This is a genomic window from Fontimonas sp. FW305-C-3 (assembly GCF_058783185.1).
Genome location: NZ_JBYSYK010000001.1, coordinates 961,436 through 1,076,778 on the forward strand (window position 1 = coordinate 961,436; position 115,343 = coordinate 1,076,778).

At 65.9% G+C, this 115,343-nt stretch carries 98 protein-coding genes and 1 tRNA gene (2 of these 99 running past the window's edge); 60 read left to right on the forward strand and 39 right to left on the reverse strand.

Annotation, left to right across the window (positions count from 1 at the left end; translation table 11 throughout):
* From AC3WUF_RS04500 to AC3WUF_RS04525, 6 genes are all read right to left on the reverse strand, one after another.
* Window positions 1-793: the 5' end (the start) of an efflux RND transporter permease subunit gene (locus AC3WUF_RS04500; protein ID WP_492422834.1), read on the reverse strand. Its footprint begins 2,285 nt before the window's first position; the window shows 793 of its 3,078 coding nt (coding positions 1-793); it begins with the start codon at window positions 791-793; its stop codon lies beyond the left edge, outside the window.
* Window positions 794-800: 7 nt separating this feature from the next.
* Window positions 801-1,886, reverse strand: a complete 1,086-nt coding sequence (locus AC3WUF_RS04505) for an efflux RND transporter periplasmic adaptor subunit (protein WP_492422836.1) — start codon at window positions 1,884-1,886, stop codon at window positions 801-803.
* 4 nt (window positions 1,887-1,890) lie between these two features.
* A complete protein-coding gene (locus tag AC3WUF_RS04510; protein WP_492422838.1) occupies window positions 1,891-3,354 on the reverse strand; it encodes a TolC family protein in 1,464 nt (487 codons plus the stop codon).
* Entirely contained in the window at window positions 3,351-4,061 is a 711-nt protein-coding gene (locus tag AC3WUF_RS04515; protein ID WP_492422840.1) for a TetR/AcrR family transcriptional regulator, read from the reverse strand. The genes AC3WUF_RS04510 and AC3WUF_RS04515 overlap by 4 nt, the downstream gene beginning before the upstream one ends.
* 166 nt (window positions 4,062-4,227) lie before the next feature.
* On the reverse strand, window positions 4,228-5,463 hold the full coding sequence (locus AC3WUF_RS04520; protein ID WP_492422842.1) for an esterase/lipase family protein: 1,236 nt from the start codon (window positions 5,461-5,463) through the stop codon (window positions 4,228-4,230).
* 82 nt (window positions 5,464-5,545) lie between these two features.
* Window positions 5,546-6,559 (reverse strand): fatty acid desaturase, encoded by a 1,014-nt coding sequence (locus tag AC3WUF_RS04525; RefSeq protein WP_492423565.1) that lies wholly within the window; start codon window positions 6,557-6,559, stop codon window positions 5,546-5,548.
* 148 nt (window positions 6,560-6,707) lie between these two features.
* Between AC3WUF_RS04525 and AC3WUF_RS04530 the strand changes: the two genes are divergently transcribed.
* Complete coding sequence (locus tag AC3WUF_RS04530) at window positions 6,708-7,712, forward strand: AraC family transcriptional regulator (RefSeq protein WP_492422844.1); 1,005 nt, start codon at window positions 6,708-6,710, stop codon at window positions 7,710-7,712.
* A gap of 67 nt (window positions 7,713-7,779) precedes the next feature.
* Here the strand turns inward: AC3WUF_RS04530 and AC3WUF_RS04535 are convergent, their stop codons facing one another.
* Window positions 7,780-8,781: an AraC family transcriptional regulator gene (locus AC3WUF_RS04535; RefSeq protein ID WP_492422846.1), complete on the reverse strand. Its 1,002-nt coding sequence runs from the start codon at window positions 8,779-8,781 to the stop codon at window positions 7,780-7,782.
* 84 nt (window positions 8,782-8,865) lie between these two features.
* On the opposite strand from AC3WUF_RS04535, the gene AC3WUF_RS04540 reads away from it, so the two are divergent.
* Window positions 8,866-9,789 carry a sterol desaturase family protein gene (locus AC3WUF_RS04540; protein WP_492422848.1) on the forward strand — a complete coding sequence of 308 codons (924 nt, stop codon included), beginning with the start codon at window positions 8,866-8,868 and terminating at the stop codon, window positions 9,787-9,789.
* On the opposite strand, the gene AC3WUF_RS04545 is transcribed toward AC3WUF_RS04540, so the two are convergent.
* The gene (locus AC3WUF_RS04545) at window positions 9,756-10,697 is read right to left on the reverse strand and encodes an alpha/beta fold hydrolase (RefSeq protein ID WP_492422850.1); all 942 of its coding nucleotides are present in this window, start codon (window positions 10,695-10,697) and stop codon (window positions 9,756-9,758) included. The genes AC3WUF_RS04540 and AC3WUF_RS04545 overlap by 34 nt on opposite strands.
* 10 nt (window positions 10,698-10,707) lie before the next feature.
* Window positions 10,708-11,589, reverse strand: coding sequence for an acyl-CoA thioesterase II (tesB, locus tag AC3WUF_RS04550; protein WP_492422852.1), 882 nt, complete (start codon window positions 11,587-11,589; stop codon window positions 10,708-10,710).
* 108 nt (window positions 11,590-11,697) lie between these two features.
* Between tesB and AC3WUF_RS04555 the strand changes: the two genes are divergently transcribed.
* A complete protein-coding gene (locus AC3WUF_RS04555) occupies window positions 11,698-11,952 on the forward strand; it encodes a YkgJ family cysteine cluster protein (protein ID WP_492422854.1) in 255 nt (84 codons plus the stop codon).
* 13 nt (window positions 11,953-11,965) lie between these two features.
* On the opposite strand, the gene AC3WUF_RS04560 is transcribed toward AC3WUF_RS04555, so the two are convergent.
* Entirely contained in the window at window positions 11,966-12,913 is a 948-nt protein-coding gene (locus tag AC3WUF_RS04560) for a methyltransferase domain-containing protein (protein WP_492422856.1), read from the reverse strand.
* A 94-nt stretch (window positions 12,914-13,007) separates the two neighbouring features.
* Here AC3WUF_RS04560 and AC3WUF_RS04565 point away from each other — a divergent pair.
* The 4 genes from AC3WUF_RS04565 to AC3WUF_RS04580 all read left to right on the forward strand — a co-directional run bounded on the left by AC3WUF_RS04565 (window position 13,008) and on the right by AC3WUF_RS04580 (window position 18,985).
* Window positions 13,008-13,083, forward strand: a tRNA-Thr gene (locus tag AC3WUF_RS04565).
* Between the two features lie 477 nt (window positions 13,084-13,560).
* Window positions 13,561-16,113: a TonB-dependent receptor gene (locus AC3WUF_RS04570; RefSeq protein ID WP_492422858.1), complete on the forward strand. Its 2,553-nt coding sequence runs from the start codon at window positions 13,561-13,563 to the stop codon at window positions 16,111-16,113.
* 77 nt (window positions 16,114-16,190) lie between these two features.
* Window positions 16,191-17,186: a class I SAM-dependent methyltransferase gene (locus AC3WUF_RS04575; protein ID WP_492422860.1), complete on the forward strand. Its 996-nt coding sequence runs from the start codon at window positions 16,191-16,193 to the stop codon at window positions 17,184-17,186.
* Complete coding sequence (locus AC3WUF_RS04580) at window positions 17,183-18,985, forward strand: tetratricopeptide repeat-containing sulfotransferase family protein (RefSeq protein ID WP_492422862.1); 1,803 nt, start codon at window positions 17,183-17,185, stop codon at window positions 18,983-18,985. The genes AC3WUF_RS04575 and AC3WUF_RS04580 overlap by 4 nt, the downstream gene beginning before the upstream one ends.
* Window positions 18,986-19,013: 28 nt before the next feature.
* On the opposite strand, the gene AC3WUF_RS04585 is transcribed toward AC3WUF_RS04580, so the two are convergent.
* Complete coding sequence (locus AC3WUF_RS04585; protein WP_492422864.1) at window positions 19,014-20,345, reverse strand: aspartyl/asparaginyl beta-hydroxylase domain-containing protein; 1,332 nt, start codon at window positions 20,343-20,345, stop codon at window positions 19,014-19,016.
* A gap of 165 nt (window positions 20,346-20,510) precedes the next feature.
* On the opposite strand from AC3WUF_RS04585, the gene AC3WUF_RS04590 reads away from it, so the two are divergent.
* The 17 genes from AC3WUF_RS04590 (at window position 20,511) to AC3WUF_RS04670 (ending at window position 36,761) form a co-directional block, all read left to right on the forward strand.
* A complete protein-coding gene (locus AC3WUF_RS04590) occupies window positions 20,511-20,771 on the forward strand; it encodes a ComEA family DNA-binding protein (protein WP_492422866.1) in 261 nt (86 codons plus the stop codon).
* Window positions 20,772-21,200: 429 nt separating this feature from the next.
* Entirely contained in the window at window positions 21,201-21,980 is a 780-nt protein-coding gene (locus tag AC3WUF_RS04595) for a DUF3450 domain-containing protein (protein ID WP_492422868.1), read from the forward strand.
* Entirely contained in the window at window positions 21,981-23,357 is a 1,377-nt protein-coding gene (locus AC3WUF_RS04600; RefSeq protein ID WP_492422870.1) for a MotA/TolQ/ExbB proton channel family protein, read from the forward strand.
* Window positions 23,350-23,874, forward strand: a complete 525-nt coding sequence (locus AC3WUF_RS04605; RefSeq protein ID WP_492422872.1) for a MotA/TolQ/ExbB proton channel family protein — start codon at window positions 23,350-23,352, stop codon at window positions 23,872-23,874. The genes AC3WUF_RS04600 and AC3WUF_RS04605 overlap by 8 nt, the downstream gene beginning before the upstream one ends.
* A gap of 7 nt (window positions 23,875-23,881) precedes the next feature.
* Window positions 23,882-24,283: an ExbD/TolR family protein gene (locus AC3WUF_RS04610; protein WP_492422874.1), complete on the forward strand. Its 402-nt coding sequence runs from the start codon at window positions 23,882-23,884 to the stop codon at window positions 24,281-24,283.
* Window positions 24,284-24,298: 15 nt separating this feature from the next.
* Window positions 24,299-24,709 carry an ExbD/TolR family protein gene (locus tag AC3WUF_RS04615; RefSeq protein ID WP_492422876.1) on the forward strand — a complete coding sequence of 137 codons (411 nt, stop codon included), beginning with the start codon at window positions 24,299-24,301 and terminating at the stop codon, window positions 24,707-24,709.
* Window positions 24,710-24,719: 10 nt separating this feature from the next.
* Entirely contained in the window at window positions 24,720-25,358 is a 639-nt protein-coding gene (locus AC3WUF_RS04620) for an energy transducer TonB (protein WP_492422878.1), read from the forward strand.
* The gene (locus AC3WUF_RS04625; protein WP_492422880.1) at window positions 25,358-26,704 is read left to right on the forward strand and encodes a tetratricopeptide repeat protein; all 1,347 of its coding nucleotides are present in this window, start codon (window positions 25,358-25,360) and stop codon (window positions 26,702-26,704) included. Before AC3WUF_RS04620 ends, AC3WUF_RS04625 begins: the two co-directional genes overlap by 1 nt.
* Window positions 26,705-26,799: 95 nt before the next feature.
* On the forward strand, window positions 26,800-27,690 hold the full coding sequence (locus tag AC3WUF_RS04630; protein WP_492422882.1) for an EamA family transporter: 891 nt from the start codon (window positions 26,800-26,802) through the stop codon (window positions 27,688-27,690).
* Between the two features lie 25 nt (window positions 27,691-27,715).
* Window positions 27,716-29,308, forward strand: coding sequence for a peptide ABC transporter substrate-binding protein (locus AC3WUF_RS04635; protein ID WP_492422884.1), 1,593 nt, complete (start codon window positions 27,716-27,718; stop codon window positions 29,306-29,308).
* Between the two features lie 10 nt (window positions 29,309-29,318).
* Complete coding sequence (locus AC3WUF_RS04640) at window positions 29,319-30,242, forward strand: ABC transporter permease subunit (RefSeq protein ID WP_492422886.1); 924 nt, start codon at window positions 29,319-29,321, stop codon at window positions 30,240-30,242.
* An 8-nt stretch (window positions 30,243-30,250) separates the two neighbouring features.
* Window positions 30,251-31,084, forward strand: coding sequence for an ABC transporter permease (locus tag AC3WUF_RS04645; RefSeq protein ID WP_492422888.1), 834 nt, complete (start codon window positions 30,251-30,253; stop codon window positions 31,082-31,084).
* Entirely contained in the window at window positions 31,081-31,872 is a 792-nt protein-coding gene (locus AC3WUF_RS04650) for an ABC transporter ATP-binding protein (RefSeq protein WP_492422890.1), read from the forward strand. The genes AC3WUF_RS04645 and AC3WUF_RS04650 overlap by 4 nt, the downstream gene beginning before the upstream one ends.
* Window positions 31,873-31,915: 43 nt before the next feature.
* Complete coding sequence (locus tag AC3WUF_RS04655) at window positions 31,916-32,518, forward strand: LemA family protein (RefSeq protein WP_492422892.1); 603 nt, start codon at window positions 31,916-31,918, stop codon at window positions 32,516-32,518.
* On the forward strand, window positions 32,515-33,378 hold the full coding sequence (locus tag AC3WUF_RS04660) for a TPM domain-containing protein (RefSeq protein ID WP_492422894.1): 864 nt from the start codon (window positions 32,515-32,517) through the stop codon (window positions 33,376-33,378). The genes AC3WUF_RS04655 and AC3WUF_RS04660 overlap by 4 nt, the downstream gene beginning before the upstream one ends.
* A 2-nt stretch (window positions 33,379-33,380) precedes the next feature.
* The gene (locus AC3WUF_RS04665; protein WP_492422896.1) at window positions 33,381-33,884 is read left to right on the forward strand and encodes a TPM domain-containing protein; all 504 of its coding nucleotides are present in this window, start codon (window positions 33,381-33,383) and stop codon (window positions 33,882-33,884) included.
* 216 nt (window positions 33,885-34,100) lie between these two features.
* Window positions 34,101-36,761, forward strand: a complete 2,661-nt coding sequence (locus AC3WUF_RS04670; protein WP_492422898.1) for a DUF1302 domain-containing protein — start codon at window positions 34,101-34,103, stop codon at window positions 36,759-36,761.
* A 68-nt stretch (window positions 36,762-36,829) separates the two neighbouring features.
* Here AC3WUF_RS04670 and uvrA read toward each other — a convergent pair whose 3' ends face one another.
* On the reverse strand, window positions 36,830-39,655 hold the full coding sequence (gene uvrA, locus AC3WUF_RS04675; protein ID WP_492422900.1) for an excinuclease ABC subunit UvrA: 2,826 nt from the start codon (window positions 39,653-39,655) through the stop codon (window positions 36,830-36,832).
* Window positions 39,656-39,916: 261 nt separating this feature from the next.
* Here uvrA and AC3WUF_RS04680 point away from each other — a divergent pair, with 261 nt between their 5' ends.
* The 11 genes from AC3WUF_RS04680 (at window position 39,917) to AC3WUF_RS04730 (ending at window position 58,158) form a co-directional block, all read left to right on the forward strand.
* Window positions 39,917-41,110 carry an MFS transporter gene (locus tag AC3WUF_RS04680; protein ID WP_492422902.1) on the forward strand — a complete coding sequence of 398 codons (1,194 nt, stop codon included), beginning with the start codon at window positions 39,917-39,919 and terminating at the stop codon, window positions 41,108-41,110.
* A 150-nt stretch (window positions 41,111-41,260) separates the two neighbouring features.
* Window positions 41,261-41,749, forward strand: a complete 489-nt coding sequence (ssb, locus tag AC3WUF_RS04685) for a single-stranded DNA-binding protein (protein WP_492422904.1) — start codon at window positions 41,261-41,263, stop codon at window positions 41,747-41,749.
* A 227-nt stretch (window positions 41,750-41,976) separates the two neighbouring features.
* Complete coding sequence (locus tag AC3WUF_RS04690) at window positions 41,977-44,397, forward strand: cyclic nucleotide-binding domain-containing protein (protein ID WP_492422906.1); 2,421 nt, start codon at window positions 41,977-41,979, stop codon at window positions 44,395-44,397.
* Between the two features lie 26 nt (window positions 44,398-44,423).
* The gene (locus tag AC3WUF_RS04695; protein WP_492422908.1) at window positions 44,424-45,434 is read left to right on the forward strand and encodes a hypothetical protein; all 1,011 of its coding nucleotides are present in this window, start codon (window positions 44,424-44,426) and stop codon (window positions 45,432-45,434) included.
* Window positions 45,435-45,440: 6 nt separating this feature from the next.
* Window positions 45,441-47,090, forward strand: coding sequence for an FHA domain-containing protein (locus AC3WUF_RS04700; RefSeq protein ID WP_492422910.1), 1,650 nt, complete (start codon window positions 45,441-45,443; stop codon window positions 47,088-47,090).
* Between the two features lie 43 nt (window positions 47,091-47,133).
* The gene (locus tag AC3WUF_RS04705; protein ID WP_492422912.1) at window positions 47,134-49,299 is read left to right on the forward strand and encodes a heme-binding protein; all 2,166 of its coding nucleotides are present in this window, start codon (window positions 47,134-47,136) and stop codon (window positions 49,297-49,299) included.
* On the forward strand, window positions 49,289-51,334 hold the full coding sequence (locus AC3WUF_RS04710; protein ID WP_492422914.1) for a hypothetical protein: 2,046 nt from the start codon (window positions 49,289-49,291) through the stop codon (window positions 51,332-51,334). Before AC3WUF_RS04705 ends, AC3WUF_RS04710 begins: the two co-directional genes overlap by 11 nt.
* 11 nt (window positions 51,335-51,345) lie before the next feature.
* Window positions 51,346-55,071 carry a hypothetical protein gene (locus AC3WUF_RS04715; protein WP_492422916.1) on the forward strand — a complete coding sequence of 1,242 codons (3,726 nt, stop codon included), beginning with the start codon at window positions 51,346-51,348 and terminating at the stop codon, window positions 55,069-55,071.
* Between the two features lie 51 nt (window positions 55,072-55,122).
* Entirely contained in the window at window positions 55,123-56,187 is a 1,065-nt protein-coding gene (locus tag AC3WUF_RS04720; RefSeq protein ID WP_492422918.1) for a hypothetical protein, read from the forward strand.
* A 249-nt stretch (window positions 56,188-56,436) separates the two neighbouring features.
* Window positions 56,437-57,228, forward strand: a complete 792-nt coding sequence (locus AC3WUF_RS04725; RefSeq protein WP_492422920.1) for a hypothetical protein — start codon at window positions 56,437-56,439, stop codon at window positions 57,226-57,228.
* A gap of 33 nt (window positions 57,229-57,261) precedes the next feature.
* Window positions 57,262-58,158 (forward strand): adenylate/guanylate cyclase domain-containing protein, encoded by an 897-nt coding sequence (locus tag AC3WUF_RS04730; protein ID WP_492422922.1) that lies wholly within the window; start codon window positions 57,262-57,264, stop codon window positions 58,156-58,158.
* Window positions 58,159-58,225: 67 nt separating this feature from the next.
* Here the strand turns inward: AC3WUF_RS04730 and AC3WUF_RS04735 are convergent, their stop codons facing one another.
* The 4 genes from AC3WUF_RS04735 to AC3WUF_RS04750 all read right to left on the reverse strand — a co-directional run bounded on the left by AC3WUF_RS04735 (window position 58,226) and on the right by AC3WUF_RS04750 (window position 64,053).
* The gene (locus tag AC3WUF_RS04735) at window positions 58,226-60,535 is read right to left on the reverse strand and encodes a serine/threonine-protein kinase (protein WP_492422924.1); all 2,310 of its coding nucleotides are present in this window, start codon (window positions 60,533-60,535) and stop codon (window positions 58,226-58,228) included.
* Window positions 60,536-60,540: 5 nt separating this feature from the next.
* Complete coding sequence (locus AC3WUF_RS04740; RefSeq protein WP_492422926.1) at window positions 60,541-61,290, reverse strand: PP2C family protein-serine/threonine phosphatase; 750 nt, start codon at window positions 61,288-61,290, stop codon at window positions 60,541-60,543.
* 7 nt (window positions 61,291-61,297) lie between these two features.
* Window positions 61,298-62,605, reverse strand: coding sequence for a multiheme c-type cytochrome (locus AC3WUF_RS04745; protein WP_492422928.1), 1,308 nt, complete (start codon window positions 62,603-62,605; stop codon window positions 61,298-61,300).
* A gap of 83 nt (window positions 62,606-62,688) precedes the next feature.
* Window positions 62,689-64,053 carry a serine/threonine-protein kinase gene (locus AC3WUF_RS04750; protein ID WP_492422930.1) on the reverse strand — a complete coding sequence of 455 codons (1,365 nt, stop codon included), beginning with the start codon at window positions 64,051-64,053 and terminating at the stop codon, window positions 62,689-62,691.
* A 147-nt stretch (window positions 64,054-64,200) separates the two neighbouring features.
* Here AC3WUF_RS04750 and AC3WUF_RS04755 point away from each other — a divergent pair, with 147 nt between their 5' ends.
* The 8 genes from AC3WUF_RS04755 (at window position 64,201) to AC3WUF_RS04790 (ending at window position 71,334) form a co-directional block, all read left to right on the forward strand.
* Window positions 64,201-64,635, forward strand: coding sequence for a low molecular weight protein-tyrosine-phosphatase (locus tag AC3WUF_RS04755; RefSeq protein WP_492422932.1), 435 nt, complete (start codon window positions 64,201-64,203; stop codon window positions 64,633-64,635).
* A 67-nt stretch (window positions 64,636-64,702) separates the two neighbouring features.
* The gene (gene miaB / locus AC3WUF_RS04760; protein WP_492422934.1) at window positions 64,703-66,043 is read left to right on the forward strand and encodes a tRNA (N6-isopentenyl adenosine(37)-C2)-methylthiotransferase MiaB; all 1,341 of its coding nucleotides are present in this window, start codon (window positions 64,703-64,705) and stop codon (window positions 66,041-66,043) included.
* On the forward strand, window positions 66,040-67,053 hold the full coding sequence (locus AC3WUF_RS04765) for a PhoH family protein (protein ID WP_492422936.1): 1,014 nt from the start codon (window positions 66,040-66,042) through the stop codon (window positions 67,051-67,053). The genes miaB and AC3WUF_RS04765 overlap by 4 nt, the downstream gene beginning before the upstream one ends.
* Window positions 67,050-67,487 (forward strand): rRNA maturation RNase YbeY, encoded by a 438-nt coding sequence (ybeY, locus tag AC3WUF_RS04770; RefSeq protein WP_492422938.1) that lies wholly within the window; start codon window positions 67,050-67,052, stop codon window positions 67,485-67,487. The genes AC3WUF_RS04765 and ybeY overlap by 4 nt, the downstream gene beginning before the upstream one ends.
* A gap of 6 nt (window positions 67,488-67,493) precedes the next feature.
* Complete coding sequence (locus AC3WUF_RS04775; protein WP_492422940.1) at window positions 67,494-68,357, forward strand: CorC family transporter; 864 nt, start codon at window positions 67,494-67,496, stop codon at window positions 68,355-68,357.
* A 35-nt stretch (window positions 68,358-68,392) separates the two neighbouring features.
* Window positions 68,393-69,583: a lipoprotein N-acyltransferase Lnb domain-containing protein gene (locus AC3WUF_RS04780; RefSeq protein WP_492422942.1), complete on the forward strand. Its 1,191-nt coding sequence runs from the start codon at window positions 68,393-68,395 to the stop codon at window positions 69,581-69,583.
* 117 nt (window positions 69,584-69,700) lie between these two features.
* The gene (locus AC3WUF_RS04785; protein WP_492422944.1) at window positions 69,701-70,327 is read left to right on the forward strand and encodes a DUF47 domain-containing protein; all 627 of its coding nucleotides are present in this window, start codon (window positions 69,701-69,703) and stop codon (window positions 70,325-70,327) included.
* The gene (locus tag AC3WUF_RS04790; RefSeq protein WP_492422946.1) at window positions 70,327-71,334 is read left to right on the forward strand and encodes an inorganic phosphate transporter; all 1,008 of its coding nucleotides are present in this window, start codon (window positions 70,327-70,329) and stop codon (window positions 71,332-71,334) included. Before AC3WUF_RS04785 ends, AC3WUF_RS04790 begins: the two co-directional genes overlap by 1 nt.
* Before the next feature lie 106 nt (window positions 71,335-71,440).
* On the opposite strand, the gene AC3WUF_RS04795 is transcribed toward AC3WUF_RS04790, so the two are convergent.
* Both AC3WUF_RS04795 and AC3WUF_RS04800 read right to left on the reverse strand, forming a co-directional pair.
* Window positions 71,441-71,968 (reverse strand): DUF1415 domain-containing protein, encoded by a 528-nt coding sequence (locus tag AC3WUF_RS04795; RefSeq protein WP_492423567.1) that lies wholly within the window; start codon window positions 71,966-71,968, stop codon window positions 71,441-71,443.
* 19 nt (window positions 71,969-71,987) lie between these two features.
* The gene (locus AC3WUF_RS04800; protein WP_492422948.1) at window positions 71,988-72,737 is read right to left on the reverse strand and encodes a class II aldolase/adducin family protein; all 750 of its coding nucleotides are present in this window, start codon (window positions 72,735-72,737) and stop codon (window positions 71,988-71,990) included.
* A gap of 57 nt (window positions 72,738-72,794) precedes the next feature.
* Between AC3WUF_RS04800 and AC3WUF_RS04805 the strand changes: the two genes are divergently transcribed.
* From AC3WUF_RS04805 to ggt, 10 genes are all read left to right on the forward strand, one after another.
* A complete protein-coding gene (locus AC3WUF_RS04805) occupies window positions 72,795-73,436 on the forward strand; it encodes a Maf family protein (RefSeq protein WP_492422950.1) in 642 nt (213 codons plus the stop codon).
* Between the two features lie 29 nt (window positions 73,437-73,465).
* A complete protein-coding gene (gene rng, locus AC3WUF_RS04810; RefSeq protein WP_492422952.1) occupies window positions 73,466-74,926 on the forward strand; it encodes a ribonuclease G in 1,461 nt (486 codons plus the stop codon).
* A 159-nt stretch (window positions 74,927-75,085) separates the two neighbouring features.
* Window positions 75,086-78,895 (forward strand): YhdP family protein, encoded by a 3,810-nt coding sequence (locus AC3WUF_RS04815; RefSeq protein ID WP_492422954.1) that lies wholly within the window; start codon window positions 75,086-75,088, stop codon window positions 78,893-78,895.
* Window positions 78,896-78,905: 10 nt separating this feature from the next.
* Window positions 78,906-79,730 (forward strand): carbon-nitrogen hydrolase family protein, encoded by an 825-nt coding sequence (locus tag AC3WUF_RS04820; protein ID WP_492423569.1) that lies wholly within the window; start codon window positions 78,906-78,908, stop codon window positions 79,728-79,730.
* A gap of 43 nt (window positions 79,731-79,773) precedes the next feature.
* Window positions 79,774-81,213 (forward strand): metalloprotease TldD, encoded by a 1,440-nt coding sequence (gene tldD, locus AC3WUF_RS04825; protein WP_492422956.1) that lies wholly within the window; start codon window positions 79,774-79,776, stop codon window positions 81,211-81,213.
* Window positions 81,214-81,220: 7 nt separating this feature from the next.
* Window positions 81,221-81,685, forward strand: coding sequence for an Rv1443c family protein (locus AC3WUF_RS04830; RefSeq protein WP_492422958.1), 465 nt, complete (start codon window positions 81,221-81,223; stop codon window positions 81,683-81,685).
* A gap of 101 nt (window positions 81,686-81,786) precedes the next feature.
* Window positions 81,787-82,353 carry a 16S rRNA (guanine(966)-N(2))-methyltransferase RsmD gene (gene rsmD / locus AC3WUF_RS04835; protein WP_492422960.1) on the forward strand — a complete coding sequence of 189 codons (567 nt, stop codon included), beginning with the start codon at window positions 81,787-81,789 and terminating at the stop codon, window positions 82,351-82,353.
* A gap of 51 nt (window positions 82,354-82,404) precedes the next feature.
* Window positions 82,405-82,884: a pantetheine-phosphate adenylyltransferase gene (gene coaD, locus AC3WUF_RS04840; protein ID WP_492422962.1), complete on the forward strand. Its 480-nt coding sequence runs from the start codon at window positions 82,405-82,407 to the stop codon at window positions 82,882-82,884.
* Between the two features lie 30 nt (window positions 82,885-82,914).
* On the forward strand, window positions 82,915-83,169 hold the full coding sequence (locus AC3WUF_RS04845; RefSeq protein WP_492422964.1) for a YfhL family 4Fe-4S dicluster ferredoxin: 255 nt from the start codon (window positions 82,915-82,917) through the stop codon (window positions 83,167-83,169).
* Window positions 83,166-84,839 (forward strand): gamma-glutamyltransferase, encoded by a 1,674-nt coding sequence (gene ggt / locus AC3WUF_RS04850; protein WP_492422966.1) that lies wholly within the window; start codon window positions 83,166-83,168, stop codon window positions 84,837-84,839. Before AC3WUF_RS04845 ends, ggt begins: the two co-directional genes overlap by 4 nt.
* A gap of 5 nt (window positions 84,840-84,844) precedes the next feature.
* Here ggt and AC3WUF_RS04855 read toward each other — a convergent pair whose 3' ends face one another.
* The 3 genes from AC3WUF_RS04855 to AC3WUF_RS04865 form a co-directional block, all read right to left on the reverse strand.
* The gene (locus tag AC3WUF_RS04855; RefSeq protein WP_492422968.1) at window positions 84,845-85,837 is read right to left on the reverse strand and encodes a hypothetical protein; all 993 of its coding nucleotides are present in this window, start codon (window positions 85,835-85,837) and stop codon (window positions 84,845-84,847) included.
* A gap of 118 nt (window positions 85,838-85,955) precedes the next feature.
* Complete coding sequence (xth, locus tag AC3WUF_RS04860) at window positions 85,956-86,726, reverse strand: exodeoxyribonuclease III (RefSeq protein ID WP_492422970.1); 771 nt, start codon at window positions 86,724-86,726, stop codon at window positions 85,956-85,958.
* A gap of 51 nt (window positions 86,727-86,777) precedes the next feature.
* Window positions 86,778-87,524 carry a hypothetical protein gene (locus tag AC3WUF_RS04865; RefSeq protein ID WP_492422972.1) on the reverse strand — a complete coding sequence of 249 codons (747 nt, stop codon included), beginning with the start codon at window positions 87,522-87,524 and terminating at the stop codon, window positions 86,778-86,780.
* Between the two features lie 106 nt (window positions 87,525-87,630).
* Here AC3WUF_RS04865 and AC3WUF_RS04870 point away from each other — a divergent pair, with 106 nt between their 5' ends.
* Window positions 87,631-88,434 (forward strand): hypothetical protein, encoded by an 804-nt coding sequence (locus AC3WUF_RS04870; RefSeq protein ID WP_492422973.1) that lies wholly within the window; start codon window positions 87,631-87,633, stop codon window positions 88,432-88,434.
* Window positions 88,435-88,448: 14 nt separating this feature from the next.
* Here the strand turns inward: AC3WUF_RS04870 and AC3WUF_RS04875 are convergent, their stop codons facing one another.
* From AC3WUF_RS04875 to AC3WUF_RS04885, 3 genes are all read right to left on the reverse strand, one after another.
* Window positions 88,449-90,506 (reverse strand): M3 family metallopeptidase, encoded by a 2,058-nt coding sequence (locus AC3WUF_RS04875; protein ID WP_492422975.1) that lies wholly within the window; start codon window positions 90,504-90,506, stop codon window positions 88,449-88,451.
* Between the two features lie 153 nt (window positions 90,507-90,659).
* Window positions 90,660-91,607 carry a GIDE domain-containing protein gene (locus AC3WUF_RS04880; protein ID WP_492422977.1) on the reverse strand — a complete coding sequence of 316 codons (948 nt, stop codon included), beginning with the start codon at window positions 91,605-91,607 and terminating at the stop codon, window positions 90,660-90,662.
* 21 nt (window positions 91,608-91,628) lie between these two features.
* Window positions 91,629-92,201 carry a LemA family protein gene (locus AC3WUF_RS04885; RefSeq protein ID WP_492422979.1) on the reverse strand — a complete coding sequence of 191 codons (573 nt, stop codon included), beginning with the start codon at window positions 92,199-92,201 and terminating at the stop codon, window positions 91,629-91,631.
* A 145-nt stretch (window positions 92,202-92,346) separates the two neighbouring features.
* On the opposite strand from AC3WUF_RS04885, the gene AC3WUF_RS04890 reads away from it, so the two are divergent.
* The 3 genes from AC3WUF_RS04890 (at window position 92,347) to gpmA (ending at window position 94,941) form a co-directional block, all read left to right on the forward strand.
* Window positions 92,347-93,549, forward strand: coding sequence for an alpha/beta hydrolase (locus AC3WUF_RS04890; RefSeq protein WP_492422981.1), 1,203 nt, complete (start codon window positions 92,347-92,349; stop codon window positions 93,547-93,549).
* Window positions 93,550-93,556: 7 nt separating this feature from the next.
* Complete coding sequence (locus AC3WUF_RS04895; RefSeq protein WP_492422983.1) at window positions 93,557-94,090, forward strand: gamma carbonic anhydrase family protein; 534 nt, start codon at window positions 93,557-93,559, stop codon at window positions 94,088-94,090.
* A gap of 98 nt (window positions 94,091-94,188) precedes the next feature.
* Window positions 94,189-94,941 carry a 2,3-diphosphoglycerate-dependent phosphoglycerate mutase gene (gene gpmA / locus AC3WUF_RS04900; RefSeq protein WP_492422985.1) on the forward strand — a complete coding sequence of 251 codons (753 nt, stop codon included), beginning with the start codon at window positions 94,189-94,191 and terminating at the stop codon, window positions 94,939-94,941.
* A 105-nt stretch (window positions 94,942-95,046) separates the two neighbouring features.
* Here gpmA and AC3WUF_RS04905 read toward each other — a convergent pair whose 3' ends face one another.
* The 4 genes from AC3WUF_RS04905 to AC3WUF_RS04920 form a co-directional block, all read right to left on the reverse strand.
* Window positions 95,047-97,215, reverse strand: coding sequence for a TonB-dependent receptor (locus AC3WUF_RS04905; protein WP_492422987.1), 2,169 nt, complete (start codon window positions 97,213-97,215; stop codon window positions 95,047-95,049).
* A gap of 54 nt (window positions 97,216-97,269) precedes the next feature.
* Complete coding sequence (locus tag AC3WUF_RS04910) at window positions 97,270-97,560, reverse strand: hypothetical protein (protein WP_492422988.1); 291 nt, start codon at window positions 97,558-97,560, stop codon at window positions 97,270-97,272.
* 68 nt (window positions 97,561-97,628) lie between these two features.
* Window positions 97,629-97,919, reverse strand: coding sequence for a hypothetical protein (locus tag AC3WUF_RS04915; protein ID WP_492422990.1), 291 nt, complete (start codon window positions 97,917-97,919; stop codon window positions 97,629-97,631).
* 40 nt (window positions 97,920-97,959) lie between these two features.
* On the reverse strand, window positions 97,960-98,460 hold the full coding sequence (locus AC3WUF_RS04920; protein WP_492422992.1) for a hypothetical protein: 501 nt from the start codon (window positions 98,458-98,460) through the stop codon (window positions 97,960-97,962).
* 120 nt (window positions 98,461-98,580) lie between these two features.
* On the opposite strand from AC3WUF_RS04920, the gene AC3WUF_RS04925 reads away from it, so the two are divergent.
* The 3 genes from AC3WUF_RS04925 (at window position 98,581) to AC3WUF_RS04935 (ending at window position 106,225) form a co-directional block, all read left to right on the forward strand.
* Window positions 98,581-101,880, forward strand: coding sequence for a penicillin acylase family protein (locus AC3WUF_RS04925; RefSeq protein ID WP_492422994.1), 3,300 nt, complete (start codon window positions 98,581-98,583; stop codon window positions 101,878-101,880).
* A gap of 132 nt (window positions 101,881-102,012) precedes the next feature.
* A complete protein-coding gene (locus AC3WUF_RS04930) occupies window positions 102,013-104,169 on the forward strand; it encodes a TonB-dependent receptor plug domain-containing protein (protein WP_492422996.1) in 2,157 nt (718 codons plus the stop codon).
* Between the two features lie 46 nt (window positions 104,170-104,215).
* Window positions 104,216-106,225: a phytase gene (locus tag AC3WUF_RS04935; protein WP_492422998.1), complete on the forward strand. Its 2,010-nt coding sequence runs from the start codon at window positions 104,216-104,218 to the stop codon at window positions 106,223-106,225.
* A gap of 9 nt (window positions 106,226-106,234) precedes the next feature.
* On the opposite strand, the gene AC3WUF_RS04940 is transcribed toward AC3WUF_RS04935, so the two are convergent.
* The 11 genes from AC3WUF_RS04940 to AC3WUF_RS04990 all read right to left on the reverse strand — a co-directional run.
* On the reverse strand, window positions 106,235-106,900 hold the full coding sequence (locus AC3WUF_RS04940; RefSeq protein ID WP_492423000.1) for a glutathione S-transferase family protein: 666 nt from the start codon (window positions 106,898-106,900) through the stop codon (window positions 106,235-106,237).
* A 65-nt stretch (window positions 106,901-106,965) separates the two neighbouring features.
* Window positions 106,966-107,427 carry a DUF3465 domain-containing protein gene (locus tag AC3WUF_RS04945; protein ID WP_492423002.1) on the reverse strand — a complete coding sequence of 154 codons (462 nt, stop codon included), beginning with the start codon at window positions 107,425-107,427 and terminating at the stop codon, window positions 106,966-106,968.
* The gene (locus AC3WUF_RS04950; protein ID WP_492423004.1) at window positions 107,424-107,858 is read right to left on the reverse strand and encodes a VOC family protein; all 435 of its coding nucleotides are present in this window, start codon (window positions 107,856-107,858) and stop codon (window positions 107,424-107,426) included. Before AC3WUF_RS04950 ends, AC3WUF_RS04945 begins: the two co-directional genes overlap by 4 nt.
* Before the next feature lie 4 nt (window positions 107,859-107,862).
* On the reverse strand, window positions 107,863-108,210 hold the full coding sequence (locus tag AC3WUF_RS04955; RefSeq protein WP_492423571.1) for a GFA family protein: 348 nt from the start codon (window positions 108,208-108,210) through the stop codon (window positions 107,863-107,865).
* A gap of 93 nt (window positions 108,211-108,303) precedes the next feature.
* Window positions 108,304-109,020 (reverse strand): PepSY domain-containing protein, encoded by a 717-nt coding sequence (locus AC3WUF_RS04960; protein ID WP_492423006.1) that lies wholly within the window; start codon window positions 109,018-109,020, stop codon window positions 108,304-108,306.
* Window positions 109,017-109,568 (reverse strand): FMN-binding protein, encoded by a 552-nt coding sequence (locus AC3WUF_RS04965; protein ID WP_492423008.1) that lies wholly within the window; start codon window positions 109,566-109,568, stop codon window positions 109,017-109,019. Before AC3WUF_RS04965 ends, AC3WUF_RS04960 begins: the two co-directional genes overlap by 4 nt.
* A complete protein-coding gene (locus AC3WUF_RS04970) occupies window positions 109,552-110,877 on the reverse strand; it encodes a porin (RefSeq protein ID WP_492423010.1) in 1,326 nt (441 codons plus the stop codon). Before AC3WUF_RS04970 ends, AC3WUF_RS04965 begins: the two co-directional genes overlap by 17 nt.
* A 19-nt stretch (window positions 110,878-110,896) precedes the next feature.
* On the reverse strand, window positions 110,897-112,000 hold the full coding sequence (locus tag AC3WUF_RS04975; protein ID WP_492423012.1) for a DUF1513 domain-containing protein: 1,104 nt from the start codon (window positions 111,998-112,000) through the stop codon (window positions 110,897-110,899).
* Complete coding sequence (locus AC3WUF_RS04980) at window positions 111,990-113,021, reverse strand: imelysin family protein (RefSeq protein WP_492423014.1); 1,032 nt, start codon at window positions 113,019-113,021, stop codon at window positions 111,990-111,992. Before AC3WUF_RS04980 ends, AC3WUF_RS04975 begins: the two co-directional genes overlap by 11 nt.
* Window positions 113,021-114,448 carry a di-heme oxidoreductase family protein gene (locus tag AC3WUF_RS04985; RefSeq protein WP_492423016.1) on the reverse strand — a complete coding sequence of 476 codons (1,428 nt, stop codon included), beginning with the start codon at window positions 114,446-114,448 and terminating at the stop codon, window positions 113,021-113,023. Before AC3WUF_RS04985 ends, AC3WUF_RS04980 begins: the two co-directional genes overlap by 1 nt.
* Window positions 114,449-114,496: 48 nt before the next feature.
* Window positions 114,497-115,343, reverse strand: the 3' portion of a protein-coding gene (locus tag AC3WUF_RS04990) for an imelysin family protein (protein WP_492423018.1). It continues 485 nt past the right edge of the window; 847 of the gene's 1,332 nt are visible here — the last part of the coding sequence; its start codon lies beyond the right edge, outside the window; the stop codon is at window positions 114,497-114,499.

Genomic DNA, 115,343 nt, shown 5'->3' on the forward strand with positions numbered 1-115,343 from the left:
CCGCGCCCTGCGCCCATTTGACGCTGGCGATGTCGCGGATGCGGATGGCTCGCGCGCCGTCGCCGACGACGACGGTATCCAGCACTTCCTCGGGCGTCTTGAAGTTGCCGGCGGTCTTGATGTTGAAACGTCGCGGGCCGACTTCGATCGCGCCGCCAGGCACATTGGTATTCGCCGCATTGACGGCGGCGAGCACCTGGGTGGCGCGCAGGTTCAGTTCGGCCAGGCGCTTGAGGTCCAGTTCGACGCGCAGCTCGCGGTCGGGATAGGCCCAGGCGTCGGATTCGAGGACGCCGGGCAGCCGCTCGAAACGGTCGGTGATCTCGTCGGCCCAGTCTTCCAGGGTGTTCCACGACGCGGTTTCCGACACCAGTGCGGACTGGACGATGAACACCGTGCCGGGATTGATCTTCTGGACCTCCAGGCTGACGACGCCCGGCGGCAGCTTCAGCGTATTGAGTTCGCGATTGATCTCGTCGAATTTCTTCTCGGTGTCGACCGAGGCGTAGAACTCGACGCGGACGATGCCGACGCTGTCGTCGGAGGTCGAGATCATCTCCTTGACGTCGTCGAGCTTGTTGATCGCATCCTCGATCGGTTCGACGACCTGGCGTTCGATCTCCAGCGGATCGGCACCTGGATAGATGGTGATGACATTAAACGCGGAGATCGGGAAGTAAGGATCTTCCGTGCGCGGAATGTCGCGCAGCGCCATGACGCCCAGCGCGATCAGCATCGCGAACACAACGACCATGAAGGGAACGTTGCGGACCGAGAATTCGGCGATACGCATGGCCGATCTACTCGATCACGCGCACGACGGCGCCATCGTTGAGATAAGGCGCGCCATCGGTGATCACCTGACTGCCGGCCGGCAGGGCTTCGCGCAAGGCGGCACCGCTGTCGGTGATGAAGGCGACGCCGACGCGGCGGCCGCTGACGGTCTGGGTTTTGGCGTCGTAGAGGAACAGCAGCGTCGCGTCGGCCGCACCTTCGACGAGTGCGGTCAGCGGCACGTAATCGAGCGTGCCGGCGCCGCTGCCGGTGGCGGCGATCTCGGCGCGGCCGATCAGGCCGTTGGCGAGATCGGCGTCGCCGGCGTCGATCGCCAGCTCCACCGCGAAGGTGCCGGTACGCGGATCCGCCGCTTCGCTGCGCTCGATGATCTGCGCGGCGAATTCGCGGCGCGGATAGGCATCGAAGCGGACCGTCGCGCGGTCGCCGATGCGCACGTGCACGAAGTCGCGGTCGGGCAGGCCGAGCTTGAGCGTGTGGCCGCCGGCGCCGCGGCTGACGAGCAGAATCGGCTGGCCGCCGCTGACGAGTTCGCGCGGTTCGGCGAGGCGCCGCAGGATGCGGCCATCGGCCGGCGCGGTGATCTCGGCATAGCGGCGGCTGTACTGCGCCGAATCGAGTGTCGCCTTGGCAACCGCGGCCGCGGTGCCGAGGTCGTCGAGCTGTTCCTGAGTGATGACGTCCTGCTCGAACAGCTGGCGACCGCGATCGAGATCGCGCTGCGCCTTGTCCGCCGCGGCGCGCGCTTGCGTGACGCCGGCGTCGACAGCGGTGGTTTCCAGTGTGGCAATGCGCTGGCCGGCGCGGACGGTGTCGCCTTCGCGCACGCTGATGTCGCGCACCATGCCCGCCATCATGAAGGACAGCTTGGCTTCGTCGCGGCTGGAGACGACGCCGGTCGAAACGATCGGCGACAGCGCGGGCCCCTGCGTCACCGCGGCGACGCGCACGCTGCGCGCCGCCGGTGTCGGTGTGCCTTCGGTAGCCGGCGGCTTGGAGCAGGCGGTCAGCAGCAGCGCCGCCGCGGCGAGCGCGATCGACGACGTGAAATGGCGGATGCCTGAGCGGATCATGGGGCTTGGTTCGGTCATGCGATTACTCGGGCACTGCAGCCAGGGTATGAGTCAACTTGCCGGACATGCCGGCACGGCTGTCGACGGTGGCCGGCAGCGGCTGCTGCGGGCTGCTGTTCAACGGATAGGACGCGTTCGCCAGTTCCAGTTCGGCGGCGCGGTCGAGCGCTTCGCAGCGCGCGATCGCGAGGTTCAGGCGCGCTTCGGTCTGCGAGCGCTGCGCATCGATGAACTCAACCTGCGACAGGCTGGCGGCGGCGCGCTTGCGCTCGGCGATGCGAAACACTTCCTCGGCGGCGGCGACCCGCGCCTCGGCCACGCCGATCGAGCGCAGCGCGAGCTGCAGCGATTCGGTCGCGCTCCATTGCGCGATCGCGAGCTTGTGCTCCAGGTCGCGTCGCTCGGCGCGCAGCTGGTCGGTCTCGGCTTCGGCCTGACGACGCTTGTTGGCGCGGGCGCCGAAGTCCCACAGGGTCCAGTTCAGGACCAGCGAGACGGTGCTGAAGTCATCGTCGCGGCCGACGTTGTAGTCGACCCCCTGCATGCCGTAGTCGGCGGCGAACGCGAGCGTCGGCAGCTGGCCTGCCAGCGCGGCGCGGCGCGCGGCATCGGACGCGTCGATGGCTTGATCGAGCTGGCGCAGCTCAGGACGCGGCCCACCGGTGGGCGCGACCTTCGGCAGCGCCAATGCCTGCGGATCGGCGAGTGCGACGGGCGTGTCGACCGGCACATCGCGCAAGGCATTCAGCAGGCGCCGCGCCTGCGCCGCGGCAAGCGCGGCCTGATCCTGGCGTTGCACGATGGCGAGGCGCTCGGCCTCCGCACGCAGCACGCGATCACGCGTCGCCTTGCCGGCGTCGATCAGCGACTGCGAAACGCGGACGTCTTCCTGCAGCAGGCCGACGGCTGCGGCGAGGATGCGCTCGCTGGCTTCGGCCTGGACCGCGCCGTAATAGGCGCGTTTGACCTCGCGGACCAGGGTGCGCGCAAACACTTCGCGGCCGGCGGCGACGGCGCCGTGTTGCGCAATCAGTGCATCGGCCTGTGCCCACAACGCGGGCGCATAGAGCGGTGCGGTCAGCGCGACGCGCGTGTCCTGTTCGCGCTCGCGCAGCAGGGCGATGGACTGGTTCTCGATCTGCGGGAAGCGCGGCGGCTGGCCGCGCTCTTCGAGCGCGGTGTTGAGCAGTGAGTAGACGTCGTTGAGCAGATCACCTGCCGGAAAATCGATCGTCCGGCCGCCGTCGGCGCGGGTGTAGCGCGCGCGCAGTTCCATGCTCGGCAGGCGCTGCGCGCGCGCCGCATCGGCGGCCGCCGCGCTCGCGGCGCTGGCCGCGTCGCGTGCCTGCAGCCCGGGGTTGGCGGCGAGTGCTTCGGCGAGATAGGTATCGAGTACCGGATCTGTCGCGGCGCCGTCGGGCTGCGCGACGGCGACCCCGCCGGCGATGAGCAGCGCGAAAGCGGTCAGGTGGGGGATGAGTTTCATCGGGGCTTCTGCTGGGCGTCGGCAACGGGGCGTAGGCCGCGCAGGCCCAGCTCCATCGCGGATTCGGTGAACTGCGCCGTCGACAGGCCGCAGCGTTCAAAGAAGTGATGCTTGGTGTGCGCCAGCTGGATCGTGCCGTGGGTAAAGGCCCACAGGCTCATCGCGGCGAGCAGCGTGTGTTCGACGTCGCTGCGGATCGAACCGTCGCGCATGCCGTTCTCGATGCAGTCGACGGTGACCTGGTGCACGGCGCTGCCGCAGTCGAATACCGAATGCTCGATCGAGCCGTCGGTGATCTCGCTCTGCGCATGCGCTTCGAAACGCGACAGGGCCTTGAAGTAGCCGGGATGGCTGATCGCAAACGCGACATATTCGTTGCCGATCGCGCGGATCTGCTCGTAGCCGGTAGGTTGCTGCGCTGCCGCAATCAGGAAGCGCTCACGCAGCAGCTTCAGCGCGCGCTCGCAGATCGCCAGATTCAGCTCGGCCTTGTTCTTGAAATAGAGGTAGAGCAGGGCGCGCGAGACACGCGCGGCCTTGGCGACGTGTTCCATCGTCGCGACATCGAAGCTGGTGCGTTCGAACACCCGCTCGGCGGCGTCGATGATCGCTTCGCGGCGCTGCTCCTTTTCCTCGACCCGGCGTTGGGCGAGGCTGCTGGAGCGGCTGCCGGCGGCGCGCGCTGGCGATTTCTTGCGGGGGTTCATGGCCGGACTCTGACAGAGTGTCAGTGATTAGACAATTGTCTAATCCAGGCCCGAGCAAAATCTCCCACTGTGGATTCAATGCGAGCGAACGGCAGCCCGGATGCCATCCGGGGTTTTTGGCTGGCGGTGCATGCAGAACCCGGATTGCATCCGGGCTACGACAGGCTCAGACGAAGGCTTTGCGCAGTTCGGCGTAGATCAGCGGGTGATTGAGCAGGCGCATGTGATTGATCTTGAACAAGGTTGCCGTGTGGGCATCGGCCAGTTCGGCGGCGACGCTGCTCGGCAGGCGGACCAGGCCGTCGCCCAGGAAACGGCCGATCGGATCGCGTTCGGAGACCCCGATGCTGCTGCCGATGAAGTGATACTGCGCATCCGGCAGGCGCGCCAGCGGCTGCGGCGGACGCCAGCTGCGGGTGCCGCCGTCGCGCCAGTCGGCATCCGAGGTAGCGCCGTGCATGAGGTCGCGGACACCGACCGAGCGCGCTTCCAGCAACTGGCCCCAGGGCCGGGTCAGGTCGAAGCGGCCGAGCACGCGGGTCAGGCCGTCGACCGCCTGTTCCAGCGGCGCGCCGCGGTGCGGCGAGCCGAGGCAGATCAGGCGGCTGATCTTGCCGGCCCAGCCCAGATCCTGGTTCTGCGCCTGCGCGGCCGCGGCGCGGATCACGAGGCCGCCCATGCTGTGGCCGATCAGGACGATGTCCTCGACGGCGGTCGGCCAATTGGCGAGCAGGCGGGTCAGTTGCTGCGCCAGGCGCCGGCCATTGCCGGAGATGTGCAGGCCGCTGTTGTAGCGCAGATACAGCGGCGTATAGCCGAACTCGGCGCCGAGGCGGGTGCCGTAGCTGGCGGTGTCCGGCTGGCTTGGGTCCACGTAGAACTGCCAGCCATGCTCGGTGCAGGACAGGCCGTGGACGAAGACGACGAGCTTGCGCGTGGCCTGCGGATACGCCGCGGCGAGCACGGTGCGCGTCAGCGCCAGGCGGGCGCCATCCTGATAGAAGCCGAGATGCGGCATCAGCGGATTGCGCTTGCGCGCCGCGTGATCGCCGAACAGGCCGCCGAGCGCGGACACCGCGCTGTCGCGATAGAAATTCGGTGCCATCGGTGTCGGCGGGACGACGCGATCGGCCTGCTTGAGGACTTCCGTCGCGGCGCCGATCAGCGCGTTGCCGCTGAGGCGCACGACGCCATAGACGCCGTCGGTGATGGTGTCGTGAATCTGCCGCACGGGCGCACTGCTGTCGCCGAGCGCGGGCAGCGGTGCGAGCGCCTGGAAGGGCTTGTCGGCGATCGCGCGGTGAATGCCGTGGACGCGCTGGGTGATGAGGTCGAAACCGTCGCCGGCGAACTGCAGGGCGCCGCGCCAGTAGGCCAGACGGCTGGGAGCAAGCGATTTCATGAGCGATTCCTCATCAAGCGTGCCCCAGTGTGCGCTGTCCCCGCCGCCCTTGCAGTGGCGGCAGGGACAGCCCGGTCCGTCGCTAGGCGCTGACCGGCTTTTGCGCCCAGCGGTTGGCGCGGCCGAAGGTCGCCGTGTCGTTGAAGCGCACGCCCATCTCGCGCATCACCTGGTGCGCTTCGCGCGCGGTCCACTGGCGGATGTAGAACGGTTCCTTGACGACGAAATGATGGATCGCGTGGGTGCTGCCGAAATTGAAGCAGAACAGCTGGAACGGGAGCATCCAGGCCGGCGTCAGTACCTGGCACTGCTGCATGACGTTGCCGTCCTCGACGTCGCCGAAGTAGTGCATGTTCGAGCTGACGAAGTGCAGCGAGAAGCTGCGGATCAGGTTGGGGCCGATCCAGACCACCATCAGCAGATTGATCCAGGGCATCGCGGCAAGCGTCGTGGCCGACCAGGCAATCGTCGTGCCGCTGAAGCCGGCGACAAGATTGGCGACATGGAAGCCGAGGAAGCAGTACCACAGGCCCCAGTTCAGCCAGCCGAGCGGGAAGTAGGCGATCGGCCCGCCGATCAGCAGCAACAGCTTGTGGCGGCCCTTGGCTTCCGGCACGCGCAGCAGCAGCGCCAACGTTGCGTCGCCGAGCATCAGCAGCCGCGCCAAGCCCCAGCGCCGGCCGTTGGTGATGCCGCGTTCCTCGGTGTCCTTCTGCGTGCCGGAATGCTTGTGGTGGCGGAAATGCAGCTCGCGGCGGATCCAGGGATTGATCGTGCTCGGCCGCGCGAGCCAGACCAGCGCCATCATCAGGTGATGCGCTAGCGGGTTCTTGCGGAAGTACATCCAGTGGATCAGATCGTGCTCGAGTTCGTGGGTGAACGATGCAAACAGCGCGACGACCGGAATGCACAGCCACCAGGGCATCCAGCCCTGCACATAGGCCCAGGCCGACAGGCCCATGCCGGCGAGCGAGAATGCGAGGATCGCGGCGCCGATCGCGTCCTGGTGCAGCAGCCAGGGGTGGCGCTGGCGCAGATCCTGGCCGGCCTTCAGGACCACGGCCTTGATCCGCGCGGTCTTCTGCTCGTCGGTCATGACCTTGGCTTCGGTGCTTGTCAGCGATGCGTCGTACACATCATTCTCCACATAGGGGTCGCGTAGCTTTGCGCACTGTAGGGGAGAGCTGCCGCGCCGACCCGGCCATGTGCGCCAATCGTCTGACCAATAACGCCAAGAACCGCAGATGCCGTCTTCCGCCAGTGCCTTGACCAGCTGGGCCCGTGCCATCCGCAAGGCGCTCGACGCGGGCGGGTACGACAGCGCGCGGCTGTTCGCCGCGGCGGGGCTCGATCTGGCGGCGCTCGATGACCCGAACGGCCGCTATCCGGTCAGTCGCACCGCAAGGCTGTGGCGGCTCGCCGTCGAAGCCAGCGGCGACGACGCCTTCGGCCTTAGCGTTGCCCGCCATGTCGGACCGACGACCTTCCATGCGCTGGGCTATGCGCTGAGTGCCAGCGCGACCTTGCACGATGTCTTCGACCGGATGGTGCGCTACTTCGACGTCATCACCGACGTCGCGCGGCTGAGTCTGGAGCCGACCGACGAGGGTTATCGTTTCTCGATCAGCGCGACGCCGGGCGGCGACCTGTCGCCGGAAGCGATCGACGCTTTTTCCGCGCTGATTGTCCGCATGTGCCGCGGCCTGCTTGGCCGCCGCGATTTCTCGCCGCGCCTGCTGCGCCTGCAGCGCGCCACGCCGCACAACCGCGCCGCCTTCGAGCGCCTGTTCCGCGCGCCGATCCAGTTTTCCGCTGACGAGAATGCGGTCTACCTCGACAATCACGTGCTCGACCTGCCGCTGGAAGGCGCGAACCCGGAACTGGCGCGGCACAACGACGAGATCGTCCAGCGCTACTTGGCGCGCCTGCGCCAGGACGATGTCGTCACCCGCGTCCGCACGGCATTGACCGAACTGCTGCCGACCGGCGAACCGGCCGCCGCGGCGGTAGCGGCCAAGCTGCACATGTCGCCGCGCAGCCTGCAGCGCCGCCTCGCCGAAACTGGCAATAGCTACAACGCGGTGCTGCTCGATACCCGGCACCAGCTGGCGCAGAGCTATCTGCGCGATCTCAATCTGAGCATCGGCGAGATCGCCTTCATGCTCGGCTTCGGCGACATGAGCAGCTTCACGCGCGCGTTCAAGCGCTGGGCGGGGTGCTCGCCGAGTGAGTTTCGGGCGCGGAAATAGTCGTAGCCCGGATGAAATCCGGGACACTGCAGCCGTCGACCAGCGACGGCCCCGGGTTGCACCCGGGCTACGGTTTCCGACTTTGCCGCCATTGCAGCGGCGTCATCCCAGTCCATCTCTTGAACGCCCGCTGGAACGCACTCTGCTCCGAATAGCCGAGCAGGAACGCGATATCGGTCAGATCGAGCAGCGGGTCGGCAAGGCAGCGCTCGGCCAGCTCACGCCGCACCTGTTCGACCAGCTGGCTGAAGCTCAGCGATTGTTCGCTGAGCCGCCGCTGCAGGCTGCGCGGACTCTGCGCGAGCTGCGCGGCGAGCCAGTCGAGATCGACCGGCGCGTGCTTGAGGCGTGCCGCAATCAACGCACGGGCCTTGGCGAGCACGTCGTCGCTGCGCGGCAGTTCGAGCAATTGTGAGTCGGCAAGACGCAGCATCAACTCGCGCATCGCCGGATCCGGCTGCATCAGCGGTGCCGCGAGCCAGCGCGCCGGCACGGCCAGTCGATACGCGGCCTGGTTGTAACGCGGTTCGCAGCCGAACACGCGGCGATGCTCGGTCAGATCGGCGGGCGCGTCGTAGATGAAGTCGACGCGCTGCACGTTGGCGTCGCGGCCGGCCATCCAGCGCGTGAACGTCAGCAGGCCGGCGATGTTGAACTCGGCGAGTTGGCGGAACGGCCGCTCGGTCTCCGGCTGCCAGGACAGCACCAACTGGTCCGGCTCGGCCGTGACCGTGACGCCGCCAAGGTCGATGACCAGCGCCTGATAGCGGCGCAGGCCGTCGAGCGCCTCGCCGAGGTTGCCGCAGTTCATCGCCACGTAGCCGAGCACGCCGTAGTGGCCGGGGCGTACGTTTTCGCCGACATGCAGGCCGAGGCAGGGGTCGTTCAGCCGCGCGGCGGCACGGTCGAACAGATCGGCGGCGAGCGCTTCCGGGACGCGGCTGTCGCGGTCGTCCGGGCGGATGCCGGTGCCGGCCAGCAGTTCAGCCGGCGCCAGTCCGCGCGCCTGCACATAATCGAGCAGGGCGCGCAGGTAGGCCATCGATACCGAGTTGGCGTGGTCTGTCATCCGGCCTGGCGTGGGTCGTCAAGAAATCCGCGCGCAGTGTGGCCGAAGATAGCGGTATTGCGAAATGTTTCGGGGGACAGAACCATGATCGAACAGTTCATCAGCACCGTGCACCAGCTGCTCGGCCCGCACGTCGATTGGAAGCAGGTCGTGCTGACCGGCATGGCGCCGGTGTTCCTGATGGCTTTCGCGGTCGAATACAAGCTGATGCAGACGCGCGGCTGGCGCACGGCCTTCCACTGGAAGGATGTCGGCACCAACATCGGCCTCGGCGCGAGCTACCAGGTCGCCGAGTTCATCGTCCACGCGCTGGTCAGCGGCGCGATCATCGTCTGGATCTACGAGCATCGTCTGTTCGACATGCCGATCAACGGCTGGACGATCGTGCCGATCTTCATCGCGGTCGAGTTCCTGTACTACTGGTTTCACCGCGCCAGTCACCGCATCCGCTGGTTCTGGAGCGCGCATGTCGTGCACCACTCCGGCGAGCACATGAATTTCACGACCGCGCTGCGCCAGAGCGCGCTGTACTCGATCACCGGCTGGTGGCTGTTCTTCATGCCGCTGGTGTGGCTCGGCGTGCCGCCGGGCGTGGTGTTCTTCCTGTATGCCTGCGACCTCGCCTATCAGTATTTCGTGCACACCGAAGTCGTCACCAAGCTGCCGCGCTGGTACGAGTACCTCTTCGACACGCCGAGCAACCACCGCGCGCATCACGGCCGCAATCCGCAATACATCGACAAGAACTACGGCGGCGTGCTGATCATCTTCGACCGTTGGTTCGGCACGTTCGAGCCCGAGGTCGAGCCGGTCGACTACGGTATTCCGCGCCAGGTGAAATCGAACAACCTGTGGACGCTGAACGTCCACGAGTTCGTCGATATGTGGCGCGACGTCGCGAAGCCCGGTCCGTTGTGGCAGCGGCTCAAGCACCTGTGGGCGCCGCCGGACTGGCAGCGCCCGGAAAGCCCGGTTCAGGGCTTGAGCGAGGCGCGGAACTTCAGGTAATCCGCCGCCGCCTGCGCCGGGGCTTCGAGCATCGGCAGGTGGCCGATGTCGGGCATGACGATGAGCTGCGAGCCGGCGATCGCCTGCTCGAGGATCGTCGCGCCGCTGACATCCAGCACGCGGTCGTGGTCGCCCCAGACGATCAGTGTCGGCGCCTTGACCTGCGCGGCGAGCTGTTCGCTCGGCGTCGACACGCCGTGCAGTCCGGCCATGATTTTCTTCAGCAGCTCGCGATTGTTGAAGGCGCGTTCGGCGAGCACGCTCTTGATGCCGCCCGGCATGAACGGCGGATGGTTCATGACGACTTCCATCAGCGCCGGGTAATCCTCGATGCGGTCGACGATCAGCGGCATCTTGCCGGTCCTCGCATAAATCTCGCGCACCTCGCTGAGCTTGGCGCTCTCGACGCCGGCCGGTGCGAGCAGCCACAGGCTGCGCGTCTTCTGCGGGAACAGCGCGGCGTACTGCAGCACGGTCCAGCCGCCCATCGAGCTGCCGCCGAAGTGCGCGCCTTCAACGCCGATGGCGGTCAGGAACTGATCCAGGCGCAGCGCCTGCTCGTCGATCGTGTAGGTGACATCCGTCGGCTTGCTGCTTTCGCCGAAGCCCGGCATGTCCGGGATGATGACGCGGTAGTGCGGCGTCAGCAGGCGCGAGATCTGCGTGAAGTTGTCCTTGTCGGCACCGAAGCCGTGGACCAGCACCAGCGGCTCACCGCTGCCGCCTTCCAGATAGGCGATCTCGAAGCCATCGATCTTCGCGGTCTTGCGCAGCAGATGCGCGCGCTGACGTTCGATGCCGACCGCGAGTTCGGCGCTCTTCGCCGGTGCGAAGCGATCGAGCGCGACAAGACCGCCGACCAGCAGGGCGGCAAGAATCAGCAGGGAAACCAGGATGCGGCGGATCATGCGTGTTTCCTCAAGGCTGCTGATTGCGCAGGTCGCGCATCAGGTTTTCCTGCGCGACGCTGGCGACGAGTTCGCCGCGACGGTTGAAGATCAGCCCGCGCGACATGCCGCGCGCCGCCTGCGAGGTCGGCGAGTCCATGCTGTACAGCAGCCAGTCGTCGACCCGCACATCGCGATGGAACCACAACGCGTGGTCGATGCTCGCGACGACCATGTGATCGGCGAACCAGCTCTGGCCATGCGGGCGCAGCGCGGTTGACAGCAGGTTGAAGTCCGAAGCGTAGGCGAGCACGCAGCGGTGCAGCATCGGATCGTCCGGCAATTTGCCGGCGGCGCGGAACCAGATGTGCTGCGACGGCGGCTGCTGGTCGGGAGCGAGCGGATTCCAGGGCGCGACGGGCTTGAACTCGATTGCCAGCTCGCGCGTCAGCGTGTGGAACACGCGATCCGGCACGTCCGCGGTCTGCTGGATCCAGCGGTCGTTGAGATCGCGCAGGCTGACCAGCTTCTCCGGTGGCGGCACATCCGGCATCGCGGCCTGATGAGAGAGTCCCGCTTCCGGATTCTGGAAGGAGGCGATCATCGTCAGGATCGGCTGGCCGTTCTGGATCGCCTGCACGCGCCGGGTCGTGAACGTGCGGCCATCGCGCACGCGGTCCACTTCGTAGACGATCGGCAGCGCCATGTCGCCCGGGCGCAGAAAATAGGCGTGTAACGAGTGCGCGGCGCCGTTGCCGACGACCGTGCGGTTTGCAGCGACCAGGGCCTGACCGATGACCTGGCCACCGAAGACGCTCTTGCCGCCGAGATCGCGCGACTGGCCACGAAACAGGTTGGCCTCCAGCGTCTCGAGGTCGAGAAGATTCACGAGATCCTGCAGAATGCGATTCATGGGCACGCGGCGGCAAAGAAGTAACGCAAGATTAATGGATTGCCGCGCCAGCCGGTTTGGCCGCGGCGACAAACAACCCCCACAGAGCCGGCCCTTGAGTCCCTTGCGATGAACTGCCGTTCCCGTTGCGGCGCCTGTTGCACCGCACCGTCGATCTCCTCGGCGATTCCCGGCATGCCCGACGGCAAGCCGGCCGGCGTGCCCTGCGTGCAGCTTGACGAGAATTTCGGCTGCCGGCTGTTCAACGATCCGCGGCGCCCGGCTGTGTGCGGCGGCCTGCAGGCCAGTCTGGAAATGTGCGGCGAGACGCGCGAGTTCGCCCTGCTGTATCTGAAGGAACTGGAACGCCTGACGCTGTCCTAGCGTTGACGGGGTTCTAGATGCGCCCGCGGAAGCTGTCCTGCTGCTGGACTTGCACGGCCTTGCCGCCGCGCAGCTGTCGCGTGTTCCAGCCCAGCCGCACGCCCACATCCGGCCGCGTATCGCAGGTCAGGGTCAGTTCGACGGTGTCGTTTGCTTGCAGCGACAGCGAATCCAGCAGGGGCAGGTAGATCTGCTCCCAATGCGTCGCGGTCTCGAATGGCGATGTCGACAACTGCACGCCGGGAACCAGATCCGCTTCCCACCACAGCGCGAACCCGCTGATGGACGACGACGGCAGATCCGCCGCTTTCCAGCTGACCGCCTGCGTGCGCCGGCTCAATGGTGCGGGCTTGCCGGGGCTGACGTCGATCGCGTCCCAGCGGCGCGCGGTCGCGTTGCTGCCGCCGACGTCGGCCGGGACGATGGCCTTCACATACATGTTGTTGAGACTGATGGTGCGTGCCGCGCTCAGGTCCAGGTCGAAGCCGACGCCGGGCCAGATATCGATCTCGCGCTGCAGTCGATCGCTGACCACCGGAGCCGCGAACTGGCGCAAGGCATACGGCAGGATCGCGCCGCCGGGCTTCAGGAATCGCCGCGCGTCGACCGCAGTTTCGAGGAACCCTTCTTCCAGCGCGAAATTGCCCAGGGTCTCGGTGACGACGATGTCCGCTGTGAGCTTGCGTTGGACCTCGCCGGAATGCGCTTTGATGAAGCGCAGGCCGTCAATGCCATTGCGCCGCGCCAGATCCTCGGCGAGATCGAGCATGTCCGTGTATTCGATCAGCGTGCACTGACGAGCGCCGAGCCGGCGTGCAAGAAAACTCAGGAAGCCAGTGCCGGCGCCAATGTCCAGCACCGTCGATTCCCCGGGGACTACCAGCTGCTTGAGCGCGTCGTTGAAAGCGGCGTTGCGCGGCGCATCGCCGAGCAGCTTGCGGTGAAGTTCGATTTCGCTCATCGGCGCGGGCGTGGGGTTCTGTGTCGCAGCGGACTCGAATTATGTCCGAAAAGACTGCCAGCCCGGCCCGCCACTCGGCTAAACTGCGCGCCGCGCCGGTATAGCTCAGTCGGTAGAGCACCTGATTTGTAATCAGGGGGTCGCGGGTTCGATTCCTGCTGCCGGCACCACCCCTCGCTTCAAAACAATTCCCAATCGTACGCTGATGCGTGGGTCTCGCGACCTTCGATCGCGCCGCTTGCGTGTGCGTTCCTACCCGGGCGGGTAGCAGGATTTCCCCACGCGCAGCAGACTTTCCGCACAGCAGAAATGCGGCATCGCACCATATTGCTAGTGGCTTTCACCCAGTTTTGTTGCAGATTCTTGACGCAGTTCACAAGCGGGGACTAGGCTCGGGACGACGTTGTAGAAAGCCGTTGGCCGAGCGCATCTGGAGTGGTGTGCGCGGCCAGACATCTTGTTCTCATGGGAGTGAGCTGATGGAAATCATTTCAACGCGCAAGCGTGCGGGAGATCTTTTTCTCCGCACAGCGATCGCAGCTGTAATTGCAAGTAGTTTTTCAACTGGGGCCGCTATCGCTCAAGAAGCCGCTGCAGCTCCGGAAGGGGCCCCGGCCAAGGACGCCACTAAGCTCGACACGATCGAAGTGACTGGTTCGCGCCTCACGCGCGCAGCCGTCGAGGGGGCACTTCCGGTATCGGTCATCGATCGCGCCTCGATCGAGGCGAGTGGCTTTACCTCCGTCGGTGATTTGTTGCGCAACACCGTGTTCAACTCGACCGGCGCATTCCGCGCACAGTCGGGCAGCTCGGCGCAGGCGCTGGTTGCCGTTGACCTTCGCGGTCTGGGCTCCGAGCGTACGCTGGTGCTGATCGACGGTCGTCGCGCACCGAAGGCGCCGTTTGCGCCGACCGCGCAGGACCTCAACGCCGTACCGTTGGCCGCAGTTGAGCGCGTCGAAATCCTCAAGGATGGTGCTTCCGCCATTTACGGTGCCGATGCGATCGGTGGTGTTATCAACATCATCACGCGCAAGGACTTTGAAGGCGTCGAGATCACCCATCAGCTGCAGGGCACCGATCGCAAGGGTGGTGATGTCGAGCAGGGCTCGGTCACGATGGGCGTCAACGGCGCGCGCGGCAATGTCGTTTTCGGCGCTTCGTACGCCAAGCGCGACATCATTTACGCGCGCAACGCGCTGTTCCGTGTTCCGGGTGCGAGCTTCTATTCCAACAACATCATCGTTTCGCGCGACGCCGATCGCGATGGCGAATTCACGCCGGGTGACGAGGCCTCGGGCGACGAGTACGTATACGCTGCGGTGCCGAACGGTTGCCCTAACACCGATCCTGCGTTCTATCTGATCCCGAGCGGTCTTTGCGGTTACGACTTCTCGCAGGTCTCCGCCGATGAAGCCGAGACGCAGAATCAGGGCCTGTTTGCGAAGGGTACGTTCCAGATCAGCGACACCTGGAACGTTGGCGTCAATGCCAGCATCAACCGCGCAAAGTCCTTCGGCCGTTACGCTCCGGCACTCAATGACCTGCCGTTGACGATTCCGGTCGACAACCCGTTCTTCGACGCCGAAGACATTGTTCAGCTCGGTGGCGATCTGGGCGGCACGGCCGGCCAGGTCGGCATCGCCGACGAGGAGATCTACGCGGTTTCGCTGTATCACCGCTTTGCTTCTCTCGGCACGCGTGACACGACGACCGATGCCAACGTCTATGACATCAGCGGTGTGTTCTCGGGCACGCTCTTCGATATTGTCGAAACGAGCTTCGGCGCCCGCTATAACGAGTACAAGTACTTCGAGCCGGGCCGCTTCTTCCTCGGTCGTGCGGTTGCGCAGAACCTGCTCAACAACGGCACCTACGACTTCCGTGATCCGAACGCGTCGCCCGATGCTGCGGACCTGCTGAAGGTCACGACGATCCGCGAGTCGAACTGGACCACACGCGAAGCCTTTGCCGACGCACAGTTCCCACTGTTCCAGCTGTCCGGCGGTCAGGCCAAGCTGCTGGTTGGTTGGGAGTACCGCGAAGAGGACTACGCGGATATCTACGACGCGCTGTCGGAAACCGGGCAGGTGGGCGGTTCGTCGGGTAATTCCGCGGCGCTTGATCGTCAGGTCCGCGCTTATTTCGCTGAGGCTGTGTTCCCGGTTCTCGACAATGTCGAACTGGGCGCGGCGATCCGTCACGACAGCTACTCCGATTTCGGTGGTGCGACTTCGCCGAAGTTGAGCGTGCGCTATCAGCCGATCACGCCGTTGACGCTGCGCGCATCGTGGAGCGAAGGCTTCCGCGCGCCGACGCTGGACGTGCTGAGCTCGAAGCCGGCTTTCTCGGCTGAGGCGATCACCAACGACCAGGCAAGCTGCGAAATCGGCGGTTACAACTGGAATGAAGCGCAGGCGACCTGCTTCAACGATGCCGGCAACATCCAGGCGACGCAGATCAACGCAACGTCGATTTCCAACGCGAACCTCGATGCAGAGGACTCCGAGCAGTATTCGGTGGGCTTTGCCTACGATGTCACGACATGGTTCGACTTCTCGCTGGACTACTACAACATCGAGATCACGAACCGTATCGACGAGTTCACCCCGCAGGAAATCCTTGACGCGATCCGTGTTGGTGATCCGGTGCCGGAAGGTTTCGGACCTGTGCGTGGCTCGACAGGCCGCATCACCGACTTCGTCTTCGGCCTTGCGAACAACGGTACGCTGGAAACCAGCGGCCTGGATTTCGAAGCGAACTTCAAGTACGGCTTGGGCAGCTTGGGCAGCCTGATGTCGCAGTTCCGCTACGTTCAGATTCTGGACTTCAGCTTCGACGGCGGACGTGACGAGATCGGCGATCCGGGTGCTCCGGAAGTCCGCATGCAGGGCAATACGGAGTGGAAGATCTCTGATTTCTCGGTGGGCTGGAACTTCAGCTACATCGGCGATCAGGCAGCGACCGTGCTGGCGAGCGGTGTGCGCAACGGGCACACCCCGAGCTACACCACGCATGACTTCCAGGTCTCCTACACCGCTCCTTGGAACGGCACCATCACCGCAGGCGTCATTAACGCCTTCGGCAAGGAACCGTCTCAGCGGTCTGCGGCAGCTGACCCGAACGCCCGCGCGTTCAATTACTACCTCTACGATCAGTACGGCCAGCAGCCGTACATCCGCTACACCCAGCGGTTCTGATCAGACGGTGGTTGCGTGATGAGGAGGGCCCCTGCGGGGGCCCTCTTTTTTGGGAATCTCATTTTGGTAGGCGCGTGATGGATGAATTCGATCTCGAAGCGCGCGCGCTGGCTTGGAGCCGGTATTGGCGCAGTGGCACCCGGCATTCCTGTCCGGGTTCGTTTGCCGATCACTACGGTGCCGCCACGCAAGCGTTCTGGCGGCTGTGCTTTGCCCGCATCGGTGCGGAAGATCATGTGCTTGAACTGGGTTGTGGCAACGGTTCTCTGATTCGCTTCCTGGCCGAGCTTGGCGAGCCATGGCCAAAGCACGTCGATGCGGTGGACCTTGCCGAGCTGAATCGCCACTGGATCGCCGAGTTGCCGGCGACGTTGCAGGATCGCGTGTCCCTACATTCCCGGACCACGGCGGCGCGGCTGCCGGTTGGGGATGGGACCGTCAATCGGATTTTCAGCCAGTACGCGCTCGAGTATTTCGCGAACGAAGCCTGCTGGACCGAGCTTGCGAGAGTGCTCGCGCCCCGCGCAGAGCTTGCCGCGGTGTTGCACCACCGGGGTTCGCACCTGTCTTCGCTGGCGCGTGCCGAGGCCCAGGACAGCCAGTGGCTGCTGGCCGATGATGGCCCCTTGGACCGCGCCCTCGAGATGCTGCCATGGTTGGCGATGTCGTCCGACGCCGGCACTCGACTGCGACGCGATGCGGACCCGCAGGCGGCCCACGCAAGACAGCAATTCAACGCGAGCTTTTCGTTGGTGAGCGAGCGCATCGCCGCAGCGCAATTTCCGGATCTGTTGCGCGATACTGCCGAGCGCGTGATGCGCATCTTGCAGGCCGTGCCCGCAGGCGGTGAGCGGGCCGCGCGGCAGGATCTGGGAGCTTTGCGTGCCGATCTGAAGGACAATCAACTGCGTGTCGCGGAGTTGGTGGAGTGCGCGTTGGACCGGAAGGAAATCGATCGCTGGATTGAGCGTCTGCGGCAGTTGGAGTTCACGACTTTCAACGTCGCTGAAATTGTGGAACAGGGATATTTGTTCGGCTGGAGTCTGGTTGCCAGTCGTGGATTGAAGGAATGAACGTAGATATGACTGCACCTGCATCGGCAACGCCCCGTGATCGTCTGCAGAAGGCCTTCGGAGACTTGAACGCAGGGCGCCTCGATGTAGCGCACCGCGAGTTCTTTGCGCTCTGCAGCGATGCGGGATGCGCCGCTGATGCCTATCGCGGTCTGGCCGCAATCTGCTGGAGACGCGGGCAACTCAGGTCGGCCGAGGACTATCTGCGCCAAGCCGTCAAGATCGATCCGGCGAGCGCCGACGCGCACGCCGACCTCGCCGTCGTCCTGATGGCGGACCGACAGTTCGCACCGGCATTGCCGCACTGGGAGCGCGTCATCGAATTGCGCCCCAACAGCCCCGATGCATGGCACAACTACGGCAAGCTGCTCGGCGACTTGCGGCAGCTGCAGCCGGCGCGTGAGGCATTCGAGCGGTCCCTCGCGCTCGCGCCGGATCGGCCGCCCACGTTGATGACCTATGCGCGAATGCTCGTCAGCTGTGGCGACGAGGTGGCGGCGGAACGTGTCTGGGAACGCGTGATCGCGCTATTGCCGCAACGCTTCGACGGGTACCAGGGGCTGGCCGAAGTTCAGTTCCAGCGGGGGCGGCTGAAGCATGCGCACGATACCTATGCGCTGGGCGTTGCTGCGGTGCCTGATGCTCCGGAATTGCACATGGGGCTTGCGCAGCTCAAGGAGGACTTCGGCGATCGCGACGGAGCGGAGGCCGCATTTCGCGAAGCGCTGAGACTGCGTCCCGACTGGCCGCTGGCGCTGGAAGGCCTGCTGACCTTGATTCGCGGCAAGGCAGAACCGGAGCTGATCGCGCGCGCGCGCGCGGTCGTTGAGGATCTGCAGCGCCCGCCTCAGGATCGCGCCAATGTCGGGTTCGGTCTCGGCAAGGCATTGGATGCCAAGGATGCCGACGCTGCATTCGAAGTCTGGGAGATGGCCAACAAGGCGCGGCGCGCGCAGATTGGCCCATTCGTGCGTGAGAAAACCGCTGACCGCGTCGACCGCACCATCAAGGCATTCAATGCGCAGCAGTTAGCGCGCCTGGCCGGGACGGGACATCCCGATGAACGGCCCATCTTTGTCCTGGGGATGCCGCGCAGCGGAACCTCGCTGGTTGAACAGATTCTGTCGGCGCATCCCGATACGATCGGATTTGGGGAGCTGCCCGACATCTCCCGTCTCGCGCGTTCAATGGCGCAGCGCAGTGGCTCGATCCAGCGCTGGCCGGAGGCACTGGCTGCGGTTGATTCGCTGACCTTGCAGACAGCAGGCCGCGACTATCTGCTCTCGCTGGAGAAGCGCAATGCCTCGCCGGCGCTGCGCTATGTCGACAAGGCTCCACTTAATTTCTTCCATGTCGGTCTCATCGCGCTGCTGTTTCCGAATGCGCACATCGTCTGGTGTCAGCGCGATCCGCGCGACATCTGCGTCTCCATCTACGGCGAGAACTTTGCGCTTGAGCAACCGTTCGCAACGGATCTTTCGGATCTCGGCTACTACTACGGCCAGTACATGAGACTGATGCGCCATTGGAAGGCGCTGTTGCCCGGGCGCCTGCATGAATGCGTTTACGAGAAGATGGTCGACGATCCTGAAACGCAGGCTCGCGCACTGATCGATGCTGTGGGGCTTCCCTGGAACGAGGCCTGCCTCAAGTTTCACGAGCAGGATCGCCCGGTGCTGACGCCGAGCCGTTGGCAGGTGCGTCAGCCGATGTACTCCAAGGCGGTCGGACGCTGGAAGCGATATGAGCGCTGGCTGGCGCCGCTGACAACGGCGCTTGGGAAAGAACTGCCCGATTGACGGCGCGTTCGAGTCGTCAGACTTAGGGCTAGTTCTGCACGGCCGGTGGCGCCGTGCATTCCCGGTCGAAGTCGCCGAGAATTGGAACCATCGCCAGTAGGGCTTCGTGTTCCGGCGGTGTCAGATGCGGATTCCAGGCATCCACGATGAGCACGACGCGCGTTTCGGCGCCGCGATTCCAGGCTTCGTGTTCGAACGTATCGTCGAATGCGACGATCTGACCTGCTTGCCAGAGGTGCGGTTCTCCGCCGACAACCAAGGCGCACTGCTGCGGGACCAGCAAGGGGAGATGAAGCACCGCGCGGGTATTGGTATCGCCATAGTGCGGAAGGATGTGCGTGCCGGGCGTCAGCATCGAGAAGCAGATTTCCGGAGCGTGGTCGCGGATGTGGGCCAGCGGGCTGGCATCCAGCAAGGCCGATGTGAGCGGGCATGCGGCATGGGCCGCGTCGTGGCGAGTGCCGTGCCGGTAGAAGAAGTAGGCGTCCCATACAGCTGCCGCGCCGTGATCGTTGCGCAGGTGGCGGGCGTTCTGAGTGGCGGACACTTCGCCGAGGAACGGTTCAAAGTTTTGCTGCCGGGCGCTCAGGATCGTCTGCAGTTCACTCTGGATTGAAGCCGTGGCGTTCTCCAGGGCGTCCGCCCACGGAAACAACTCGCGCGCGAAATACGGCGTCGTCGGCAAGTCCGGAAACCAAAGAGCCTTTGGCTTTTGTCTGCGGTCCGACGGCTCGTTGCCGGCTTCGCCGAGATAGGCGGCGATGCAGCGGTCGACGCGCACCAACGACTTGGCGCCGTGCCGCGCACGCACGGCGGCCAATTCTTCTTCGATCAGCGTCCGCCTGAGCTGCCGCGTTCTCTCGATGGCCTGCTTCACGTCCTCCCTGAGCAAGGGCGCGGTGCTCTCTGCCGATTGCCAAAGCCCGCGCCGTTGCGCCGTGCTGACGGCACGGACGTACTCGACCGCAGCGGCACGCGTCCGTCCGAGTGCGGTTAGCGCATGGCCCAAAAACAGCCGTGCGATGTGGCGTTCAGGTGATTGGGTCAGCGCCGCCTGCAGGGCCAGTTGCGCGGCCTCAGGATTTCCTGCCCGCAACAGCGCAATGCCAGCGCCTTCATCGACCGCCGGATCGACCGGCACCTGCTTACGGGCCTGTTCCAGCAGCTGCAAGGCTTGTACATGATTGCCGCGCACAGCCTCCCGTCCGCCGATATAGGTCAGGGCTTCGGCATGGTCGGCGTTCTGTTCAAGGATCAGCCGGTACTGTGCTTCAGCAATATCCGGCCGGCCCTTGCTCAGGGCTCCCCGCGCCAGCTGCAGGGTTTGCACGGTGGACGCTGTCAACTCGTTTTGGCTCATCGGCAGATTCTGCAAGTGCGGGTGAATGTAGAAAATTGTCGCACGCTCGCGTGGCCGGACGCGCCGATGTTACTTACGCGCTAACTATTCAAGCCGGAAATCCTGAGCTAGGGTCGGATTGTCGCCTCGATGCGACAACTGAAAACAATAAAAGGAGAGGGAATCATGAAGAACAGAATCCTGTTGATGGCGCTTCTTGGCTTCGCCGCGGGTGCGGCCGTGGCCGGGCCGGTCAATATCAACACGGCCGATGAGGCCAAGCTTGCCAAGGAGCTTGCCGGCGTCGGTCCGGCGAAGGCGGCGGCGATCGTCAAGGATCGCAAGGAGAAAGGTCCGTTCAAGACGGTTGAGGATCTCAAGCGTGTGGACGGTATTGGCGATGCGGTGATCGAGCAGAACAAGGACAGCATCAAGATCAAGGACTGAGGCTGCCGAGCGTACCCCCTAGATTTTTTGCCTACATTTTTTCTGTTGCCGGATTGTTAAGGTTTGTCCCGTCGCAAGCGATTGGTGAGTGGGCTCGGATTGGGAGCGAGACCCGCCAATCGGGATGTCTAGCGCTACAACGTCAGACTGTTGATTTGCCAAGAAGTACAAGAACCCTACGACCACATTGAGATGGCCTAAGGGAGGGATTAAGGCGGACCCCTAGGGTCCGCCTTATTTTTTTGCCCATAAGACGGCTCGCAAGGGGCCGTTTCTGGGACGTTTCGCGTCCGGATTTGGGTGGAAATACTGTTGTAGTTGGCACGGATATTGGTGCTACCATCGGCGCTTCTCGGGTGGGCTCAGTGGTCGGCGGGTACGGCCCTCCCTGTATTTATTGATTTATTTCCCTTCATAGGAATTTCGTTCATGTCAGAAAGCCTGATTCGAACTGCCATGCTGAAGCGCAGCGGATGGGCCGTAGCCTGTCTGTTGGCTTCGTCGGTTGCCTTTGCGCAGTCGACTGCAACGGCAACCCGAGCGGTCAACGAGCAGGTGGGTGCCGAGCAGGCTGCCCAGGCTGCCCAAGGTGAAGTCGACAAGCTCGACGACCAGACCCGGTCCGCGGTCAATGAATACCGCGCCGTGATTCAGGAAACTGACAGCCTCAAGCGCTACAACGAGCAGCTCGCGCTGCAGTTGAACTCTCAGCAGACTGAGATGAAGGCGATGGGCGACCAGCTGAACGAGATCGAGACGACCAGTCGCGAGATCGTGCCGCTTCTGCAGAAGATGCTGAGCACCATCGACGAGTTCGTGAAGCTCGACGTGCCGTTTCTGCCGGACGAGCGCGCCAAGCGCGTCAACGGCCTGAAGGACATGATGGCGCGTGCCGACGTTTCGATCGCCGAAAAGTATCGCCGCATCGTCGAGGCCTATCAGGTTGAAATGGAATATGGCCGTACGATCGAAGCTTATGAAGGCAAGATCGACGACCGCACCGTCGAGTTCCTGCGCGTCGGTCGCGTCGCCCTGATGTATCAGACCCTCGACGGCAAGGAAACCGGTTACTGGGACAACGCTGCCAAGGCCTGGGTCGAGGACGGCAGCTATCGCGATGCAATGCGTCGTGGCCTGAAAGTTGCCAAGAAGGAAGGCGCACCTAATCTCATGATTGCACCGGTCGCCGCGCCGAAGGAGACGAAGTAAATGATCCGCTCACTCTCCAAGACCGCCGCCGCGCTGCTGCTGGTCGCTGGCGCCGCGATCCCGGCCCAGGTTTCGGCCGCACCGGCCGCTTCCCTGGACCAGCTGCTCGAGCAGACGCGCAACGCGCGCGCTGCCGAAGCCAAGGAAAACCAGGAACGCATTTCCAAGTTCCAGCGCGAGCGCGACCAGCAGTCGCGTCTGCTGTCGGAAGCCAATGCGGTTCTCCAGCAGCAGCAGGCCCGCTCGAACCAGCTGTCGGCAGCGTTTGATGCCAACGAAAAGAAGCTGACCGAACTGCAGGCTGCGCTCGATCTCAAGGTCGGCAACCTCGGTGAAATGTTCGGTGTCGTGCGCCAGGTCGCCGGCGATTTCGCGTCGGTTGCCACCGGCTCGATGATCTCCGAGCAGTATCCGGAACGCGTCGACTTCGCGCAGAAGCTGGCGCAGACCAAGTCGCTAGCGTCGATCGCCGATCTCGAAACCTTCTGGTTCGAGATGCAGCGCGAAATGACCGAGACCGGTCAGACCGTCAAGTACAAGACCAAGGTTGTGGCGCCGGACGGCCAGCCGAGCGAACAGGAAGTGATCCGCGTCGGTTCCTTCACCGCGATCAGCGAGGGCGAGTTCCTCAACTATCTGCCGTCGGTCAAGAGCTTCACCGTTTTCTCGCGTCAGCCGGATGGCAACTTCACCAGCATCGCGGGTGATTTCGAGGACGAGCCCACCGGCTACAACGAGATGGTTGTCGACCCGACCCGCGGCGTGCTGCTGGGTCTGTTCGTGCAGCGTCCGACCTGGCTTGAGCGTATCAACCACGGCGAAGCCGTCGGTTACGTGATCATCCTGGTCGGCGTGGTCGGCGCCATCCTCGCGATCTGGCAGTTCCTGTTCCTGATGAAGGAAGGCGCTGCGGTCCGCCGCCAGCTGAAGGACACCTCGCGTCCGCAGACCGACAACCCGCTGGGCCGCGTGCTCGCGACCTTCAAGGGCGACGGTTCGCGCATCGAGGAAGATGCCGAGATCGTCGAGCTGCGTATCTCCGAAGCCGTGCTGCGCGAAGTGCCGAAGCTCGAGCGCTTCCAGTCCTTCCTGCGCCTGGCGGTTGCCGCCGGTCCGCTGCTCGGTCTCGTCGGTACCGTCATCGGCATGATCATCACGTTCCAGGCGATCACCGAATCGGGTTCGGGCGATCCGAAGCTGATGGCTGCCGGTATCTCCGCGGCCATGATCGCGACGGTGCTCGGTCTGGGTATCGCCGTGCCGCTGCTGTTCATGAATGCTGCGCTGACCTCGCGTTCGCGCGCGATCATCCAGGTCCTCGACGAGCAGAGCGCCGGCATGCTGGCCGAAAGCCTCGAGGCGAAGCGCCGTGCTTGATCTGCTGACAGCGCCTTTCCGCTCGGTCGCCGAGCTCGTCGAATCCGGCGGGCCGATTGTCGAGTGGATCCTGTTCAGCTGCGTCCTGATGTGGACGCTGGTGCTGGAGCGCTACTGGTTCTTCAAGAATCGCCTGCCGCGTCTGGCCGGCGAGATGCTGAGCCAGTGGCAGGCGCGCTCCGACCACCAGTCCTGGAAGGCACGCCAGATCCGGCGCGCGATGATTTCCAAGCTGAACGCGGCGATGACGGCGAATATGCAGGTGCTGCGCGTGCTGGTGCCGATGGCGCCGCTGCTCGGTCTGCTCGGCACCGTCATGGGCATGCTCAGCATTTTTGATTCGATGGCCGCCAAGGGTTCGGTCGATGCAATCGCCATGGCCGACGGTGTATCGGAAGCCATGGTGTGCACGATGACCGGCCTCGCAGTGAGCATGTCCGGTCTGCTGCCGGTCAACCGTTTCCAGTCCCGCATCCGTCAGCAGACGGAACTGCTCGCAGACAAGTTCACTTACTGACATGCGCATGCGCCGCCAATCGCTGGAGCACGACAGTGCCGATACCGGCATCGACCTCGCGCCGATGCTCGATTTCGTCCTGAACCTGCTGATCTTCTTCATCATCACCGCAGTCTTCATCAAGGAGGTTGGCATTCCCGCCAGCCGTCCGACGGCGAAGGCGGCGGAGAGCAAGGAAGCCACCGTCATCGCGATCACGGTCAAGGAAGACGGCAGCGTCTTCGTCGGCAGCCGCCAGACCGATCTGCGTCAGGTGCGTGCGGCGATCGAGCGTCTGCATTCGCAGCGTCCGGACGACGTCGTCGTCATCGGTTCCGAGTCTGCGGCGCCGACGGGCGTGCTGGTCCAGGTCATGGATCAGGTCCGTCAGGGCGGCATCGACAACATCTCGATTGCGGCGAGCAACTAAAAGAGTCCTAGCCCCATGCGTTCACGCCGACACGTGGAACTGAGCGAAGAGACCGGCATCGACCTCGCGCCGATGCTCGACTTCGTCCTCAATCTGCTGATCTTTTTCATCATCACGACTTCGTTCGTGAAGGAAGCCGGCATCACGGTAACCAAGCCGGAAGCCGAGACTGCCGAATACAACCAGACCGGCAACATCCTGATCGCGATCCGTCCCAACGGCGATATCTGGATCGACCGCCGCAAGCTCGATATCCGCGACGTCCGCAACGTCATCGAACGCATGCATGCAGAGCGTCCGGAGGACACCGTGGTGATCCTCGCCGATACCGTTTCCCAGACTGGCGTGCTGACGCAGGTCATGGATCAGGTTCGCAGCGGCGGCGTGCAATCGGTTTCGATTGCCGCTCTCGGTAGCGGGGGCTAGGCGCATGGTGATGCAAGACAGCCCTATGCGCTTTGCCGTCCCGGCCATGGGCGCGGCGGTATTCGCGTTCGTGATGTTCTGGGGCCTGCACGCGCTGATTCATCGCGGCCATGGCGCGCTCAGCGACGCGCAGACGCTGCAGACCATCGACTTCGTCCGCCTCAAGCGCGCCAGCGAGCTTGAGACCAAGCAGCGACAGAAGCCCGAGAAGCCGCCGCCACCGAAGCAGCCGCCGCCGCCGAAACTGGCCGTCGCCGCGCAGGCCAAGCCTGACATGGCGCCGACCCAGTTCATGATGCCGAACATGAACCTGCCGACCAGCATCTCTGGCGGCCCGTTCCTCGGTACCTTCGCGGCGGGCGACATTCAGGGCGACGCCGAGTTGATTCCGCTCGTGCGTATCGCACCGCAGTTCCCGCGTCAGGCTGCGCGTGACGGCATCAGCGGTGAGGTCGTTCTGGAAATCACCGTCGGCCCGGACGGCACGGTCAAGTCGGCTCGCGTGAAGAGCGCCAAGCCGCGCGGTTACTTTGAATCCGCCGCAGTCGCAGCAGCCTACAAGGGCCGCTTCCGGCCCAAGGTGGTCGACGGCAAGCCCCAGGAAACCAAGGGCGAATACACCGTCAAGTTCAACATAGGCACGGAATGATGACGCAGGCATTCAAATCCATTGCGATCGCGCTGGTGGCAACGGGCGCGATGCTCCTCGGATCGACTTCGGTCGTGCATGCGCAGGACGCGGCACCGGCGCCGGCTGCGAAGAAGGAACGCAAGGCCACCGGTACCCTGTCGGAAGGCGCGTACCGCCAGCTTGAGCGTATCCACGAGCTCATCGGCAAGAACAAGAATGACGAGGCGCTGGAAAAGGCCAAGGCCATGCTCGAGCGAGTCGGCAACGACTATGAGCGCGCGATGGTCCGTCAGACGATGGCGTTCATCTATATCTCGCAGAACAACTACAAGGCCGCGATTGCCGGTTTTGAAGAAGCCTTGAAGCTTGAAGCGCTGCCGCAGCAGCCCTACGAGCAGATGATCTACAACCTGGCGCAGCTGTACTTCCAGGATGGCCAGACCGACAAGGCCATCCAGAAGATGGAGCAGTACTTCGCCGAGGCTTCGACCAAGCCGCCGACCGACGCGTACATCCTGCTGGCCAGTGCGTATTCGGATCGCAAGCGCTTTGCCGATGCGCTGCCGTACGTCGACAAGGCGCTTGCCGAAGCCAAGGATCCGAAGGAATCCTGGCTGCAGCTGAAGCTGGCGCTGCACTACGAACTCAAGCAGTTCCCGCAGTGCGCGGAAGTGCTGATCCGCCTGGTGTCCCTGATGCCGGCGAAGGAAGACTACTGGAAGCAGCTGTCGAGCATCCTGTTCGAGATCAAGAAGGACAAGGAATCGCTGGCGGTGCTCGCGCTCGCGGATCGCCAGGGTTTCCTCGATACCGAAGGCGAAATCCGCAATCTCGCCAACATCTATCTGCTGCTGGAAATCCCGTACAAGGCAGCGCAGATTCTCGAGCGCGGTATTGCGCAGAAGATTCTGAAGTCCGACGAGAAGACGCTGAGCCTGCTCGGCGACGCCTGGACGATGGCGCGCGATTACGACAAGGCCGAAGCGGCCCTGAACAAGGCGGCGGCGGTATCGGACAGCGGCGAGATTTCATTCCGCCTCGGCCAGATCTACGTCGAGGACGAGCGTTGGAAGGAAGCGCTCGAGGCGCTCAGCCGCGCGCAGTCCAAGGGCGTCAAGAAGATGGGCGAGGCTGCGTATCTCGAAGGGATCGCGGCGTTCCAGTCCGGCAACCGTGGCCGTGCACGCGATGCGCTGCACCGTTCGCAGAAGTACGAAGAGACGCGTAACTCCGCCGGTCAGTGGCTGAATCATATCGAGCAGACGGAAGCCGCCGAAGCACAGGCTGCCGAGGCGACCGAGGCCTTGAAGCAGGCCAAGAAGGACGCCGAAGAAGCGGAAAAGGAAAAGTCCAAGGTCAACTAGGACGACGCTGAAGCCGCAAGCGCTGCGGCGGTTCGAGGTCTGCGCAAGGGGCAGGGACTACTCGGCGAGAGCCGACACCAGATCGGGCGGTTCACTTGGCGGCGTCACGTCCAGTTCAGCTGTTCGCCGCATTCGCGACCGTCTATCTGGTCTGGGGTTCGACCTATCTGGCGATCCGCGTCGGCGTCAAGGATCTGCCGCCCGTGCTGTTCGCCGGCGCGCGCTTCCTGATCGCCGCTCCGTTGATGTTTGCCTACGCCTGGTCGCGCGGTGCGCGCCTGCCCACCCAGCGCCGCGACTGGCTGATCATCACGATCACCGCTCTACTGATGTTGACCGGGGCCAATGGCTTGGTGACCTGGAGCGAGCTCTGGGTCGAATCCAATCAAGCGGCGCTGATCGTTGCGACCTCTGCGTTGTGGATGGCCTGGTTTGGCAGCTGGGGCATGCGGGGTGAGCGGATATCGGGTCTGACGCTGGCCGGTCTGCTGCTCGGCTTTCTCGGTGTCGCGCTGCTGGTCGGCTCGGGCATGCATCTGCAGCTCGCGCCCTGGTATGCGTATGCGGCGCTGACCTTGTCGCCGATCCTGTGGGCCGCCGGCTCGGTGATCTCTCGCCGCAACGTGCTGAGCTGCGCACCGTTGATGGCGGCGGCGCTGCAGATGGCCGTTACCGGCGTCGTCATGACCGCATTGGGCCTCGCCTTGGGCGATGCCGAGCGCTGGGTCCTGACGCGCGACTCGGCCTTCGCATTGATCTACCTCGCGATCGCCGGCTCCTGTCTCGGTTATGGCGCCTATTACTGGCTGGTGCATCAGGTCACACCGTCGCAGCTGGGTACCTACGCCTACGTCAATCCGGCCATCGCGGTGCTGCTCGGCTGGTGGATCCTCGATGAGGTCATGCACACGCCGCAGATCATCGGCACCCTGATCATCCTCGCCGGCGTCGCTTTGGTGACCTTGGCGTCGCGCAAGCCGCGCTAGTTGCCTAGCTGCTAGGCTTCGGCCGATGAGGGGGCTCGATATCCACTGCGTACTTGCGGCGATCTGCGCCGTTGCGCTGCTGCTCCTGCAGCCGGCCTACAGCGCCGCCCCCGCCGATCTGCTGCGCATCGGCAACGGCCCGGAGCCGGAGACGCTCGATCCGCATCGTACCGAAGGGGTCAGCGCCGGCAACATCGTGCGCGACCTGTACGAGGGGCTCACGGCGATCGGTGCCGACGGACAGGCGATCCCCGCCGCAGCCAGCAGCTGGACGCTCAGCGCGGATGGACTGAGCTATACCTTCGAATTGCGCGAGGGCCTGCGCTGGTCCAACGGCGAAGCACTCACCGCGCAGGACTTTGTCGCCGGTCTGCAACGCAGCCTGCGGCCGGCGACCGGCTCGAACGTCGCGCAGATGCTGCGGCCGATTCGCGGTGCATCCGCGGTCATCGACGGTGCCGCGGCTCCGGAAACGCTGGCGGTGACGGCGACAGACGCGCGGCATCTGGTCATCACCCTCGATCAGCCGTTGCCGGCGTTCCCCGGCATGCTCGCGCATCCCTCGACGTTCCCGGTTCATGGCGGCGCCCAGGCGCCACGGGTCGACGCCCGCGGCGCTGATCTGGTCAGCAACGGCGCCTACACGCTCAAGCGCTGGGTGCTGCAGTCGCAGGTCGAGCTCGAGCGCAATCCGCACTACTGGAATGCGGCGCAGACGAAGATCGCGAAGGTGCATTACCTGACGACCGAAGACATCCACTCCGAGTACAAGCGTTATCGCGCCGGCGATCTCGACGTGACCTACGAGATTCCGCTGCCGCAGCTGCAACGGATCCGCGAGACCTACAGCGACCAGCTGAAGATCGCGCCTTACCTGGGCCTGTACTTCTACGGCCTCAATGTCACGCGCGCACCGCTCGCCGAAAATCCCGCTCTGCGTCAGGCGCTGTCGATGGTCATCGATCGCGAAGTGATCGCCGGCAAGGTGCTCAACGGCCTGGCCTTGCCGGCCTACGGCTGGGTGCCGCCGGGGACTGCACAGGCGTCCAAGCAACAGCCGGCGTGGGCAGCCTGGCCGTATGCAAAGCGTGTGGAGGAGGCGCGCAAGCTCTACCAGCGGGCCGGGTATTCCGCCGACAGTCCGCTGCAGATCCAGATCCGCTACAACACGCACGAGAGCCACCGGCGCGTCGCAACGGTGGTTGCGGCGATGTGGAAGCAGACGCTGGGCGTGCAGACCGAGTTGCTCAACGAGGAGTTCAAGGTCTTCCTGCACAACCGCAAGCAGCGCCAGAAGACGCAGGTCTACCGCGCCGCCTGGATGGCCGACTACAACGACCCGACCAGCTTCCTCGACATACTGCGCGGTACACACGGCAAGAACGACACTGGCTGGAACGATCCTACCTACGACACTGCACTCGACGCGGCGCAGCGCACGGCCGACATCGGCCAGCGCCGCGAGCTGCTCGCGCAGGCCGAGCAGCGCCTGTTTGCCGAAACGCCGGCGATTCCGCTTTACTTCTATGTGTCCAAGCACCTCGTCAGTCCGCGGGTGCGGGGCTGGACCGACAACATCCTCGACTACCACTACAGCAAGGATCTGCAACTGCAATGAGCGGCCTGCCATGCTGAGCTTCATCCTGCGGCGCGGCGTCGCCGGCCTGGTGACGCTGCTGGCACTGCTGACGCTGGCGTTCTTTCTGCTGCGCGCGGCGCCCGGCGGTCCGCTGGACCGCGAACGCGCATTGACGCCGGCGATCGAGGCCGCCATGGCGGCGCAGTTCCATCTCGACGAACCGCTGGGGCAGCAATACCTGCGCTACGTCGCCGACGTACTGCGCGGCGATCTCGGCCCATCGTTCCAGTACGAGGGCTATCGCGTCAGCGAGCTGATCGCCAGCGGCCTGCCGGCATCGCTGCAGCTCGGCCTGTTTGCGCTGTTGCTCGCGCTGTCGATCGGCGTGCCGCTGGGGGTGGTCGCGGCTTGTCACCGCGACGGCGGACTCGACCGCGGGTTGATGGGTTTGTCGCTGCTCGGCGTTTCGGTGCCCACTTTCGTCGTCGCGCCGCTGCTGATTCTTCTTTTCGCGGTGCATCTGGACTGGCTGCCGGCCGGCGGCTGGCAGCGTGGCGATGTCGGCGATCTGATTCTGCCGGTGCTGTCGCTGGCGCTGCCGCAGGTGGCGTACATCGCCAAGCTGGTGCGCAGCGGCTTCGTCGAAGTGCTGCAGGCGCCCTTCATGCTGACCGCCCGCGCCAAGGGGTTGCCGCTGCATCTGCTGCTGCGCCGGCATGCCGCACGCCCCGCGCTGTTGCCGCTGCTGTCCTATCTGGGGCCGGCGACCGCGGCGCTGATCACCGGGTCGGTCGTCGTCGAGCAGATCTTCGCGATACCGGGCATCGGCCGCTACTTCGTGCAAGGCGCCTTGAACCGCGACTACACGCTGGTGCTCGGGGTCGTGCTGCTCTACGGCAGCCTGATCGTTCTTTTCAATCTGCTGGTCGATGTGCTGTACGGCGTGCTCGATCCACGAGCACGGCCCGCGTGAATGCCTCAATGAACACCATGACCATCGAAGAATCCAAACGCAGTCCGCTGGCCGTCGTCGCCATCGTCGTGCTGATCGCGATCGTGCTGGCGGTGCTGGTCGGGCCGATGCTCAGCCCGCATGCGGTCGACAGCATCGACTTCCAAGCCGAGTGGGGCAGTGCACCGACGCTGCAGGGCGCACATTGGTTCGGCACCGACAGCCTCGGTCGCGACGTCTTCGTGCGTACGATGTCTGGCGGCCGGCTGTCGTTGCTGGTGGCGCTGGCCGCGACGCTGGTGTCGGTGCTGATCGGCGTCAGCTACGGCGCCATCGCCGGCTTCTACGGCGGCCGTGCCGACCAATGGATGATGCGCTTCGTCGACGTGCTCTACGCGCTGCCGTTCATGTTCATCGTCATTCTGCTGACGGTCGCGTTCGGCCGTCATCTGCTGCTGATGTTCGCCGCGATCGGCGCCGTCAGCTGGCTCGACATGGCGCGCATCGTCCGTGGCCAGACCCTGAGCCTGCGCAGTCGCGGTTTCGTGCTGGCTGCCGAGTTGTACGGCATGCCGCGCCGGCAGATCGTGCGCCGTCATATCGTGCCCAACCTGGCGGCGACGGTGATCGCGTATGCGACGCTGACCGTGCCGCATGCGGTGCTGATCGAATCCTTCCTGAGCTTTCTCGGCCTGGGTGTGCAGGAGCCGGCAACCAGCTGGGGCGTGCTGATCAACGACGGTGCGCGCGACATGGAAATCACGCCGTGGGCGCTCGCATTCCCGGTCGCCTTCCTGTCGCTGACCCTGCTGTGCCTCAACGTGCTCGGCGAGCATCTGCGCGAGACCCTGGATCGCCGATGAGCGAGGCATTGCTCGCCGTCAGCGATCTGCGCGTCGAGCTTCGCGACACGCGCGCTGCGGCGCTGGTTGCCGGGCTCAGTTTCGAGCTGCCCGCGGGACAGGCGCTGGGCATCGTCGGCGAGTCCGGCTCGGGCAAGTCGCAGACCGCGTTGGCGATTCTCGGTCTCAGCGATCCGGCATTGCGCTGCAGCGGCGGCCTGAAGTTTGATGGTACCGAGTTGCTCGGATTGTCGCCGAGCCAGTGGCGCGCGCTGCGCGGGCCGCAGATTGCCGCGGTGTTCCAGAACTCGCAGGCCAGCCTCAATCCCTGCCTGCGCATCGGCGTGCAGCTCTGCGAAGTGCTTGAGGTGCATGCCGGCGCGTCGCGTCGCGCGGCCGAGGCCGAGGCGCTGCGCATGCTCGATGCCGTGCAAGTTGCCGATGCACAGCGCCGGCTGCGCCAGTATCCGCACGAGCTGTCCGGCGGTCAGTGCCAGCGCGTCGCGATCGCGATGGCCTTGCTGGCGCGCCCGCGATTGCTGATTGCCGACGAACCGACGACCGCGCTCGACACGACGACCCAGGCGCAGTTGCTGGATCTGCTGAAGACTTTGCGTCGCGAGCTGAACCTGACGCTGCTGCTGATTTCGCACGATCTGGGCGTGGTCGCCGAGGTCTGCGACCAGGTGCTCGTGATGCGCGCCGGCCTGACGGTCGAGCAGGGCGAGACGGCGCGTGTCCTGCACGCGCCTCAGCAGACCTATACGCAGACGCTGCTCGCGGCGCGCCTGCCTTTACCTCTGAGCTAGACTCGAGGCATCGGCGTCCCAACCAGAAGGCCTGGAGCGAATCATGAAACGGTTACTGCAACTTGTGGTTTTGAGTGCGACGCTGATTCTCAGCGGCTGCGGGTACAACACGATGCAGCGTCAGGACGAAGGCGTCACCGCCGCCTGGAGCGAGGTGCTGAACCAGTACCAGCGCCGCGCCGATCTCGTGCCGAACCTGGTCAACACCGTGAAGGGCTTCGCCCAGCAGGAGAAGGACGTGCTGCTCGGCGTCACCGAAGCGCGCTCCAAGGTCGGCAGCGTCAACGTCACGCCGGACATGGTCAACGACGCGGAGAAGCTCAAGCAGTTCGGCCAGGCCCAGGGTGAACTTTCCAGCGCGCTGTCGCGCCTGCTGGTCGTCACCGAAAACTATCCGCAGCTGCGCTCCGACACGCTGTTCCGCGATCTGCAGGCGCAGCTCGAAGGCACCGAGAACCGCATCACCGTCGCCCGCAACCGCTATATCGCCGCGGTGCAGGAATACAACACGACTGTGCGCAGCTTCCCGAACAATCTGTTCGCCGGAATGTTCGGCATGGCGGTCAAGCCGAACTTCACCGTTGAGAACGAGAAGGCGATTTCCAGCGCGCCGACGGTCGACTTCAGCGAGCCGGCCAAGGAGTGATCCTAAGCCGCGCCACGGCGGTTCTCGCGGCACTGCTGCTCGGCCTGGGCGTTGCCTGGGCGCTGGTGGCGGTTCCCGAGCTGCGGGCGCGGGTGACGGATCAGACTGCGACGCTGAGTGCGCCGCAGATCGACAGCCTGGAGCAGACGCTCGCCGCGTTCGAGCGGCAGAAGGGCAGCCAGATCGCGGTGCTGATCGTGCCGACGACCGAGCCGGAGACCATCGAGCAGTACAGCATCCGCGTGGTCGATGCCTGGAAGCTCGGTCGGAAGACCGTCGATGATGGCGCACTGCTGCTGATCGCGAAGAACGACCGCAGTCTGCGCATCGAAGTTGGCCAGGGCCTGGAAGGCGCGCTGCCCGATGCGCTGGCCAAGCGCATCATCGAGGAGACCATCACGCCGCAGTTCAAGCAGGGCGATTTCTACCGCGGCATCGATGCCGGTGTCGGCCAGATGATCAGCGTCATCAACGGCGAGCCGCTGCCCGAGCCCGAGTCCGGCGCTTCCGGAGGCAGTGGCGGTGGCGACGGCGGCGGCAATCTGGACTGGCTGATCTGGTCGTTCCTGTTGTTTTACGGCGCCGGCACCAACTTCAAGAAAAAAATTGGCGCCCTGCCGGTATCCGCGCTCGTTGGCGTGGGGACCGGTGTGGTGGCGGGTTGGCTGCTGGGCATGCTGCAGTTCGGCGTCGCTGCCGGTGTGATCGCGACGATCGTGGCCCTGGTGTCCTACTCGATCGATGGCGGCCGCGGCGGCTTTGGCGGCGGCGGTAGCTATCGCAGCAGCGGTGGTGGCGGTGGCGGATTCAGTGGCGGCGGCGGTGGTTTCAGCGGCGGTGGCGCGTCGGGCAGATGGTGACGATGAGCAAGTTCAAACGGCTGTGGAATCACGCCTGCACCGGCTCGCTGTCTGCACGACGGCATTTTCCCGACACGACGATGAGCGCGATTGAGCGCGCGGTGCAGGTCTGCGAGGCGCGGCATCCCGGCGAGATCCGCTTTGCGCTGGAACCCTCGTTGCCGGTGCTCGCGGTCTGGCGCGGGATGACGGCGCGGCAACGCGCGATCGAGGTGTTCTCCGATCTGCGCGTCTGGGATACCGAGCACAACAACGGCGTGCTGATCTATTTGCTGCTCGCCGATCACGCGGTCGAGATCGTCGCGGATCGCTTTGTCGCCCGTGGCCGGGTGCCGCAGTCCGAATGGGATGCAGCCTGCCGGCTGATCGAGGGCCATTTTTCGGCGGGCCGGTTCGCGGCCGGGGCGGTTGCGGGAATCGAGGCCGTTGCCGAGGTTCTGGCGCGCTACCCGCCGGGTCCCAAGGATGTCGGCAACGAGCAGCCCGACGCCCCGGTCAGGCTCTGATCATTGCAGGCACGGTCGATTATTCCGCCGCGGCTGGCGATCTGGCTCAAGAAAGCGCCGCAGGTGCTTGATTCAGGCTGTTGTGTTGCGGATGGGGCGAGTTAATCAATACACTCCGAGCCAGGTAGAGAGACCGAGCGAACGGATACGTCGATATCCGACGCCAATGTGCGATTTCGCGGGCCAGATAGCGCCCGGATGGTAGGGGAAACACGAATGAATCAACGGAACAGAATCCGTGGCGTAGCGTTTGCTGCCGTAGCGGCGCTTGCTGCTGCGCTGCAGGTGGGGCCTGCCCATGCCTTGAGCTTCACGGTGCCCTGGGGGGACCAGGACATCGAGGGTGTGCTCAACAGCTCGATCGTCGTCGGCGCATCGATGCGCATGCAAGGACGCTCCAGCGAGTACCTGGGCAAGGCCAACATCAATCCGGATGTCTGCGGCGGCCTCAACCAGGCCTGCCAGGGCCTGTTCCGCGACCAGGGTCACCCGGCGTTCGCGCTGGCCAATGCACCCGGCCAGTTCAGCCCGAACTACGACGACGGCAACTGGAACTACGACAAGCACGACCTGACCTCGGGCATCGTCAAGGTGACCCAGGACATCACGCTGACCTATGGCGACTGGGGCTTCTTCGCCAAGGGCCTGTACTACTACGACTGGGTCAACTCCAATCTCGAGGAGTACCACCCGAACGAACTGACGCCGGAGAACCGCGATCAGTACGCGATGCGCGACCCGAATCCCGCGCTCGGTCTGCTGCTGACGCAGTACGGACGTGGCGGCCCGGTCAACCGCCGCCGCGGTGGCGAAGTGCTGAGCCAGATCGGTGCCGAGGCGCAGTTGCTCGATGCCTATCTGTACACGACGGTGCCGCTGTGGGACGACAAGGAGCTGAGCGTCAAGCTCGGCCGTCAGGGCATCAACTGGGGTGAGTCGCTGCTGCAGGCGCTGAACTCGCTGAACCAGGCCAACCCGGTCAACGCCAACAACTTCTATCGCGTCGGCTATCTGGTCGAAGAAATCTTCACGCCGATCAACATGATCTCCGGTTCGTTCGAGCTGTTCCCGGACGCGACCTTCGAGGCCTTCTACCAGCTGGAGTGGCAGCCGCTCGAAGCGCCGGCACCGGGCTCGATGCTCGCGGTGTCCGATGTCGTCGGCGTCGACAATGCAATCAACCGGGCCTACATCCATTTCGGCGGCGGTCCGGAAGATCCGGAAGGCCTGGCCTATCCGCTCTACAACCCGCTGTCGGGCGTCACCAACACCTCGCTGACGATCGATCGCCTGCCGGACCTCGAGCCGGAGACCGCGGGCCAGTACGGCTTCTCGCTGAAGTACTACGCTGAAGAGCTCAACAACGGTACCGAGTTCGGCTTCTATTTCATGAACTATCACTCGCGCCTGCCGTACGCGAGCATCTTCTCGACGGTCGCCAGCTGCGCGCGCCGCGAGGGCAATTCGCTGGGCATCGACGCCTACGATCCGGTCACCTTCCTGCTCGCCTGCCCGGACCTGCCGCTGGTGCGCGACGCCGTCGGCGGCGATCCGGCCAACGCACGCAGCAACGCCGTGCCGCTGGATACGGAAAAGCTGCTGATCGAGTATCCGGAAGACATCCGCCTCTTCGGCCTCAGCTTCGCGACGACCGCGTTCGGCTGGTCGTTCCAGGGTGAAGTGGCCTATCGCCCGAATGCGCCGCTGCAGATCGATACCGAAGATCTGGTGTTCGCCGGCTTCGGCCCGACGCTGTCGCGTTGTCACGATCCCAATCTCGAGCGCCTGCTGGTCGTCGATCCGCTGGATCCGGTCGTTGAACTGACGCAGCGCCTGTTCGACACCATCGGCGGTCTGCTCGGCGGCTCGCTGGGGGTGCCCAACGTGCTGCCGGCCGGTCGCGGCTGCGCCGGCTCGACGACCGGCATCGGCTCGACGGGTCCCGGCAGCTCGCCGATCGGCTCGTTGTCCAACGGCGCCGCGATCTACGCGCCGAGCGACTACGTCACCGATGCCGACGGCACGCCTGGCGCATTCAACGACACCTTCGATCTGGCGATCGGCCATGCGCCGGGTTCGGCCCGTTCCTTCCCGGCCTTCGTGACGCCGTACCGCGGCGTGAAGGCGGGCGAGAACGCGCCCTGCGAGCCGGAATTCCTCGGCAGCCAGAATCGCTACAGTACCGATCAGACGGTACGCCGCGAGCGCAATCCGAACTTCGTCGGCTACAACCGCAGCAACCCCTGTTACATCCAGGGCTACGAGCGGATGGACACCTACCAGTTCAACCTCGGCGGTACGCAGGTGCTCGGCGCCAGCGACAACCCGATCGGCGCGGACCAGATTCTGTTCGTGTTCGAAATCGGCGCGACCTGGGTTCCGGACATGCCGGACCTCGACGAACTGCAGTTCGAAGCCGCCGGCACGTACAGCCACGCCAGCGCCGGTGCCGATGGCACGGGTGCCGACCGTTCGGCCCAGGCCTGCTCCTACGATCCGACCACCGGTGCACCGCGCGAATCCTGCTCGTTCGGGGTCGACGGTCTGCGCTTCAATCCTTCGCAGGCGAATCTGGATCTGTACCCGGATCCGTTCTCCTGGGGTTACGTGATGATCGGCATCCTGCGCTACGAGTCGGTATTGCCGGGTATCTCGTTCGCGCCGCAGTTCATCTGGCAGCACAACGTCAACGGCACGGCACCGGGACCGGGCGAGAACTTCATCGCCGGCCGCAAGACCATGGACCTGCAGATCGAGACCCGCTACAAGTCCAACCTCGCGTTCTACCTCGGCTACACCTGGTACACCGGCGGTGCCGAAGCCAACATCTACCGCGACAAGGACATGGCCCGCGCCTTCGTCCGCGTGCAGTTCTAAGGCGACGCGCAGTACAAGAAAGGGCGGCCCTCGGGCCGCCCTTTTTGTTGCTTCCCAACTTCCGGCGGCTACTTCCCGCCGAGCAGCGGCTTGAGGAAGCGCCCGGTGTGCGAGCGCTTGATCTTGACGACCTGCTCCGGCGTGCCGCTGGCGACGATCTCGCCGCCGCCGCTGCCGCCTTCGGGGCCGAGATCGATGATCCAGTCCGCACACTTGATGACGTCGAGGTTGTGCTCGATGACGACGACGGTGTTGCCGTGCTCGCGCAGACGCTCCAGCACCTTCATCAGCTGGGCGACGTCGTGGAAATGCAGGCCGGTGGTCGGTTCGTCGAGGATGTACAGCGTCTGCCCGGTGTCGCGGCGCGACAGTTCCTTGGCGAGCTTGACGCGCTGTGCTTCGCCGCCGGACAGCGTCGTCGCGTTCTGTCCGAGCGTGATGTACGACAGGCCCACGTCCATCAGCGTCGCCAGCTTGCGATGCAGTGCCGGCACCGGACGGAAGAACTCGTGGGCATCCTCGACCGTCATGCCGAGCACTTCGTCGATCGTCTTGCCCTTGTAGCGGACCTCCAGCGTCTCGCGGTTGTAGCGGCGCCCGCGGCAGGTGTCGCAGGTAACGTAGATGTCCGGCAGGAAGTGCATCTCGACCTTGATGACGCCGTCGCCCTGGCAGGTCTCGCAGCGACCGCCCTTGACGTTGAACGAGAAGCGCCCGGCCGTATAACCGCGCGAGCGCGACTCGGACACCGCGGCGAACAGATCGCGGATCGGCGTGAACAGGCCCGTATACGTCGCCGGATTCGAGCGCGGCGTGCGGCCGATCGGCGCCTGGTCGATGTCGATGACCTTGTCGACGTGTTCGAGGCCTTCGATCGCATCGCATTCGGCGTGATGCGTCGCCGCGCCGTTGAGCTGGCGCGCGGCATAACCGTACAGCGTGTCGTTGATCAGCGTCGACTTGCCGGAGCCGGACACGCCGGTCACGCAGGTGATCAGACCGGTCGGGATTTCCGCGGTGACGTTGCGCAGATTGTTGCCGCGCGCGCCGCGGATAACGATGGCCTTGTCGGGCTGCGCCGGCGTGCGCAGCTTTGGCACTTCGATGCGCGTCGTGCCGACGAGATACTGACCGGTGATCGAGTTCTTGGCCTTCTCGATGTCCTTCGGCGTGCCTTGCGCGACGATGTGGCCGCCATGCACGCCGGCGCCGGGGCCGATGTCGACAACGTAATCGGCGTGACGGATCGCATCCTCGTCATGCTCGACGACGACCACCGTGTTGCCGAGATCGCGCAGGCGGAACAGCGTCTGCAGCAGGCGTTCGTTGTCGCGCTGGTGCAGGCCGATGCTCGGCTCGTCGAGCACGTACATGACGCCGACCAGGCCGGCGCCGATCTGCGAGGCGAGGCGGATGCGCTGCGCTTCGCCGCCGGACAGCGTCTCGGCGCTGCGCGCCAGGGTCAGGTATTCGAGGCCGACGTTGTTGAGGAAGCCGAGCCGCGCGCGGATTTCCTTGAGAATCTTGTCGGCGATCTCGCCCTTGTGGCCGGGCAGCTGCATCGCGGTGAAGAAATCCTCGGCGTCGCGCACCGACAACGCCGTCAGGCTCGGCAGATTGCGGTCGGCGACGAACACGTTGCGCGCCGCGCGATTGAGGCGATCGCCGTTGCAGTCGGGGCAGGCCTGGTTGCTGAGGTACTTGGCCAGCTCCTCCCGCACCGCATCCGATTCGGTCTCGCGATAACGGCGCTCGAGGTTGGGGATGATGCCTTCGAACTTGTGCGTGCGTTTCTGGATGCGTCCGCGCTCGTCCGGATACTCGAAGGCGATGCGCTCATCGCCGCTGCCGTACAGCAACACCTTGCGCACTGCCGCCTTCAGCGTCTTGAACGGCACTTCCGGATCGAAACCGTAGTGCTTGGCCAGAGAGGTGACGAAATGCCAGTAATAGGGATTGCGCTTGTCCCAGGAACGCACGGCACCGGCGGCGAGGCTGAGTTCCGGATGGACGACGACGCGCGATTCGTCGAAGGTCTGCAGCGAACCCAGGCCGTCGCACTTCGCGCAGGCGCCGTGCGGCGCATTGAACGAGAACAGGCGCGGTTCGAGCTCTTCCAGCGAATAACCGCAATGCGGGCAGGACATGCGCGCCGAGAAGGCCAGCGGCTCGGCGTCACCGCTATGCGGCACGATGTAGGCCAGGCCATCCGACAGGCGCAGCGCGGTCTCGAAAGACTCCGCGAGGCGCTGCTTGAGATCGGCGCGGACCTTGAAGCGGTCCACCACGATTTCAATGTTGTGCTTGAGCTTGCGGTTCAGCGGCTGGACTTCGTCGAGCTCCAGGACCTTGCCGTCGACGCGCACGCGCACGAAGCCCTGCGCGCGCGCCTGCTCGAACCATTCCGCATGCTCGCCCTTGCGGTCGCGCACCACCGGCGCCAGCAGCAGCCAGGCCGACTCGGCCGGCTGGCGCAGCACATGGTCGACCATCTCCGAGACCGACTGCGCTTCCAGCGTCACGCCATGGTCCGGGCAGCGCGCGGTGCCGACGCGGGCGAACAGCAGGCGCAGGTAGTCGTAGATCTCGGTAACGGTGCCGACTGTCGAACGCGGATTGTGCGAAGTGGATTTCTGCTCGATCGCAATCGCCGGCGACAGGCCTTCGATGACGTCGACATCGGGCTTCTGCATCATCGACAGGAACTGCCGTGCGTACGCCGACAGCGACTCGACATAGCGGCGCTGGCCTTCGGCATACAACGTGTCGAATGCGAGCGAGGATTTTCCGGACCCGGACAGGCCGGTGATGACAATCATCTTGTCGCGCGGCAGATCGAGCGAGACGTTCTTCAGATTGTGGGTGCGGGCACCGCGGATGCGGATCGATTCCATGAGGCGGACTGGGGGCGCGAGGGCGAGCAGGGAAGATGGGGTCGGTCGCAGCGGCTTCAACGGCCGCGCAAACCGCGACCTGACATAGTATCTGGACTGGCCGTCGAAAGTGACCCGCATCTGCAACATGGCGGGGAATGGCCGCAGTGACCTAAAATGCGCGCCTGACGTGCCGCAGTCCCCAATGCCGCGGGCTGGCGCGAACTGGCGTATTTCCTGCTGCAGAATGCAGTAGCTGAGTCCAAACCCTTAGAAACCTTGATGAACGCACAGGAATGGCGCGCGGTTTTCGCTCTGGGCGCAGTCTATGCGCTGCGCATGATGGGCATGTTCATGGTGCTGCCGGTGTTCGCGCTGTACGCCCGCGAGCTGCCGGTGCCGGCACAGGCCTGGCAGGCGGGCCTCGCGATCGGCATCTATGGCCTGACCCAGGCCATCCTGCAGATTCCCATGGGCATGGCCTCCGATCGTTTCGGCCGCAAGCCGGTGATCGTCATCGGCATGCTGATCTTCGCCGCCGGCAGCTGGCTGGCCGGTGCGACCCAGGATATCCACTGGATCATCGCCGGTCGCGCGCTGCAGGGCGCCGGCGCGGTGTCGTCGGCGGTTGCCGCGCTGCTGGCGGACGTCACCCGCGACTCGGTGCGCACGACCGCCATGGCCTTGCTCGGCGCCGGCATGGGGCTGGCCTTCGTGCTGGCGCTGGTGCTCGGACCGATCGTCGCCGGCTTCATCGGTGTCGATGGCATCTTCCATCTGACCGCGGCGCTGGCGCTGCTGAGCCTGCCGGTGGTCGTGTTTGGCGTGCCCGCGGTCGAAACGCCGACCGATCGATCCGGCAGCCTGGTCGCCGTGCTCGCCGACCGCCAGCTGCTCGGCCTCAATGGCGGCATCTTCCTGCTGCACGCGACGATGACCGCAGTGTTCACCGTCGTGCCGCTGGCGATCGTCGAAACCCTGCAGCTGACCAGCAACACACACTGGAAGCTGTACCTGCCGGTGCTGCTGGTCAGCCTGATCCCGGTCTTTCCGCTGATCCGCTACGCCGAGCACGGCGGGCGCTACAAGCGCGCTTTCCTGTCGGCGATCGTGACGCTGGGCGTGGCGATGCTGCTGGCGGCCGGCGGCCATGCCTTGCCGGCGGTCCTGGTCGCCGCGCTGCTGCTGTACTTCATCGGCTTCAACTTCCTCGAAGGCGCGCTGCCGTCGCTGATTTCGCGAATGGCGCCGCCGGCGCAGAAGGGCGCGGCGCTCGGCGTCTATTCCAGCGCGCAGTTTCTCGGCGCTTTCGCCGGCGGCGGCCTCGGCGGGCTGGCGCTGCAGCATGCCGGCATCGCCGGCGGTTTCGTCGCCGCAACGGCATTTCCGCTGATCTGGCTGTGTTTTGCGCGCGGGCTGCGGCCGCCGGCGCCGCGCGCGCAGGCCGCGGCGTTGAGCAATTCGGCGCCGGCCTGACGCGCAAACGGCGCGCGGGCAGTTTCCGGCGTCTGCCGGTAGCTGCCTTGAATCGCTGGAGTTTTTTCCTCAGGGCCGCGATGGCGGTTGCCGTCAGCGGACAAGCACTGGATCATGGCGTCCAGCATTCATTATTCGGGAGAACGGCCCATGGCCCGTGGCGTCAATAAAGTCATCTTGATCGGCAATCTGGGCAAGGATCCGGAAACCCGCAGCTTCCCGAGCGGTGGCTCGGTCACCAATGCCACGCTGGCAACGTCCGACAACTGGAAGGACAAGGACGGCAACCAGCAGGAACGCACCGAATGGCACAGCCTGGTGTTCCATAACCGCCTCGGTGAGATTGCCGCGCAGTACCTGCGCAAGGGCAGCAAAATCTACGTCGAAGGGTCGATCCGTACGCGCAAGTGGCAGGACAAGGCCACCGGTGCCGATCGTTACACGACCGAAATCCACGTCAACGAAATGCAGATGCTCGACGGCAAGGCCGGCGGCGGCTCGGCGCCGATGTCCGGCGACGGTGGCGGTTACGACCAGACCCCGCGTCGCTCGGCAGCGCCGGCGGGCCGTGGCGCGGCCGCCGCGGCACCGGCAGCCGGCATGGACGCGCCGTTCGAGGACGACGACATTCCGTTCTGATGCACGGCGTCGCATGCGCGGTTTTCACCGCAGCATGTGACGCAGGTACCGAAGGCGTCGCCAGAGGGGACTCAAGGGACTGGCGGCGTCATTCGTTTTGGCGGTAAAACTGACGGACGATTTCAAATCGAAATAATCCGTCAGCAACATGCCACTTCCGGTGCGTCTGCCCGGAAACCGGCATGCGACGGGTGAGCTAGCTTTAGCAGTTGCCAGCGAGGGGGACCATGTCGTCAGTGCAGCCGTACCGGATTGCGATCATCGGTTCGGGCCCGGGAGGGCTCTCCGCGGCCTGCCGCGCGGCGGAAATGGGCGATTCGCACATCCTGCTCGAAGCCCAGCCGCATCTGTCGAACACCATCTTCCGGTACCAGAAGGGCAAGCACGTGATGGCCGAGCCCAACGTGCTGCCGCTGCGCGCGGCCACCGGTTTCGAGGCCGGCACCCGCGAGAAGATTCTCGACGTCTGGAACCAGGACACCGCGAAGCACAAGGTCAACGTCCGCCACCGCTCGGAAGTCGTCAAGATCGAGAAGCTCGACGCGCACTTCCGGCTGACGCTGGGCTCGGGCGAGACCGTCGACGCCGTCAACGTCGTCATGGGCATCGGCGTGCAGGGCAACCCGCGCAAGATGGGCGTGCCCGGCGAAGACATGCCGGACATCCAGTACTCGCTCGACGATCCGGACGAGTACAAGGGCGAGACGATCGTCGTCATCGGCGCCGGCGATGCCGCGATCGAGAACGCCGTCGCGCTGGCGCGCGCCAACACGGTGCACATCGTCAACCGCAAGAACGAATTCTCGCGCGCGAAGGACGGCAACAATTCGCTGATCCTGCAGGCGATCGAGCAGGGCAAGGTGCGCTGTCACTACGACTCGGCGCCGGAAATCGTCGAACCGCTGGCGGCCAGCCACCCGAGCGGCCGGCGCATGCTGCTCAAGCTCAATTCCAAGGAAGGCGTGGTCGAGGTTCCCTGCGACCGCATCATCGCGCGCCTTGGCGCAACCCCGCAGCGCGAGTTCGTCGAGGCCTGCGGCATCAAGTTCCCGAACAAGGACGCCGCGGCGGTGCCGCAGGTGTCGCCGACCTACGAGTCGAACGTGCCGGGCCTGTACATCATCGGTGCGCTGGCCGGCTATCCGCTGATCAAGCAGGCGATGAACCAGGGCTACGAGGTGGTCGAGTTCATCACCGGCCGCCCGGTCAAGCCGGCCGACGAGCCGATCCTGCGCGAGAAGTTCGCCGCGTTCTCCGCGACGCCGGACGTCGAGGCCTTCCTCGACGTGCTCAACCGCCGCTCGCCGGTGCTCGCGGCGATGAACCGCCTGCAGCTGCGCGAGTTCCTGCTTGAAAGCCGTATCTTCGCGCCGGCGCAGGGCGAGGCGCTGTACAAGGAAGGCCAGCACGGCACTTCGGTATTCATCATCGTGTCCGGCGATGTCGGTGTGCAGCTCGATCCGGGCGATCCGACCAAACTGCGCACGATCAAGGCCGGCCGCATCTTCGGCGAGATGGCGCTCATCTCGGGACGCCCGCGTTCGGCGGCGGTCATCGCCGGCAAGGACTGCGTGCTGATCGAGGTGCCGCGCCGCGCGATGCTCAAGCTGATCGCGGCCAACGACAGCGTGCGTACCTACGTCGACCGCGTCTTCTCGATCCGCGCGCTGGAACGCTATCTGGTGCCCGGCATCGATGAATCGCTGCTGCGCGAGGTTGTCGACTCCGCCAAGCTGTGCCAGTTCAAGGCCAAGGAAACGATCTACAAGATCGGCGACGATTCCAACGAGATCCATCTGATCCGCAGCGGCTCGGTGACGCTGTCGGCCAAGGCCGGCGGCCGCGACATCGTCTTGCAGTACCACGCAGCCGGCCAGTATTTCGGCGAACTCGACGTCGTTGCCGGTGCGAAGCGCACGCAGACCGCGGTCGCCGCGATCAAGACCGAGACGATCCGCGTCGACGCCAAGGCCTTCATGGACCTGCTCGCGAAGAACCCGGCAATGCAGGCCGGCGTGCGCGAGCGCTTCCGCGATCAGATCGAGCAGCGCCTGGTGATGGAGCGCGATCCCGAGAAGGGTGCGCGCATGCACTTCCTGCTCGGCGAAGGTCTCGGCGAGGCGACCGATGCGCTGTTGATCGACGAGGCGCTGTGCATTCGCTGCGACCAGTGCGAGAAGGCCTGTGCTTCGACGCACGGCAACGTCTCGCGCCTCGATCGTGAGGCCGGCGCGACTTTCGACAACCTGCATGTGCCGACGTCCTGTCGCCACTGCGAACATCCGCATTGCATGAAGGACTGCCCGCCGGACGCGATCCATCGCGCACCCAACGGCGAGGTCTATATCCAGAACACCTGCATCGGTTGCGGCAACTGCGAACGCAACTGCCCGTACGGCGTGATCCAGATGGGCGTGCAGACGCCGGAAGCGCCGAGCCTGTGGCGCTGGCTGCTGTTCGGCAAGGGCCCAGCGCCCGGCACCGATATCCACGAGTATCCGAAGGGCTCGATCAAGAAGGCGGTCAAGTGCGACATGTGCGGTCCGCGCGAAGCCGGCCCGGCCTGCGTGCAGGCCTGTCCGACCGGCGCCGCGATCCGCGTGTCGCCGGAGGAATTCTTCGAGGTGCTGTCGCGTGGTGGGCGTTGAGATGAGCGGCGAGTCCGGAGGCCGTCATGGCGTTTAAGGGCCTGTTCGCGCGGCTGAGCAGCAAGGCGCAGCGCGTGCGCCTTGCGCGCCACGAATCCTTCCTCGTCTACCGCGACGCCTATTACCTCAAGTGGGCGCTCGGGTTGTGCGCGCTGTCCTGCGTGCTGTATGCGTTTCACGACCCGATCGAAGGCGCCAGCGGCAGCACCTGGCTCGGCTATTCGCTCGGCACGCTCGGCGCGGCGTTGATTGCCTGGCTTGCCTGGTTCGGCGTCCGCAAGCGCCAGTTCCGCGAGAGCAAGGCGCCGGCGCAGGCCTGGGTGTCGGCGCATGTGTACCTGGGCCTGTCGCTGCTGTTCATCGGTACGCTGCACACCGGTTTCCAGCTCGGCTGGAACGTGCACACGCTGGCGTACGTGCTGATGGTGCTCGTCATCGTCAGCGGTATCTACGGCATCGTCGCTTACTCGGTGTTGCCGCGGCAGGTCACCGCCAACCGCAACGAAATGGAATTCCGCGCGATGCTCGAGGAGATCGCGCAGCTCAACGAAGCCGCACTGTCGCTGGCCGACAAGATCGATCCGGAAACGCATGCCGTCGTCGCGCGTTCGGTCGGCAAGGTCAAGATCGGCGGCTCCGCCTACGAGCAGTTGACCGGGCGCTATGCGATGCCGGGCGATCCGGGCGCCTTCGACCAGTTCGTCAACGTCAAGCGCAAGCAGCTGCAGACGCAGGCGGCGACGATGGCGAGCGCCGCGCAGGGGCGCGGCCGCCAGGCGACGATCGCCTTCGTCGCCGATCAGATCTTCGCGGCCGGCAGTGCACGCAGCAGCGACCAGCCGGCGAACAAGGCCAGCGAGACGCTGCAGAAATTGTTGCAGACCGTCGCCAAGCGCAAGGCGCTGCTGGAGAAGGTCAATCGCGACATCACGCTGCGCGCGCGGTTGACGATCTGGCTGTATTTCCATGTGCCGCTGACGGTCGCGCTGCTCGCGGCGCTGCTGGTGCACATCCTCGCTGTCTTCATCTACTGGTAGCGCCCGATGATTCTCGTCAGACGCTATGGGCAGGATGGCGCCGTCACCGAGACGGGCATCGACGGCGAGATCACGATCGGTCGCGCGACGACCAATACGATCCAGCTGCCGGGCTTGCTGGTCGCGCTGAATCACGCGCGGCTGACGCCGAAGTCGGGCGCTGCGCTGCATCTCGAATGCCAGAGCACGGTCGGCGCCAGCGTCAACGGTCTGATCGGCCAGCGCAGCGCGGATCTGCTGCCGGGCGACGAGATCATGATCGGCGGCCATCGCATCCGCATCGGGGTCGACGATCGCGGCGCGGCGGCGCTGGAGATTCACGAGCGCAACGAGCAGGCCGAGGCCGAAGGCGGCGATGCGGTCACCAGCCTCGAAGCCTCCGGCCTGCGCATGCGCCGTCCGGCGGTGATCGCCGCGCTGCTTGTGCTCGCGCTGTTGCTGGTGCTGCCGCTGGTGTTGCGTGTCGTGCCGCTGCCGGGCTGGGTCGGCAACTTCGTGCCGACCGACCGCCTGTGGTCGTCGGGCCGCGTCAGCGACGCGCATCAGCATTTCGCCAACCAATGCACGGTCTGCCACGACAAGGTCTTCAACCAGGTGCGCGACGAGACCTGCCTGACCTGTCATGCCACGGTCGCGCATCATGGCGACGACGCGCAATCCATGAGCGATGCCGGCCTCGACGAGCGCCGCTGCGCGAGCTGCCACTACGAGCACGGCGATGCGCACGCGATCATGCCGGAGCACCCGGGCATCTGTACCGATTGCCACGCCAACCCCGAGCGCTTCGCCAAGCTCGATCCGAATGCGGTGGTCAAGGACTTCGCCAGCGCGCATCCGGATTTCCGGGTCACGGTGACGGCACTGGAAGGCAGCGTCGGCAAGCCGCTGCGGACCTTGCTGCAGCCTGGGGTCAAGGATCAGAACAGCCTGTTCTATCCGCACGAGCTGCATCTGAATCCCAAGGGCATCCGCGGTCCCGACGGGCGCCAGGTCCTGCAGTGTGCGGACTGCCATCGTCCGGGGCCGGGCGACGTCGGTTTCGAGCCGATCGTTTTCGAGCGCGACTGCCAGAGCTGTCACCAGCTCGATGTCGATGTCGGCGGCCTGCCGTTCCGCCTGCCGCATGGCGACAGCGACGCGGTGCGTACGCTGCTGCAGAGCGCGGCGGGCATGAGCAATGTGCAGATGCCCGAAAACAGTGCAGACAGTGATCGCCGCCGCCCGGGTGAGAATGCGAATCGCGGCGACGGCACCAGCGCGCCGGGGCAGGTCGACGATGTATTCGAACGTCGCGTCTGCGCCAAGTGTCACGAGATCGACCAGGCGCCGAATCAGTCGCCGCGCGTGCGCGCGCCGCAGATCCGCAAGACCTGGATGCCGATGGCGAAATTCACGCACGCGCCGCATCAGTGGGTTGCTTGTGACAGCTGTCACGCTGCAACTGTGAGCACGGACTCAAATGATCTGCTGTTGCCGCAGATCGATACTTGTCGCACATGTCACGGCGGAGTAAATTCGTCGCAGGGCATCCAATCCACCTGCATCGACTGTCATCGCTTCCATCAGGCGGAAGGGCTGTCGATGAGCAAGTCTCCGGGGACACTTGCACATGGGCAGACGCTGGACAGCAATTCCGAGCAGCCGCAAGCCGAATAAGCCTGCGCTGCATCGTCTAGGGGTGCTGTCGGCGTCCGCGCTGATGGTCGCCGCACTCTATGGTTGTTCCGGCGAGCGGCTGGACAACGTCACCGGCATCGGTATCGGCGCTGTGCCGTGCGCGGGCCGCTGCCAGACCGACAATCCGCAACGGCTCGAGGTTGCCGACGTCCAGCGCATCATTGCGCAGGGCGTGGCGGAAGCCACTGCGCGCAACAAGCCGGCGACCTTCGTCGTCATCGATCGCGTCGGCAACGTGCTGGCCGCGTACAAGATGGCCGGCGCGCCCGCAGTCATCAACGTCACGTCCGGCATCAATGTGCGGACCGGCGAACTGGTTCGCGGCGGCCTCGACAACGTCGGCATCGTGCCGTCGGAGCTGGGTTCGCTGGCGAAGGCGCTGACGGCGATGTACTTCTCGTCGGAAGGCAATGCGTTTACGTCGCGCACCGGCGGCCAGGTCATCCAGGAGCATTTCAATCCCGGCGAAGGCAGGACGCCTGGCGGCGCGCTGTTCGGCGTGCAGATCAGTCAGCTGCCGTGCTCCGACATCTCGCGCCGTTTCAACGGCACCGGCCCGGATCCGGGCCCGCATCGCTCGGCGATCGGCTTTGGCGCCGATCCGGGCGGCCTGCCGCTGTACAAGGAAGGCGTGACCGTCGGTTCGGTCGGCGTCATCGCGGACGGTGTCTACGGCGTCGACAAGGTGATCTTCGACAATGACGTCGATACCGACCCCAATGGCAACGTCGACGAGATCATCGCGACTGCCGCGACCTTCGGTTTCGCCGCGCCGCGCGATCGTCGCGCCGATGTCATCACGCTGGAAGGCAAGCTGGCGCGCTTCGCCGATGTCGATTTCGACGACCTGCTGACTTTCGATGATCTGGTCGACGGCGTCACGACCGCCGCCAGCTTCGATCCGCTGCCGCCGCTGACCGACAAGGTCGGTCTGATCGCGATCCGCGGCTATGCGATCGCCAAGGTCCAGCAGGGCACGCAGTTCGGCCAGCCCAACTCCGGTATCCGCGCGGCCAACCGCACCGTCGACCCGCCGGGCCTGGCGGACGCGGACGGTTTCGTCGTCGTCGACGAGAACAACCAGAACCGCTTCCCGGCCATCGCCGGTGCGGGTCCGAACGGCCTGACCAAGGCCGAAGTCGAAGCCCTGCTGGTGAAGTCGGTTCAACTCGCCAACCGCACGCGCAGCCAGGTGCGTCAGCCGCTCGGCTCGCCGGCCGGCATCCATCTCGTCATCGTCGACAGCAACGGCGATATCGTCGGCGCCGCGCGTACGCGCGATGCGCTGGTCGACGCCATCGACGTCAACGCGCAGAAGGCGCGCAGCTCGCTGTTCTTCTCGTCCAACAAGGTTCGCGAACTCGCCGACCTGCCGGGGCCGCAGTACATCGCCCCGGGCCCACCGTCGGGAACCGGCGCGCTCGCCGTGCTGCCCGACCCGCCGGTGCTTTCTCCGGCGCTGGTGCCGGTGGCCGCAAGTGCCAACGCGACGATCAACATCGGCGACTACGTGACGGCGCACCGCGATTTCTTCGGCGGCAACGATGTGCTCGACGGCAACGTCGCGTTCTCGACGCGCGCCTTCGGTCTGATCGCGCGGCCGTTCTATCCGGACAACATCGACGGCAACCCGCCGGGTCCGCTGTCGAAGCCGGAAGGCGAGTGGAGCATCTTCTCGACGGGCCTCGAACTGGATCTGGTCTATAACGCGGTCATCCGCCATCTCGCCTTCGTCATCGGCGATCTCGACAACGACGGCGACATCGATATCCCGACCGACCTGCCGAATGGCGGCCCGGGCAAGGAGCTCGTCGGTGCCGGCTGCACCGGCTACAACACGATCGGCGGCATCCTCGGCGGTGCGCCGGCCCAGGTGAATCCGATCCCGGAAATCCGCAACGGCATCACGCTGTTCGCCGGCGGCTTCCCGATCTATCGCGGCGACCAGCTGATCGGCGCGATCGGCCTGTCCGGCGACGGTCTTGAACAGGACGACTTCCTGCCGTTCCTCGCGATCGATCAGGTCGGCAAGGAAACCGCTGGAGCGAGTCCGATCAACAACGCGCCGATTCCGATCCGCGCGGATCAGCAGCAACCGGGCGGTTTCGATCTGAACCTGCGCTACGTCATCTGCCCGCAATCGCCATTCCTCGATTCCGATGTGCAGGAGGTCTGCAATGGCCTCTGAAATCGGAGTGAAGCACGCGCTGGCTGCATTGCTCGTGCTGTCCTGCGCGACGGCGCAGGCGCAGGACGATCGCCGCCGGCCCGGCTCGCGGGCCGAACGTCCGGTGGCGACGCCTGAGGCAACGCCGGCGGCGAAGCCGAAAGCCGGCGCCGAACCGGCAGCCGCGGCGCCGGTGCTCGCGCCGCTGGAGGCGCCGCGTCTGGGCGTCACCGAGCGCAAGCGGCCAGGGGCCGATACCAAGCCCGCCGCCGCGGCGGCGGTACCTGCGGTGCCCGCCGCGCCGGCTTCGCCGACGATCGGCGTTTCCGAACGTCGCCGTCCGGGTCAGCCGGGCTATACGCGGCCGAACGCCAGTGGCGAACGTGGCGAGCCGGGCTCGCCGCTGAAGGGCAAGCGCGTGCCGTTCACGCCGAACAAGAACAGCGGTCTGCAGGCCGTCGCCAAGCCGGGCGCCAAGGATGAGTTCCGCAAGGAACCGGTCGCCGATCGCTGGCAGCTGACGCGCGTGCTGGGTCTGACCAATCATCCCTGGTACGACCCGTACAACCAGAACACTCTGAAGGCCGACCGGCCGATCATCGGCAACAACTGGTTCTTCAATCTCAGCGTCATCTCCGACACGGTCGTCGAGCCGCGCCAGCTGCCGACGCCGGTCGCCCCGCAGGGCGAAGAGGGCCCGGGGCAGTTCGATCTGATCGGCACCGGCAAGCAGCTCATCCTCAATCAGAACCTCGCGGTGCCGCTGGTGCTGTACAAGGGCAACACGACGTTCATGCCGCCGGACTGGGAGTTCCGCTTCACGCCGGTGTTCAACGTCAACCGTGTCGAGGCCGAGCAGAACCGCGCGCTGTTCATCGACCCGACCGAAGGCCGCACCCGCGACGACAACCACATCGGCGTGCAGGATCTGTTCGTCGACAAGCACCTGTGGGACTGGACCCAGCGCTACGACTTCGACAGCCTGCGCATCGGTATCCAGCCGTTCAACGTCGACTTCCGCGGCTTCCTGTTCCGCGACGAGAACCTCGGTATCCGCCTGTTCGGCAACCGTAACAACAACCAGTACCTCTACAACATCGCCTGGTTCCGGCGCCTGGAGAAGGACACCAACTCCGGGCTCAACGATCTCGGCAAGCCGCTGCGCGCCGACGACGTCTTCCTCGCCAACTTCTACTGGCAGGATCTCGGCGTGCTGGGCCTGACGACTGAATTCGTCGCGCTGTACAACCGCAACCGGGAAGGCGACGAAGGCGCTTACTTCAACAACAACGGCTTCATCGAGCGGCCGTTCTCGCTCGGCGTCGAGAAGCCGCGCAACTACGACGTGCTGTACCTGGGCGTCAACGGCGAAGGTCATATCGGCCGTCTGAACTTCACCGGTTCGGCCTACTTCGCGACCGGCGATCAGGACCAGGGCGTGTTCGTCGATCGCGAGACCGAAATCTCCGCGTATTTCCTCGCGAGCGAGCTGTCGATGGACTTCGACTGGCGGCGCGTGCGCCTGAACTTCCTGTATGCCTCCGGCGACGACGATCCGTACGACGACGCCGAGAACGGCTTCGACGCGGTATTCGAGAACTCGCTGTTCGCCGGTGCCGACACCAGCTTCTGGTATCGCCAGAACGTGCCGCTGATCGGCGGCGGCGGCGTCGCGATCTCGGCGCGCAACGGCCTGCTCAATTCGCTGCGCAGTTCGAAGGACGAAGGCCAGTCGAACTTCACGAACCCCGGCACCGTGCTGCTCGGCGTCGGCGCCGACTTCGATGTCTCGCCGGCCTGGCGCCTGTCCGGCAACATCAACCAGATCGCGTTCGCGGACACCGCGGTGATCGAAGCGGCGCGCCAGCAGGCCAACGTCGGCAACAACATCGGCACCGATGTTTCGGTCGCGGCGATCTGGCGGCCCTTCTTCACGCAGAACATCGTGTTCCGCGCATCGAGCGCCGTGCTGCTGCCGGGTGACGGCTACAAGGCGCTCTACGGCGACGATGAGCTGCCGTATTCCGTCCTCTTCAATCTGACCTTGACCTATTGAGCAGCCCGGCCATGAGACTAGCCATAGTGATCAAGTTTTGCGCCGCGCTGCTGGGCAGTGCCGCCGCCTGCCTATCCATGCCCGCCGCTGCCTCCGGCGGCGAAAGCCCGCGGCATATCGACTACCCGGATTATCCGGACGCGCCGCGGGTGCAGACCCAGGCCGAAGCCAACGACAAGAGCAGCGGCTGCGTCACCTGCCACGTCGACACCGACCAGAAGACCATGCACCGCCAGCCGGGCGTGATCCTCGGTTGCACGGACTGCCATGGCGGCACGTCCACCGTGACCAAGCCGGAAGGTTTCGACAAGGGCAGCGCGGAATACAACGGCGCGTTGGCAAAGGCTCACGTGCTGCCGCTGTTCCCGAACACCTGGCACTGGCCGGCGTCGGCGAATCCGCAGCATTCCTACGCGCTGCTCAACCGCGAAAGCCCCGAGTACACGCGCTTCATCAATCCCAGCGACTATCGCGTCGTGCGCGAGGCCTGCGGCGCCTGCCATCTGCCGGTCATCGAGGCCGCCGAGCGCAGCATCATGGCGACCGGTGCGATGCTGTGGGGCGGTGCGTCGTACAACAACGGCATCCTGCCGTTCAAGCAGTACATCCTCGGCGAGGCCTACGACCGCGACGGCGAGGCGACGACCTTGCTCGGCCCGGTCAAGCCCGACGACAACATGAAGGCCAAGGGCGTCATCGAGCAGCTGTTCCCGATGCCGACCTGGCAGACCACGCCGCCGGGCGATGTCTTCCGCGTGTTTGAACGCGGCGGCCGCAACATCACCAACCTGTTCCCGGAAACCGCGACGCCGAACGCGGTCGGCACGATCCAGCGCCTCGAAGAACCGGGCCGTCCGGACCAGCGCCAGTCGAATCGCGGCCCAGGTACCGGCCTGCGCATCTCGGTGCCGGTGCTCAACGTTCACAAGACCCGCCTCAACGATCCGCTGATGTGGTTCCTCGGCACCAACGAGCAGGCCGGCGACTACCGCAACTCCGGTTGCTCGGCCTGCCACGTCGTCTATGCCAACGATCGCGATCCGCGCCATAGCGGCCCGTATGCGAAGTTCGGCCACGGCGGCAAGTCGCAGACCATCGATCCGACGATCTCGAAGGAGGAGTCGGGCCATCCGCTGCAGCATGCGTTCACGTCGGCGATCCCGACCAGCCAGTGCATGAGCTGCCACATGCATCAGCCGAACGTCTTCGTCAACAGCTTCCTCGGCTACACGATGTGGGACTACGAGTCCGACGCGCCGTTCATGTGGCCGGAGCAGGAAAAGAACCCGACGATCGACGAGATCCGCGAGATCAACCGGCGCAATCCGGAAGAAGCGGCGATCCGCGGCAAGTGGGGCGATCCGGAGTTCCTCAAGACGGTCAGCGAGCTGAACCCGGAGCTGAAGGACACCCAGTTCGCCGACTACCACGGCCACGGCTGGAACTTCCGCGCGATCTTCAAGCGCGACCGCAAGGGCAACCTGCTCGACAAGGACGGCAAGCTCGTCGCCAACGACGATCCGAAGAAGTTCAAGAAAGCGGTGCACATGTCGTCGATCCACGTCGACGTCGGCATGCATTGCGTCGACTGCCACTTCTCGCAGGACATGCACGGCGACGGCCACATCTACGGCGAAGTCGCGCAGACCATCGAGATCGAATGCGTCGACTGCCACGGCACCTCGGATGCGTATCCGTCGCTGCTGACCTCGGGTCCGGCGGCGCCGATGGGCGGCAACGATCTGTCGGTTGCGCGCACGCCATTCGGCCAGCTGCGCTTCGAGTGGGTCGGCGGCAAGCTGATGCAGCGCTCGAACGTCACCGAAGGCCTCGAGTGGGAGATGAGCCTGGTCAAGGATTCGGTGACCAAGGGCAACGCGCACTACAACGAGAAGGCGGCGCGCGCGAAGCTGATGTCGAAGGACACCGAGAAGCAGACCTGGGGCACGTCGGTCAAAGTCGAGGACCGCGCGCATAACGACGAGGAAATGCTCTGCGTCACCTGCCACACGTCGTGGACCACCAGCTGCGGCGGCTGCCATCTGCCGATCCAGGCCAACTGGAAGACCGACAGCCAGCACTATGAGGGCGGTGCATCGCGCAACTTCGCGACGTATAACCCGCAGGTCGCGCGCGACGACGTCTTCCAGCTCGGCAAGCACGGCCCGGCCAAGGGCGGGCGTATTGCGCCGGTGCGCTCGTCGAGCGCGCTGGTGCTGTCGTCGACCAACGTCAACCGCGAGAAGATCTATATCCAGCAGCCGCCGATCGCGGCGAGCGGCTTCTCGTCGCAGGCGTTTGCGCCGCACTACGCACACACCGAGCGCAAGACCGAAACGAAGATGTGCGAGGACTGCCATCTGTCGAAGAACAACGACAACAACGCGATCATGGCGCAGCTGTTGCTGCACGGCACCAACTTCATGAACTTCGTCGGCTATAACGCCTGGCTGGGTACGGACGGTGGGCTGTCGGCGGTGACCGTCACGGAGTGGGACGAGCCGCAGTCGGTGATCGGCAGCTACCTGCATCGCTACGCGTATCCGCAGCGGTACGCCAAGCATCAGGCGGCGCAGCAGAATCTCGTCGAGGAGCACGACCACAGCACCGGCGATCGTGTCGGCTGCCTGCAGCTGCGCGGCGAGTACGTGTTCGCGGCGCAGGGCGATAACGGCTTCGAGGCCTACGACGTCAATGCGATCGCCAACAAGGGCTTCTCGCAGCGCATCATCAGCGCGCCGTTCTCGCCGTTCGGCCACGACACGCGGGTCAAGTCGAAGAACGCGACCTGCGTCGCGCTGCCGAGCAACCAGCCGATCGCGCCGACGCGCAACGAGGGCGACCTCATGCGCAAGACCAACATGGAACAGGCGTTCCATCCGATCTACCATTACGCGCTGATCAGCGACAGCGTCGAAGGTTTGATTCTGGTCAATGTCGACACGCTGGCCGACGGCGAGCCGCGCAACAACTTCCTGGAGCGCGCGCTGACCTGGAACGAGGACGGCGTACTGACCGGAGCCAAGCACCTGACCGTGGCCGGCGACTGGGTCTATGTGGCCGCCGACAAGGGTCTGGTCGTGCTCAACCTCGCCGATCCTCTGAAGCCGCGATATGTGACGACGATCCCACTCGCCGGCGTGCGCGGCAGCGCGGTGCAGTTCCGCTACCTGTTCGCGACGACGGATGAAGGTCTGCGTGTGGTGGACATCACAAATCCGGAAGAGCCGCGCGTGGTACAAAATGCCCTGGTGCCGTTCAGTGATGCCCGGCGCGTCTACCTGGTCCGCACGTATGCGTACGTGGCTGCCGGCAGCGAAGGTCTCGGAATCGTCGATATCACGAATCCGGAAAAGCCCGCGCTGTACCAGCAGTTCAACGCAGACGGTCAGATCAAGGATGCGTGGGACGTCAAGGTCGGTGCTACCAACGCCTCGTTGTTCGCCTATGTCGCAGACGGTGATGAGGGACTCAAGGTCATCCAGCTGATGAGTCCTGAAACGCAGCCCAACTTCTACGGCTTCTCGCCGGATCCGAAGCCGCAGCTGATCGCCAAGCGCAAGACCGACCGGCCGGCGCTGGCGGTGTCGGAAGGCCTGCATCGTGATCGTGCGGTGGACGAAACCGGTGGGCAGATCGCGGTGTTTGGCCGCATCGGCTCACGGCCGTTCAATCTTGAAGAACAGCGTGAACTGTATATGGACGACAACGGCAAGCCGTGGTTTGTCCAGAACTGATGAATGTACCGGCCGGCAAGGATGCTGGCCGGTTAAATTGAGGATATTGAGATGAACAGCCTGAATCCGCGTAAGCCGTATGCAAGCTTTCTGGCCGGCCTCGCCGTTGCCCTGACCGTGGCCGCCTGTGGCGGCGGCGGTGGTGGCGGCGGTGGTGACGACAAGGTCGCCCTCGATCAACCGGACGATCTGATGGCGGCGCTCGACGACAAGGTGACGGCCAATGGCACGCCGCTGCAGCAGCTCGTCGGCCAGCCTCCGGCGTCCAATGGTCTGACGCCGAAGATCGAGGACATCCCCGACGCCACGGCAGTGCCGGGCGATACGGTGTCGCTGCCGATCAATTTCCCGGCCAACACCGACCTGCAGGCGCTGTTTGCCAAGGTTCCGAATGCGGGTTCCTACTTCCAGGCGTCCGTTGCCTCGGGTGGCAAGATCTCCAAGGCGACGGTGGGTGGCATCGCCGTCCTCCAGACCATCGAGTTCCAGGTTGAAGTGCCGGCCAATCTCGAAACGGGCGGCCAGTTCTGCCTCGACGTCAAACTGAAGGATACGGGCGAGAACATCGGCCAGCCGGTGCGGGCTTGCGTCACGGTCGTCGATACGCCGCCTGCGGCGCCGACGAACGACCAGCCTTCGACGGCGGAAGTCGGCACCAAGCTCCTGGGCAGCTGGGCGACGAACTGCATCAACATCGAATCCGAGGAAGCATCGGCTGAAGATCCCAAGGGCGCGAAGCTGGTGCTCGGTTTCGCCACGGGCAAGGCGTACAGCGAAACGATCGAGTTCTATTCGGCCACGACCTGCACCGGCTCGCCGTCCGAGTCGTTCGCGTTCATCGACGGTGTCTGGGAAGCCGGCGATGCGGCGTACAGCGAGCAGGCACGTCGCTGGCAGCGGCCGTTCACCTTCAATCCGAACGATCCGGATCCGAATATCGACTTCGAGCCCTGCTACAACGTGCTGAGCCTCAACGCCGCGGCGACGCAGCTATACCTGGGCCTGCCGAGCACCTTCACGTTCGACAGCGGTCAGGGCGCGATGCCGGGCGACTGCAGCGCCGAGGACACCCGTCCGGCGGCAGTGCTGACCGGCCTGCCGTTCATCAAGCGCTGAGGTCGGAGATTATTCGGAAAAGTGCAGGCGCGAACCGAGGCCGGGTCCGCGCCTGCAGTTCCGATAGAGACAAGTGGCCGGCGCACCATAGTCCAATGGCTATGGTGCGCTTTTGTTTTGTGAGCTAAGTAGTAACGCGGCGCCGAGTCAGGCGCTATGATGCCTGCACACCGTCGGAAGCCGGGCAGCATGCGTGGCGAGCGGGTGAAGGGCGCACATTTTTCAGGCTGATATTGCAGGGGAAAAACCATGAAAATCGCATTGGCAGCGGCAACCGGCTTGCTCGTGATGTCGAACGTCGCACTGGCCTCCGATCCGCAGCTCCAGTTCAGCGCTCGCGTCGGCCCGTCGCTGGGCATGTACACGCAGGACAGCGAGTTCTCGTTCCGTCTGTTTGATAACAACGGCGACGAGCTTGAAGGCTTCAGCACCGAATTCAACGGCGATACCGAGAACTCGTACGGCATCCAGACCGGCCTGAGCTCGGCGTACGGCGACTTTTTCACCGATCTGGCCATCGAGTATCAGATGGTCGATGCCAGCAACAATGCCAAGCTGGACCGCACCGACATCCTGCTGTCGGTCGGCAGTCTGGTCGGCGATCACATGTCCTTCTTCGCCGGCTACCGCCGCGGCATGCAGGGCGATGGCGCCTTCAACGACGACACCTTCTCCGAGTCCGGTCTGTTCGTCGGCACCGGCTTCGGCGGCATGAGCATGGGGCCGATCATTGCCGGCGCGTCGGTGGCGTACAACCTGTCCGAAGCCGAAGACTTTCCGCAGCGCGGCAGCAGCTTCCTGTACAAGGGCATCAGCGTAAAGCTCAGTGCCTCGCTCGCCAGCCTGCCGGCGCACAGCCTGCAGCTGCGTTATCAGCGCTTCACCGGCGACGACACGGTGTCTTCCGAACTGGCCGACGCATCGACCACGCCGGTCGACATCGACGAAGACGGTGTTGCCGATGGTTTCTTCCAGCTCGATCGCGTCGACCTGACGGAAACCTACATCCAGCTCACCTACCTGTACTCGTTCGGCTTCTGATCGCCGAGTCGAGAGTGTCGACCAGCCAGGCTCATGCAGACGATGCAAGAACGCGCCGTTCTGTTTGCTGACGTTGTCGGCAGTACTTCTCTGTATCGACGCCTCGGCGACCAGGTCGCCGAGGCGCTGATCCGCAAGGCTATCGACCGCGTCACCAGCGTCGCCCGCCTGCATGGCGGACGTCTGGTCAAGACGATCGGCGACTGCGCGATGTGCGAACTGCCGGATGCCAACGCCGCGGCGCGAACGGCGATGGAAGTGCAGCGCGTCGCGCGGGCCCCGGTTGTCGCCGGCGAGGCGCCGGTCCTGTTCCGTATCGGGTTCATGGTCGGGCAGGTCGTGCCGCGCGATGACGATGTCTTCGGCGATGCCGTCAATCTGGCCGCAAGGCTCTGCGACATGGCCAAGGCCGAGCAGATCCTGACGATCGAGTCCACGGCGGCGGGACTCTCCGCCGATCTGCGCGACAGCATGCGCCTGTTTGACCAGACCGCGGTCAAGGGCATCACCGAGACGCAATCGATCGTGCAGTTGCTGTGGGATCGCCGTGCGGCAACGCAGATCTTTATCGCGCCGAAGGACATGGGGCTGCCGGTCAACGGCGGGCTCGTGATCAAGTTCAACGGCCAGGCGATTCTGCTCGCCGAATCGCAGCTGCCGTTCACGATCGGCCGCGAAGAGGGCTGCAGTCTGATTGTTCCCTCGCAGTTTGCTTCGCGCATCCATGCGCGAATCGAGATGCACCGTGGCAAGTACACCCTGGTCGACGAAAGCACCAACGGCACCTATGTATTGCCGGAGGGCAGCGCGCCCGACAAGCCGGTGTATATCCGCCGCGAAGGTTTTACCTTGCTCGGCCGCGGCATGTTCGCGCTTGGCGAGCGTCCGGACCCCGACCTGCCGCATCTGCTGCGTTACGAAATCGCCTGAGCCTTCGGCGCGGCGACGGGTGAGCGGGCGCTCGCGGGTGTCTGGCTAGCGCGCCACAAACTCCAGGCTAGAAACCCAGCGGACGATTGAGCCGTCCCGGCGTCGGCGTTGCCGTCGGCTCCGGTGTCGCCGCAGCCGCCGCGGCGGCCGCAGCAGCAGCCGCGTCGCGACGGCGCTGTTCGGCGGCGGCTTCCTCACGGGCCTTGCGCTGGCGCTCGGCTTCGCGTGCCGCCGCTTCTTCCTGTTCCTTGCGCTTGGCTTCGGCGCGCGCCGCCGCTTCGCGTTCCTGCCGGCGCGTCGCTTCCTCGTCGGCGCGGCGCTGACGTTCGCGCTCCTCGGCCTCCTTCTTGCGCTGCTCGGCGGCGTCCGGGGTCGGCTTGCTGGTCGGAGCGATTGTCGGCTTGGCGCTCGGCGCCGCAGTGGGTGCCGCGGTCGGCGCAACGGTGGGCTCTGCCGTCGGCTTGGCGGTCGGTGCAAGCGTCGCTTTCGGTGTTGCCTTGGCGGTGGCTTCGGGCGTCGGCGCCGCGGTCGGTTGCGGGCTGTCGGTCGATGCCGGCCGCTTGAGCCACCAGACGATCACGGCAACCGCCAGCGCAACGGCGATCGCGATGCCGATCAGCGGTGCCTTGCTGCCGGACGCGGTGGATTCTCCACGCACCGCGGCAAGCTCGCGCTTGCGGGCCAGCTGTTCCTGCCTTTCCTTTTCCTTGACCAGTGCCAGCTGATGCTGGGCCGCTTCCTGTTCGGCGCGGCGGGCCGCGTCGGTCGCGGCCTTCTGCTGCTTTTCCTCGTTCTTGCGCCGGCGTGCCTCGTCGGCCTCGGCAACCTTGCGCTCGCGCTCGGCCTGCTTGCGGGCTTCAGCTTCGCGGGCCAGGCGGTCTTTCTCGGCCTTCTGGGCGGCGGCCTGCTCGGCCTTGATGCGCTGTTCTTCCTCGCGGCGGACGCGCGCTTCCTCGGCTGCAACGCGCTTGCGCTCGGCCTCCTCGGCGGCAGCGACGCGCTTGCGTTCGGCTTCCTCCGCGGCCAGGCGCTCGCGCTCGATGCGGGCGACGCGTTCCTGCTCGGCACGGACGCGCGCGGCCTCCTCGGCGGCGGCCTTGTTGCGGGCATCCTCCTCGGCCTTCTGTCGCGCCAGCTCTTCCTTGCGCAGGCGCTCTTCTTCGGCGCGAACGCGCGCCTGTTCTTCGCGCTGCTTGCGCTCGGCCTCTTCGGCCGCGCTGCGCCGCGCATCGTCTTCCGCCTTCTGCTTGGCGAGAGCGGCCTGACGGACGCGCTCTTCTTCTGCGCGGACGCGCGCCTGCTCGTCGCGGCGCTGCTGTTCGGCCTCATCGGCCTTGCGACGACGCTCATCGTCGGCGGCCTTCTGGCGCGCGGACTCTTCCTGGTGCTTGCGCTCTTCCTCTTCGCGCTGCTTGCGCGCCTGTTCTTCCTGGGTGCGCCGCGACTCCTCGGCCATGCGATCGGCGAGGCCGCTGTCGGTGGCCACCGTCGGCAGACTGTTGCCGCTGGTGGTCGGCGTGCGCACCGCGCTGAATGCCGACGTCGAGTATTGCGGCATGCTCGTCGTGCGCTGCACCGGCAGCAACTCGTCGATCAGGCGCAGCAGCTCCGTCGAAGAGGCCGGGCGCTGCGCCGGTTCCTTCGCCATCAGCGAGTCGATCAGCGGCTGATACTGCGCGACGTTGTCGGGCAGGCGCGGGATCGGCTCGGTGACGTGCTTGAAGATGACCGCGAGGGATTCTTCGGCCTCGTAGGGCGGGTGCCCGGTCAGCATCTCGAAGAGGATGACGCCGAGACTGTAGATGTCGGCGCGCGCATCGACCGGCTTGCCGCGCGCCTGTTCGGGGCTGATGTAGCGCGGCGTGCCGATCGACACGCCGGTCGCCGTCATCTTCGATTCGGAGGAGATCGCCTTGGCGATGCCGAAGTCGGTGAGCACCGCGCGACCCTGTTCGTCGAACAGGATGTTTTCCGGTTTGACGTCGCGATGGACGAAGCCGGCCGCATGGGCGTGCACAAAGGCGTCGGTGATCTCGCGCAGGATCGCCAGACCCTGCAGATCGGTCAGGCCCTTCTCGATGCGGCCGCGCAGGTCGCCGCCGGTGAGCAGGCGCATCGAGTAGTAATGCACGCCCTCGGCGCGACCGACCTCGAAAACGGTGACGATGCCGGCATGATTCAGCGAAGCCGAGGAGCGCACCTCCTTCTCGAAGCGCGCGACCAGCTGCGGATTGCGGCCGAACTCCGGCGGCAACACCTTGAGCGCGACAATGCGGCCCAGCGACAGGTCTTCCGCCCGATAGACGTCGGCCATGCCTCCCGAGCCAAGCTGGCCGAGAATCTTGTAGTTGCCGAGGATCGTTCCCGCTTCAAGCACGCGCCTTAATCTCCTACGACGGCGCAGATCACGGTGACGTTATCGCCGGCTTCGGTATCCGACAGCGTGTGCTCGATCAGGCGGTCGACGATGGCCTGCGCCGAACCGCCCTGGGTCAGGCAGTCGACGATGGTGTCGCGCGGCAGGTAGCCGTGCAGGCCATCCGTGCACATTAGCAGGCAATCGCCGTTCGCCAGTTCGACGGAGGTTTCATCGGCCTTGATGTCCGACGTGTCGCGGATGCCGACGGCGCGCGTCAGCACATTGCGGTTCGGATGCGTCTCGGCCTCGCTGGCGCTGATCGCGCCGGCGTCGATCAGCTCCTCGACGAAGGAGTGATCCTTGGTGATCTGCTTGAGCGTCTTGTTGCGCCACAGGTAGGCGCGGCTGTCGCCGATCCAGTGCACCTGCGCGACCATCTTGTCGATCGACAGGACCACGGCCGTCGAGCCCATGCGCTCGGACCCGCCGTTGGCCATGCTCGCTTCGCGGATGCGCTTGTGCGCCTCCTGCAGTCCGAATCCGGCGGTGAAGCCTTTTTCCAGCACTTCGTTGACGACACTGACGACCATCTTGCTCGCGACTTCACCGCGCGCAAGACCGCCCATGCCATCGGCGATCACCGCCATGTTCTGCTCCGCCGAAACGGAGTAAGCATCCTCGTTGTGATCGCGATGACCACCCGGGTGCGTGGCGCCGGCCAATGTGATTTTCAGCGGTCGACTCCCGATCAGGCGGCGTAGGAAACGGAACATGCGGCGCTCAGCGCAGTTGCGCCGCCGCAGTCCGCAGCTTGCGCGCTGCACTGCGCAAGGCTTCCGGATTGTAGGCAAGCGGCGCGTCCACTGCAGCAAACATTTCGTCGAGCGGGCCGGACAGCGCCTGCTTCGGCACGCCGTGTTCCTGCTTCAGATAAGCCGCCAGAGAATCGCTGCCGTAGTAAATCTGCTTGGCGGTCGTGTAGTCGCCGGCCTTGCCCTCGGCGCCGGTCTTGGCGATGAGGTCCAGCAGTTCCACCGCCTGCGCCTTGCCGAGCGCGCCCTGCGAAATCTTCGGCAGGGTTTCGGAGACGATGTCGCGCAGCACCTTGGCCGCCGCGCGGGTCTTGGCCACCGACTGCGCCGAGCTCTTGTGCAGTTCGGTCAGGCCGGCGCTCCAGCGCGCCGCCGCCGCCGGCTGCAGCGCCGTCAGCACGACACCGGACATCACCAGGTAACCGTCCGCGAGGCGCACCGAACCCGGCCCGAGCGGACCGCCGGCGCCCGGCGTCCAGCGCGTGTTCTGCATCGGGTGATGGCAGGCGTTGCAATCGAAGAACACCAGCTCGGGGAACATGCCGCCGTCGCTGAAGCGATCGCCGAGCAGGCCGTCGAGCAGCGTCTCGGCGGCGAGCAGCTGGCCGATCGCCCAGACCTTGGCGCCGGGCACGTAGGTCTTGCGCTCGCGGTAATCCTTGTCGACGCGGAAGTGCGCCGGCTGGATGTTGGTGAAGGTATCGAGTTCGAATTCCAGCGGCGGATGGCCGGCACCCATGATCTTATGCGTGATCGGCTTGTTCTTGGTGCCCATGTGGCACTGCACGCAGAGACGCCCGCGCAGCACCGGATCTTCAAGCGGATACAGGCCGGCTTCGATGTTCTGCGCATGCGTGTTGCCGGAGACGTGTGGGCCGAGCCAGCTTTGCGCGCCGCCGTGGCAGCCTTCGCAGCCGACGCCTTCGCTCATCGAATAGCGCCGGCCGCGCTGCGCTTCGGCAACGTAATCGGTGTGGCAGGTCAGGCATTCCTCGGCGGTGGTCGCGTCCTTGAGGCCGAGGTTGCTGGCGATGCGCTTGCCGGCCGGCGTCTGCAGCAGCTTGTAGGCGTTGGAGTGCGCGTCTTCGCGCTGCCACAGAAAGTATTCGTTCTGCAGTACCGGCGAATCCTCGAACGGCCGCTGCGAGCCATGGCAGTTGCTGCCGGCGCAGGTGGCGACGCCGACGTGCTGCCACTTGTCCTCGAACGGCATTGCCGGCGCGGCTTGCGCGCTGGCGCAGGCGAGCACCCACAACGCAACGGCGGCTGCTGCCAACCGTCGCCCTCCCCACGTCCTGTCTAGACCTGTGCGCATTGTCTGCCCCCGACGGTGGATGAACGCACTGTACTGTTTCACTGCTATTTCGCTGGGCCGGCGGCGAGGCTCTTGATCAGCACGCAACCTTCAGGCGTGACCAAGGCGTTGACCCACTGACCGTTCCCCAGCTGAATTCTCGGCACCCAGATACCGCTGCCATCGGCTTCCTGACGCGCGCCGGGAAAACGAATGGCGTCATCGTAGACCAGATCGCCGCTGCCGGTCAGTGCGGAAACGTGCAGTGCGCAGCGCTTGCGTTCGCGTGCCACGCGTGCGGCGCGCGGCTCGGCCGCCGCACTCGGCGCCGCTGTTGCGGGTACGGGATCGGCGGGCGCCGTCGCGGCGTCAGTCTGGTCGGCAACGGGCGCCGACTCGTTGCCGCGCGGAATCAACGCCCAGCCGAGGGTGACGACGATCGCCAGCAGCGCGAGGCCGATGACGATCCACTTGCCGCGCGACGTGCCGGCTGCCGAGGCCTTGGCGGTCGTCGCCGGCTTGGCCGCCGTCTTGGGCGGTGGCGCCGCGACCGGCTCGGCCGGAGCGACCGGCGGCGGTGGCGCGACCGATACGGCCGGCGCCGGCGTCGCATCCGCCGGCTTGAGGTGACGCGCCTGGCGCTGCGCCAGCTTGAACAGTTCGTCGGCCGAAGACGGGCGCTGACCCGGGTGCTTGGCGAGCAGCTGGTCGATCAGGGGTTGCAGTGCCGCATGTTCGGGCGGCAGCTTGGGCACCGGCTCGGTCGCGTGCTTGAGCACGATCGACACCGGGTCCGGGCCGTCGAACGGCGGCCGGCCGGCGAGCATCTCGAACAGGATGATGCCGAGGCTGTAGAGGTCGGCGCGGGCATCGACGGTGGCGCCGCGCGCCTGTTCCGGGCTCAGATAGCGCGGCGTGCCCATCGCGGTGCCCACGGCGGTGAGCTGGTTCTGCGCATTGAGAATCTTGGCGATGCCGAAGTCGGTCAGCACCGGGTTGTCGGCATCGTCGAACAGGATGTTTTCCGGCTTGATGTCGCGATGGATGATGTCCTGCGCATGGGCCTGGGCCAGCGCATCGGCCATCGTCGCGATGATCTCCATCGCCCGGTAGGGCGGCAGCTTCTCCTGCATGCGCTTGCGCAGGTCGCCGCCCGGCAGCAGCTGCATCGCGTAATAGTCGAGGCCGTCGACATTGCCGACCGTGTAGATCTGCACGATGCCCGGATGGCTGAGCCCGGCCACCGCGCGGACCTCGCGCTGGAAGCGCGCAACCATGTCGCCGGTGCGCGCGAATTCGGGCAGCAGCACCTTGAGGGCCACCTTGCGCTGCAGCAGCGGATCGACCGCCTCGTAGACTTCGGCAAAACCGCCCGTGCCGAGTACGCGCTCGACGCGATAGTTGCCGAAGAGTTCCCCCGGTTGCGGCATAGGCCCCTGTTCCAATGCTTGCGGCGACCCGTTGGCAGCCCGCTGCAGAACTATAACGCCAGTGCAGGCGCCAAACCGTGAACCGTGTCTGGGTACAATGCAGCGCGCCGTCCGCTCATCCCTCCGCGACGGCCTTTCTCCCAACGCATGTTCAAACGACTGATCGTCATCTGTACCGGCAACATCTGCCGCAGCCCGATTGCCGAGGCGCTGCTGCGGGCGCGGCTGGGCGCGCGGGTCGATCATGTCGAGTCGGCGGGAACCGGGGCCCTGATCGGCTATCCGGCCGATCCCCTGGCGACGTCGGTCGCGGCCGAATACGGGCTCGACATCCGCGCCCACCGGGCGCAGCAGGCCACGTTGCCGCTGCTGGCCTCGATGGACCTGATCCTGACGCTGGACCAGAGCCATAACGACTGGGTCAACAATCAGTACCCGCCGCTGCGCGGCCGCGTGCACAAGTTGCTGAAATGGCGCGGAAACGCAGACATCGCCGACCCGTTCCGGCGGCCGCGCGAGGCCTTCGAGGAGTCCTTCCAGGACATCGAGGCCGGGGTCGAATCCTGGCTCAAGAAGCTGTGAAGAGCCGGTAGGCGCCGTCGTCTATACTGTACGGCCGCTCCAAAGACGGTCGGTTTGACCGCATTCGATGTCCAAAAAGCTGTACCTCATCAGCTACGGCTGTCAGATGAATGAGTACGACTCGACCAAGATGGCCGACGTGCTTGCCAGCTCTCACGGCTACCAGCGCACCAGCAATCCGGACGAAGCGGACCTGTTGCTGCTCAATACCTGCTCGATCCGCGAAAAGGCGCAGGAGAAGGTGTTCTCCGAGCTGGGCCGCTGGAAGGAGTGGAAAAACGCCAGCCCCGGCCGTGTCATCGGCGTCGGCGGCTGCGTCGCCTCGCAGGAAGGCCAGGCACTGACCGAGCGCCAGCCGCTGGTCGACATCGTCTTTGGCCCGCAGACCCTGCACCGGCTGCCCGAGTTGCTGGACGCCAACCGGGCCTCGCAGCGGCCGCAGATCGACGTCAGCTTCCCGGAGGTCGAGAAGTTCGACCATCTGCCGGAGCCCAAGGTCACGGGTCCGACCGCCTTCGTCAGCATCATGGAAGGCTGCTCCAAGTACTGCACCTTCTGCGTCGTGCCGTATACGCGCGGCGAGGAAGTCAGCCGGCCGCTCGACAGCGTGCTGGTCGAGATTGCCCAGCTCGCCGAGCAGGGCGTGCGCGAGGTCACCTTGCTGGGGCAGAACGTCAACGCCTATCGCGGCCGCATGGGCGAGACCGCCGAGCGCTGCGACCTGGCACTGCTGATCAACTATGTGGCGCGGATTCCCGGCATCGCGCGCATCCGCTACACGACCTCGCATCCGGCCGAGTTCGACGACGCGCTGATCGATGCCTTCGCCGAAGAGCCGAAGCTGGCGAGCTATCTGCATCTGCCGGTGCAGTCCGGCTCCAACCGCATCCTCGGCATGATGAAGCGCGGCTACACGCGCGAGCAGTTCCTCGACAAGATTCGCCGCGTGCGCGCGGTGCGGCCGGATATCTCCCTGTCCTCGGATTTCATCGTCGGCTTCCCGACCGAGTCCGATGCCGATTTCGCGCTGACGATGGACCTGATCGCCGAATGCGCATTCGACTGCGCCTTCAGCTTCGTCTACAGCCCGCGCCCGGGTACGCCGGCCGCCAACCTGCGCGACGGCGTCAGCGCCGAAGACAAGCGCCTGCGACTGGATCTGCTGCAGAACCGCATCCGCGTGCTGGACGACGACTTCAAGCGCAGCCTCGTCGGCACGACGCAGCGCATCCTCGTCGAGCGGCCGTCGCGGCGTTCGGCGCAGATGGCCGGCCGCACGTCGACCAATCGCATGGTGAATTTCGACGGCGCCGAATCGCTGGTCGGCCAGTTCGTCGACGTCGAGATCACTGCCGCGCTGAACAATTCGCTGCAAGGCCAGCTGCTGGCCGCCGCGGTGGCGGCATGAGCGCCCGGCCGCAGCAGGCGCGTGCCGACATCGTGCTGGAGCCGGGCGACAGTCAGCGCCTCGCGAGCTTGAACGGTCCTTTCGATGCGCATCTGCGCCAGATCGAACTGCGCCTGGGCATCGAGATCCGCAATCGCGGCAATCGCTATCAGCTGGTCGGCCTCAAGCGCGATGTCGCCGCCGGCGAGAACGTCATCAACCAGCTGTTCAATCTGAGCCTCGACGACGCGATCACCTCCGAGCACGTCCATCTGGCGCTGACCGAGCACGTCGGCGGCGACGATGCAGGGGATGATGCGTCGGCGGATGTCTCGCCGAGCAGCCACGGCGACGAAGTCGTCATCCGCACCAAGCGCGGCGTCGTCCGCGGCCGCGGCGACATGCAGCGCGCCTACCTGAAGGCGATCGCGACGCATGACCTGAACTTCGGCGTCGGCCCCGCCGGCACCGGCAAGACCTATCTCGCGGTCGCCAGCGCCGTGCAGGCGCTGGAGCGCGATCGCGTGCGCCGCCTCGTGCTGGTGCGTCCGGCGGTCGAGGCCGGCGAGAAGCTCGGCTTCCTGCCTGGCGACATGGCCGAGAAGATCAATCCGTACCTGCGCCCGCTGTACGACGCGCTGTACGAGATGCTCGGCTTCGAGAAGGTTGCGCGCCTGATCGAACGCAGCGTCATCGAGATCGCGCCGCTGGCCTTCATGCGCGGCCGCACGCTCAACGAATCCTTCGTGATCCTCGACGAGGCGCAGAACACCTCGGTCGAGCAGATGAAGATGTTCCTGACCCGCATCGGCTTCGGCAGCGTGGCGGTCGTCACCGGCGACATGACGCAGATCGATCTGCCCAAGCACCAGGCCTCGGGCCTGCGCCATGCGCTGGAAGTGCTCGACGGCGTGCCCGGCATCAGCCGCACCTTCTTCCGCAAGGAGGACGTCGTGCGCCATCCGCTGGTGCAGGCGATCGTGCAGGCCTACGAAGAACATGAACTGAAGCAGCCGAAGGCGACGCCATGAGCGCGCGCGCCGCGGGTGAAATCGCAGTGCAGCGCGCGGTGCCGGCGCGCGGCGTGCCGACCGCCGCCAGCCTGCGCCAGTTTGCGCGTGCCGCGCTGCCGGCGCGCCACGGCGAGCTGACGATCCGCATCGTGGACGCTGCCGAAAGCCAGGCCTTCAATCGCGACTACCGCGGCAAGGACAAGCCGACCAACGTGCTGTCGTTCCAGGGCGAGGGCGATATCCTCGGCGATCTGGTGATCTGCGCGCCCGTCGTCGCCAGCGAGGCGCAGGCCGAGGGCAAGCTGCTGCGCGCACACTGGGCGCACATGGTCGTGCACGGCTGCCTGCATCTGCGCGGCTATGATCATGAGCGCGACGACGAAGCGAACCGCATGGAAGCGCGTGAAATCAAGATTCTCAGGGAGCTGGGGTTTGAAAACCCCTATCAGTAAACGCCAATGAGCGACGACGACAGTAGTAACCGTAGCGAAGACAGCGGACTTGCCCAGTGGTGGCGACGCGTCACCCAGCGTCTGGCCGGCGGCCCGCGCACCCGCGAGGATCTGCTTGAAATGCTGCGCGAGGCGCGCGACGCCGAGCTGATGGATGCCGAAGCGCTGACGATGTTCGAGGGCATTCTCGACACGTCGGAGACGCAGGTGCGCGATGTCATGGTGCCGCGCGCGCAGATGGTCGTCATCGACCACGACTGGCCGCTCGATCGCATCCTGGTCGACGTCGTCGAGTCCGGTCACTCGCGCTATCCGGTCATCGGCGAGTCCAAGGACGAGGTGGTCGGCATTCTGCTCGCCAAGGATCTGCTCAAGTACGCCTCCGGCGTACCGGGCTTCGAGCCGACGAGTTTCGACATGCGCAAGCTGCTGCGCACCGCGGTCTTCGTGCCGGAATCCAAGCGCCTCAACGTGCTGCTGAAGGACTTCCGCCGCGGGCGCAACCACATGGCGCTGGTCGTCGACGAGTACGGCGGCATCGCCGGCCTGGTGACGATCGAGGACGTGCTCGAGCAGATCGTCGGCGAGATCGACGACGAGTACGACGAGGCCGAAAGCGCGCAGATCCTCAAGCAGGACGATCGCCGTTATCTGGTCAATGCGCTGACGCCGATCGGCGACTTCAACACCTACTTCGGCACCGAGTTCTCCGACGAGGAATTCGATACCGTCGGCGGCATGGTCATGCATCGCTTCGGCCACATGCCCAAGCGCGGCGAGAGCGTCGCGATCGATCGCTTCAACTTCAACGTGCAGCGCGCCGACAGTCGCCGCGTGTATCTGTTCCAAGTCACCGCGCTGTCGACCTGATGTCCTGGGCTCGGGCTCTATGCTGCGCGCTCGCCGTGCTCGTCGCGAGCGCGGCAGGCATCGCGGTCGCGCAGGAGCCCGTTGACGACAGCGCGCCGCAGATCAGCCTGCTGACCTTCGGGCCGGGCGAAATCTACTGGCAGCGTTTCGGCCACAACGCGCTGCTGGTGCAGACGGCCGACGGCCGTGCCGACGTCTACAACTACGGCATCTTCGATTTCCATCAGAAGAACTTCTTCCTGAACTTCGCGCGCGGCCACATGCTGTACCGGCTCGATCGCACGCCGCTGCTGCCGACCTTGCGCCAGTACGCCGCCGAAGGGCGCTGGGTCGTCGAGCAGCAGCTCGCGCTCGACGCGGCGCAGCGGATCGCGCTCGCCGAGTTTCTGGAAACCAACGCGCTGCCGCAGAACGCCGAGTATCGCTACGACTATTTCATCGCCAACTGCTCGACGCGCGTGCGCGATGCGCTCGATCAGGTGCTGGGCGGCCAGCTGAAGGCGCAGTTCGAACGGCAGCCCGCACCGATCAGCTATCGCGCCGAAGTGCTGCACCTGATGGCCGCCGAGCCGGCCCTGCAGCTGGGCATGGATTTCGGCCTCGGCGGTCTGGTCGATGCGCCGCTGAACGATTGGCAGGACGGCTTCATCCCGATGCGCCTGATGGCCGCGGTGCGCGCGGCGCGCATCAACGTCGGCGCCATGGACGAACGCTCGCTGATGAGCCTCGAACGCGAACTGGTCCGCATTCCGGGCGTCGTGCCGGAATACGGCTCGCCGCCCAAGCCGCCCGCCATCGATCTGCTGCCGTTCCTGTTCGCCGGCCTGGCCTGGGCCGCGCTGCTGCTGCTCAGCGTCTGGCTGCTGCCGCGTTCGCTGTTCGCCCTGCTGTCGAGCCTTCAGGTATTGCTCGCCGGCCTCGCCGGGCTGGTGCTGCTGCTGGGCTGGCTGGCAACCGATCACTGGGGCATGGCGCGCAATCTGAATCTGCTGCTGATCAATCCGCTGTGGTGGCTGCTGATGCCTGCGGTGCTCGGCCAGTTCAGCCGTCAGCCACGGGCGCGCTCGGCCAGGGTGCCGCTGGTCCTGGGCGTTCTGGTCCTCGCAGCGCTGCCGGCGCTGTTGTTCTGCGCCCAGCCCAATGCGCATTGGGTCGTGTTGCTGCTGCCGCCGCAGCTGATTCTTCTGACAATCCTTTATTTGCGCGCATTGCGCTCCGGGCCCTAGCGCGCTGGCGGTTCCCCGCGTCCAATCGGTTAGAATGTGACAGTTTTATGACGGGAACAGACCTCTGTTCCCGTCTGCATTTTTGCCGCAGGACAGCTTCAGAAAAGGGGAACACCTATGTTTGGTCGTCTGATGCCCAAAGAAGGGCGCTTCTTCGATTTCTTCATCGCCCATGCCGACCAGCTGGTGCTCGGCGCGATCGAGCTGAAGACCCTCATGGGCAATGTTTCCGAGCTGCCGCTGCGCAAGCGCAACATCGAGGCCATCGAGCACGCGGCCGACAAGATCACCCAGCAGACGATGCAGCTGCTGCACCAGACCTTCATCACGCCGCTGGACCGCGACGAGATCCACCAGCTGATCACGCGGATGGACGACATCCTCGATCTGATGGAAGACGCCTCGCAATGCATGCATCTGTACGACATTCATGCAGTGACCGAGGAGACCGCCCAGCTCGCCGCGATCTGCCTGGAAAGCACCGAGCACGTCCGCGATGCGGTGCGCCTGCTGCCGAACATGAAGAACGCGGACAAGATCCTCGAGGACTGCAAGCGTATCGACCGCCTCGAAAGCGATGCCGACCACGTGATGCGCACCGCGATGGCCAAGCTGTTCCGCGAAGAGGCTGACACCCGCCAGCTGTTCAAGATGAAGGAGCTGTACCAGCTGCTCGAGTCCGTGACCGACCGCTGTCAGGACGTCGCCAACATCATCGAAGGCATCGTGCTCGAGAACGCCTGATGGAAGCCGCAGCCATTGGCATGCACACGATCGTGTTCCTGGTCGTGCTGGCACTGGCCTTCGATTTCATGAACGGCTTTCATGATTCGGCCAACTCGATTGCGACGATCGTTTCCACCGGTGCGATGAGCCCGCAGAAGGCGGTCGTCTGGGCGGCCTTCTTCAATTTCATCGCCTTCCTGTTCTTCGGTTTCCACGTCGCGACGACGATCGGCAAGGGCACGATCAATCCCGACATCGTCGATCACCATGTGATCTTCGGCGCCCTGGTCGGCGCCATCAGCTGGAACCTCATCACCTGGTACTACGGCATTCCGTCCAGTTCCTCGCATGCCCTGGTCGGCGGTCTGGCCGGCGCGGCGATTGCCAAGGGCGGCACCGGAATGCTGATTGCCTCCGGCTTCCTGAAGATCTGCGCGGCGATCCTGCTATCGCCGCTGCTCGGCTTCCTGCTCGGTGCGTTCATCATGGTCGCGGCGTCCTGGTTCGGCACCCTCGCGCATGCGCGGCGCATGGACCGCGTCTTCAACAAGATGCAGTACATCTCCGCGGCGCTGTACAGCCTTGGCCATGGCAGCAACGACGCGCAGAAGACGATGGGCATCATCTGGATGCTGTTGATCGCGGCGAACCTGACGACGGCGGACGCGCCGCTGCCGTTCTGGGTGGTGATTTCCTGTCAGGCGGCGATGGGGCTGGGCACGCTGTTCGGCGGCTGGCGCATCGTCCGCACGATGGGCATGAAGATCACCAAGCTGAGACCGATCAGCGGTTTCAGCGCCTCGGCCAGCGGCGCGATCACGCTGTTCCTCGCGACCAGCCTGGGCGTGCCGGTCTCCACCACGCATACGATCACCGGCTCCATCGTCGGTGTCGGTTCCGCGCGCAACGTCAAGGCGGTGCGCTGGGGTGTCGCCGGCAACATCGTCTGGGCCTGGGTGCTGACGATTCCGGCGTCGGCATTCATTTCCGGCATTGCGTGGTGGGTTGGGCACCACTACTTCTGAGTGCTGGCGCGATGCTGGGATTCGCTGCGCTCATCCCAGCCTACGGGGCTTCTTTGGCAACGTAGCCCGGGTGCAACCCGGGTTGCACCCGGGCTACCGTCCGGCGTCAGGTTTCCCAGAGCTTCTTCCAGCCGGCGTCGCCGAGTTCACGCAGCATCGCGATGTTGCGCTCGGGGATCGCGTCGACGTCGGGGTAGCTGTCGACCGCCTGTTCGATGCTGTCTTCGCGCAGCAGGTGCAGCAGCGGCCAGGGTGAGCGATTGCTGTTGTTCTCGGGGTCGGCCGGCTCGGTGCCGGCGAACTGGTACTGCGGATGAAAGCTTGCGACCTGGATTTCGCCGTCCAGCGCCAGCGCTTCGAGCGCCGCGTCCGCGGTGTCGAGAAAATCGTTGTAGTCGAGAAAATCGTTCAGCACCAGCGGGTGCAGCAGCAGCGTGGTTTCGCGCTCGGCGGGATCGGCGTCGCGCAGGTCCTCGAGTTCGTGCGCGAGGTCTTCCAGCAGCAACTCGGGCGTGGTCGCGCGGCTGACCGCGATATGCACGCGCTGCTTGACGTAGGCGGCCTTGGCGAACGGGCAGAGGTTCAAGCCGATCACCGCGCGTTCCAGCCAGCGGCGCGTGTCGGTGATGATCATCTCGTCGGAAATCTGCACCTTAGCTCCGGAAAGACGGGTCGATGCGGTCGAGCTTGCGCAGCAGGCCCGGCCAGGCGAGCTGTCCGCCCATGCCGCGCGTGACGGTTGCCGCCGCCTGCATGACGCCGGCGACGATCTTCGGATTGACCTGCACCAGCGGCCCGCCGCCGGCCTGGGCGCGAACCTGGATCATGCAGGCCGCCTCGAACACGTACATCGCGAGGAAGGCGTCTGCCGGCGAGGCGCCGACGGTGAGGATGCCGTGGTTGCGCAGCATCAGATAGATTTTGTCGCCGAAGTCGGCGACCAGGCGCGGCTTTTCGTCTTCGTTGAGCGCGATGCCTTCGTAATCGTGATACGCCAGCGACGACAGCACCAGCGTCGCCTGCTGCGAGATCGGCAGCACGCCGTCTTTCTGCGCGGACACCGCCACGCCGTTGATCGAATGCGTGTGCATCACGCATTGCGCATCCTCGCGGGCGGCATGGATCGCGCTGTGGATCGTGAAGCCGGCTGGATTGATCGGGTGCGGCGAATCCATCAGCTTGTTGCCGTGCAGATCGATCTTGACCAGGCTGCTGGCGGTGATTTCCTCGAACAGCCAGCCGTAAGGATTGATCAGAAAGTGATGGTCCGGCCCCGGCAGGCGCGCGGAGATGTGCGTGAAGACCAGATCGTCCCAGCCGAACAGCGCGACCAGCCGATAGGCCGCCGCCAGATTGACGCGGGCCTCCCACTCCTGCTCTGAAACGAGTTCGCGCACATTCACGGTAGGATGCTTCCTGAAGGGGTCTTCTCAAGATAGCGGCCCGACGCAGCCTGCGCCATGGCGGTGCGTGGCAAAAATACCTCAAGCAACGGAGCCACCGCTGTGCAGCCGCATCTGATCCTCGCCTCACAATCGCCGCGCCGGCGCGAGCTGCTGAACCAGCTGGGGCTGCGCGTGCAGGTCTGCCCGGCGGATATCGACGAAGTGCCGAAGCCCGGCGAGACGGCGGCCGAATATGCGTTGCGCATCGCCAGGGAGAAGGCCCAGGCAGGTGCCGCCGCCGCTAAAGCCGTGCTGCCGGTGCTCGGTGCCGATACCGATGTCGTGGTCGATGGCGAGATTCTCGGCAAGCCGGCATCGCGCGAGCAGGGCATTGCGATGCTGCGGCGCCTGGCGGAGCGTCGCCACGAGGTCTACTCGGCGGTGGCGGTCGGTCTGGGGGATCGCTGGCTGAGCCGGCTGTCGGTGACCGAGGTCCACTTCGGCCCGATCAGCCAGGCCCAGGCCGAGGCGTACTGGAACTCCGGCGAGCCTGCCGACAAGGCCGGCGGCTACGGCATCCAGGGGCTTGGCGGCGGCTTTGTCCGCGAGATCCGCGGCAGCTACAGCGGCGTCGTCGGCCTGCCCTTGTACGAAACCTGTGAACTGTTGCGTGAGTTCGGCATCGAATTTCTCCTGCCCGGCGCCGCCGCCCCGTAAACTGGACACTCCACAACTTTCCCCGCTCCATGAGCACAGAGATTCTCGTCAGCATCGGCCAGCAGGAAACCCGTGTCGCCCTGGTCGAAGGCGGCGCGGCGCAGGAGATCCACGTCCAGCGTGCGTCGCGCCATGGCCTGACCGGCAACATCTACAAGGGCACCGTGCAGCGCGTGCTGCCGGGCATGCAGGCGGCGTTCATCGAGATCGGTCTGGAGCGCACCGCATTCCTGCATGTCGCGGACATGCTGCCGCTGGTCAACGGCAGCGGCGATGGCGAGGCGAGCATCACCCAGCTGCTGCATGAAGGTCAGCAGGTGCTGGTGCAGATCCTCAAGGATCCGCTCGGCACCAAGGGCGCACGGCTGACGACCCTGTTGTCGGTGCCCTCCCGATATCTGGTGCTGCTGCCGCATGAGAAGCATGTCGGCGTGTCGGCGCGGATCGAGGACGACAGCGAGCGCGAGCGGCTCAAGAAAGTGCTCGAATCCTGCCAACAGCGCCTGGCGCCGGAATACGGCGTGATTGCCCGCACCGCGGCGGAAGGCGTCGATGCGGCGGCGCTGGAGGCGGACGTCGGATTCCTGCTGCGCCTGTGGAAGGCGATCAGCGACCAGGCGAGCAAGAGCAAGCCGGGTTCGCTGGTGCACGGCGACCTGCCGCTGTCGATGCGCATCCTGCGCGATCTGCTCGGCACCGACGTCGAGCGCGTGCGCATCGACAATGCGGCCGAGTGCAAGCGGGTGACCCAGTTCGCCCAGCTGTTCGTGCCGCATGCCGCGCCGCTGATCGAGCTGTACCAGGGCGCCGCGCCGATCTTCGATCTGTACGGCGTCGAGGACGACATCAACCGCGCGCTGAACCGCCGCGTCGACCTGAAGTCCGGCGGCCATCTGGTCATCGACCAGACCGAGGCGATGACGACGATCGACGTCAACACCGGCGCCTACATCGGCCACCGCAACCTCGACGAGACGGTGCTCAAGACCAACCTCGAAGCCGCGCAGGCGATCGCGCGGCAGCTGCGGCTGCGCAATCTGGGCGGCATCATCATCCTCGACTTCATCGACATGAAGAGCGAGGACCACCGCGGCCAGGTCGTGCGCGCGCTGGAACGTGCGCTGGCCGCGGATCACGCGCGGACCCAGATCCATCCATTTTCCGCGCTCGGCCTGATCGAGATGACGCGCAAGCGCACGCGCGAGTCGCTCGGCCATATCCTCTGCGAGCCTTGTGCGGCCTGCGAAGGCGTCGGCACCGTCAAGACGGTCGAGACCGTCTGCCACGAGGTGACTCGCGAGATCCAGCGTGCCGCGCGCCAGTTCGAGGCGAAGGGCTTTCTGGTGCTGGCGTCGCCGCCGGTCATCCAGCGTCTGCTCGAGGAGCAATCGCTGGGATTGGCCGAACTCGAGGGCAGTCTTGAGCGCCCGATCAAGCTGCAGGCCGAGAGCGCCTACAGCCGGGAGAGCTTCGACGTCGTCCCTCTGTAGCTCCGCGGTTCGTGGCGCCGCTGGACTGGCCGTCATCGACGCCAGTCGCGGCGGTTTGGCCTGCGCGGCGCGCAGGGGCGACAATAGACCTCCGGCGCCGGCTTTTCCGCTGCCGCCGGCTCCCTCATGGACCGTCTGTTTCCGCCCTGATCTGTACTGATGGAACGCGTCAAACGCCGCTGGTGGACCTGGGTGATCTCGCTGATCGCCGGCACGGTCATCGTGGGCGCCGTTCTCAGCGGCGCGTTCCAGCTCGCGGTGCTGGCGGTGCCGAGTTACCGCGAGGATCTCGCGGCCTGGGTCAGCCGGGTGGCCGGCAGGCCGGTGCAGATCGGCGGCATCAGCCTGTCGTGGCGCGGCCTGGCGCCGCGTTTCGACCTGTCGGGCATCACGCTCTACAGCGAGGAAGGCGATCCGCAGCTGCGCGTCGAACGCGTGAGCCTCGGTGTCGGCCTGCGCCGCCTGTTGATGGGCGAATGGGTGCCGACGCGGCTCGAGCTGTCCGGCATGCGCCTGCTGGCCGAGGTCGACGAAGACGGCAACATCAGCATCGCCGGTTTCGATCCGGCCGATTCGTCGCTGCAGGACGGCCAGCGCTCGAAGTGGATGAAGGATCTCAAGCGCTTCGAGGAAGTGCGCCTGGAAAACTGCGAGCTGCGCGTCGTCGGTGTCGTGCCCGGCAGCGACGCGCCGCTGAGCGTCCGCATCGACGCGATCGACCTCGATCAGGCGGACGACGGCTTTACCGTCACCGCCAGCGTCCGCCTGCCGGCCGAGCGCGGCGGTGAACTGCGCTTCGAGTCGGATCTGAACGGCGAGCTTGCCGATCGCAGCAGCTGGAACGGCAGTTTCGAGATCGAGGTCGACGATCTGCAGCCGCAGTCCTGGTTGCGTCCCTGGCTGATTCCCGGCGCCCAGATATCGGTGGCCGGACTGACCGGTCACCTGATCGGCGAAGTGGTCGCCGGCCGTATCACGCATGCCAGCACGGAGCTGGAATCCGATGCGCTGGTGCTGGCAAGAGCCGGTGTGCTGTCCAGCGCCTCGCAGATGAGCATGACCGCCGACCTGCAGGCCGACACGCGCGGCTGGCGTTTCGAGGTGAGCGATCTGAGTTTCGACGACCAGCCGGTGCTCAAGGCGAGCCTGCGGCATGAGGCGCAGCAGTTCAGCCTCGATGCCGATCACATCGAGCTGACCCGCCTCGCGCCCTGGACCGGGGTCTGGCGCAGCGGCGGCACCGCAATGCAGACCGTTGGCCGTCTCGCCGGCGATCTGCGCGGCGTGGTGCTGCGCTACCAGGCGGACGCCGAACAGCCGCGCTATTCGCTGCGCGCGCGCCTGGACGGCGCCGCACTGCGCGCCGACAAGCATGTGGGCTTTTCCGGACTCGGCGGCGAACTGAGCGCGGACGAGACCGGCGGCGAACTGCGCCTGAACAAGGCCGCCGCCACCGTGCTGCTGCCGTCGACGTTTGAAAATCCGCTGGCGCTCGACGAACTCGGCGCAACGCTGCGCTGGAAGCGGCAGGTCGATGGCTGGCAACTCAACAGCGACGATGCCGCGCTGCGTCTGGGTGGCGTGTCGGCGCGCGGCAGTGTCGGCATCGACATTCCGGATGCCGCCGACAACCCGCCGTGGATCGATCTGCGGGCGACGCTGGCGGCACAGAACTTCGACGACGCGCGGCCGTATCTGCCGCTGCACTGGCCGGACACGCTGAAGAACTGGCTGCGCACCGCGATCATCAGCGGCCGCGTGCCCAACGGCGACCTGCGCATCCGCGGACCGATCGCCGACTTTCCGTATCACAGCCGGCCGACCGGCGAGTGGGGCCTGGAGCTGGATGTCGCCGACGGCGTGCTCGCGTTCGCGCCCGACTGGCCGCAGCTCAGCGACGTGCGCGCGCATCTGGCCTTCAGCGGCAACAGCCTGACGGTCCGTGCCGACCAGGGGCAGATCAGCGGCAACCGGATCAATTCGGCCGAAGTGCGGTTTGCCGACTTCAACGATCACCTGATGAGCATCGAAGGCTCGGCGAGCGGCGATCTGAAGCGCTACTACGAGTTCCTGCGCGAGTCGCCGTTGCAACGTCCGCTCAGCGGTCTGCTCGATCACACCGAGGCCAGCGGTGCCGCGGACGTGCTGTTGCAGCTGCAGATTCCGCTGAAGGACATGCACAAGACCTCGGTGATCGGCAGCGTCACGACGACCGACGCCAAGCTGCGCTACACCGCGCTCGAAGATCCGATCACCGCGCTGAACGGCAGCATCGGTTTCACCGAGCACGGCGTCAGCGCCGAAGCGCTGACCGGGCAGTTCGCCGGAACCGCGGTCAATGCGCGCATCGATGCCGACGAGGGTACGCGCGGCGTCATCCACGGCGAGTTCGAGTACGCGCCGCAGGCGGACGGCAGCGGCATCTCGAAGTACGTGCCCGAGTTTCTGCGCAGCCAGCTGCAGGGCCGCAGTCGCTGGCAGCTGAAGCTGCCAATCGTCGACAGCGGCATGGCCTTGCAGCTGCGCTCGGACCTCGTCGGCACCGCCGTGAACTTCCCGGCGCCGTTGCTCAAGACTGCCGACAAGGCCGCCGACATGAGCCTGCGCATCGGTGCCGACAAGCTGGCCGATCTGCGCATCGACGTCGACTACGATCAACGCGTCGCGCTCGCGGTATTGATGGTTCGCAATGAAGGCGCGCTGCGCCTCAGCGGCCTGCGCGCGACCGCCGGTGCGAGCGGGCGAGTCGAGGTTCAACCCGGCAGTTATCGGCTCGATGGCTGGATACCTGCGCTGGAGATCAGTGCCTGGCGTCCGCTGTTTGCCGGCGGCAGCGGCGGAACGGGCGGCGTGCGCCTCGATGCCGCCGATCTGGACGTCGATCAGCTGCACTGGAAGGGCTTGTCCGTCCCGGCCACCCATCTTCAGTACCGCCCCCTGGCTGACGGCTGGCGCGTCGACGTCAGCGGCAGCGGCGCCGAAGGTCAGGTGCGCTGGATGCCGGCCGACAACGGCGAGCTCAGCGTGCGCATGCAGCGCATGAGTCTGCAGCGCTGGCCGCCGGTGCCGCCGGAGGCGACGCCGGCCGCCGCCGCCGAAGCTGCCACTCGCGACAACGCGCCGATCATCGAGCCGGCGTCGCTGCCCCTGCTCGACCTGAGCGTCGACGCGCTGAATTTTGGCGACACGAAGTACGGCCAGGTCGAAATGCACACCGAGCGTGTTCCCGGCGGCGTCGCGCTGCGCACGCTGAGCTTTGCCGAAGGCGATCTGAAGCTGCAGGCCACCGGTGCCTGGCGGCGCATCGGCGGACTGTCGTCGGGCGAGCTCAATTTCGACATGGACGCTGCGCGCTTCGGCACGCTGCTCGAGCATCTCGGTTACGCGCAGAACATCGAGGCCCGTCACAGCGCGTTCAAGGGCGAGCTGGCCTGGGCGCCGTCCGCCAGCGGACTGTTGTGGGAGCAGGCCAGCGGGCGCATCGACATCGATATCCGCGAGGGTCAGCTGCGTGCGGTCGATCCCGGCGCGAGCCGCGTGCTCGGCCTGTTCAATTTCTACGCGCTGCCACGGCGCCTGACGCTGGACTTCGACGATGTCGTCGGCAAGGGGCTGTCGTTCGATACCATCAAGGGCCATTTCGATGTCGCCGGCGGCGATGCGCGCACGCAGGGGCTGGAGATCGAGTCGCCGTCGCTGCGCATGGAGATCACCGGCAAGGTCGGCCTGGCAACGCGCGACTACGATCAGCGCGTCACGGTCTATCCGGACCTGTCGTCCGGCGTGACGATCGGCGCGGTGCTGCTCGGCGGGCCGGCGGTCGGCGCGCTGGTGCTGCTGGCGCAGCAGCTGTTCGACAAACCTTTCGATCAGGTCACCCAGTTCAGCTACAGCATCACCGGCCCCTGGGACAATCCGAAGATCGAGCGCGGCGAGGCGAAGATCGTCGTGCCCAAACCTGCGGGGTAGAGACATGAGCATCTCCAAGGTCGCTGTGATCCAGATGAACACCCGCTCCGACTGCGCGGCGAATCTGGCTGCCGCCGCGAATGCTTTGCGCGATGCGGCGGAGGCGGGCGCGCAGCTCGCCGTGCTGCCGGAAAACTTCGCGTTCATGGGCGAGCGCGAGACCGACAAGCTGGCGCTGGCCGAGGCCGATGGCCGCGGCACCATCCAGGATTTTCTCGCCGAGACAGCCAGCGCACTGGGCCTGTGGATCGTCGGCGGCACGATTCCGCTCGCGGTACCGGACGACGCGCGCCGCGTCTACGCGAGCTGCGGCGTCTGGGATGCGCAGGGCCATCGGGTTGCCTGCTACAACAAGATTCACCTGTTCGATGTCGACGTGCCGGGTTCCAGCGGCGAGCGCTATCGCGAGTCGGCGAGCATCGCGCCGGGCGCCCTGAATCCGGTGGTCGTCGATACGCCGGCGGGTCGTCTCGGCCTGTCGGTCTGTTACGACCTGCGTTTCCCGGAGCTGTACCGCGCGCTGACGGCGCAGGGCGCCGAATTGCTCTGCGTGCCGTCGGCCTTCACCGAACGCACCGGCGAAGCGCACTGGGAACTGCTGCTGCGCGCGCGCGCGGTCGAGAACCTGTGCCATGTCCTCGCGGCGAACCAGTGCGGCACGCATGCCGCCGGCCGGCGCACCTGGGGACACAGCTGCATCGTCGAGCCCTGGGGCGTCGTCAGTGCCGACGCCGGGCGCGAACCGGGTTTTGCGCTGGCCTCGATCGATGCCGAAGCGCGCAGTGCCCAGCGTCAGAGTTTTCCGGTGCTGCAGCACCGTCGCCTGGTTTCCTGAAGCCTTCCTTGAATTCATCCGCAACCCCACCCATCTTCAGTCCATGACCGACTCTCTCGCATTGGCGCGACAAACCCTGCTGGCCCCCACCGGCCTCGACGATCGCGCGGTGCAGAACGTGCTCGACCAGCTGATGAGGCCCGGTGTCGATGCCGCCGATCTGTACTTCCAGCAGGTGCTGACCGAGAGCTGGTCGCTGGAAGACGGCCTCGTCAAATCCGGTTCGCATCACGCCGAACAGGGCGTCGGCGTGCGCGCCTGCGCCGGCGAGAAACAGGGCCTGGCGTATTCCGACGCGATCGAACTGCCGGCGCTGGTCGATGCCGCGCAGGCCGCCGGTGCGATCGTGCGCCAGGGCCAGCAAGGTCGCCTGCAGTCGCCGCACACGCGCAGCGTCGCGCCGCTATATCCGGCCAGCAATCCGCTGCGCTCGCTCGAAGCGCCGGCCAAGCTCGATCTGATGCACCGCGCCGACCGCGCCGCGCGCGCCGTCGATCCGCGCGTGATCCAGGTGATGGTCTCGCTGGCCGCGAATGCCGAGACGGTGATGGTCGCCGCGACGGACGGCACCTACAGCGCCGACATGCGCCCGCTGGTGCGGATGGACGTCAGCGTCATCGTCGAACAGCAGGGTCGCCGCGAGCAGGGTCATTCCGGTCGCGGTGGCCGCGGTGTCTACATGGACTTCCTCGCCGGCGATGCGCCGGAAGCGCTGGCGCGCGAAGCGGTGCGCATGGCGCTCGTGCAGCTCGAAGCGGTCGCCGCGCCGGCCGGCAATTTCACCGTCGTGCTCGGCCCCGGCTGGCCCGGTGTGCTGCTGCACGAGGCGATCGGTCATGGTCTTGAAGGCGACTTCAATCGTCGCGGCACGTCGGCATTCTCCGGCCGTGTCGGCGAGCAGGTCGCATCGACGCTGTGCACGATCGTCGACGACGGCACGCTCACCGGTCGGCGCGGTTCGCTGACCGTCGACGACGAAGGCACGCCGTCGCACTGCACGACGCTGATCGAGAACGGCATCCTGCGCGGCTATCTGCAGGACAAGCTCAATGCACGCCTGACCGGCGTCGCGCCGACCGGCAACGGCCGTCGCGAATCGTATGCGGCGTTGCCGATGCCGCGCATGACCAACACCTACATGCTGCCCGGCCCGCACGATCCGCAGGAGATCGTCGCTTCGGTGCAGAACGGTTTGTACGCGGCCAACTTCGGCGGCGGCCAGGTCGACATCACGAGCGGCAACTTCGTGTTCTCGGCTTCCGAGGCTTATCTGATCGAGAACGGCAAGATCACGCGGCCGGTGAAGGGCGCGACGCTGATCGGCAACGGCCCGGAAGTACTGAATCGGGTGTCGATGGTCGGCACCGATCTCAAGCTCGATGCCGGCGTCGGCATCTGCGGCAAGGATGGCCAGAGTGTGCCGGTTGGCGTCGGCCAGCCGACGCTGCGCATCGACGGCATCACGGTTGGCGGCACCGGCTGATCGCCTCGTGATCCGCCTGCGTTTCGAATCGAAGCTCGCCGCCGATGCCGGCACGGTCTGGCAGCACGCGAGTTCGATGGCGGGCGTGAATCACGAGCTGATGCCGCTGGTGCGCATGACGTATCCGGCCGATCGTGTTGCACTGCCGCAGGACGAAGCGATTCCGCAGGACGTGCTGTTCCACAGCTGGCTGATGCTGTTCGGCGTGCTGCCCTTCGATCGTCACGCGCTGCGATTGACGCAGGTCTGGCCGCAGCGCGGATTCGACGAGGATTCAACGTCGTGGTTGCAGGCGCGCTGGATTCACAAGCGCCGTCTGATCGCGCAGGCCGAAGGTGTGACGGTGAGCGACGAGTTGGAAGTTACGCCGCGTTTGCGCTTCGTCGCGCCGTTGGTCGCTGCGATGGTCGCGCAGATTTTCCGGCACCGTCATCGACGATTGCGGAAGCGGTTCGGCACGCTTGCCAGTTGACGCCGCCGCTGCGCGCAGTACATTTCGCATATGGACTGTGCGATTGGGGTGCCGGGTTCTAAGCATGACGATTGATCTCCGTTCTCACCGAGACCGTGAAAATGCGCGCGCGTGAAGCAGGCAAGCTGCGCGTGATCGGCGGCCAATGGCGTTCGCGCCTGATCGAATTCGAAGCCGCCGAAGGCGTGCGACCAACGCCCGATCGCGTGCGCCAGACCGTGTTCGACTGGCTGGCGCCGGTCATCGAAGGTTCGCGCTGCCTCGATCTGTTCGCCGGCAGCGGCGCGATGGGCATCGAAGCGCTGTCGCGCGGCGCCGCGCATTGCACCTTCGTCGATCAGGGCTCGCGCCAGTGCACGAAGATCAAGCTCGCGCTGCAGCTGCTCAAGGCCCAGCACACCGACGTCACGGCGATGGATGCGGTGTTCTTCCTGCAGCAGACCTGGCATCGCTACGACGTCGTCTTCATCGATCCGCCGTTTTCGTCGAATCTGCTCGGCCAGGCTCTGCTGGAACTGCCCAAGGTGCTGCACGCCGATCACCGCATCTACCTGGAGTGGCCGTCCAGCCAGCCGCCGCCGCTGCCGGAGCATTACGTGCTGGTGCGCGAGAAGCAGGCCGGCCAGGTCGGCTACGGCCTGGCGCAGTACCGGCGCGTCGGAAAATAATTCCGGGAAGCGCCTAAACTGGCGGCCCGATACGCGCCAGCGAGAGCAGCAATGACCACGGCGGCTTATAGCGGTACTTTCGACCCGATCACCTACGGGCACTACGACATCATCCAGCGCGCGTCGGCGATGTTCCCGCGCCTGATCGTCGCAGTCGGCCTCAATCCGTCGAAGAGTCCGCGCTTCAATCTCGACGAGCGCTGCGAGCTGATCCGCGAAGTCGTCAAGGAACTGAAGAACGTCGAAGTCGTCGGTTTCTCCGGGCTGGTCGTCAACTTTGCGCGCGAGCACGGTGCCACGGTGCTGGTCCGCGGCGTGCGCACGGTCGGCGACTTCGATTACGAAAAGCAGATGGCAGTCATGAACCGCGATCTGTACCACGCGCTCGATACCGTGATGCTGGCGCCTTCGCCGGAATATGCGCATCTGTCCTCGTCGCTGGTCCGCGAGCTGGCGACGCTCGGCGCACCGATCGAGAAGTTCGTGCCGCCGGCCGTGGTGCCGGTGCTGAAGGCGCGCGTCGGCAAGTAAGCGCGGCTCGAAGAAGACAGCGCGGCGCAGATGGCTCTGAAAATCACCGTTGAATGCATCAACTGCGACGTCTGCGAGCCCGTGTGCCCGAACAACGCGATCGAGCAGGGCATCGAGATCTACGAGATCGATCCGGCGCTGTGCACCGAATGCGTCGGCCATTTCGACAAGCCGCAATGCCAGACGGTGTGCCCGGTCAACTGCATTCCCTGGGATCCGGAGCATGTCGAGACGCAGGAGCAGTTGATGGAAAAGTATCGCGGCCTGACGGGATTGCTCAAATGAGATTTCGAGTTCTCGTCCTGATTGGCCTGGGCTTCGCCGGCATGGCCGGCGCCGGGGAAACGAAGACGCCGCCGGGCTACGCCTGCGCGACCGCGCATCCGCTGGCGACGCAGGCCTGCATGCAGGTCATGGCGGACGGCGGCAATGCCTTCGATGCCGCGGTCGCCGCCAGCGCGGCGATCGCCGTCGTCGAGCCGACGGGCTCGGGCATCGGCGGCGGCGGGTTCTGGCTGCTGCATCGCGCGGCGGACAATCTCGAAGTGTTCATCGACGGTCGCGAAACCGCGCCGGGCCGCGCGCATCGCAACATGTATCTCGATGCGCAGGGCAAGGCGGTCGAGGCGGCTTCGCGCGATGGCGTGCTGTCCGCCGGGATTCCTGGCGAACCCGCGGCGCTCGACCACATCGCCGCGCGCTACGGCAGCAAGCCGCTCGCGCAGTTGCTGCAGCCGGCGATACGCTATGCACGCGACGGCTTCGCGGTCGATGCCAAGCTCGCGCAGGCGATCCTGCGTTCGCAGAAACGTCTGTCCGGCGATGCGCCTGCCGTCTTCATGCCGAAAGGTCAGCCGCTGGCGGAAGGCGCGCTGCTGCGCCAGCCCGATCTGGCCTGGACGCTGGAACAGATCGCTGCCCACGGGCGCGATGGTTTCTACGAGGGTGCAGTCGCACAGAAGCTGCTGGACGCGGTCGCGCGCAACCAGGGGATCTGGAGCGCCGAAGACCTGCGTCATTACGCGGTGATCGAGCGCGAGCCGCTGGAAACCCGCTTCCGCGATTACCGCATCGTCAGCGCGCCGCCGCCGTCCGCCGGCGGTGTCGCACTGGCGCAGGTGTTCCAGCAACTCGAGGCATTGGATTGGGTCAACGACGGCAGCGCGCTGTCGCAGCATCTGCTGATCGAGACGCTGCGCCGTGCCTACCGCGATCGCGCCGCCTACCTCGGCGATCCCGACTATGTATCGATTCCGCTGCAGCGCCTGAGCGGCCGCAGCCACGCACTCGCGCTGGCGGCGGGCATCAAGCGCGAACAGGCCACGCGCAGCGCCGAGCTCGAACCCGCGCCGCCGCTGCAGGAAGGCAACAACACGACGCATATCTCGGTGCTGGACGCTGCCGGCAACCGCGTGGCCGCGACGCTGTCGATCAATCTCGGCTTCGGTTCCGGCTTCATGGCGCCCGGTACCGGCGTGCTGCTCAACGACGAGATGGATGATTTCTCCGCGGCGCCCGGCGTGTCCAACGCCTATGGCCTGATCGGTTCGGAGCCGAATGCGGTCGCCGCCAACAAGCGCCCGCTGTCGTCGATGACGCCAAGCTTCGTCGAAGGGCCGCGTGGCCTGCTGGTGATCGGCACGCCGGGCGGCAGCCGCATCATCACGATGGTGTTGCAGGGCATGCTCGGCTGGATGTCCGGTCTGGATGCCCGTCAGACCGTCGCGCTGCCGCGCATGCATCACCAGTACCTGCCGGATGTGGTGCAACTAGAACCGGCCTATGCCGATGCCGATCGCCAGACCCAGCTGAAGGCGCTGGGACAGCAGCTGCAGGTTTCAGATTCGACCTGGGGCAATCTGCAGGTCATCAGCTGGGATCCGAAAGCCGGCACGCTGCAGGCCGCGGCCGATCCGCGCGGCGTGGGGCTCGGTGTGGTGCAGTTGCAGCCCTGATCCGGTCAGGCGGCGCTGCGCAGGGTTTCCCGGCGAGACGGCGATGACTTGCGCGAGGAGCGCCCGAGAATTTCGCGCAGCTGCGGGCCGCTGATCGCGACCGGACGCCGGGTCAGCTCCGCGAGCTGTTTGCGCCGCGCCAGCGAGCCGATCTGTTTGAGGTTCTCGCGGATCGATTCGGCATAGGGATTCGGCCGCCCGAAATGCGCGTCGAGGTAGCGGTGGATGCCCTCGAAGTAGCCGTCGAGGCGCTCGCTCCACAGCTTCTGATTGAAATCCAGCGTGCCGTTGAGCAGGTGCTCGGCGGACGAATAGGCCGCGCCTTGATGCGGGCCGGCGATTCCGCACAGCGAAAACTCGCGGAACAGGAAATCGCGGCACTTCTCCAGGTAGCAGCGATCCGCCGTCTGTGCCATGACATCGGCGCTGCCGAGCATGAAACCGAGCAGGCGATCCTTGCGGTTGGCGACGCGGATCTGGTCGAGCGCAACCTCGTAGCCGGTGAAGTGGACGACGCGGCGTGCGAGGTTGGCCTCGGCCTGGAAGCCGACCGTCGGCAGAAACTCGGCGAGAAAATCTCCGCTGCGGCGCACGTGGCTCAGCGTGTACTCGGCGCCGTTGGCCGCACGGTCGTCATGGCGGCGGATATAGCCGGCATCATGGAACAGCGCAATGATGACGCCGAGAACCGCGCGGCGCGGGCCGAGGCGTTCGTTGTCCGCGACCTTGCGCTCGTAGCCGTCGAACAAGCGCGCCATCGCCAGCGTGCAATCGAGGCTGTGCTGGGCGTCGTGATACCAGGTGTCGCAGGCGTGGTAGCCCGCCAGCTTGCCCGCGTACAGGCGGCCGAAGGTGTCGAAGGCGCGTTCGACCGGAGTCAGGTCGGTATTCGGATACAGCGCGTGCAGCAGCGAGCAGACGGCGCCGCTGACGTCGCGCGGATTCGAAATCCGCACCTTGTTGGTCACGTCATAGTGATTGCGCCGGCGAGCTGTCATTCGCGATTCTCTTCCCTGAGCTCCGGCATGCGTGGCTGAAGTGTGACCCGGTTCAATGTTAGACCCAGGCCGGGGGCGCTGAACAGTGAACTGGCCCACATTTCGTGTGGGCTGAGTCTCAGTTTGCCGCGAATTCAGCGATCACCGGCGCATGGTCGGAAGGACGATCCAGTTTGCGCGGTGCAACATCGACGTTCCAGCCCTTGCACTGCGCGCCGAGCGCCGACGAAACCAGCACATGGTCGATGCGCAGACCCATGTTGCGGCGGAAGGCCGCCTGCCGGTAGTCCCACCAGGTGAAGCGGCCCGGCGGCTGCTGCGTCAGCTGATAGCTGTCCTGCATGCCCAGCGCCAGCAAGGCCTGCAGGCCGGCACGTTCGGCATCGGAGCAGAGGATGCCGCCCTCCCAGACTGCCGGATCGTGCGTGTCGGTGACGCCGGGCGCTATGTTGAAGTCGCCGAGCAGCGCGAGCTTCGGGTAGCGCTCCAGTTCGGACTTCAGATAATCGCGCAGCGCGGCGAGGAAGCGCAGCTTGTAGGCGTACTTCTCGCTGTCCAGCGCCTGGCCGTTGACGACGTAGACGTTGACGATGCGGACATCGCCGACCGTTGCCGCGATCACGCGCTTCTGCTCGTCGGCGAAGCCGGGGATGTCGCGGCTGACATCGCTCATCGGCAGGCGCGACAGCAGCGCGACGCCGTTGTAGGTCTTCTGGCCGCTGTGCACCGCCTGGTAGCCGGCCGCTTGCAGTTCGGCGAACGGAAACAGATCGTCCTGCAGCTTGGTTTCCTGGATGCCCAGCACATCGACCGGGCTGTGGGCCAGCCAGGCGGCAAGGTGCGGCATGCGCACGCGCAGGGAGTTGACGTTCCAGCTCGCGATTTTCATGGGCTGCAGTGGCTTGAGTGCGAAAAGCGGATCGTACTGAAGTTTGCGCGGCTAGTAATCGCGGCGCGGACTCTGGTAGTCCTTGTCGCCCAGGGCAAAGGGCACTTCGCGACCGACCAGCGCCTCAAGCATCATCAGCTCGAGGTCGGTGTGATTGATGAACGGCGCCTTCTCGATCAGCTTGCCGTTCACCGGCCTGGCGTAGATGTAACGGCCGTCGTGATGCTGCGCCCGCACGGTTTCGCTGACGTTGGCGTCGGCCGTCGCGCTGAGCTGGGTCGTGCCGTAGCAGGTACACAGGTAGGTGCGATCCGGCTCCGCCTCGGCATAGACGCCGGTGCCTCGGATGCCGACCGTGACCGTCGGCGCATTGAGATCGACGCCGTCGTCGCGCGGCCCGAACACCGTCAGCAGCGCGCCGCTGACCAGGCGGAAGAAGCGCTTGGCGCTGCGTGCGGCGCCCAGCTGCAGCTCCGAATTGCCGCGCAGGATGAAGGCATCCGCACCGACCACCGCGACCAGATGGCTGTTGCGGCCGGTGCGCACCTGGTCTTCAGCACCGATGCGCGTGGTCTGGTCCGCCGGCTGGCCGTTGACCCAGACCTCGCCGGACAGCCGGAAGATCGAGCGATCCGCCGGCAGTCGCGCGGGCACTTCACCGAGCGCGCCAGCCAGCGCCGCAGCGCTCCAGCCGGTCTCGCCGATCAGCAAACCGGTTGCAAGCGCGTGCAGCAGGAATTCGCGGCGCCGCTCATCGCGCGGATCGTCCGCATGCGGGCCCAGCTTCTTGAGCTTCACGTTGTTGTCTCCCCCCGACGTCTGCGAGCATCATGAATCAAACAGGGGGTAGGTAGTGAGCGCAGTTTCACGCTTGGCCGGCCGGGCGGGGGCAATGATTCTGGGCGTGCTTGCGGCAATGACGCAGGCGCAGGCCGCCGGCGTGAGCGGCGAAATCACGCTGGGACACGACGACAATCTGGCCAATGTCCGCGAGGGTGCGCGCCTGTTCGAGGACGGCTACAGTCTGGTCCGCTTCCAGGTCGAGCAGGCCTGGCCCTTGAACAGCTATTCGGCGCTGCTGCTGCAGGCCAGCGGCCAGGCGCAGAACTTCATCGAGTACCAGGGCCTGACGAATCTGCGCGGGCAGTTGCTGCTGCGTTATCTGCTGAAGCCCGGCCGCGGCTTCTTCGTGCCGACCTTCGGCCTGTCGGGCAGCGCCGCCGGCCTGGCCTACGACAGCGCGTTGCGCGACAGCAGCGAATATCGCGCGCTGCTGTATCTGACCCAGCCGCTCAACACGCGCCTGAGCCTGCGCGCGAGCGTCGCGGCCAAGTGGCGTCGCGACAGCGACGACAGCATCTTCAACGACGACACGACGCAGTTCGGGGTCGATCTCGACTGGCAGCCGCTGCCGGCGCTGCTGATCTACGCGGGGTATCAATGGCGCCGCGGCGAGTTTGTCGCGGTCGGACTGCCGCCGCCGCCGGTGCTGGCCGCGGCCGCGGCCTATGGTCCGGACGACGTGTTCGAGGGGCAGATCGCCTACCGGCAGGACGGCGAGGGCGAGATCGCCAGTCTGGGCATCAACTACGGCTTCACGCCCAAGCTGGCGCTCGATCTGCAGCTGCAGCACGCCGATGTCGAGTCCGACTTCGGCGTGCACTACCAGCGCGTGATCTCGATGGCGAGCCTGCTGTTCCGCTACTGAGGACGCCTGCGACCTTACGCCGCGAGCGCTTCGTCGAGCCCGCTGTGCCGCAGCAGCGCGTCGACGCTCGGTTTGCGGCCGCGGAATTCGACGAACAGCTCCATCGCATCCTTCGAGCCGCCCTGCGCGAGCACGGTCTCGCGGAAACGGATGCCGGTTTCTTCCGAGAAGTCGGCTTCCTCGAACGCCGCATAGGCATCGGCGGACAGCACCTCGGCCCACTTGTAGCTGTAGTAGCCCGCCGCGTACCCGCCGGCGAAGATGTGCGAGAAGCTCCAGGGCATGCGATTGAAGGCCGGCGGTTTGCTGACCGCGACTTCATTGCGCACCGCTTCGAGCGTCTGCAGCACGCGTGCGCCTTGCGCCGGATCGAAATCGCGATGCAGGCGCAGATCGAACAGGCCGAACTCGATCTGCCGCACCGTCGCCAGACCGGACTGGAAGGTGCGCGAGCCGCGCAGCTTCTCGATCATTTCATCGGGCAGCGGCTCGTTGCTCTGCCAGTGACGCGCGAACGTGCGTAGCGTCGCCGGGTCGTAGCACCAGTTCTCCATGAACTGACTCGGCAGCTCGACCGCGTCCCAGGCCACGCCGCGGATGCCGGACACGGAAGCTTCATCGACGCGGGTCAGCAGGTGATGCAGGCCGTGGCCGAACTCATGGAACAAGGTCAGCACTTCGTCGTGCGTCAGCAGCGGCGGCTTGCCGGCCAGCGGCGGCGTGAAGTTGCAGACCAGATAGGCGGACGGATGCTGCACGCCGCTGCTCAGACGGCGGCGGCCGAGGCATTCGTCCATCCAGGCGCCGCTGCGCTTGTCCTGGCGCGCGTAAGGGTCGAGGTAGAACAGGCCGAATTCCACACCGCTGCTGTCGGTCAGCGCCCAGGTCGAGACATCGGCATGCCAGGTGGCGATGCCGGGTGCGGCCTGCACGCGGATGCCGTACAGGCGTTCGACCAGGCTGAACATGCCGCGCAGCACGCTGTCGAGCTGGAAGTACGGGCGCAGCTCCTCTTCGCTGAGGCCGAGGCTCTGTTCCTTGAGTTTTTCGGAGTAGTACGGCGCGTCCCAGGGCTGGAAGTCCTCGATGCCGTCGAGCTGCTTGGCGAAGGCGCGCAACTGGTTCAGTTCCGCCTGCGCGCGCGTCTTGGCGCGGCCGGTGAGGTCGGACAGGAACTCGTCGACCTGCGTGGCCGATTCGGCCATCTTGGTCGCCAGCGACAGCTCCGCGTAGTTGGCATAGCCGAGCAGCTGCGCGAGCTGATGGCGCAGCGCGAGGATTTCCTCGATCAGCGGGCCGTTGTCGAACTGGCCGGCCTGCGGGCCCTGGTCCGACGCGCGCGTGACGTAGGCCGTGTACAGCGTGCGGCGCAGCTCGCGATTGCTCGCGTAGGTGATGACGGCGTCATAGGCCGGGAAATCCAGCGTCAGCAGCCAGCCATCGAGATTCTTCGCCTGCGCTTTCTCGCGGGCCGCCTCGATCGCCGCTTCATTCATGCCGGCCAGCTGAGCTTCATCGGTGACGAGCTGCGTCCAGGCCTGGATCGCATCCATCAGATGCTCTTCGAACTTGGTCTGCAGTTCGGACAACTTCAGTGAGATGGTCTTGTACTGCTCCTTCTGATCGTCGGGCAGGCCGATGCCGGACAGGCGGAAATCGCGCAGTGCGTCGTTGATGACCTTGCGCCGGGCGGCATCGAGCTCGGCAAAGTCGGGGCGGTCGGCCAGCGACTTGTAGGCGCGGAACAGCGGCTCGGACTGCGAGGTTTCGATGCCGTAGGCGGTGATCTTCGGCAGGCAGGCGTTGTACGCGGCCCGCCATTCGGCGGTGCTGTTGACGCTGAACAGGTGCGACACCGGACCCCAGGCGCGCTGCAGGCGCTCGCCGATCTCGTCGAGCGGGGTGATCAGGCTGTCCCAGGTGTGCGGCTCGCTGCGCGCGAGGATCGTCTGCAGGGCGGCGCGGTTCTCGGCCAGCACGAGATCGAGCGCGGCTTCCGCGTGTTGGGGTTCGATCTGGTCGAACGCCGGCAAGGGAGTGCCGATGGGGTCGCGCAGCAGGGGGTTGTCCATGAAAAACCGCGATCTGGATGGGCGGTTATCGTGGGGACGGCCGCCGAGGTTTTCCAGTCAGCCGAACTTAAGAGGCTGATTCGTATGGGCTTGTGCCGGGGCTGCAAGGGCTTCCCGGGGCCATCGGCGAACTGGCCGCGCTGCCGCAGCCCCTCAGAGCACGCCGCGCGCGCTCAGGGCGAAGGCGCCGCAGGTCGACATGACCAGCGACAGCAGCAGCCAGAACGCCGCCCATAGCCGATGGCGGCGGGTCAGCTGGGTCTGCGACCGGGTCGAGACGATGAACGGCCGCCGGTCCGGCGCCCGGCACAGCACGTGGATATCCGTATCGAGGGTCCGCTCGAGCGTATCGGCGCGGACCTGCTCCAGCGCGGCCTTGCGGATCGCCTCCCACTCGTTGAGGTCGATCGCGCCGTCGCCGTTGCTGTCGAAGCGCCGCAGCAGCGTCGCCTGATCGGCCTTCCATTCGCGCAGCAGCGCGGCGGTGTCGGCGCTTTCGTTGACCTCAAGATGCGCCGTCTGCGAGCGGAACTGGCCGAGTGCATAGAGCGGATCGCCGATCTGGATCAGGCTTTCGGTGTAGCGATAGTCGCCGAACAGCTGCAGGAACGGCGTTTTCTCCGGCACCTGCAACGGCTGGCGCGTGTTGCCGCGCCACTGGCGGCGCAGGCTCGGGTCGATGCTGGCGCCCTGCGGATCGACGACGCATTCGCCGGTCGGGTCGACCAGCAGGAACAGCGAGCCCGAGAGGTCCGATTCGATCGTCCGCCATTCGTTGGTGCGCTTGCCGTTGCGCACCACGGTTTCCCGGCGCTCGATCTGGTACTGGAACCAGCAGCAGCGCCGGCCGCTCAGCGGCGAGAGGATTTCCGGCCCCGGCAGCAGGCGCGCGTGGCCTTCGAGCTCGACGTAGCCCTGTGCGGCGGAGCGGATGCGCGAGGTCGGCATGTTCTCGATCAGCCGCGCCTTCTTCAGGGCGGCAAACGAACCCCAGAACGCGCCGATGCCGAGCAGAAGGCTGAGCGCCGTCCACAGCCAGAACGAGTTGCTGTCGGCCTCGGCGATCTGCCGGGCGATCTCGGCCAGCCAGGGGCTGTCCATCGGCAAGGAACTGCCGCCGCGCTAGGTGCGGAACAGCTCGCGGATATCGACGTCCTTCTTCTCTTCGTCGCTGAACACCAGCAGGTCGGCCGGGCGGAACGCGAACAGGCGGGCAACGATCACGTCAGGGAACTGTTCGATGCGGACATTGTTCAAATTGACCGTCTCGTTATAGAACTCGCGGCGGTCGGCAATGGCGTTTTCGAGGCCGGTGATCCGGCCCAGCAGCTGCTGGATGGACTGGTTGGCCTTGAGCTCGGGATACGCCTCGACGGTCGCCGTGATGTTGCCCAGACCCAGGCGCATCGCGTTCTCGGCCTGGCCGACGGCCTTGACGTCGCCTTTTTCGCGCGCGCTGTTGGTCGCCGAGCGGGCGGCCATCACGCGCTCCAGCGTGTCGCGTTCGAACTGCATGTACTGTTTGCAGGTCTCAACGAGCTTGGGCAGTTCGTCGTGGCGCTGCTTGAGCAGCACGTCGATATTGCTCCAGGCCTTCGAAACGCCGTGCTTCAGCGCGACCAGGCCGTTGTAGAGAATGATCGTGTAGACCGCGAGCGCGGCGATGACAGCCAGCCAGATAAACGTCGTGATCATGCGTGAGTGGCCCCCGCCAGCTCAGGAATACAGGCAAAACCAGATGAAAGAATGCGACAGATCGCCCCCGCGCGCTACCATACGCCGTAAGCAGGTAAACGCAATACAGATGAAACAATTAATGGTTCGCTCGACGGCTCGCCCAATGGCTCATTCAGCTTCGATTTTCGGCAGAGGTTTCGCCGTCCTTGCTGCGGCGCTGACGCTGCTGCTCGGCGCCTGCGGTTCGCCCGCGGTGGTCAACCGCCTCACCGCGGACACCGGCTACAAGCTGGCGGCCAACGTGCCCTACCAGCGCAGCCGCAGCCTCGCGCTCGACGTCTACTATCCAGCGAATGCCGCAGGCGCCCCGGTCGTCGTGTTCTTCCACGGCGGCCGCTGGACTTCGCTCGACAAGTCCGAATTCAAGTTTGTCGGCCAGGCCCTGACCTCGCTCGGCTACATCGCGATCCTGCCGGAAGTGCGCAAGTATCCGCAGGTGCATTTCCCCGATTTCGTCGACGACGCCGCGCTCGCGGTGAAGTGGGCGCACGACAATGCCGGCACCTACGGCGGCAGCCCCGACAAGCTGTTCGTCATGGGGCATTCGTCGGGTGCGCACATCGCCTCGCTGCTCGCACTGAATCCCGAATACATGAAGACCGCCGGCGGCGACCGCAGCTGGCTGCGCGGCATGATCGGTCTGGCCGGCGCCTACAGCTTCATGCCGATCACCGCGCCGGATCTGCGCGATATGTTCGGCCCGGTCGACCGCTTCCGTTATTCGCAGCCGGTGTTCTATGTCGACGGCAGCAATCCGCCGCTGATGCTGGTGCACGGCCGCGACGACGACGTCCTGCCGGTCAAGAACACCGAAGAGCTGGCGAAGGCCGTGTCCAAGGCCGGCGGCGCGGTCGAGACGGTGATCTACGACTCGCTGTCGCACAACATGATCGTCGGCTCGCTGGCGTCGTATCTGCGCGGTCGCGCGGATGTGCTCGACAACATCGGCGACTTCGTCACCCGGACGCTCAAGACACCGCCGCGGGTGCCCGGCCAGGTCGACATCAAGGCGACGCCGCTGACGGTGGACGACGACCGTGACGACAGCAGCTTCACGCCGCTGCTCGCGCCGCAGCCGATCACCGATGCGCCGGCAGTCGGCAGCGAACTGCCGCAGGCGCCCGCCGCGCAGACCTACGATCCGATCACCGGCGAACCGATCGCGGCGCCGCCGCAAGCGCAGCCGCAGTGGGAACCGCAGGCGCAGCCGGACCCCACGCCGCCGCCGCCCGGCGCATACCGCTATGCGCCGGGCCCGGCGCCGGGCAATGCCGTGTTCCAGCCGCAACCAGCGCCGAACCGCTGAAGGCCCGATGATCCGCAGTTATCGCGGCCGCCGGCCGCAGCTCGGCGAGCGGGTCTACGTGGACCCTTCGGCGCAGCTGATCGGCGATGTCGTGCTTGGCGACGATGCCTCGGTGTGGCCGCTGGTCGCGATCCGCGGCGACGTCAACCACATCCGCATCGGCGCGCGCACCAACGTGCAGGACAACAGCGTGCTGCACGTGACGCACGACGGCCCGTACTCGCCCGGCGGCCAGCCGCTGCTCATCGGCGACGACGTCACGATCGGCCACGGCGTGATCCTCCATGCCTGCACGATCGGCAACCGCTGCCTGATCGGCATGGGCGCGATCGTCATGGACAAGTGCGTGCTCGAGGACGAGTGCTTCGTTGCCGCCGGCAGCGTCGTCTCGCCCGGCAAGACCCTGAAGTCCGGCTGGCTGTATCGCGGCTCGCCGGCGCAGCCGGCGCGCGAGCTGAGCCCGCAGGAGCGCGAACAGCTGCTGTACTCCGCGCATCACTACGTGCGCATCAAGAACAATTACCTGGAAAGCGGCGAGTGAGCCCGCCGCCGGTGCCGGCGCGCTAAAATCCGCCGCCTCGATATACCCCGACAAGCATCTCCCCACCCATGAAGCCGCAGCCGCAAGGGGCCGACACCATGTCTCGCAAACTCGTACTTCTCCGCCACGGCCAGAGCCAGTGGAATCTCGACAACCGTTTCACCGGCTGGGTCGATGTCGACATCACCGAGCAGGGCCGCCAGGAAGCGGTCAAGGCCGGCGAGCTGATGCGCGAGGAAGGCCTGCTGTTCGATGTCGCCTACACCTCGGTGCTCAAGCGCGCGATCCGCACGCTGAACACCGCGCTCGAAGCGATGGACCAGCTGTGGCTGCCGGTGCACAAGAGCTGGCGCCTCAACGAGCGCCACTACGGCGCGCTGCAGGGCCTCGACAAGGCCGAGACGACCGCCAAGCACGGCGAGGCGCAGGTCAAGGTCTGGCGCCGTTCCTACGACATCCCGCCGCCGCCGCTTGACGATCACGACGGCGGGCACCCGAAGTACGACCGCCGTTATCACACGCTCGACCAGGCCGCGCTGCCGGCGACCGAATCGCTGAAGACCACGCTCGACCGTGTGCTGCCGTACTGGCACGACGCGATCGCGCCGTCGCTGAAGGCGAACCAGACCGTGCTCGTCACGGCGCACGGCAACTCGCTGCGTGCGCTGTACAAGTACCTGAACCAGATCTCCGACAAGGACATCATCGACATCAACATCCCGACCGGCATTCCGCTGCTGTTCGAGCTGCGCGAAGACCTGACCGTGAAGTCGCACCGCTATCTGGGTGACGCCGAGGCGGCGAAGAAGGCCGCTGAAGCGGTGGCCAACCAGGCGAAGACGCGCAGCTGAGCTAAACGCTGCAAATGAAAACGCCCCGGATTCCGGGGCGTTTTTGTTGGTGGCGCTTTTCCTTCTCCCCGCTCGCGGGGAGAGGGGCAAGGTGAATCAAGAGGGCTAGAAGCTGTACCGCACTCCCAGAGACCCCGAGCGCCCCGGCGCCGGCACCAGATCCTTGATGAACGAGGTGTGGCGGCGGATGTCTTCGTCGAGCAGGTTGCTGCCGCGCGCGTAGATCTCGAGACGCTGGCCATAACCGGCGTCGCCGAACAGGCGCCATGACGCATCGGCGCTCAGCAGGCCGTAGCCATCGGTCGGCGTCTCCAGCGCGCTGATGCGGTTCTGTTCATCGACCTGCGTGTAGCGCAGGCTGCCGTTGCCGCGCTCGGTCTGCAGTTCCAGGCCGACGCCGAAGCGCCGCGGCGTGATGCGCGGCAGCCGCTCGCCGCCATCCAGCGACGCGCGCACCTCGTCGGCGAAGAGCTGCAGGCGCAGCTGGACCGGGCCCTCGGCGATCAGCGCGTAACCGGCTTCCAGCTCGTAGCCATGCAGCTGCGCGTCAGCCTGCCGATAGTCGAGCAGCAACATCTCGCCGTCGACTTCGAACGCACCGTCTTCGCCGACGCGATCGGCAAGGCCGTCGCTCGCGGCGCTGCCGCTGCCGTCCGCGCCGAGGCCTTCGTCGACTTCCGACAGATAGATGTAGTCGCTGACCTGGTTGTAGAACAGATTGGCGGCGAACGACCAGCGACCCTGGTGCAGGTCGAGACCGAGTTCGATGTTGCGGAAGCGCTCGATGCCGAGCTGTTGGTCGCCGCGCTCGAAGGTCGCCGTCGCCGCGTGCGGGCCGAAGGCGTACAGCTCCTCCTGCACCGGCGAGCGTTCCGCCTGTGTCAGATACAGCTTCAGGTGCGCGGCCTCGCTGAGGTTGAAGACCGCGCCGGCCGACAGCGACAGCGGCGTGAAGTCGCGCGCCTCCGCGCCGGTGGGGTCGGTCTGGGTGCGTTCGACGCGCGCACCGGCCTCAAGCCGGCCGAAGCCGAAGTCGCGTTCCTCGACGACGAACAGGCCGAGCGAGCGGCTGCGCACCGGCGGCACATAGGCCTCGTCGCCGAGCGCTTCGAAGTCGCGATCGTTGATCTGCAGCCCGACGGTGCCGCGCAGGCCGGCGAGCGGCGCATGCGTGGCTTCGGCACGCAGCTGTGCCTGCTCGTTGTTGAACACCGTGCCGACGACGCCGGGCGCTTCGAACTCGGTGTGCGTGTAGTCGGCATAACCGGCGCGCAGCTTCAGCGACTCGAAGCCGGCGAACGGCTGCATCAGCAGGATGCGCGTGTCGAAGCGGTTCTGTTCCAGATCGATGAAGCCGGTCGGCGCTTCGTGCTCCTCCTCTTCGGCGCCTTCTTCCTCGCCATGGTGGCCGTGCGCAAACGGCAGGCCGTACTGCGTGTCGAAGCGGCCGAACGAGAAGCCGTACACATTGCCGTCGTCGCCGATGTAGCTGTACGACAGCGCGCCGGTTGAACTCTCGACGGCGCTGTTCGGCAGCGTGCCGCGCGCGCCTTCGCCGTCGATATCCGCTGCGCCCGGAATGTCGTAATCGCCGGCGTCGCGCCACGCGTAGTCGGCATGCAGCTGATGGTTGCCGAAGCCGTAGTCGAACTCGCTGTGGGTCTGCACCGCGTCGCCGTTGCTGCCGTACTCGGCGCCGAGCGCGCCGTGCAGGCCGGGCGTGACCTCCTCGGGCATGCGCTCGTCGATGACATTGACCGCGCCACCGGACGCGCCGTTGCCGTACAGCAAGGTCGACGGTCCCTTGAGGATCTCGATCTGCTGCGCGTGCGACGGATCGATCGCGACGGCGTGGTCGGGGCTGAGGTCGGACGCGTCCATCGTCGACAGGCCGTTGTCGAGAATCTCGACACGTGGACCGGCGAGGCCGCGGATCACGGGCCGGCCGGCACCGGCGCCGAAGTCGGTCGTCGAGACGCCGGTCTGGTTCTCGAGCGTTTCGCCGAGCGTGGCGCGGCGCGCGCGGTTGAGCGCGTCGCCGTTGAGGACATCGACCGGCTGCGCCAGTTCGTCGGCGGTGCGGCCGAGCGGGCCGGCGGTGACGACGACGTCATCGAGCCGGGCCGGCTCATCCGATGCGGCGGCGGGCGCGGCGGTCTGCGCGAGAGCGAAGAAGGGAAAGGCCGCGGCGGCAAGCGCGACGGCGGACGGAGTCAGACGGGTAAAACGCGAACGCATGCGCGAATGCGCAGCGCCGAAGGCGACAGTGTTCATGGAAAATCCTGCAGGCAAGGGCACGCAAGGGCGTGCTGACAATCGGGTGGTTAGCTAGACCTGACCGGATTGCGCTGGAGGACCGCGGATGCGCGCCTGCGCGACGACCGCGGTCTGGACGACCGCGACGACGGCAACCAATGGCGCTTCGGATTTCGGTGCGAGGGGCAGCGCCGGCGCCTTGCCGACGAGCGCGCCGCTGCCGATGCCGGCAGCATGGACGCAGATTTCGCAGGCCTGCTCGAGTTCGAGCGCAGGGTGCGAATGCGTATGCGCGACGGCCAGCCACTGCCCGACCAGCAAGGTCAGGATCAGCAGCCACTGTCGGCTTGGCTTGATACGCATGGGCTGCATTGTAGCCGCGATGCGACGCGCGGTGCTTTACAGGTCGTCAGCCCGCGCGCGCCGGCGGTCTATCCCGGCTGCAGGGGCTCCGGTGCTTTCGGTGCGGTCTGCTGCGAGCAGAACGCCGTGAAATTTTCCGAGCTCAGCGCAAACCCGTAGCGCTGGGCCAGCTCCCAGGGACGTTCGCAAGCCGCGGTGCTTTGGCACCAGGCATAGCCGGCCGAAGCAATGCAGCCATGCGCATCGCGATCGCCGCCGACGATCGGTGCCTGCGGGGCGCCATCGCCGGTGCCGGCCGACGGCGGGGCGCTGCACGCACTCAGACCGGCGAGTGCAACGATGAGCAGCAGTCTTTGCATGTTGATCTCCGGAAATGCGATACGCCTGCAGCGGACGGCGTCAGGGGTTTCGTGGACTCTCGACGCGCAGCTTTCCGCTGGGCCGGTCGTGGGTGTCGATGAGGTCCTGCGTCAGCAGCCACTGGCGCGCGTCTTCTGCGTCCTGCTCGAACCAGGCCCGCGCGCTGCCGAGCACGAAGTTGTAGCCCCAAGCGTCCATATCGGCAAACAGTTGCGCGCGCGAATAGCCCGGCAACCGATCGGCGAGCAGCCCTTGCAGATAGCAGACGCCGGTTTCTTCGAGATCGTCGCCGCCGGCGTTGGTATGCACGTCGTCGCGGCGCTGCGGCTCCATGCAGATGTAGTGGCAGGCTTCATGCAGTGCCGAGTGGACCGGTGTATCGCCGCGCACGTAGAGCAGATCGCCGATCAGGCCCGCCTCGCTGTCGCCCCAGTAGCTGCCGGGGATGGTCTCGCCATCCGCCACCGATTCGATGCGCAAGCCGTACGGCTGCAGCAGTGCGCGCAGCGGCGCAGCCCCGAGGCTGGCAACGCAGGGCATGGCGGCTGCAGGCGCTTCAGAGGTGGATTTCCTAGTGGCTTCCATAAGGCGTAAAGATACAGTCAGAGATGCTGGCGCGCGTCGACCAGCCCATAAAAACAAGTTTCGAGGAGAGGTACCGTGATCGTCCAGCGCCGTTTTCGCGGCTTGCCGCGCATTGCCGTAGCGTCCCTGCTTTCCGTCTCCTTACTGATGCTCGCCGCCTGCGGCAGCAGCGATCCGGTGACCGGCGGTGGTGGCGGCACACCGACCACGCCGCCGGTCGTCACGCCGGGCGAGCCGGTGGCCAACATCTTCATGACGATCGTGCCGCCGGGGGCGAACGGCAACTCCGCTGGCGGCGTGGGGACGCCGGTGCCCGGCGTGCCGACGCTGAGCTTCCCGCCGAACTTCCGCGATCAGCTCGACATGTACGGCAATCTTGCCTACGCGAAAGTCGGGCTCAAGGGCGAGACCTGCACGCCGCCGCGCAGCATCGACGAACACGCGCAGTCTTCCGATCAGGCCTGCAACTACTTCAAGCCGGCGGACATCCGCATCAGCGACGCCGATGCGGTCTCGTCGCGCGAGCTGACGGCACCGAACGGCAAGAAGGTCGTTGTCCGTCGCGACGGCTGGGGAATCCCGTACATCGAGGGCGAGGATCGCTCGTCCACGCAATATGGCGTCGGCTTCGCCGCCGCGCAGGATCGCCTGTGGCTGTTCGACGTGCTGCGCCGCGCCGGCCGCGGCCAGGCTTCGGAATTCCTCGGCCCCGCCTCGACGACCTACGATCTCGACCTGCAGTTCGGTTCCGCCGGCGGCTACAGCGAAGCGGAGCTGACGGCGATGGTCGAGGCCGCAGTCGCGAAGATCGGCAGCCTCGGCACCGTGTTCCTCGACGACACCAACAACTTCGTCGCCGGCATGAACGCCTACATCGCCTACCTGCAGACGCCGCAAGGCCTGCTGGAGATTCCGCCGGAGTACGCGACGCTCGCACTGCAGGTGCCGCCGGTGTTTCCGCCGCGGCCGTTCACGCTCAACGACATCGTCGCCAACGCGGTCCTGATCCAGGCTCAGTTCGGGCGTGGCGGCGGCAGCGAGGCGAGCAATCTCGAACTGCTGCAAAAACTCGACGCCAGCTTCACCGCGGGCGCGACGACGATCCCCAAGGCAGCGTGCGATCTGTGGCGCGACTTGCGGCATGCCAATGCGCCGGACACGCCGTACACGACGCAGACCGAATTCAAGACGCAGTCTCCGCCGAGCGTCGACGAAAGCTGCCCGCAGACATTGCCGGCCGGCGCGGCAATCTGGGATGTCGGCAGCCTGCGTGGTCGCGAGTTCATCAACCATGGCGGCGCCGGACTCGGCCTGCCGCTGATCGGTCCGCTGCCCGGCGGCCTGTTCGACACCGTCGGCATCGGCATCGGGCCGTTCGCACCGGCACCCGGGCAGAAGCAGCGCCACTGGAATGCCAGCGTCGACGCGCGTCTGCAGACGCAGACCGTGTTGCCGCCGCTGCGCGCCGCTGCCGGCGAAGGCACCAAGCTCGTCGCGTCGGCGGATCCGACCGTGGCGATGAAGGATGCGATGAACACGCTCGGCCTGCCGAAGACCTCGTCGAACTGGATCGGTGTCAATGCGGACCAGACCGAATCCGGACATCCGATCATCGTCGCCGGTCCGCAGACCAGCTATTTCAATCCGCAGCTGCTGTGGGAGTTCGCGGTGTTCTCCAACGGCGGTACGCCGCTCGATCTCGCCGCACGCGGCATCAGCACCGTGAACCTGCCGTATGTCGTCATCGGCCATGGCCTCGACTTCGGCTGGAGCGCGACCTCGGCGAGCTCCGATCTGATCGACACGCGGGTGTCGACGATGTGCAACACCGATGGCTCCGCCGCCTCGCGAGACGACAACGACGGCGACGGCTTCCCGGATGCCGACGGCTATCTGTACAAGGGCCGCTGCGTGCATTTCTACAAGCGCCTCGACGAATGGATTGCGACGCCGACGCTGGCGAGCATCGCGCTCGGCGGACCGCCGACGCCGGAGAACGTCAAGCGTTTCATCCTGCGCACGCACTATGGTCCGGTCACCGCCACGGCGACGGTCAACGGTGCGCCGGTGGCGATCTCCGAACAGCGCAGCACGTTCGCCGGCGACGTCGACACCACCGCGCCGTTCGCGTTGCTGACGACGCAGGGCATGCAGGTCAACGAGCGCAAGTTCAAGGAGCTGTTCAACAGCATGACCAGCACCTTCAACTGGATCTACAGCGATCACCGCGATCTCGCCTTCATCCAGTCCGGACTCTATCCGCAGCGTCACCCGCAACAGCATCCGGAGCTGCCGGTCTGGGGCGACGGCAACTACGAATGGGTGGCCGACCAGAATCTGCCGGCGAATTTCTTCGATCTGTACGGCGGCGACGGCAACGACGGCGCGGCTGCGTTCCCGAGTCGCGCAAGGCCGGTCGCGCAGGGCGATCCGCTCGGCGGCTATTTCGAGTGGCCGGGTTATCTGCCGCTGGCCGCCCACGTGCAGGACACGAATCCGCCGCAGGGCTATCTCGCCAACTGGAACAACTCGGCGGCGCCGGGCTGGTGGGCGGCGGATGCCAACGGCACCTTCGGGCCGACCCATCGCATGGCGATGCTGCGCGACCGTCTCACCGCGTTCAAGGCCAGCGGCCGCAAGCACAATATCGCGACGATGATCGAAGCCATGGGCGACGCCGCCTATACCGATCTGCGCGGCCAGGATCTGCTGCCGCGCCTGCTGAGCCTGATGCGCGAAGGCGAGCTGACTGCGGATCAGCAAGCCGTCGCGACGCTGATGCAGGCCTGGATCGATCGCGGTTCTCACGAGTGGATCGACAACAGCGCCGGGCTCGGCAGCATGCGTCGCGACCGCGATGCCGATGGCGCCTACGACCAGCGCGCGCAGGTCGTCCTGATGGACGCCTGGTATCCGCATCTGATCGACGCGCTGATGCCGCAGCTGGTTGCCGTGCAGGCCGCCGGCGCTTCCGCGCTGACCGGCCGTTACGACGCGCCGCGTTCGCAGGGCTCGGCCTTCCAGGAAGGCTGGTTCCAGCACATGATCCGCGCGATCGACACGGTGCAGAACAAGGCCGGCGTCGTGCCTTACCGCGTGCTCAGGTGCGCCGACGGCACGCGCGGCGGCTGCCGCGATGGCGTGCTTGCCGCGCTCGATCTGGCGCTCGCCGATCTCGGCGGCCTCGGCAATCAGGCGGCCTGGGACGGTACGCAGCTGCGCTACGCGAAGAGCGAGGACTGCGGCATCGTCGAGGATTGCGACGCGGTCGAGCACACGTCCTTCAGCTTCATCCCCGTGCCGCCGATCCACTGGACCAACCGGCCGACCTTCCAGCAGGCAACGCAGGTCGGTCAGGACCGCAACGGTCACTGAGCTATAGACTCCCTCTCCCCGCAGGCGGGGAGAGGGAGTCATGACTCCTTCACGCTCGCGTCACGGATCAGTCACAAGCGCTGATTACGGTTGCGCCTTTAAGCCGGCACCACGCCGGCTTCCGGGGGCAACATGAAGAAGATCATTTGGGCGATGGGCGCCGTCCTGTCGGGATTCGCTGCGGCCGTCAGTGCGGCGGATGAGCCGGCTCGGCTGGCTGACATCACGGTCACGGACAGCGCGGACTATTTCCGCTTCCGCAGCGACAGCGTTTCGCCGCGGCTGATCTACGACGCCAACTACTTCTCGCGCTTCGAGCCGCTGTCGGTCGGCGACATGCTCAAGCAGGTGCCGGGCGTGGCCTTCACCAGCGACGTCGGCGAGTACGACGCGCCGAAGCTGCGCGGCATCGGCACGCAGTACACGCAGATCATGATCAACGGCCAGCGCGTTGCCGGCGCCGAGTCCGATCGCGGTGTCTTCGTCGACCGCATTCCGGCCGAGATCGTCGAGCGCATCGAGATCATCCGCTCGCCGACCGCCGAGCTCGACTCTCAGGGCGTCGGCGGCACGATCAACATCGTGCTCAAGGATGGCGCCACGCTGCGTGGCGGCCAGTATCGCGCCGGCCTGTTCCGCAGCGGCGACGACACGCTGCGCGGCAGCGGCTATCTCAGCTACGGCGGGCAGAACGGCGGCTTCAGCTATCTGGCCTCCTTGAACTACCAGGGCCGCTACAACGCCAAGGACAAGCGCTCGCAGCTGTTCAATCCGGATGGCGAGCTGATCGAGTTTGCGCAAGAAGACGATGTTCGCGACTCCAAGGACCTGGCCGGCAACCTGAGCCTGTCCTGGCTGCTCGGCAACGGCGCGACGCTGTCGCTCGACGGCTACACGGTCGGCACCGACCGCGATGAGGATCAGCTGTCGCCGGTCTTCGAGGTCGAGGACGGCGAGGCGGAGCTCGATGCGATCGAGTACGAACATGAGCGCATCGACGAGAAGACCTGGGGCACGGCGCTGCGCTATCAGGACAGCGTCTTCGGCGACGGCACGCTCAGCCTGGTGCTCGACTACAACAAGCTGGACCTGGACATCGACAACGTCGCCGGCGAAGTCGAGGACGATGCCGAGCTGGCGCTGGAGACCGAGACCATCGACACCAGCGACGAGGAAGTGCGCTTCTCGCCGTCGCTGACGCTGCCGTTCGGCGCGCACAAGCTCGGCTTCGGTCTGCAGCTCGGCAAGAAGGATCGCGACAGCGCGACGATCGCCGCCGAACTCGACGAGGACAGCGGCGAGTTCGAGGACAACAGCGAGATCGACGGCGTCTACGCCATCGAGGAGACGCGCTACGACGCCTGGGTCCAGGACAGCTGGACGATCAACGAGCGGCATGCGATCGACATCGGCGTCCGCATCGAGAACACCGAGCTCGAGCAGCAGGGCTTCGACACCGACGGCAATGCCCGCGATGCCGACGACCGCCAGACCGAAGTGAATCCGAACCTGCACTACCGCTGGCTGCTGTCGCCCAACAACCAGATCCGTGCCAGCGTCGCCCGTACGCTGCGCCGGCCGGACTTCAATTCCCTGGTGCCGTTCCTGGCCGAGGACGACGACGAGTTCTTCATCGGCAATCCGGAACTCAAGGCGGAAAGTTCGATCGGCTACGATCTCGGCATCGAGCATCGCTTTGCCAAGCAGGCCGGTATCCTCGGCGCGAACTTCTTCTATCGCGACGTCAGCGACCTGATCGAGATCGTCGAGATCGAGGACGACGTCGAGTCGCCGGACAATACCGGCGACGGCAAGGTCTACGGCATCGAGCTCGATGCCAGCTTCCCGTTGCAGTTCGTCGGCCTGCCTAACTTCAACGTCTACGGCAACTACAGCTACCAGAAGTCCGAGGTCGCCGATCCGACGACGGGCATCAAGCGCCGCTTCCAGCTGCAGCCGATCTACGTGTTCAATCTCGGCTTCAACCATCGCGTCGCGACGAAGATCACCTACGGCGCCAGCTTCCAGCAGCAAGGCCGCGGTCTGGAATTCGCCGCCGACGAGATCGGCTCGGTCCGCTATGACGGCAATCTCGAAGCCTTCATCGAGTACGCGTTCAACGACGCGCTGGCGATCAAGCTCAACGGCAACAACCTGCTGGATGCGCACAAGGACGAAGTCTTCAACATCTTCGAGGACGATCTGCCGGATGGCGCGCTGGAAGAGTTCGAGCGCGAGACCGAGAGCGTCGGGCGGGTGTTCATCGTCACGCTGCGTGGGCGCTTCTGATACAAATCCAGGCTGTCGAACCGATCTGTAACGAGGTGCCGTGATCATGCGAGTCAACAACGCGACATTGGGTGCCGTCGTCCTCGGCCTGACGCTGAGTGCCTGCGCACCGCTGCGCGGTCCGATGTCGGATGGGCTGGCACCGGCAGTCATCGCCGAGATCGCCGCCGATCGTCAACTCGGCGCGACGGCGCTGCTGGTCGACGCCAAGGACAGCAGTCGCAACCGCGTCGTCGTCGCCGACGACGACAGCGGCCTGGTCTTTTACGACGCCAGTGGCCGCCGCACGGCGCGCCACGCGATCGGGGCGGTGGAATCTCTCGATCTGCGCGGCGGCTTTGAGGTCGGCACCCGCAACGTCGCCTTGCTGGCCACGGCCGACGAGAAAGGCCGGCGCCTGCGTTTCTTCGCCGTCGACGGCGATCGTCTCGACGCGCTCGGCGAACTCAAGCTGGACAAGGAACCGAGCCTCGTCTGCCTGCAGCGCAGCGCGTCTGGCGCAGCCTGGTTCGCGTTCGCCGTTGATGGCGACGGTGGCGTCAGCCAGTGGCAGCTGTATGCGAAGGCCGGCAAGATCGTTACGCGACCGGTGCGCAGCTTCGCGGTCGGCGCCGAGGTCGAGGCCTGCGTCGCGGACGATCTTGCGGCCGCGCTGTACCTGATCGAATCCGATACCGCGATCTGGCGCTACCGTAGCGATCCGGAAGCGGAGATCGCCCGCGTGCCGGTGGCCGTGCGCGGACCGGTCGGGCCGCTGGAGTCGCCGCAGTCACTCGCCGTGGCCGGTGAGGCAATGCTGGTCGTCGATCGCGACGCGGGCGTGCTGCGCGTCCTCGATCGTCAGGCGCCGCATGCGCAGCGCGCGACGCTGCCCTTCGCGGACCTGGGCATTGCCGAGGCCGGCGCTGTCGCGGCAACCGCGCAGTCGTTCGCGCCAACGCTGCCGTCCGGCGTGTTCGCCGCGATCGACGAGCGTGTCGTCGAAGGCGGCTCGGCGCTCAAGATCTACGACCTGCACACGCTGTTCGCCGCGGCGGACCTCAAGCCCGCGGCAGCGGCGGCGACGGCTGCGGCGGTTCCCGGTGTCATGCCGAGTGCCGAAACCAGGCCGATGGCGAACGACGGCGACGCAGCCGACGATCCGGCGATCTGGCGCCATCCGACGGACCCGTCGCGCAGCCGCATCATCGGCACCAACAAGCAGTACGGCCTGCTGGTGTACTCGCTGCAGGGCAAGCTGCTGCAGTCGATTCCGGCAGGGCGCATCAACAACGTCGACCTGCGCGACGGCTTCAAGCTCGGCGGCAAGACGGTTGCGATTCTTGCCGGCAGCAACCGCAGCACCGACAGCGTGTCGCTCTATGCGATCGATGCCGGCGGCACGCTGCGCGATGTCGCCGACGGCGTGCAGGCCAGCGGCCTCGCCGATCCCTACGGCCTGTGTCTGTACCGCAGTGCCGACGCGCGCACCTATGTGTTCGTCAACGACAGCGACGGCCGCTACCGGCAGGGCGAGTTGCTGGCGACGACCAAGGGCCGCGTGCGCATCGAATGGCGCCGTGAATTCCGCTTCGACTCGCAGCCCGAAGGCTGCGTTGCCGACGACGAGACCGGCGTGCTCTACGCCGGCGAAGAGGATGTCGGCCTGTGGCGCATGAGCGCCGCAGCGGACGCCCCGGCCGAGAAGACCCTCATCGACCACACCGGCGACGGCGGCCATCTGGTCGACGACGTCGAAGGCATCGCGCTGTGGCACGGCACGAACGGCCAGGGTTGGCTCGTCGTCTCCAGCCAGGGCGAGGACGCCTATGCGGTCTATGAGCGCGGCGGCACGAATCGCTACGTCGGCAAGTTCCGCATCGTCGCCGATCCGGTTTCCGGCATCGACGGCGCCAGCGAGACCGACGGCCTGGAAGTCAGCAGCGCCAGCTTCGGCGGCGCCTACTCGCAGGGCCTGCTCGTCGTCCAGGACGGCCGCAATGTCTCGCCGGCCGAACCGCAGAACTTCAAGCTCGTGCCCTGGGCGCGGGTCGCCGAGGCGCTCGGGCTGCGCTGACGCTCGCGGTCAGTCCCTGTCCGGCGCGCCGAGCGGGAACCACGCGCGGTACGGCCGTCCGCCGTCGACGGCGCGGGCGAACGAGGGGCGCGCCAGCAAGCGCTGCCGGTAGCGGCGCAGATGGGCGAACTCCTCGGCAATCGGGTGCGTCCAATCGGCATAGAACAGCGACGGCGCCGCCGCGCAATCGGCCAGCGTGAACGTATCGCCGCTGGCCCACTCGCGGTCCTTCATGCGCTCGTCGAGCCAGCGGTATGCGGTGTCGAGCATCCGGCGCGCCTCTTCGACACCGTAGGGATCGCGGTGCTCTTCCGGGCGCAGGCTGTCGAAGACGAACTTCTGCTGCGGCGTCATCACGTAGTTGTCGAAGAAGCGGTCCATGAACCGCACGTCGACGGCCGCCGCCGGGTCGGCGGGAATCAGCTGCACCGGGCCGGGGTGGTGCACGGCCAGATGTTCGATGATGATCGTCGCCTCGCGGATCGTCCGGCCGCGGTCGAGCAGCAGCGGCATCTTGCGGATCGGCCACAGCGCCGTGAACTCGGCGTCCGTCTGCGGATCGTCCGGGCCGAGCATGCGCAGCTTGAACGGGATGTCGTTCTCGTAGAAGGCGATGAACACCTTCTGGCAGTACGACGAGAACGGATGGGCGAAGAGCTGCAGTTCGGCGGACATGTGAATTCCTTGGTGTGTTGGCAGGCCTGTCCCTGGTCGAACGGGAGATCCGCCTTTCGACAGTTCTATTCGAAGATCTGTCCGTTGCGGCGGATCCAGCCGCCCGGATGCTTGCCGCGAGGGTCGTGGTGGGTCCAGTGGACGACGCCGCCCTGCGGATTCCACACGTACTCGCCGGCGAAGCTGATCGGGTCGCCGGCCTGCAGCGGCGCGACGCGCGGCGCGAGGTCGATGTTGTGGGCGATCAGCACGGTCTGGCCATCGCTCAGACGCACGATGAAGCGCTGATGGCGGCTGCCTTTCTCGTCGTCCGACAGGATCTTGGCGACGATGCCCTGGCCCTCGATCTGCACATCTTCGGCGCGGGCGTCGATTGCATTGCGCAGCGCGGCATCGTCGAGCGCAGGCGCCGCGGCCGCCGGCGACTCAGCGGGCGCGGGCGCGCCGATCTGCAGATTCTGTCCTTCGAACAGATACAGCAGGCCGGCAATGACCAGCACGATCACGGCGCTCAAAGGTTTTTTCATGGTTGCTCGTTCGTCGGTGTGTGGCGCGGCAGCGGGCACCACTCGGTCAGTCCACCGCTGCCGTAAGGCCGGGTGAACACTTCGAGCAGATGCTGATCGGGGTCTTCGAAGTAAACGCCGCGCCCGCCGTCGACATGGTTGATCTCGCCGGCGCGGACCTTGCCGGGCAGCGCCCAGTACGGCAGTACTCGTTCGCTGATGCGCGCGAAGATCGCATCGAATTCGGCTTCGCTGACCAGAAAGGCGTAGTGCTGCGAAGTGATCGTGTCCGGCTGGTCGAAGAAGTCCACCGACACGCCGTTGCTCAACTCGACGATCAGCATCGGGCCAAACGGCCTGGCAGGCGGCAGGCCGAGCAACCCGGTCAGGAACGCCGCGGAGCGCTGCTTGTCGCGGCACCAGACGATCGTATGGTTCAGCTCGACGCTCATGCGCTCAGCTCATTCCGGCGCCGACGGTCGCGCGGACCGGAATGCCGGCGGGATCGAAATCCTCAAGGCAGAACACGTTGATGCCAAGGTAGTCCGGCGTGACGCGCTTGCGATGAAACGGATAGATCCCGCAGGTCTTGCAGAAATAATGCCGCGCAGTCTGCGTATGGAAGCGATATTCCGTCAGCGCATCGATGCCGGACAGCAGACGGAACGACGATTCATGCACCTTGACCATCAAGGCGTTCTTGCGCCGGCAGATCGAGCAGTCGCAGGTCGTCAGTTCCGGGAAATCGGTCGCGATCTCGAAACGCACGGCGCCGCAGTGGCAGCTGCCGGTGTAACTGCGCATGGCTCGTGTGCCCATTTCCCGTGTTCCGGCTCCCGCGATGCAGCGGACGGTAGATCGGTGCAGGAGCCGCGGTCAAATGGCTGCGCGGGAATCTCAGCGCCTGCGGCCGGAGCTCAACCAGATCCAAAATCCACTCAGCGCGAGGCCCAGCAAGGCCAGCGCGAAGGCATCGACGATCCAGCGGCCCTGCGTGCCGAGCAGCCGGCCGCTGTGCAGATCGAGCAGCACGCGCTCCCAGTTGAGCTCGGCGCTGCGCGCGTGCGCGGCGATCTTGCCGGCCAAAGCCGGCGGCAGTGTCTGCGCGGCGGCAGGGGCCATGGCGACGGCGTTGGTCGCGGTCCACTGCAGCGTATCGGCGTTGCCCAGATAAAGGCCGGTCGTGGTCTGCAGCAGCAGCTGATCGCCCAGCAGGCCGATGCCGCGGATGCTGCCGGGCAGCGACGCTCGCTCGATGCGCTCGATCGGCGCACCGTCGGCATCGAGCAGGAACAACACCTCATGGCCGGCGACGAAGATAAGCGCGCCTGAGACGACTGCTCCGCCGAGCTGATCGATGACGCCCACCGCGCGGTCATCGAAGTACAGCTGCCCGGCGGCGGTGCTGATCCAGTGCGCGTCGACCGGATAGCCGAGCGTTGGCGCGTCGATCTCGATGCCGTAGCGGTCGAGGATCCAGCGGTTCTCGACCGGCTGACGATCGAGGCCCAGGTCGCTGGCGTGATTGAGCACGATGCCGCTGATCGTCAGCAGCACGACGACGATGGCGGAACCTGCGCCGATCCAGCGATGCCAGTTGCGCAGCTGTTTCACGGCGTAGTGCCGCTGTGTTGGTCCAGCAGCAGGGCAAGGCGTGCCAGCCGGCTCACCGCCTGCACCGAGAGCGTCGCGCCGGAGATGCTGTCGATGCCGCGATCGAGCTGCAGCGCCGGGCTCAGCTGCGCACCGATGAACTGGCGCGTGAAGAACGTGTTGCGCACTTCCCAGCCGCGGGTCTCGCGATAGGTGAGGATGTTCAAGGCGCCGACCTGGCCGGCATCGATGCCGATGCCGACGGTGATCGGCCGTTCCTTGCCGATTTCCTCAAGGATCCAGGCACTGCGCCGGCCGGCTTTCCAGTAGCGCAACCGCGCAGTCGCCGGCGCGTGGCCGAGGACTTCGGTGGCCTGTTCGCGCAAGCGGCCGGTCAGCCAGAACAGTCGCGACTCGGGAACCTGCGCGCCGAACCAGGTCGCCAGGAAATCCTCCTGGCTCTGGTACTGCGTCTCGACGGCGTCATTCGCAGACGCGCACGGCACGCCGCCGATCGCGCCGACGACCAGCAGGCCGGCGAGCAGCAGCGGTCTAGAACTGATAGCCAAGTCCGAGATCGAAGCCATCGAACTTGCGCCCGCTTTCGGACGACAGGTCGAAGTCGCGCGCGCGATAGTCCGCCTTCAGCACCACCTGTGGATGCGGATAGAAGTTCACGCCGCCTTCCCACTGCGTGAAGCGGTCCTGCAGACGCGCCCCTTCGACATCTTCGTAGCGCGCATAGAAGCCGAGATCCGGCAGCAGGCGATAGCTCGGTTCGACATACCAGCCGTTCTGGCGATCGGCGTCCGCCGCTTCGATCGCTTCGCCCGACAGCGACCAGCCGCCGTACAGCGCGCGCAGGCCGAATCCGCCGCTCGACCACACGGCATGCGCGGTATAGAAGACCGCGCTGTCGATGCCATCGTCGGCGGCCTGGCTGGCGTCGCTCTGGTATTGCAGACTGCCGGCAAGCTCGAGGCCGGCGATGCCGGTGTAGCGCAGGCGCGTCGTGTAGGCGAGATCGGAGGCGTCGGCATTCGAGGTCTTCTGGCGACCCGCGCGGACCGCAAAGGCGTTGCCGCCGAGCGTCGGAATCTTCAGACCTTCGTGCGCCATGATGTCCCACTGCAGACCCTGGCCGAATCGCGCGGTCAACCCGATGCCGCCGGCCCACCAGGTTGCCGGGATGACGATCGTCTCGACATCGTTGCGGACGACGCCATAGAACGTCGGCGGTTCGTGGGTTTCGTTGATGATGCCGACCGGCAGCAGCATCAGACCGGCGCTCGCCGTGTAACGATCGTTCAGATCGAACTGCAGGTAAGCCTGTTCAAGCTCGACTTCGCCGCCGGCGCCGTCGGCGGCGATGACGTGCTCGACTTCGAGTTCGGATGCGAAGCGGATGCGCTTGGAAAAATCGAAACCGGTGAACAGCACGAAGCGCGCGAAGTCGAGTTCCTCGACATCGAACGAAGGATCGTCCGCGGTCAGGTTGTTGTAGTACATCTCGCCATAGCCGCCGAAGTGCACGGCCGGCGCCTTCGCCGGCGCGGCTTCGGCAACGTCCGCCAAGGCTTCGATCTGCGCCTGTTGCGCTTCCACCTTCTTGCTCAGCGCATCGACGCCGGCATTTGCGGGCGGTGCGGCGCCGCGCGCGTCGAGTTGCGCCTTGAGCGCCTGCACTTCCGCCTGCAGCGACTGGATGATCTGGTACAGCTCGGCGTTGCTCGGTGCCGCAGGCGCGCCCGCGGTCTGCGCCTGCACGCACAGCGGCAATGCCAGGGCCAGACCGACGGCAAGCCGACTCGATACGGAACTCATGACGATCATCTCCAGCGAACTCGAAAACGACAGGCCGCCGTGCGGCGGACCCACGGAAAAATCAGTACGGCCATCAGCTCGACATGCCGCTGCTCTCGGCATGGTTGTCCCAGGCCAGGCCCGGATAGCTGGGTGGCACGGTCTTCAGCGCCCGGCCCGGCTGCCAGGCGGCGAGCAGGCCCAGGCCGCTGGTCAGCACGAAACCATCGCGCGACGGCGCGATGCCGGCGACATCGCCGAGCGCATGTTGTTCAAGCGCCTTGCGTTGATCCGCGTCCCAGATGCCGAAGCAGTTGCCGCGCGGACTGCTGGCCGCCAGATAACGGCCGCTGCTGTCCGCCTGCACACTGGCGACGTACTGACTGAACGACGGCCAACCCTGCGGTGGCGCCGGCAGGGCTTCGAAGCCGGCGCCGGCAGCGGCGATCGCAACCAGCGGAACGAGGTCCGCCGCCGGCCCTTCGTATTGCAGGCCGGCGGCAATGCGTCCGCCGGGCAGGCGCGCGAGATGGCGGATGCTGAGCTGATGCTGCGGCAGGGTTTCGATGCGGGTCGCCGCGCCGGTCCGCAGATCGAGATAGGCGAGATTGGGTGCCATGCGGTCGACATTGAGCTTGCTGCGCTCGTCGTCCGCGGCGGTCAGCAGACCGCCGTTGGCAACGACCAGCGTGTTGCCGTCGCCGAGGTGCAGGCATTGGTGCGGATCGAGTCCATGACTGGAAAATTCGCCGCTGCGTGTGCCGCTGGCAAGGTCCCAGATGCCGATGCAGCCGCGTGCCGGCGCATAGGCGGTTTCCGTCGTGTAGAGGCGCGAGCCGTCGTCGCTGAAAACGGCGTGGCCGTTGAAATGGCTCGCGGCAGGAATCCGCAATTCGCGATGCAGTCGGCCGTCGTCGAGCGACAGCAGCCACACATGATGGCCGGGGCGGCGCGCGACAAATGCCACCTGGCGTGTCGCTGCGTGCACGACCATGTCGTGTGCGCGCTCCGGCACCGCGCGCTGCCAGCGGATCCGGCCGCTGCCATCGAAGGCGCACAGCATGTGCCGGCCGACGGCGTCGCGGAACGACGAAAGCAATAACGTATCGCCGCCGCGGCTGCCGCAGCCCAGCAGCGGCAGCAGCCCGGTGGCGCCGAGCCCGATCAGAACCGCGCGGCGTCGGACGTCAATCGCCATCGGTAGCGTTGAAGCCCGGCGTCACGCCGACCGCGCCGCCCAGCTGCGCGAGCTGATCGCGCAGCAGCCGGCACGGCCCGTCGTAGACGCTGTACAGCTGCTCGCGGCCTTCGCTGTCGCTGACTGCGGCGCCGAAATCCAGATCGACCCGGTCGAGTCCGTCGACCGTCTGGCGCAGCAAGGCGAGCACATCGTCGGCATAGGTGCCGGCGCCGCGCGTGCGGATCTGCGAGGCCAGGCCCGGTTCTTCATCGACGCCCTGCAGCGTCGCGGTCATCGTCTCCAGACCGGCGCGCATGCCGGCGAGCGATGCCTGCGCGTACGGTGACGCGGCCAGTGCCGGTTTGGCGCTGTTGCCGCTGCTCACGCCCAGCGGCGCGCCGAGTTCGTCGTCGCGGAAAGCGACGATCTGGCGCGTCATCGTCTCGACCAGCGAGGTCAGGCCGGTGGCGCCGGACTTCGCGAGCTGGTTTTCGACATACGGCGGCCAGGCGTTGGCCTGGGCCTGCAGCTGGGTCTGCAGGTAGCGCGAGATCGCGACCAGCGCGGCGCAATCGTTGTCGGCGGCGGGCTTGCTGGAGAACAGCAGATATTCGAGCGCCGGGAATCCCTGCGCGGGCGCGGGCGACGAGGCGACCGTGTCCGGCGTCGGCGCGGTGGCTTGCTGGCGCAGGGTGTCGACGCGTGCCTCGACCAGATTGCGCGGATCGGGAAAGAACTCGATGCGTTGACGCACTTCGTCGCTGAGCGGACCGAACACGAACAGCGAGCTGCGCTTCCAGCTCAGCCAGGCCTGCCGCCAGGCGGTCTGCACGTCGCTCAGCGATGCGCTCGACGGGCTCGCGCAATAGCCGCTGGCGAGATCGGCCAGAGTCGTCGCGTTCGCCGCGCTGGCGGCGAAGTTCGGCACGATCAGGCTGCGGCCGAGTGCCGCATTGATGTCGTTCGCCGAACTCGGTGTCTGGTGATCGCAGCCGCCGATCAGCAGCACGGCGGCCAGCAGCGGTATCGAGCGGCGCATCAGAGGGACTCCAGGAACTTGAGCAGCTGGGCGCGCTCGGTCTCGTTCATCGCGGCGACGGCATCGCGAGCGCTCTGCGCTTCGCCGCCATGCCAGAGAATCGCTTCGAGCAGCGTGCGCGCGCGGCCGTCGTGCAGGAAACCGATCGGCTGATCGCCGGCGACGACCTGCGTCAGGCCGATGCCCCACAGCGGCGGCGTGCGCCATTCATTGCCGCTGGCGAGAAATTCGCTGACGCCGTCGGCGAGATCGTCGCCCATGTCGTGCAGCAGCAGATCGCTGTAGGGGAAGATGTCCTGATTCGACAGCTGCGGTCGCGCTTCGATCTCGCCGGTGCGCGTATGCGGCACATGGCAGGCGGCGCAGCCGGCCGACGTGAAACGCTGTTCGCCGGCGCGGACGTCGGCGTCATCGAGATTGCGCCGGCCGGGCACCGCGAGATGTTGCGAGTAGAACTCGACAAGGCCGAGGACTTCGTCGTCCAGCTCTGGCTCTCCGCCGGAAACCTGTTCGCTGCACGCGGTCTGTGCCGCAGTGCAGGGCTGATCCGGCAGCAGCCGGCTGGTGATGCCGATATCGCCGTTGAACGCGGCGACGATCTGCACGCGCACGCTCGGCGTCAGGGCTTTCCAGCCGAAGCGGCCGAGCACCGCGGTTGTGTTGCTGGCGGGATCGAACACGCGATTGGCCTTGCCGGAAATGCCGTCGCGGTTGCGATCGTCGATGTCCTCGCGGGCGAGGATGGTCGCGTCCGGAATCGATTCCAGCAGCCCGAGGCCGATCATCGGCTGGGCGATGCGTGCCGACAGCGCGGTGTCTTGCTGCAAGGCGCCGTAGCCCAGCTCGCTGAGCTGCAAGGCCGGGCGCCGCAGCTCGACGCCGGTGCCGTCGTCGAGCGTGACGGTTTCGAGGCTCCACTGGATGCGGACCTTGGCTTCGCGCGGAACGCCGGGGTTGGAGCGGTCCTGGATCTGCCCGCCGTAGCTGGGCTCCGCGATGTTGGCCGCGAGGCCGTTCTGCAGCAGCGCAAGCTGCGCCGGACTGGTTGCCGGCACGGCAAGCCGCACGAGCAGGGAATCGGCATTGTCGTCGGCCGTCTGCGGCGCATGGCCGCGACCGTCGCGGATATGGCAGGCCTGGCAGCTGCTGACGTTGAAGATGGGGCCCAGACCGTCGCGCAGATCCGTCGAAGACGGCGCGATCACCCAGGGATTGCGGAAGAAACTGTTGCCGGCCTGGAAGTCGGCGCGTTCGGAGCCCGACAGATTCGCCGCCGGCAGGGAGAAGGCGTCGGAGCTGCTCAGGAAGACGGTCGTGTCGCCGCCGGAGCGCGACGGGTCCAGCGGTTCACCGCCCGATCCGCCGCCGCAAGCCGACAGAAAAACGAAGATCGCGGCCGCGAGGCCGCGATTGAAGTTCGTGCTCATTGTCTGGGCGTTTGCTTGGATATAGAGCGGGTTCTTGTGTGCGACGGATCAGGGATCCGGGTTGGTCGTGCCCGGGTCGCTGTCCACCGAAATGCCCAGCGCGTCGGCGCCGATTTCAAGCTGCTCGGTGAAGTCGACCAGGCCGTTCTCGGCGTTGCGGACCAGTTCGGTCGGATCGTTGCTGTCGATCAGATAGTCGAAGGTCTTGCCGGCAGCCTGCGCATCCTTGAGCAGCTGCAACTTGGCGAGCGCGGCGGTCAGCGCCGCTTCGGTCGCATCGCCATCCTCGGTCGAAACGGCGCTGACCAGCGACGACAGCGAAGGGCCGGAGATCGCGGCACCGCTGCGCGGCGTGTACTGGCCGCGGTACAGATTGGCGACGCTCTTGCCGTCGTAGAAGTAGGAGTTGGACGAGGTATCGCTGAAGCAGTCATGCTCGTCTTCCGGCGAATCCGCCAGACGCGCAACGCGCATGCGTTCGCTGGCGAGTTCGCCCAGAGCGAGGCTGCCCATGCCGTAGAACATGCGCTGCAGCGCGATGTCGACGTTCAGCGCCAGCAGATCGGTGCGCAGGGTCTTGCCGGTCGAAGCCGGGTTCCATTCGGCAACCATCGCGGTGAGATCGTCGACGAGCAGATCGGCGGCGGCCTTCAGATACAGGCCGCGGCGACCGCAGCGGCCATTGGTGCAGGCGCTGCCCGGCGCGTAGTCGGTGAACGGACGCTGGCCCGGCGTCGACTGCGCCTGCGACAGATCCTGGCCCCACAGCAGGAACTCGATGGCGTGGTAACCGGTCGCCACATTGGCTTCCGAACCGCCGATTTCGTTGAGGCTGACCAGCAGGGCCTTGTCGATCGTGCTGGTGTCGACGGTTTCGCCGTTGACGGTGATCGAG

Bases quoted from the DNA above. Each gene is read 5' to 3' on its own strand.
- AC3WUF_RS04505 (WP_492422836.1), bottom strand. From the start codon at position 1,886: ATGACCGAACCAAGCCCCATGATCCGCTCAGGCATCCGCCATTTCACG.
- AC3WUF_RS04510 (WP_492422838.1), bottom strand. From the start codon at position 3,354: ATGAAACTCATCCCCCACCTGACCGCTTTCGCGCTGCTCATCGCCGGC.
- AC3WUF_RS04515 (WP_492422840.1), bottom strand. From the start codon at position 4,061: ATGAACCCCCGCAAGAAATCGCCAGCGCGCGCCGCCGGCAGCCGCTCC.
- AC3WUF_RS04520 (WP_492422842.1), bottom strand. From the start codon at position 5,463: ATGAAATCGCTTGCTCCCAGCCGTCTGGCCTACTGGCGCGGCGCCCTG.
- AC3WUF_RS04525 (WP_492423565.1), bottom strand. From the start codon at position 6,559: ATGACCGACGAGCAGAAGACCGCGCGGATCAAGGCCGTGGTCCTGAAG.
- AC3WUF_RS04530 (WP_492422844.1), top strand. From the start codon at position 6,708: ATGCCGTCTTCCGCCAGTGCCTTGACCAGCTGGGCCCGTGCCATCCGC.
- AC3WUF_RS04535 (WP_492422846.1), bottom strand. From the start codon at position 8,781: ATGACAGACCACGCCAACTCGGTATCGATGGCCTACCTGCGCGCCCTG.
- AC3WUF_RS04540 (WP_492422848.1), top strand. From the start codon at position 8,866: ATGATCGAACAGTTCATCAGCACCGTGCACCAGCTGCTCGGCCCGCAC.
- AC3WUF_RS04545 (WP_492422850.1), bottom strand. From the start codon at position 10,697: ATGATCCGCCGCATCCTGGTTTCCCTGCTGATTCTTGCCGCCCTGCTG.
- tesB (WP_492422852.1), bottom strand. From the start codon at position 11,589: ATGAATCGCATTCTGCAGGATCTCGTGAATCTTCTCGACCTCGAGACG.
- AC3WUF_RS04555 (WP_492422854.1), top strand. From the start codon at position 11,698: ATGAACTGCCGTTCCCGTTGCGGCGCCTGTTGCACCGCACCGTCGATC.
- AC3WUF_RS04560 (WP_492422856.1), bottom strand. From the start codon at position 12,913: ATGAGCGAAATCGAACTTCACCGCAAGCTGCTCGGCGATGCGCCGCGC.
- AC3WUF_RS04575 (WP_492422860.1), top strand. From the start codon at position 16,191: ATGGATGAATTCGATCTCGAAGCGCGCGCGCTGGCTTGGAGCCGGTAT.
- AC3WUF_RS04580 (WP_492422862.1), top strand. From the start codon at position 17,183: ATGAACGTAGATATGACTGCACCTGCATCGGCAACGCCCCGTGATCGT.
- AC3WUF_RS04585 (WP_492422864.1), bottom strand. From the start codon at position 20,345: ATGAGCCAAAACGAGTTGACAGCGTCCACCGTGCAAACCCTGCAGCTG.
- AC3WUF_RS04590 (WP_492422866.1), top strand. From the start codon at position 20,511: ATGAAGAACAGAATCCTGTTGATGGCGCTTCTTGGCTTCGCCGCGGGT.
- AC3WUF_RS04595 (WP_492422868.1), top strand. From the start codon at position 21,201: ATGTCAGAAAGCCTGATTCGAACTGCCATGCTGAAGCGCAGCGGATGG.
- AC3WUF_RS04600 (WP_492422870.1), top strand. From the start codon at position 21,981: ATGATCCGCTCACTCTCCAAGACCGCCGCCGCGCTGCTGCTGGTCGCT.
- AC3WUF_RS04610 (WP_492422874.1), top strand. From the start codon at position 23,882: ATGCGCCGCCAATCGCTGGAGCACGACAGTGCCGATACCGGCATCGAC.
- AC3WUF_RS04615 (WP_492422876.1), top strand. From the start codon at position 24,299: ATGCGTTCACGCCGACACGTGGAACTGAGCGAAGAGACCGGCATCGAC.
- AC3WUF_RS04620 (WP_492422878.1), top strand. From the start codon at position 24,720: ATGCAAGACAGCCCTATGCGCTTTGCCGTCCCGGCCATGGGCGCGGCG.
- AC3WUF_RS04625 (WP_492422880.1), top strand. From the start codon at position 25,358: ATGACGCAGGCATTCAAATCCATTGCGATCGCGCTGGTGGCAACGGGC.
- AC3WUF_RS04635 (WP_492422884.1), top strand. From the start codon at position 27,716: ATGAGGGGGCTCGATATCCACTGCGTACTTGCGGCGATCTGCGCCGTT.
- AC3WUF_RS04640 (WP_492422886.1), top strand. From the start codon at position 29,319: ATGCTGAGCTTCATCCTGCGGCGCGGCGTCGCCGGCCTGGTGACGCTG.
- AC3WUF_RS04645 (WP_492422888.1), top strand. From the start codon at position 30,251: ATGAACACCATGACCATCGAAGAATCCAAACGCAGTCCGCTGGCCGTC.
- AC3WUF_RS04650 (WP_492422890.1), top strand. From the start codon at position 31,081: ATGAGCGAGGCATTGCTCGCCGTCAGCGATCTGCGCGTCGAGCTTCGC.
- AC3WUF_RS04655 (WP_492422892.1), top strand. From the start codon at position 31,916: ATGAAACGGTTACTGCAACTTGTGGTTTTGAGTGCGACGCTGATTCTC.
- AC3WUF_RS04665 (WP_492422896.1), top strand. From the start codon at position 33,381: ATGAGCAAGTTCAAACGGCTGTGGAATCACGCCTGCACCGGCTCGCTG.
- AC3WUF_RS04670 (WP_492422898.1), top strand. From the start codon at position 34,101: ATGAATCAACGGAACAGAATCCGTGGCGTAGCGTTTGCTGCCGTAGCG.
- uvrA (WP_492422900.1), bottom strand. From the start codon at position 39,655: ATGGAATCGATCCGCATCCGCGGTGCCCGCACCCACAATCTGAAGAAC.
- AC3WUF_RS04680 (WP_492422902.1), top strand. From the start codon at position 39,917: ATGAACGCACAGGAATGGCGCGCGGTTTTCGCTCTGGGCGCAGTCTAT.
- ssb (WP_492422904.1), top strand. From the start codon at position 41,261: ATGGCCCGTGGCGTCAATAAAGTCATCTTGATCGGCAATCTGGGCAAG.
- AC3WUF_RS04690 (WP_492422906.1), top strand. From the start codon at position 41,977: ATGTCGTCAGTGCAGCCGTACCGGATTGCGATCATCGGTTCGGGCCCG.
- AC3WUF_RS04695 (WP_492422908.1), top strand. From the start codon at position 44,424: ATGGCGTTTAAGGGCCTGTTCGCGCGGCTGAGCAGCAAGGCGCAGCGC.
- AC3WUF_RS04700 (WP_492422910.1), top strand. From the start codon at position 45,441: ATGATTCTCGTCAGACGCTATGGGCAGGATGGCGCCGTCACCGAGACG.
- AC3WUF_RS04705 (WP_492422912.1), top strand. From the start codon at position 47,134: ATGGTCGCCGCACTCTATGGTTGTTCCGGCGAGCGGCTGGACAACGTC.
- AC3WUF_RS04710 (WP_492422914.1), top strand. From the start codon at position 49,289: ATGGCCTCTGAAATCGGAGTGAAGCACGCGCTGGCTGCATTGCTCGTG.
- AC3WUF_RS04715 (WP_492422916.1), top strand. From the start codon at position 51,346: ATGAGACTAGCCATAGTGATCAAGTTTTGCGCCGCGCTGCTGGGCAGT.
- AC3WUF_RS04720 (WP_492422918.1), top strand. From the start codon at position 55,123: ATGAACAGCCTGAATCCGCGTAAGCCGTATGCAAGCTTTCTGGCCGGC.
- AC3WUF_RS04725 (WP_492422920.1), top strand. From the start codon at position 56,437: ATGAAAATCGCATTGGCAGCGGCAACCGGCTTGCTCGTGATGTCGAAC.
- AC3WUF_RS04730 (WP_492422922.1), top strand. From the start codon at position 57,262: ATGCAGACGATGCAAGAACGCGCCGTTCTGTTTGCTGACGTTGTCGGC.
- AC3WUF_RS04740 (WP_492422926.1), bottom strand. From the start codon at position 61,290: ATGTTCCGTTTCCTACGCCGCCTGATCGGGAGTCGACCGCTGAAAATC.
- AC3WUF_RS04750 (WP_492422930.1), bottom strand. From the start codon at position 64,053: ATGCCGCAACCGGGGGAACTCTTCGGCAACTATCGCGTCGAGCGCGTA.
- AC3WUF_RS04755 (WP_492422932.1), top strand. From the start codon at position 64,201: ATGTTCAAACGACTGATCGTCATCTGTACCGGCAACATCTGCCGCAGC.
- miaB (WP_492422934.1), top strand. From the start codon at position 64,703: ATGTCCAAAAAGCTGTACCTCATCAGCTACGGCTGTCAGATGAATGAG.
- AC3WUF_RS04765 (WP_492422936.1), top strand. From the start codon at position 66,040: ATGAGCGCCCGGCCGCAGCAGGCGCGTGCCGACATCGTGCTGGAGCCG.
- ybeY (WP_492422938.1), top strand. From the start codon at position 67,050: ATGAGCGCGCGCGCCGCGGGTGAAATCGCAGTGCAGCGCGCGGTGCCG.
- AC3WUF_RS04775 (WP_492422940.1), top strand. From the start codon at position 67,494: ATGAGCGACGACGACAGTAGTAACCGTAGCGAAGACAGCGGACTTGCC.
- AC3WUF_RS04785 (WP_492422944.1), top strand. From the start codon at position 69,701: ATGTTTGGTCGTCTGATGCCCAAAGAAGGGCGCTTCTTCGATTTCTTC.
- AC3WUF_RS04790 (WP_492422946.1), top strand. From the start codon at position 70,327: ATGGAAGCCGCAGCCATTGGCATGCACACGATCGTGTTCCTGGTCGTG.
- AC3WUF_RS04795 (WP_492423567.1), bottom strand. From the start codon at position 71,968: ATGATCATCACCGACACGCGCCGCTGGCTGGAACGCGCGGTGATCGGC.
- AC3WUF_RS04805 (WP_492422950.1), top strand. From the start codon at position 72,795: ATGGCGGTGCGTGGCAAAAATACCTCAAGCAACGGAGCCACCGCTGTG.
- rng (WP_492422952.1), top strand. From the start codon at position 73,466: ATGAGCACAGAGATTCTCGTCAGCATCGGCCAGCAGGAAACCCGTGTC.
- AC3WUF_RS04815 (WP_492422954.1), top strand. From the start codon at position 75,086: ATGGAACGCGTCAAACGCCGCTGGTGGACCTGGGTGATCTCGCTGATC.
- tldD (WP_492422956.1), top strand. From the start codon at position 79,774: ATGACCGACTCTCTCGCATTGGCGCGACAAACCCTGCTGGCCCCCACC.
- rsmD (WP_492422960.1), top strand. From the start codon at position 81,787: ATGCGCGCGCGTGAAGCAGGCAAGCTGCGCGTGATCGGCGGCCAATGG.
- coaD (WP_492422962.1), top strand. From the start codon at position 82,405: ATGACCACGGCGGCTTATAGCGGTACTTTCGACCCGATCACCTACGGG.
- AC3WUF_RS04845 (WP_492422964.1), top strand. From the start codon at position 82,915: ATGGCTCTGAAAATCACCGTTGAATGCATCAACTGCGACGTCTGCGAG.
- ggt (WP_492422966.1), top strand. From the start codon at position 83,166: ATGAGATTTCGAGTTCTCGTCCTGATTGGCCTGGGCTTCGCCGGCATG.
- AC3WUF_RS04855 (WP_492422968.1), bottom strand. From the start codon at position 85,837: ATGACAGCTCGCCGGCGCAATCACTATGACGTGACCAACAAGGTGCGG.
- xth (WP_492422970.1), bottom strand. From the start codon at position 86,726: ATGAAAATCGCGAGCTGGAACGTCAACTCCCTGCGCGTGCGCATGCCG.
- AC3WUF_RS04875 (WP_492422975.1), bottom strand. From the start codon at position 90,506: ATGGACAACCCCCTGCTGCGCGACCCCATCGGCACTCCCTTGCCGGCG.
- AC3WUF_RS04880 (WP_492422977.1), bottom strand. From the start codon at position 91,607: ATGGACAGCCCCTGGCTGGCCGAGATCGCCCGGCAGATCGCCGAGGCC.
- AC3WUF_RS04885 (WP_492422979.1), bottom strand. From the start codon at position 92,201: ATGATCACGACGTTTATCTGGCTGGCTGTCATCGCCGCGCTCGCGGTC.
- AC3WUF_RS04890 (WP_492422981.1), top strand. From the start codon at position 92,347: ATGGCTCATTCAGCTTCGATTTTCGGCAGAGGTTTCGCCGTCCTTGCT.
- AC3WUF_RS04895 (WP_492422983.1), top strand. From the start codon at position 93,557: ATGATCCGCAGTTATCGCGGCCGCCGGCCGCAGCTCGGCGAGCGGGTC.
- gpmA (WP_492422985.1), top strand. From the start codon at position 94,189: ATGTCTCGCAAACTCGTACTTCTCCGCCACGGCCAGAGCCAGTGGAAT.
- AC3WUF_RS04905 (WP_492422987.1), bottom strand. From the start codon at position 97,215: ATGAACACTGTCGCCTTCGGCGCTGCGCATTCGCGCATGCGTTCGCGT.
- AC3WUF_RS04910 (WP_492422988.1), bottom strand. From the start codon at position 97,560: ATGCGTATCAAGCCAAGCCGACAGTGGCTGCTGATCCTGACCTTGCTG.
- AC3WUF_RS04915 (WP_492422990.1), bottom strand. From the start codon at position 97,919: ATGCAAAGACTGCTGCTCATCGTTGCACTCGCCGGTCTGAGTGCGTGC.
- AC3WUF_RS04920 (WP_492422992.1), bottom strand. From the start codon at position 98,460: ATGCCCTGCGTTGCCAGCCTCGGGGCTGCGCCGCTGCGCGCACTGCTG.
- AC3WUF_RS04930 (WP_492422996.1), top strand. From the start codon at position 102,013: ATGAAGAAGATCATTTGGGCGATGGGCGCCGTCCTGTCGGGATTCGCT.
- AC3WUF_RS04935 (WP_492422998.1), top strand. From the start codon at position 104,216: ATGCGAGTCAACAACGCGACATTGGGTGCCGTCGTCCTCGGCCTGACG.
- AC3WUF_RS04940 (WP_492423000.1), bottom strand. From the start codon at position 106,900: ATGTCCGCCGAACTGCAGCTCTTCGCCCATCCGTTCTCGTCGTACTGC.
- AC3WUF_RS04945 (WP_492423002.1), bottom strand. From the start codon at position 107,427: ATGAAAAAACCTTTGAGCGCCGTGATCGTGCTGGTCATTGCCGGCCTG.
- AC3WUF_RS04950 (WP_492423004.1), bottom strand. From the start codon at position 107,858: ATGAGCGTCGAGCTGAACCATACGATCGTCTGGTGCCGCGACAAGCAG.
- AC3WUF_RS04955 (WP_492423571.1), bottom strand. From the start codon at position 108,210: ATGCGCAGTTACACCGGCAGCTGCCACTGCGGCGCCGTGCGTTTCGAG.
- AC3WUF_RS04975 (WP_492423012.1), bottom strand. From the start codon at position 112,000: ATGGCGATTGACGTCCGACGCCGCGCGGTTCTGATCGGGCTCGGCGCC.
- AC3WUF_RS04980 (WP_492423014.1), bottom strand. From the start codon at position 113,021: ATGCGCCGCTCGATACCGCTGCTGGCCGCCGTGCTGCTGATCGGCGGC.
- AC3WUF_RS04985 (WP_492423016.1), bottom strand. From the start codon at position 114,448: ATGAGCACGAACTTCAATCGCGGCCTCGCGGCCGCGATCTTCGTTTTT.